This window comes from Acinetobacter sp. FDAARGOS_515 (genome assembly GCF_003938865.1).
GTDB classification, from domain to species: domain Bacteria; phylum Pseudomonadota; class Gammaproteobacteria; order Pseudomonadales; family Moraxellaceae; genus Acinetobacter; species Acinetobacter ursingii.
This window is the reverse complement of sequence record NZ_RKIX01000003.1, coordinates 2537166-2652508: the sequence shown is the minus strand read 5'-3', so window position 1 is coordinate 2652508 and position 115343 is coordinate 2537166. Positions and strand designations below refer to the sequence as shown.

The window sequence follows — 115343 nt, the reverse complement described above, 5'->3', positions numbered from 1 at the left end:
AACTAGCTAATCATATGGATGATGAGTTTTTTGGAATGGACTCTCATCCCATGCGACGTGGTAGTTATCAATTATTAGTAAAAATGGTCATGCATGCGGATACAATAGAAAAAGCCTTAACCGATATTTTAAAGTTTTTTTCTGTACTTCTGGATGATATCCAAGCAGAGTTTAAAGTTGAACAAAATCTGGTATGTTTGATCATTCATGATCAAACTCACACTAAACGGATGTTCAGTTATGCAACTTTTTTAATGTTGATTCATGGTTTATTGTGTTGGCTAGCGGATCAACGAATTGTGATTGATAAAATTAGTCTGAAATGCGCTAAGCCCGCTTATCCGCAAGATTATTATGTCCGTTTTTGTGAAAATATCGAATTTGATGCAGCATCTAATCGCGTGGAATTCAATGCAGATTATTTACAGATTAAAATTAAAAAAGATAAAAAATCGCTTTATGAATTTCTAAAACAGACACCACAGAATTTATTAGTACGTTATAAAAATGAAAATGCACTAAGTCTGATGATTCGTAGACATCTTATCAAACACCATCCCGCGCTTTGGCCAGAACTTAAAGAACTTTCGCAGCAGTTAAACATGTCTGAAGCCACCATTCAACGGCGTTTAAAAGCTGAAAATATCAGTTATCAACAACTTAAAAATGACATCCGCTGTGATATTGCGATTGAGCGTTTAAGTAAAACTGAAGATTGTATTCAGGATATCAGTGATGCCTTAAATTTCCATGATCCAAGCGCATTTTATCGCGCTTTTAAAAAGTGGACGGGTGTCAATCCAAGTGCTTATCGCCAAAATACCGGTTAGAATAAAACGTCTAAACCAGATTTATCCAACGCTATATGCACATTTATTATCAGTTAATCAGAATTTATAATAATTCATTTATTTTTCTGAAAATACTTTAAAATCAAATTATTAAATCAAAAAAAATAGTGTTTATTCAAGAACATGCATTACTAAGCAAAATATCTGTGTTTGGAACACGCTATTCTCATGCAAACATCTGAGAAATTTCATTTATTTGTCAGATTGGACTTGGGCATGTCATCATTTAAAAAACCTTACTTAAAATTGTTCATCACTGGGGTTCTTGCAACAACATTTACCGCAACTGCATTTGCAGCTATTCCCAAAACACTAAAGCTGGATTATGCCTACTATGCGCCTACTAGTTTAATTGTGAAAGATCAAAAACTATTGGAAAAAGCGCTGCCAAACACTGAAATTAAATGGATATTTAGTCAAGGCAGTAATCGCTCTTTGGAATATCTCAATAGCAATAGCAGTGACTTTGCTTCTACTGCCGGTTTAGCAGCTGTTCTCAGTCGTGCCAATGGTAGCCCGATCAAAACAGTTTATATCCAGAGTCAGCCTGAATGGACTGCACTGGTCGTTGCTAAAGATTCTCCATTAAAATCATTAAAAGATTTAAAAGGTAAAAAAATCGCAGCAACCAAAGGTACAGATCCATTTTTATTTACTTTGCAGGCACTAGATAGCGTTGGTTTGACCAAACGAGATGTACAACTTGTGCATTTACAGCATCCAGATGGCAAAACAGCACTTGAAAGAGGTCAAGTGGATGCTTGGGCTGGACTCGATCCACTTATGGCTGCTGCACAAATTCAATCAGGTGCAAGATTACTCTATCGAAATGTTAATTTTAATAGCTATGGCGTATTAAGCGTTAAAAAAGATTTTGCCAAACAAAGTCCAGAGGCCATTGAAGTTGTGATCAAAGCTTATGAACAGGCACGAAAATGGGCGATCGCCAATCCAGACAAAACTGCCGAACTTTTGGCTCGCGAATCAAAGTTACCGCTTGCCGTTGCAAAGTTGCAATTAAGCCGAACCAATTTTGAACAAAATATCCCGTCTGTAAAACAGTCACAAGCCCTGAAACGCGCAGGAAATATTTTGGTTGAAGAAGATCTAGTACGCAAAGGCACCAATGTTAATCAAGTGGTTGATCAGTTGTTTGATCCTCGTTTTGCTCAAAAGGTTGTTAAGTAATCTATGCAAAATTCAATTTCTAAGTCTGAGCTAAACAGAAGTTTGGCTCAGGCTGCCCTTCAAGATCAACAGCGCCATAAACCCAGCAAATTTAAAAGTTGGTATAAAGCGCTTTTGTTGCCTGTTATATTTTTATTCATTTGTGAGTTTCTGGTGAGAAGTGGTGCGATTGATGCCTATTTGTTACCGGCACCAAGTAGTCTGTGGCAGTCTTTTATCGATTTGGCTCATGCAGATTTATTGACACATATTTATATTAGTACGTGGCGTGTTTTTGCTGGATTTGCCATCGGCAGTGGTCTTGGATTATTGTTTGCAATCGGTGTAGGCCTTAATAAACAGATTGAAGAATATCTTGACCCTACTTTTTCAGCGATTAAATCCATTCCCAGTCTGGCATGGATCCCACTGTTATTATTATGGTTAGGAATTGATGAGGGATCAAAACTCACGTTGATTGCCATTGGTGCGTTTTTCCCAACTTATACCAATACTGTTGCAGCAATTCAAAATGTTGATCCCAAATTGGTCGAGTTGGGAAAAGTATATGGTTTGAATCACTTTGAACGCATTGTTCAAATTATTTTACCTGCTGCCTCGCCAGGAATTTTAACAGGCTTGCGTAATAGTTTGAGTTTATCATGGATGTTTATGATTGCTGCTGAATTGATTGCAGCAACACAAGGCATTGGTTATCTGCTGAGCGATGGACGAGAAACTTCACGACCCGATATTGTTATTTTGGCCATTATTTTATTAGCATTATTGGGAAAAATAACGGATACCATTATGAAAGCTGTAGAACAATGGTTACTCAGATGGCGAGAAAGTATCCCCAAATAAGTTATCTTGGCAGATGTTTTCCTAAACTAATACGATCATTTCCACCGTAATCTTTTCGGGTTTGAACTTGAGTAAAGCCCCGTTTTTGAAGCAATTGACGAACCGTCTCCCCTTGATCATAACCATGTTCAAGCACTAACCATGCATCAATATTCATCCAGTTGGGTGCTTGATCAATAATCAGTTCCAGATCCGCTAGACCTTGATGCTCTGCGACCAATGCGCGGCGAGGTTCTGTTCCCAGATTCAGCATGTGTTCATCCTGTGCATCGATATAAGGCGGGTTAGACACAATTAAATCAAACTTTTGCGCAGGAATGGCTTCAAACCACGCACTACAAATAAATTGAACTTGATTCAACGCATGTCGATGAGCGTTCTCCTGAGCGACTTCAAGCGTTGGAAAGTAAATATCTGTTGCTAAAACTTTCCAGTCAGGACGCTCTTTGGCTAGAGATAACGCTATTGCACCTGTCCCTGTGCCTAAATCCACCATCGAAGTTTGAAAAGGTAAATTTAACGATAAAACCGTTTCAATTAAAATTTCAGTATCTGGGCGCGGAACTAATGTATCTGGTGTAACCTTTAGATCCAGACTCCAAAACGGTTGCGAACCCGTAATATAAGCCAGTGGCTCACCTTTAGAGAGTCGCATCAGCCCATCTAAAAAGGTGTGTTCTTGCTCATGCGTCAAAACTTGCATTTGACGCATTTTTAATTCAAGTGAATTCAGATTGAGGACATGCTCAAGCAACCACGTGGCTTCCTGACGTTCATAACTATCAGCTTCGCCGCGCAGATTTAAAGCTTGTCCAATCTTCATCAGCCGCCATTCTCTTGCGCCAACATGGCTAACTGATCTGCTTGATATTCACGATGTAAACTATCCAATAGTTCCGTCAAATCACCTTCCATAATCGCATCTAACTTATATAAAGTTAAATTAATACGGTGGTCTGTCATTCGACCTTGTGGATAGTTATAAGTACGAATACGTTCTGAGCGGTCGCCCGATCCGACGAGATCACGACGCATTTCAGAAGTCGCCGTTTCCTGTGCAGCGCGTTTGGCATTTTCCAGACGAGAAACCAGTAATGCCATCGCTTTGGCTTTGTTTTTATGCTGTGAGCGTTCTTCCTGACATTCCACCACCACGCCTGTTGGAATATGAGTAATACGCACCGCAGAATCGGTTTTGTTAATGTGCTGACCACCTGCGCCCGATGCACGATAAGTATCAATCCGCAAATCAGCAGGATTAATTTCAACGGTCGTGTCCACATCTACTTCAGGTAAAATCGCAACCGTACAAGCAGAAGTATGTACACGCCCCTGTGACTCAGTTGCAGGAACACGCTGTACGCGATGTGCGCCACTTTCAAACTTTAGACGACCATAAACACCATCGCCATCGACGCGGCAGATGACTTCCTTATAACCGCCATGTTCGCCTTCATTTTCAGACAATACTTCAATACGCCAACCTTGAGACTCAGCGTATTTACTGTACATACGAAATAAATCACCTGAGAAAATTGCAGCCTCATCACCGCCAGTTCCCGCACGAACTTCCAAATAAGCAGAATTGGCATCATTTGGATCTTTGGGAATCATCAAAATATTCAGATCAGCTTCGAGTTGCTCAATCAAGGCGCGATTTTCCTTGATCTCCTCTTGCGCCATATCCTTAAAATCAGGATCATTGAGCATGTCTTCAGCAGTCACAATATCTTGCTCAGCCTGACGATACTTACCCCACACTTCGACCATTTCAGAAAGATCACTATGCTCACGGGATAATTTACGGAAACGTTTATTATCAGAAATGACTTCCCCATCTGCCAATAATGCCGTTAACTCTTCATAACGATCACAGAGTTGATCCAGTCGTAAACGTAATGATTCTTTCATAAGTGGAAGTATCTCAAAATAAAAATAATCGATCAGCGCAACGCTTGAATGATGAAGTGCTTGCGATCAGGTCAAAGCTAAAAGTGCGCATAGTTTACCGATTATGACTGTTAAAGAACATAGATCAGCTTATATTTGCTTGCTCTTAAGAATATTTCGGTGTGGTGAATTTTCACTTTTTCTTCACATTAGGCAATAAATCAATCGTTTTCGCCGTTTTAATAGACACTTTTAATAGAAAGCATACAAAACGCAGCTACATTGTAAAAATAACAACGATAATCTCCACAATTAAAGTGAATCGTTTTGTTACATTTGCTGCAACGAAATAGATAAAGTCCTGCTGTTGGGACACGGAGATTTGAGATGAAGGCAAATAACTTATTATTAAGTGGTGTATTGGCAGTTTCTTCAATGTTTGCAATCAATGCACATGCAGACAATACCACACGTGTTGCGGCAACTTCAGCATTAGGGAGTGTGGTTGGTACAGCCTTAGGCAATCAAATGGGCGGTAATACTGGTGCCATGATTGGTTCTGCAATTGGTGGTGCGGGTGGTGCAGCCGTTGCAAGCAATAAACGTAATCGTACTTCATCTGCAATTGGTGGTGGTTTAGGTGGTGTGGGTGGCTATACCGTTGGTAAAATATGGGTGGCACAACAGGTGGATATATTGGTTCAGCCCTAGGCGCCGCAGGCGGTTCAGCTTTAGGAAATAAAATTTCTAAAGATAGAGCTGAAGAAAAACGCTATAACAACTCACGTAGTTGGAACAGACACCATCGTCACTATCGTCACCGTTAATACGTTGTATGATTCAAATAGTCGAGCACCCTTCTGGGTGCTTTTTTTGGTCATTATTGTTAAGTTACAAATCACTGCATAAATCGAAAAAAAACGATATACATAATTTTAGATAAATCGTAAAATGACGATATATAGTTCTGAGAATTTTTTATGGCTTCTTTAAAAGAAACACGGTTTTCAATTCTTGAGCTTGCGCCTATCCGTAATGATAAAACAGTTCAATTTTCGTTGCATCATGCTTTGGAGTTGGCTCAGCATGCAGAAAAACTAGGATATGAACGTTTATGGCTGGCCGAACACCATAATATGGATGGTATTGCCAGTTCAGCGACCGCTGTATTACTGGGTCATATTGCTGCAAATACACAGTCGATACGTTTAGGCTCTGGTGGAGTGATGTTACCTAATCATGCGCCATTGGTGGTTGCAGAACAGTTTGGTACATTAGCAACGCTTTATCCCAATCGTATTGAATTAGGTTTAGGCCGCGCACCAGGCACAGATCAATTGACCATGCGAGCCTTACGTCGTGGTCGTCAGGAAACTGAAGATCAATTTCCTCAAGATGTTCTCGAAATTTTGCAATATTTCAAAGACCCTGAACCCAATCAAAAAATCGTAGCAACCCCAGGACACGGAACACATGTTCCCGTCTGGTTGTTGGGCTCCAGTTTATTTAGTGCACAACTCGCGGCTCGTTTAGGTCTTCCCTATTCGTTTGCATCACATTTTGCACCGCGTATGCTGTCACAGGCTGTCCAGTTGTATCGAGAAAACTTTCAACCATCTGAATATCTAGAACAACCGTATGTTTCCATGGGCGTTCCAACTGTAGTAGCTAAAACAGATGCCGAAGCACAACATTTAGCCACCAGTGCTTATCAACGTGTACTGGGTTTAATGCGTGGACAAAGTTTAAAACTCAAACCACCTGTGGAGTCTATGGATCATATCTGGACACCTGCCGAGCGCATATCCGTCAATAACTTTTATGCATTGGGTCAAATTGGTTCACCTGAAACGGTGAAAGCTGGTCTGCAAGACTTGTTAGAACATGTAGATGTTGATGAGTTCATTTTCACTTGTGATATTTATGACACTGAAAAGCGACTCGAAAACTTTAGTTTATTGATGGATATCAAAAACAGCTAAAATTGTTTAACTAAAAAAGGGAAATTAATGATTTTTCATTGATTTCCCTTCTCCTTACAACCACAGATCAGAAATACTGAAGGATTTAGATCTATTGTTTGTAAACTTTTTAACCAATACGGCGTTTCAAGCCTGTCTTTTGTAAAATACGTGTTGAAATTTCTTCAATCGACATTTCCGTGACATTTAAATATGGAATTCCTTCTGAAATATAAATTCCTTCAATGGCACGCAACTCCATCTGACATTGGCTAAAACTGGCATAGCGACTATTGGCTTTACGTTCATTACGAATTGCGACCAAACGTTCCGCATCAATCATCAAACCAAATAACTTATTTTTATGTTCTTTCAATACTTTTGGTAAGCGATTGTCATCTAGATCTTCTTCGGTCAGTGGATAATTTGCAACACGAATTCCAAATTGTAATGACAGATAAATCGACGTTGGTGTTTTACCCGAACGGGATACCCCAATCAAGATAATATCGGCTTTATCATAGTGACGTGTACGAGCACCATCATCATTGTCCAAAGCAAAATGAACTGCATCAATACGAGCTTTATAATATTCAGAATCCGTCACGGCATGAGTCTGTCCGACCAAAGTTGTTGGCGGTGTGCCAAGCTCTTGTTCTAACTTGCTAATTAAACCCTCAAACACATCGAGATTCACCGCTTTGGCAGTGTTAATGATTTCACGCACATTCGGATCGACCAACGTATCGAACACCAATGGCAAAGTCTGGTCTTTAGACTGGCAACTATTAATTTCAGCAACCACATTCATTGCCGCTTCTTCTGAGGTGATATACGGAATAATATGAATATCAAAATCCACGTTGGGAAATTGCGCTAATAAAGAATGTCCGAGGGTTTCAGCCGTAATCGCGGTTCCATCTGAAATAAAAAACACACTCCGCTTAATTTGTTTACTATCTGACATGAAAAATCTCCTCAAACATTTGTCTTAGTGCTATATAATCTTTATAGTAAGCTGATCTTACATGACTGTCGCTTAGAGTAAATCAAAATCCTAAGCACATTAATATCTTTTCTTCATGCCAAGATAGTAATTAATACTGGAAAAGTGGAGTGAAAACTTTGGAAGCGCGCGTAATCGGTCTGGAAAAATTAGGGAAACACGACGTCGAACTCGTGGGTGGGAAAAACTCATCTCTAGGTGAAATGATCAGCCATTTATCCAATGCTGGTGTGTCTGTACCGGGTGGCTTTGCCACAACTGCTGCTGCTTATCGTGAGTTCCTTGAACAAAGCGGTCTAAACGCAAAAATTCAAGCAGAACTCGATCAATTGAATGTTGACGATGTCAACGCTCTTGCCGAAACTGGCGCAAAAATTCGTCAATGGATTGTAGATACTCCTCTCATTCCAGCATTAGAAAAAGAAGTTCGTGACGCTTTTAATGCACTTTCAAACGGCAACCCTGATATCGCGGTTGCCGTTCGTTCATCTGCGACCGCTGAAGATTTACCAGACGCTTCTTTTGCTGGTCAGCAAGAAACTTTTCTGAATATTCGTGGCATCGATAATATTTTGATTGCCATCAAAGAAGTATTTGCATCTTTGTATAACGACCGTGCAATTGCATACCGTGTGCATCAAGGCTTTGCTCATGACATCGTAGCTTTGTCTGCTGGCATACAACGCATGGTACGTTCAGAAACAGGTGCTGCGGGTGTAATGTTTACATTGGATACCGAATCTGGTTTCCGAGATGTCGTATTTATTACAGCATCTTATGGTTTGGGTGAAATGGTCGTTCAAGGTGCTGTTAACCCTGACGAATTTTATTTATCAAAACCGCTGCTTAAAAATGGTAGACACTCTGTATTACGTCGCAACCTCGGCTCTAAACACCAGAAAATGATTTATGGCGAAGAAGGTTCAGCGGGTAAATCAGTGGTGGTGGTTGATGTTGAAAAACAGGATCGTCAACAATTTGCTTTAAATGACCATGAACTTCAAGAGCTTGCTAAACAAGCCATGATCATTGAAGACCATTACAGTGCGCCAATGGACATCGAATGGGCCAAAGATGGTGATGATGGTCAAATTTACATTGTTCAGGCGCGTCCTGAAACTGTAAAAAGCCGTCAAAACGTAGGCACAATGGAGCGCTACTTACTTAAACAGCGTGGCACTGTGTTATGTGAAGGTCGCTCAATCGGTCAACGTATTGGTTCTGGTAAAGTACGCGTTGTTTCATCGATTAAAGAAATGGACAAAGTTCAACCAGGCGACGTGCTAGTTTCAGACATGACTGATCCAGACTGGGAACCAGTAATGAAACGTGCCGCTGCTATCGTGACTAACCGCGGTGGTCGTACTTGTCATGCTGCTATTATTGCACGTGAACTGGGTGTTCCTGCGATTGTGGGTACAGGCAATGCCACAGAAGTCCTAACCGATGGTCAGGAAGTTACTGTTTCATGTGCTGAAGGTGATACAGGCTTTATTTATGAAGGCGCGCTGGATTTTGAAATTCAACGCAACTCGATTGAATCTATGCCAAAACTTCCGTTCAAAATTATGATGAACGTCGGTAACCCTGATCGTGCATTTGACTTTGCTCAAATTCCAAATGGTGGTATTGGTCTGGCTCGTCTTGAGTTCATTATTAACCGTATGATCGGCGTGCATCCAAAAGCCTTACTGAATATTGAAAGCTTGCCACGCGAAACACGTGCAGCAGTTATGGCACGTACGGCAGGTTATTCTTCTCCAGTTGAATTCTATGTAGAAAAACTGGTTGAAGGTATTGCAACACTTGCGGCTGCCTTTGCTGAGAAACCAGTCATTGTTCGTATGTCCGATTTTAAATCCAATGAATATGCTAACCTCATTGGCGGTAAACTCTACGAACCAGAAGAAGAAAACCCAATGTTGGGTTTCCGTGGTGCAAGTCGTTATGTATCTGACAACTTCCGTGATTGCTTTGAGCTTGAATGTCGTGCCTTGAAAAAAGCACGTGACGAAATGGGTTTGACCAATATTCAAATCATGATTCCATTTGTGCGTACAGTTTCTGAAGCAAAACGCGTCATTGAACTTTTAGCTCAAAATGGCTTGAAGCGTGGTGAGAATGGTTTAAAAATCATTATGATGTGTGAATTACCAACCAATGCATTATTGGCTGAACAATTCCTTGAACATTTTGATGGGTTCTCAATTGGTTCTAACGACTTAACTCAATTAACGCTCGGTTTAGACCGCGACTCTGGTATTGTTTCTCATCTATTTGATGAACGTGATCCAGCCGTTAAAGCCCTGCTTTCAATGGCCATTCATGCTTGTCGTAAAGCGGGCAAATATGTAGGTATTTGTGGCCAAGGTCCATCTGATCATCCAGATCTTGCTAAATGGCTGATGGAGCAAGGCATTGAAACAGTTTCACTCAATCCTGACTCAGTACTTGAAACTTGGTTCTTCCTAGCGGAAGATAAAGATAAGCAAGCCTAACTTAATCTTATCAAAAAGACCCTCGCGCGGGGTCTTTTTCATCTTTAAGCTGTTGAGATTTAAAACTTATGCAAATTTACTTGGCAAGAAATAACCAACAGGCTGGTCCTTATACATTAGAACAACTGAACCAGATGCTCGCTAGCCAACAAGTGCTATTGACTGACTTAGCATGGCATGAAGGTATGACGGAATGGAGAGCCTTAGGTGAACTCACTCAAGGTAAACTTGTCTACCAACCTGTAAACTCGACAACAAATTCTACTTTTGATGCCCCAGTCCATAGTCAAAATGATGTCATCCGTGACATTAAAGTCAATCAGACAGCCAAAGCAACGGCTGCTCCTGTGAGCAAGCGTATTTCGGCCAAGCTTATCGATTTAGCTTTGCTGATTTTGCCGCAAATTATTGTGACAATGCTCTTTTTACCGCATGATCTACTCCAACAAACCACTAGTTTTGATGTTGAACAGCAAATTAAAATTGCTGAAGCCATGCGCGACAACATGCCAACATGGGTTCCAGTCGCATTACTCATCTACACACTTGGCTTGTTATTTTTACAAAATTATTTTATTGCTCGTTCTGGTCAATCTATTGGTAAAAAATTATTCCATTTGCAAATTGTTGATGCAACGACCAATCAGCTTCCTGGTCAATTTCGCGGTTTTTTTGTACGCTCATTTCTATTTATTATCATTTCACAGTTGATAAGCCTTTTACCGCTTTTGGTCATTGTTTTTATTGCAGATATTGTTTTATTTTTTTCCAAAGGAAACAACAGTTTGCATGATAGACTAGCAAAAACCAAAGTCATCAATATTAAAAAATAATTAAAGGAGTGATCATTCACTCCTTTTTTATGATAAATCCATGAAAAAAATTGACTTTTAAGCCAGCATTCAAAAGATAAAACAAGCAGATAAATCAGGTGTCATAACAAATATTTAACGTCACTTTCAAGTAGCTTAGTTTCACGATATCAGGCATAATGCCCTACAACATAGCTGTGTCACATGATTGAGAAATATGTTCTGTAACAGGATTCATTCTTCTCCATCATGCGACACTTTTATCGCTATCCCCAATTTACTTAGGGAATGGGACTCTTCACCGAGGTTGTAAAATGAGACAAACGATTTTAGCTGTATTGTCTTTATCGGCGGTTTCCGCACTTTTAACAGGGTGTGGTGGTGATTTAGTACTTCTAAACTCTAAAGGTCCAGTTGCTGAAGGTCAAAGTAACCTGATGATGACTGCGATCTACTTAATGCTATTGGTTGTAATTCCTTCAATCATTATGGCGTTATGGTTTGGTTGGAAATATCGCGCGTCAAATAAAGATGCAGACTATAAACCTACATGGGCACACTCAACTGCAATTGAAATTGTAGTCTGGGGTATTCCTGTCATTATTATTGGTATTTTAGCTTGGTTAACTTGGTGGGGTTCCCACAAGTACGACCCTTACCGTCCGCTAGATTCAGATAAAGCCCCTTTAACCATTCAAGTTATTGCTGAACAGTTTAAATGGATCTTTATTTATCCTGAACAAAATATTGCGACAGTAAATGAAGTACGTTTCCCAGAGAAAACACCATTAAGCTTTAAAATTACATCTAACTTTACAATGAACTCATTCTTCATTCCTGCGTTAGGTGGCCAAATTTATGCAATGGCGGGTATGCAAACTCATCTCCATTTATTAGCGAATGAAACTGGCGAATATCGTGGTTTCTCGTCTAACTACTCAGGCTATGGTTTCTCACAAATGCGCTTTAAAGCTCATAGTGTAACTGAAACTCAATTTGCTCAATGGGTAGAAGCTGTTAAAGCTGGTAAAGGTACAAGCATTAATGCTGAAGCTATTCAGAAAGCGACGCTTGATCAAGCTGAACTTGCGACACTGAAAGATGGGGATCGTTCTAAACATCAGATTGAAGCACTGGTACATCGTGCCGAGGCTGCTGGTGATACAGAAGCCTTAGAAAAAGCTGAAGCAATGAAGCCGTTCCCGAATAAGCCACACCCAGTGACTTACTATTCTTCAGTTGAACCAAACTTGTTTGAAACTGTCATTAACAGATATATGAGCAACTATCACGGTACAGACCATTCAGCAAATGCTGAACATGGTTCGCAAGCTCATGATGCTAATGCACATGCAACTGCTTCTGTAGAGGAATAAGCCATGTTGTTATTAGGTAAACTCGGATGGGACTCTATCCCTAAAGAGCCAATTGTACTAGTGACAATGGTCTTAATGGCTATTGGTGCAATTGCTGTTCTAGGCGGTATCACCTATTTCAAAAAATGGGGATATCTCTGGAAAGAATGGTTTACATCTGTAGACCATAAGAAAATTGGTATCATGTATATCCTTGTGTCTGTGGTCATGTTATTGCGTGGCTTTGCTGATGCGATCATGATGCGTCTTCAACTGTTCCTTGCTAAAGGTGGCGGTGAAGGTTATCTACATCCAGACCACTACGACCAGATCTTTACTGCGCATGGCGTAATCATGATCTTCTTCGTAGCGATGGGTCTTGTTGTAGGTATGATGAACATTTCTGTGCCTCTACAAATTGGTGCGCGTGATGTTGCATTCCCATTACTTAACTCTTTAAGTTTCTGGTTGTTTGCTGGTGCTGCTGGTCTAATGATGGCTTCGCTTGTACTGGGTGAATTTGCTGCGACAGGTTGGATGGCTTATCCTCCTCTTTCTGGCATTCAGTATTCTCCTGGTGTTGGTGTTGACTACTATATTTGGGCACTTCAGGTTTCTGGTCTTGGTACGCTTTTATCTGGTGTTAACTTCTTTGTGACCATCATTAAAATGCGTGCACCTGGCATGAAACTGATGGACATGCCAATTTTTACTTGGACATCATTGTGTACAGCTGTTCTGATCATCGCATCATTCCCTGTACTTACAGCAACACTTGCCATGCTTACCCTTGACCGTTATTTCGGTTTCCATTTCTTCACCAATGAGCTTGGCGGTAGCCCAATGCTATATGTGAACTTGATTTGGACTTGGGGTCATCCAGAAGTATATATCTTGGTATTGCCAGCATTTGGTTTGTATTCAGAGATTGTTGCGACATTCTCACGCAAAGCATTGTTTGGTTATAAATCAATGGTATATGCAACAATCGCCATTACTGTATTGGCATTCGTTGTATGGTTACATCACTTCTTTACCATGGGTGCGGGTGCAAACGTTAATGCATTCTTCGGTATTATGACCATGATTATTGCAATCCCTACAGGGGTTAAAATCTTCTCTTGGTTATTTACCATGTACAAAGGACGTATTTCTTTCGATACACCAATGCTCTGGACACTTGGCTTCCTTGTGACCTTTGGTATCGGTGGTTTGACTGGTGTATTAATGGCAGTTCCACCTGCGGATTTCCTTGTACACAACTCACTGTTCCTGATCGCTCACTTCCATAACGTGATTATTGGTGGTGTGGTATTTGGTATGTTCGCTGGTATCATTTTCTATTGGCCAAAAATGTTTGGCTGGAAGTTAAATGAAGCTTGGGGCAAAGCTGCATTCTGGTTCTGGTTCTTTGGTTTCTATTTTGCATTCATGCCACTTTATATCCTTGGTTTCATGGGTATGACACGTCGTTTGAATACCTATGACAACCCTGAATGGGATCCATATCTAGCGATTGCATTATTTGGTGCTGTGTTGGTTGCGATTGGTATTGCGTGTTTCTTGATGCAAATTATTGTAGGTTTCCTACAACGTCATCAAAACATGGATTACACAGGCGATCCATGGGACAGTCGTACTCTTGAATGGTCGACTTCATCTCCTGCTCCATTTTATAACTTTGCACAAGTTCCTGAAGCAAATGGTGTAGACCGTTTCTGGACTGACAAAGAAAATGGTGTTGCGTATGCACGTCCTGCCAAATATGAAGACATTCATATGCCAACTGATCGTGCAGCTGGTTTCATCATTGCAATGTTTATTACATTGATGGGCTTCGCATTGATCTGGCACATTTGGTGGCTCGTTGCAGTAAGTTTCATTGCGGCTATTATCAGCTTTATTCGTAGTTCATTCACTAAAGAAGTGGATTACTATGTACCAGCTGCTGAAGTTGAGCGCATTGAAAATGAACGCTATGCATTACTTGAAAAACACTTGAAGAAGGACTAAGGATATGGCTGAAGTACTTCATCACGACAACCATGGCCATGACGGTCATCATGAACATGATGATACCGACTTAACGGTCTTTGGTTTCTGGACATACTTGATGAGTGACTTGATTTTATTCGGTACACTCTTCATCGCGTTCGCTGTTTTGAGCAGCCATGTTCCACCAGGTACACCAAGTGCACATGAGCTATTTGGTGAGTCTTTAGGTTTTGTTTTAACTGAAACCTTTGCTCTCTTGATCTCATCTGTCACTTTCGGTTTTGCAGTTCTGGCTTCGTACAAAAAGAACGTTAACCAAGTGATTATGTGGTTACTTATCACCTTTATCTTTGGTGCATCGTTCATTGGTATGGAACTTTATGAATTTCATCATTTAGTTCACGAAGGACATGGTCCAAGCACAAGTGCTTTCCTATCAGCATTCTTTACACTGGTTGGTACGCACGGTATTCACGTGACTTCTGGTTTGGTCTGGATGATTGTATTAATGTATCAGATCAAAACCAAAGGTCTGACATTACCAAATACACGTCGTCTTGCTTGCCTAAGTTTATTCTGGCACTTCCTTGACATCGTATGGATCTGTGTATTCAGCGTCGTTTACTTGATGGGAGTTCTCTAATGAGTAGTCACGATCATAATGCTGCTGGTGCATCTCACGGTAACGTTAAACAGTACACTGTAGGGTTTATTTTATCTGTTCTGCTCACCATCATCCCATTTGGGATGGTGATGGCAGGTGGATTTTCCCGCGGTCTATTAATGACCGTTATCGGAATTACAGCAGTTGCTCAGGTACTTGTACAACTTGTGTTTTTCTTACACATGAATACATCTTCTGAACAACGCTGGAATTTGATTGCATTCATTTATACTATTCTATGTATTGCCGTTCTTTTGATCGGTTCTGTATGGATCATGAACTATCTACACTTCAATATGATGCTCTAAACTGTTTGTCATGTTGAAAAAATATTTATTCCTGACTAAACCAGGAATTCTGTTTGGTAATTTCATTACCACCTTGGGCGGCTTTTTCTTAGCCGCCCAAGGACATGTAGATTTCCTCTTACTCATCCTCACCCTCTTAGGTACAACGCTTGTTGTAGCCTCAGGTTGTGTCATCAATAATGTAATTGATCAAGACATTGACCACAAAATGCAACGAACTCAAAATCGTGCCTTAGTTAAAAAAACGATTTCTCCATCCGTTGCACTTGTCTATGCCAGTGTGCTTGGAGTAATTGGTTTTAGCATTTTATGGTTTGGAGTGAATCCTTATTCATTCTTATTTGCTGTAATTGGTTTTGTTGTCTATGTGGGCTTTTATAGCCTCTGGTCTAAACGTACCACGATTCATCAAACCGTGATTGGTAGTATTTCTGGAGCGAGCCCTCCTGTCATTGGTTATGTTGCCGTCACCAATGAATTTGATGTAGCGGCTTTACTGATCTTCTTAGCTTATGGTCTTTGGCAGATGCCCCACTCTTGGGCAATTGCGATTTACCGCTTTGATGATTACAAAAATGCAGGTATCCCAATTTTACCAGTAGCGCGCTCTATTTTTAGAACCAAAGTTGAATGTGTCATTTACATTGTACTTTTTGCGGCAGTTCTCAATGGGCTTTACTGTTTTGGTTATACCAATGTCTTTTTTCTCATCACGTTTAATGCATTAACTGCATATTGGCTTTATTTATCACTCATTGGTTTTAAAGCTGAAAATGATCAGATTTGGGCAAAACGCTTTTTCCTGTATTCGGTAATCTTAATTACCTTACTCAGTGTAAGTTTTAGCTTTACTTACCATTCACCTGCGCCACATCTTCCTCTCTTTTAATAGAGAGGAAGATTTCTATTTATCCTGATTTGCACTGAAAACCATTTGTTTTTATTTGCACTTTTCTATATAATTCACCCTTCGCAATTTATGCGGCTTAACTTGAATTCATTATTCCAGTTATGACTCCTTGCTTCTAATTTTTATGTTAGGGGCTGTCCAAACCGTAAGGAGCTGACAATGCGTCATTACGAAATCGTACTTTTGGTACATCCAGACCAAAGCGATCAAGTAGTAGGTATGGTTGAACGCTATATCTCTCAGATCAAAGAAGCTGATGGTCAAATTCACCGTTTAGAAGATTGGGGCCGTCGTCAATTGGCTTACCCAATTAACAAAATTCACAAAGCACACTACATTCTTATGAATGTTGAATGTGGTCAAACGACTCTTGATGAATTAGAAGAATTGTTCCGTTATAACGACGCAATCATTCGTAACATCATCATTCGTCGTGAACACGCAATCACTGAAGAATCGTTACTTGCTAAAAGTGCTGAAGAAAAACGTGCGCGTAAAGCTCAACGTGAAGAAGCACAGCAATCACACGAATCTGCTGAAGAAGCTTAAGGAGAACATCAATGGCACGTTTTTACCGTCGTCGCAAGTTCTGCCGCTTTACAGCTGAGAATGTTGTGTACATCGACTACAAAGATATCGACACTTTAAAACAGTACATCACTGAAAACGGCAAGATTGTTCCTAGCCGTATCACTGGTACTAAAGCTCGTTATCAACGTCAATTAGCGCTTGCGATTAAACAAGCTCGTTACTTGGCTTTGATTCCGTACACTGACAACCATAAGTGAGGTGAGCTGTGGACGTTATCTTATTACAACGCATTAAGAACCTAGGTAAACTTGGTGACAAAGTATCAGTTAAAGCTGGTTTTGGCCGTAACTACTTGATCCCTCAGGGTAAAGCTGTTGCTGCTACTGAAGCAAACACTGCTGCTTTCGAAGCTCGTCGCGCTGAACTTGAGAAGCAAGAAGCTGAAGTATTAGCTGCTGCTCAATCACGTGCTGATCAATTGAACGAAGTGAATATCGTCATTACTGCGAAAGCGGGTGATGAAGGTAAACTATTTGGTTCTATCGGTACTCGTGACATCGCTGACGCATTAACGAATGCTGGTCTTACTGTAGACCGTGCAGAAGTTCGTTTACCGAATGGTGCGCTTCGTCACACTGGTGAATTCAACATCGCAATCCAATTGCATCATGATGTTGTTGCAGAAGTTCTCGTTACTATCGTATCTGAGTAATTTTTGTAAGAAAAAGGAGCATGCCTTCGCATGCTCTTTTTTTATTGTTCATTAATTTCTAAATAAATCTGATTTTATCTAAACTTGAAAAGCATAATAATAACAACTGCTCAAGCAATACTCTAAAATTAAAGCCTACTTTGAAAGTATTCAGTAATGCATTGTAAAGCACAGAAAATTATTCATATCTGAGCACAGAGTTTGTAGAGACTGAGAAGTTGCATCGATATCCTCTGATTTTAATCGATATCCTCTGATTTTAAACGATGAAATGCCCAATGAAATTCATCAGGCATTTTTGTTTGAACCACTAAAAATAAAATATCAGCCTAAAGTTCACACAATAATATTGCAATCATCCATTTTAATATGCACCACCAACCCAGTTAGTTTTAACGCGATAAATAACGCGTTAGATCTTCAACACCTTTTAAAGTCATAGGATACATATGATCTTCAAAGATTTGCTTAATTAAGCTGATAGTTTGCGTGTAATGCCAATAATTTTCTTCTTCTGGATTTAGCCATGCAATCTTATCAAAATGCTGGCGCAAACGACGCAACCAAACCTCGCCTGCTTCATCATTCATATATTCAACTGAACCACCTGCCGAACGTAGTTCATAAGGTGCCATACTCGCATCACCAACCACAATCACACGGTAATCGCGTCCATATTTATGAAATAGATCCCATGTTTCCAAACGGCTTGCTTGTCGACGATGATTATCTTTCCAAACATAATCGTACAGGCAGTTATGAAAATAGAAGTATTCCAGTGTTTTAAATTCAGTTTTGGCAGCACTAAAAAGTTTTTCACATTGTGCGATATAAGAGTCCATCGAGCCGCCAACATCGAAAAGCATCAGCACTTTAACACGGTTACGTCTTTCAGGAACTAATTGTACATCCAATATGCCCTGCTTTGCAGTTTCACGGATTGTACCATCAACATCAAGTTCTTCCGCTGCACCTTGACGTGCAAATTTGCGTAAACGGCGTAAAGCCAGTTGCATCTGACGTGTTCCCAAAATCTGTTCATCGTCCAGATTTTGATATTTCCGTTGTTCCCAGACTTTAACTGCTGAACGTTTTCGGCCAGGTCCACCAATCCGCACGCCTTCAGGATGATCCCCAAACGCACCAAAAGGCGATGTACCACCTGTACCGATCATTCGATTGCCACCCTGATGTTTTTTATGCTGTTCACGTAAACGTTCTTCCAGCATTTTCATCAGTTCTTCCAAAGAACCTGCTTTTTGTAGCGCAGCTCTTTGTTCAGGAGTTAAATGTTTCTCCAGTAGCTCCAAATCCAGCCATTCTTTGGGGATCTTTTGGACTTGCTTCAGTAATTCATCCAGATCGAAGGTTTCTATCCCGTCAAAATAATCCTTAATCGCACGATCGAATTTATCAAAGAAACGCTCATCTTTGACCAAAATGGTTTTAGCAAGTTGATAAAATTCATTCTGATCTGCAAAGACCAGTCCTTCAGCGACAGCCTGATTTAAATCAATGAGTTCACGCGTCGTAACAGGAACGCCATATTTTCTGAGGGTATAAAACAGCCGCACAAACATAAGCGACCACCCTTAACGACGTGACATAAAGGCGAGTCGTTCTAACAGTTGTACATCTTGTTCATTTTTAATCAATGCACCATACAGCGGCGGAATGGCTTTAGATTTGTCGTGATTGCGCAGCACATCTTCTGGCATATCATCGGCCATCAGCAAACTTAACCAATCAATCAATTCAGATGTCGATGGCGGTTTTTTTAAATTTGGTACCTGACGTAATTTAAAGAAAATTTGTAATGCTTCACTCACCAGTGTCGTTGAAATTTTTGGAAAATGTACCGCAATAATTTCACGCATGGTCGCTTCATCAGGAAACTCAATATAATGAAAGAAACAACGACGCAAAAATGCATCTGGCAATTCTTTTTCATTATTTGAAGTAATGATCACAATCGGGCGCTGAATAGCGGTAATCGTTTCCCCTGTTTCATAAACATAAAACGACATTTTATCTAGTTCATGTAACAAGTCATTTGGAAACTCGATATCTGCTTTATCAATTTCATCAATCAATAAAACACAGCGCTCTTCACTGGTAAACGCTTCCCACAATTTCCCAGGTTTAATATAGTTTTTAATATCATAAACCCGATCATCACCTAACTGGCTATCACGTAAACGCGATACAGCATCGTATTCATATAAACCCTGTTGCGCTTTGGTCGTGGACTTAATGTGCCATGTAATCAGTTTTAAACCCAAACTTTCAGCGACTTGTTCTGCAAGTAGTGTTTTACCTGTACCCGGCTCACCTTTGACCAATAATGGTTTTTGTAGCGCACGTGCAGCTTTAACAGCAAGTTTTAAGCTATCCGTTGCGATGTACTGATCTGTACCCGAGAAATGTTGTGAATCAACAGCCATCTTATAACCTTTATTTTTTTACTTAAATGGACGCGCGACTTTCATCAGAAGCCACTTTGTTCATGCGATATTTCGACCACGAATAACCGATAATTAACCCCACCCCAGTGACCAAAAGAATAAGCGATACATTCGCCCATACCAGTGCTTGCTCTTTGGTTAAAACACCAAATAACACCCCAAAAATAGCAGGTGCGATTTCTGCATTTGCACCATCGGAAACAGTCGGTGTCGCTAAAATTGCAAACAGAACGATCCAACTAATTCCACCCAAGAGATGAGGAAGTCGTTTTGCCACACCATACCAACACCATAAGACAATAATGGTTCCCACGACATAGACTGTCACAGCAATACTATCTTCTGGAACTGAATCAAGTGAGGACAACAGGCCGTTCCATATTGCACTGAGTTGATCAAGCACCTCTTAACCCCTCTGGTTCATCGGTTGGATTGATAAATCCTTCTGGTGGCATTTGAATAAAAAAGCCAGTGGTTTGTAGTGAATCCATCACATGTAACACGTTGACACGCGCCAGTTTTCGTGACTGAGAAAGTTCAAGATGCATGACAAATGTTGGTCGGCCAAAAGCCTGTCGAATCGTTTCAGGAACATTTTCTAAAGGATCTTTTCCTTCGACCTCATCATTTGGATAGTCTGGACGAGCAATATAAATGTACATTTCATCTTTTTTGCTCGATCTATAAATATCACAGTGCATATTTTACTAAACTCTCATCACTTGCTAAAAAGCATACATCAAAAATTCGGTGGTGACATTAGCGAATCGTAACCCAACAGTCGTCCTGAAAGATCATTTGGCTCTCAAGACTTATCGCGCCACCTGCATTTGGGTCATTAAAAAATCTTCATCTTCACGTAGAATCTGGATCAGGGGTTGGGTTAACCGTTGATAACGCCAGCCGAGTAAATATTCTGGTAAATCTTGCTCATCACCATGAAAAACAACGTGTTGATACAGTGCATTCATCCACTTTTTACGCAGTAGAACTTCTTTGGGAATTTCGGTCGTATCCACCACATTTTGAATCAATTGTTGCATTTTCATGCTGACATGTTCTGAACATTGTTTAATGGGTCGTGCCAAACGTAATGGCCATTCATTTTCTGGTGGCAAAAATTTAAGCAAATCCAGAATCGTTTTGCCATGTTCCCGAATAATATTTGGGCGAATATCTTTAATATGGGATAATTGGAAATTATTTTTGGGATTTTTTTCTACCAAATCAATCATGCTTGAATTTTTTAAAATAAAACTACGCGGCTGATTCAAAGCTTTAATCAGTTGTTCACGCCAGACACTAAGTTGCTGTAATTGCATAAGCTGCTTACGTGAGTGACGATAATTTCCAATATCAGTATAAAGCAGATGAACAGGCGTTTCTCTGGCAATTTCTTTGGTTAGACTTTGACAATCTTCGAGTACAAAATCATATTTATTTTTTTGTTGTAATTGTTGTTTCAATTGATTTGAAAGCTTGAACAGATAAATGACATCATTGGCTGCATAATTGAGTTGTTCAGTCGTTAAAGGCCGTGCGAGCCAATCTGAACGAGTCTGATCTTTTTCAATTTCAATATCTAAAATTAATTTCAGGGCATTTTGATAGCTGACCTGTAAACCATGCCCTAAAAATGACAAAGCAACTTGTGTATCAAATACATTTTCCAACGCATCTTGCTGAGCATAATGATAAATCAGATCAATATCTTCACCACAAGCATGGAAAATATTTTGCTTGGCAAGATAGAGTTTATTCCAAAAAGGCGTTAAATCCAGAGCAGCACCATCGAGTAAATAGATTTGCTCATTCACATTAATCTGGAATACACCCAACTTTGGCCAAAGCGTATCAACTTTAATAAATTCGGTGTCCAAAGCATACACTGGATATTGATCCATTTGCTGAAGAACGTGAGCAAAATCATCTTGCTGCTGAATAAAATGAAACATGTTTTCTCGATTTAACAACTAGCGCAGTTAACTGCGTCTGTATATATAACACTACAATTTGAGAATATTCTAGCCAAAACGTTATTAATGCTTTATTTTTTGAACGAAATTATCATTATATTTTTTAATTAACTTTTAAAGTCCTTTCACTCTCAAATAAATTTCAATTTTGTATCGCTTTACAACATGAAGAATCAATCCAGAGTCTGGTTTAATTTCAACTTAAAAGCTAAAAGTATGAAACAAGAATGCCTCATTTCATACGCATACGGTTATGGACGGCCTGACTTAAAGTATGGCTATCGACATATTCAAGTTCACCACCTTGCGGTACGCCTTGAGCAATACGCGTCATATTCAGTGGTAAGTGCTTGGTGGCTTCTACCAGATAATGCGCGGTTGCCTGACCTTCTACTGTCGCATTGGTCGCCAAAATCACCTCTTCAATCTGCCCTTCGCTTAGACGCTGGATCAGATAAGGAATGCCGATTTCTTCGGGACCAATGCCATCAAGTGGAGATAAATGTCCACCCAATACATGGTATTTCCCACGGAAACTACCGCTTTGCTCAATCGCCATGACATCGGCTGGAGATTCAACCACACAAAGAAGCTGCTGATCCCGATCATTGGAAAGGCAAATATCACAAATTTCATTTTCAGTCAGAGAATGACATATTTTACATTCATGAATATGCGAGGAGGCTTCATGTAAAGCATGTGCCAAACCAAAAGCACCTTCACGATTTTTCATCAGTAAATGTAATGCCATACGTTGAGCCGATTTCGGTCCAACGCTGGGTAAAACTCGTAATGCTTGAACAAGTTGTTCAAATCGATCACTAAACACAGATATTCCTCTGATAAAATCTGCTTAGAACATACCTGCTAAGCCAGGAGGTAAACCCATGCCTGAGTTTGCACTTTTCATTTTTTCATCCGCAACCAGTTCTGCCTGACGAACGGCATCATTTACTGCGGCAGCAATTAAGTCTTCAATCATATCTGGTTCGTCTTGAAGTAAATCAGGACTGATTTCGACACGTTTAACCACAAAGCGACCTGTCATGGTCACTTTAACCAACCCGCCGCCTGCTTCTGCTTTAACCTCAGTATTAGCCAACTCTTCTTTTGCCTTTTTGGCATTGGCTTCCATATCTTTTTGCATGCGTTGTGCTTGCTGCATGAGCATATTAATGTTCATAAATTTTTCTCCAAAAGATTTAAAACTAATAAGTTCAAATTAAAGCTAAACCACGTTCAATATCGCGAATAATATCTGAAATATCTTCAATTCCTACAGAAACTCGAATTAAGCCTTCCTGTATGCCTGCTGCCTGCTTTGCTTCAGGTGACAATTTACCATGAGTCGTCGTGGCAGGATGGGTAATTGTTGATTTTACATCGCCAAGATTACCTGTAATCGAGATAAACTGAGTATTATCGATGACTTTCCACGCGTCTTCACGACCGCCTTTTACTACGAAAGAGACAATACCACCAAAGCCATTTTGTTGTTTGGCTGCACGCTCATGACCAATATGTTCAGGCAAACCCGCATAATACACTTTTTCAACTTTGTCGTGCTGATTAAGCCATTCAGCAAGCTGTTGCGCATTTTCACAGTGCGCTTTCATTCTTAAACGTAAAGTTTCCAGACCTTTTAAGAACACCCAAGCATTAAATGGACTCATCGATGGGCCCAGTGTACGCACCACACCAAATACTTCTTCGAGTAACTTATGGTTGCCTGTCACTGCGCCACCTAAAGCTCGACCCTGTCCATCCAGATATTTAGTGGCTGAATAAACCACCAAATCTGCACCCAATTTTAAAGGTTGCTGTAAAACAGGCGTACAAAAACTGTTATCCACTACTAACATTGCATTTTGAGCATGTGCAATGTCGGCCAGAGCTGGAATATCAGCAATTTCAGCCAAAGGGTTGGATGGCGACTCGATAAACAAAATTTTGGTTTCTGGGCGCATTGCATTTTTCCATGCATCCAGATCATTTAAATCGACAAAGGTGACATCAACACCAAACTTTGCGATATATTTTTCAAATAATGCCACGATTGAGCCAAAAACGGCACGAGAACAAATGACATGATCCCCTGCTTTTAAGAAAGCCATGCAAACAGATAAAATGGCACCCATACCAGAACTCGTCGCAACTGCACGTTCAGCTCCATCCATTGCAGCAAGACGTTTTTCAAACATGGCCACGGTTGGGTTGGTAAAACGAGAATAGATATTTCCCGCCACTTCGCCAGAAAACTTGGCAGCCGCTTCTGCTGCATTTTCATATACGAAAGACGAGGTCAGAAAAATAGGTTCAGCATGTTCACCTTCAAAACTACGGGTATGCCCTGTACGGATTGCAAGAGTATCTAACTGGTATTCTAATTCATCGTTTTGTCTATGCATTGCTTAGTTCTCAGTCTAAAGACCGCTCATGTGGAAAAACTGCCAACATTTTGAGCTTCTACGGTATTTAAGGTCAAGGTAAAAGATCAAATTATCGCTTAGACTTCATCCAAACTTTTTTGGATCTGAGAAATATGCAACGAATGGAATCATTCAAATCACTTATCCATCATCAGCAAATCAAACTTAAACATCTTTCAGCGCGTCTTTTTCATGAAGAATCTCTGGTTTTATCACAAACAACACCCTATCAAGTGATTGCAGAGTTTGGGCAGACGCGAGTTCGTTATTATGCAGCAGCCGACAAATCTTATAAAGAACCCTTAGTTTTTGTTGCACCTTTGGCGATTAACATGGCGATTTATGATCTTTATCCCTATCGCTCACTCATTCAATACTTTCAAAATCATGGTTTTGATGTCTATCTGGTAGATTGGGGGCGTTTAACTTATCAAGATCGCCATCTCAATTTTTTATCTTTTGTCAGTAAAGCACTGCCTGAATATATTCAAGTCATCCGTGAACATTCTCAAAGTGATGAAATTTCACTACATGGCTGGAGTATGGCTGGTATTTTTGTGTTGTTATACAGTGCGCTCAATCAGCCAAATTACGTTAAGAATTTGATTGTTTTAGGAAGCCCAATTGATAGTTATGCATCTGGACGCATTGGCAAACTTTATCAATTTATGCACAAAACTATCGATCGACATAAAAAATTACAGCAACGAATTTATAACGGACTACCCAAACGCTTAATTCACACCCCAGGAATTTTAAATGCGTTGGGTTTTAAAATTCTTGATCCGAAAGGCTGGATTGATGGTCATATACAACTTTTAAAAAACCTTGAAAATAAAAAACTGGTGCAGGAACATGCCACACTCGGTAATTTTTTAAATAATATGATCGATTATCCAGGTGGAATTAATCAGGACATGTTATTTAATGTCTGGCTACAAAATCCTCTTAAAAAAGGCATTATTCATCTTAAAGATCAAGTTATTGAATTAAAAAATATTCGATCATCATTGTTGGTGGGTGCAGGTCGTAGTGATCAATTGGTTACAGCAGATGCGGTAAAACCCCTCACCCAATTGACAAATAGTAGTGATGTCACGTTTACTCTAATTCCCGGTGGGCATTTAGGGCTCATGTCCAGTCAGGCCAGTTCCGATGAGTTTTGGCCCATATTTAAAGATTGGCTCACACAACGTTCGACGCAGATAACAAAAGAGTAGATTATGGTTCAATCAGTTGCATTTATTGGTCTTGGCGCGATGGGTTACCGTATGGCATCGCATTTACCCAAACATTTCGATACTGTGTATGTCTGGAATCGAAATATGGACAAAGCCAAACAACATGCAACTGCATACGGAACCCAAGCGGTTGATTTAGCTCAGGCTGTACAGGCAGACATCATTTTTTCATGTTTACCGACCAGTGCTGATGTCGAACATTTGATTAATAGTGTCCAATTAAAATCAGGCAGCATTTGGGTCGACTGTACCAGTGGTGTACCTGATTCAGCTCGTAAACTCGCAACACAACTCAAAACTGAAAATGTTGATTTTTTAGATGCGCCTGTCAGCGGCCAAACCATTGGTGCAGATAATGCAACATTAACCGTCATGGTGGGTGGAGATCAGGCTGCTTTTGAACGTGCGTTACCCGCTATTCAGGCATTTGGAAAACTGATTAAACATGTCGGCACATCAGGCGCAGGTTTTGCGGTAAAAGCGGTCAACAACATGTTACTCGCAGTTAATCTATGGTCTGTTGCTGAGGGCTTTACCACACTGAAAGCGCATGGTGTCAATCTGACAGAAGCTTTGGACTGCATTAACGCATCTAGCGGGAAAAGTGGTGTGACCGAAACTGTATTGCCACAACGTATTTTGAATCGTAGTTTTCCTGTGACTTTTGGATTGCCACTACTCGCTAAAGATACAGGTATTGCACTGGAGCTGGTTCGTGATGCCAACTTACCAGCGCCTGTGATTGCTTTAGTCCAGAGTCTAATACAAGCTGCCAGTCTTACTTCCGAAGAAAATAGCGACTTCTCGGCTGCCATAAAAATGTATGAATCGTGGAGTAAAATTACACTAGAGTAATGATTCAACATTGCTTTTTCCTGTAAAGCCCCTATATTTAGACATAGGTCGTTACATTTACACCGATGAAAAGAGGATACCCTCATGAATAAGTTCGCTGTTGCACTTTTTACTGGAATGATGACCCTTGCAGGTGTCTCAGTGCACGCTGCAACATCCGACCAAGAATGCAAAAAACTTCAGGATGACTCTAACCTCATCTATGCATCAAAAGGTTTTTGTTTTAAAGATCCAGAAGCCAAAGCTAAATATGGAAATGAAAACTGTCACACTACCAAGCCCAAGTTTTCTGATAAAGAACAACAACGTCTTGACCAGATTGAACAGCGTCAGAAAGAGCTAAACTGTAAATAATAAATTTCTTTGATCACTGATTAGCACTCTTTATTCTTTTCAAAAAAAGGAATAAAGGGCTTGTGAAAGAAATCAAAGATCAAAACGTATTCAGAGGTTTGAAGGATAATAATATGACCTACGATGAGCAGAATATTTTTGCCAGAATCATTCGCGGTGAACTTCCAGCAATCAAGTTATATGAAGATGATCAGGTACTTGCATTTATGGACATTATGCCTCAGGCGGATGGTCATGCTTTGGTCATCCCTAAAACTCCTGCGGTGACTTTACTTGATTTACCCCCTGAAGCAGCGGCTTATACCATTCAAGTCGTACAAAAAGTTGCTCAAGCTATTGAAAAAGCACTGGATGCCAAAGGTATTGTTTTAATGCAACTGTCTGGTGAATCTGCGGGTCAAACCGTTCCACATGTGCATTTCCATCTGATTCCTAGCTCTATTCATCAATTGGGTCGTCATGCTGCACAAATGGGTGATCAGGAAAAAATTAAAACCCTTGCAGAAAAGATAAAAGCTAAACTTTGAGTAAAATTAACGTTTATAAAAATGGAGCTTAGGCTCCTTTTTTTATATAAAAATAATAAAATCAAATATTAAAATAAATTTCAATCCATCACCTGTCATCAAACTGTCACGTATTTTTCACCCATTTGTAACAAAGTTTAAAGATACTGCTTAGCAAGTTGGTGAGCTTCTGTAATTTTTTGTACATAAGCAAACTTTAAAAAAATAGTGAATTTGGGCATATGCCACTGAACTTGTGTTTTGGAGAAATCTCAATGAAAAAATTGCTTATCGCTGCCGCAGTATCAACGCTTAGCATCACCGCAGCGCAAGCAGCGCCAACTTTGTACGGTAAACTTAATGTTACCTTAGACCAAGTTGATAACAGTGATTTTGCAGGAAATGATGTCACTGCACTTAATTCAAATGCTTCACGTATCGGGGTAAAAGGTGAAGAAAAATTAACAGACAAAGTATCTGTTGTATACTTGGCTGAATGGGCAATCTCTACAGATGGTTCAGGTTCAGATACTGACTTAAGTATGCGTAACCGCTTTTTAGGTTTAAAATTCAATAAAATCGGGACTTTAAAAGCGGGTCGTTACGATACTTATTTTAAAACAAATGCGGGTAACAATCAGGATATCTTCAACGATCACACGATCTTGGATATGACTTCTGTTCTTCATGGTGAAGAGCGTTCAAATAACGCGATTGGCTTTGAAACAGATAAAGAGCTGATTATTCCAGGCTTACAGTTCAATATCATGGCGCAACAAGGCGAAGATACCAAAACTGATAATACGAGCTTGGGTAAAGAAGGTAAGCGTGATGGCTTTGGAGATGGAATCTCAACTTCTTTAACTTACGAAAATAAAGATTATGGCTTGGCTGCTGGTATTGCGGGTAATTTTGGATTAGCTGGTAAATATAATGCCTACAGTCTTTCTGGGATCTATTCAGACGCTGTTCGTGTAACAGGTTCTATTGATTTGGCAAAAGCAGGTGTCGATGGTTTAGTATTCGGTGCTTTATGGCAAAATGCTCAACCTACTGATGACACAGTATCGACCACAAGTGGTACAACTGTAACGTCGTATAAAGGTCTTGAAGAAGATGCATGGGGTTTAACCGCTGCTTACGCAATTGCTTCTACACCTTGGAAAATCAAAGGTGAATATATTGAATCAAATACCTCTGTCGACAATCGCTCAGATCGTAAAATTTCTCAATATGGCTTAGGCGTAGATTATAACTTCAATAAACAAGCTCGTTTTTATGGCGTATTGGCGCAACAAAAACGTGACTGGTTATCTGATGATGACAAGAAAACTGTTGTTGGCGTAGGTATGGAATATAACTTCTAATACTTCGCTACAAAAAAATAAAAGGGTACAGTCCATAGATTGTGCCCTTTTATTTTTAAATGCTTTTTCTGTGCTTATACTGCATTCGGATTTTTAAGCTCAGTCATCGGCCATCTTGGTGTTGTGGTCACTTCAAGCCCATCGTGTTGTCCAGCTTTTAAACGCTCATACCCTGCAAAAGCGATCATGGCGCCATTATCGGTACATAAAGCGGGTTCTGCATAATAGACTTGGGCTTTAATCTTTTGCAAAGACGTTTCTAATTGTTCACGTAAGCGCAGATTGGCACTCACTCCACCTGCAATGACCAATCGTTTTAATCCCGTTTGTTTTAAAGCTTTGACGGATTTTTTAACCAGAGTATCCACGATCGCTTCTTGAAAGGATGCCGCAATATCTGCATCACGATTTTCTTCGCCCAATTTTTTTAGCTGAACTGAAACCGCTGTTTTTAAACCGCTAAATGAAAAGTCCAATCCCTGATGTAACATGGGGCGCGGAAAATCAAAAGCTTGAGCATCTCCCTGTAAGGCTAATTTTGCAATATTTGGCCCACCGGGATAAGGTAACTCCATCATTTTTGCGACTTTATCAAATGCTTCACCTGCTGCATCATCAATAGATTCACCAAGTAGTTCGTACTGACCAATGCCATAAGCCGCCATTAGCTGCGTATGTCCACCAGATACAAGTAGTGCCACAAAAGGAAACGCTGGCGGTGTAGTAGACAATAATGGCGCAAGCATATGCCCTTCCATGTGATGCACACCTATCGCAGGTTTATTCAATGCCAACGCCAATGTTCGTCCAAACAATGCACCTGTCATCAGCGCACCCATTAAACCTGGACCACGGGTATAGGCGACTGCATCAATGTCTTTTTTATCGATTTGACTTTGCGCAAGCAGTTCGTTCAATAATGGAATAAGTTTACGTACATGATCACGTGAGGCAAGTTCTGGCACCACACCACCATATTCCGCATGGAGTTTGATTTGACTGTAAAGCACCTGTCCACGCAGTCCTTGCTCGCTATCGTAAATCGCCAAGCCAGTTTCGTCACAAGAGGTTTCCAAGCCTAAAACAATCATTAAAATGCCTATATTTTTACGACTAAAATTCTGCCAACGCTATTATAGACTTGTGATATCAGTTGTAAATGAGTAAAATACTGACCTTCACTTGTCATCGAGGCAATCCTGCGCTCGATGTTATCCATAATCTAGAGGATTTTACATGCCACAAGTTAAGTTGAAAGAAGGCGAACCAGTTGACGTAGCAATCCGTCGTTTCAAACGTTCATGCGAAAAAGCTGGTGTTTTAGCTGACGTTCGTAAGCGCGAGTTCTATGAAAAACCGACTCAAGAACGTAAGCGTAAAAAAGCTGCTGCTGTTAAGCGTTACCAAAAGAAATTGGCACGCGAATCTGTACGTACTACTCGCCTTTACTAATTAATTTGTGATTGACTGTCTGGATAATTAAATGACTACTTTGAAGAACCAAATAACTGAAGTTTTAAAAGCCACTATGCGTGCTAAAGAAATGAATAAGTTAACGGTGATTCGTGGTTTACAGGCAGCAATTAAGCAAATCGAAGTCGATGAGCGCGTAGAGCTTGACGATTCGCAAGTTCTTGCGGTCATTGAAAAGCAAATTAAACAGCGTAAAGAATCGGTCAAAGCCTTTGAAGGCGCAGGCCGTGATGATTTAGCTAGTAAAGAACAAGCCGAAATTGAGGTGTTATCCCAATTTCTACCAGAAGCTATGACTGAGGAAGAGCTTGATTCTCTCATTGAGCAAACGATTGCTGCTCAAGGTGCTACTAGCATGAAAGATATGGGTAAGGTGATGAACTCTCTACGTCCGATCATAGCCGGACGTGCCGATCCTGCACAAGTATCTGCAAAAATTAAAGCAAAACTAGGCTAATTGATATTTAGCTTGATTTGCCACTTCTCTACTTCACATACAATTTTTAGAATGGATTGATGAGATTCATATTAAATGAGTCAACTATAAATTTCTTTCTGAATGTATTTATTTATTGCAAATGACACTGAATATTATATTTCTTTAAAATTTGCATTTCTTTTGATGCCATCACTTGATTAATAAAATCCTGTTTTGTCATTTTCGCATAAGAAAGCGGTAAGTCTGATCGATATTGATCATTAACCTGATATAAATCTTGCACATATTGATTCACAATGCCACAAAATTGCGTTTGTTGTGTTGGAGTAAACTGCGTCTGTTGTGGATTGAGTGAGCGTAAAAAATGACGCATATCCGTATTATAAGTATTCGAAATTTTTTCAACTGAGCGTATATAACGTTCAGGCGGTGCCGCAAAAATTGACTGCCCCAAAATCACTAAACTTAACAATAATGTGAACTTTTTCATAACTATAATCAATATGATACTTCTCATGTTAGCTTAATAGCTAAAATATTTTTTGCAACGTAAATTTCATATAGAAAGATGCTTTTAGATCAAACAAAGTTGTATTTAAATTAGATTTTCAATAACCGCTCTGACTGCATTTGTTTTAAACGATCTTCAATCTTGGCACTCATGGCATTATTGCCTTTTGCTAAACGTTGCGCATGTAACATCGACTTTATCGCATTTTCCTCATAACCAGACCAATATTCTACTTCAGCTCGATAGCGCAAGACATTGACGGTTCTTAGCGGTGATTTGGTATCTGCATTGGCAGCTTGTTGTAGTAATCGCCATCCTTCGATGTCTTTATTATTGGTATTGATAAATCGTTGTACTAGTGTCTGTGCTTCGGCACTTTTACCTTGTCGAATCAGGATTTCAGCGAGTTTATATGCTAAAGGACGATTTTCGGGCATGGTGCGCTGGGTATTAATAATGGACTGATATGCATCCTCTAATTTATTTTGATTTAAATAAATATCAGCCTGTAAGATGCTAATCAGAGTATTGCTCGGGAAAGTTGTCTTTACCCCATCAAGCATTGTTTGCGCTTTGGCATAATCACCCTGATTGTTATAAAAAGCACTCATTGCCAGTTGAGCTGGTTTGTTATTTTGATTCACTTGAATCTGCAACAATTGTTCTGTGACTTGATTGGTTTCAACCAAGGTATACCATTTTAAAATCTGAAAATCAGGATCGTACAATTTGGACTTCACTTTAGGAAACTGATTGGCACGTAAGCGCGATTCACTCATCCGCTCAGATGTCAGTGGATGCGTCATCCAAAAATCAGGCAGATAGCTTAATCGACTTGTAGAACGATTCATAGTTTCAAAAAAATCAGCCATACTTTGTGGATTATAGCCCGCCGCATACATATATTGCATACCTATACGATCTGCTTCCCGCTCCTGATTACGACTATAGGTGAGTTGATTATCCATCAAAGCAGCTTGTGTACCTAACATGACCGCAGCACCAGCATCCGATTTGGTCTGTGCAGCAATTGCAGCACCCACTAAAATCCCCGCCAATGCCAACAGACCTTGCCCCTTAAATGCTTCTTGTGATCGACTATAATGTCGCTGACTGACATGGGCAATTTCATGTGCCATCACCCCTGCAACTTCATCAATATTGTGCGCAGACGCAATTAAACCTGAATTTAAGGCAAATAGTCCACCTGGAACAGCAAATGCATTAATTTGTGGATCATTGACTACCACCATTCCAATGGGTTGACCCAATTGCGTCTGACTGAGTATTTGAGCGAACACTCGAAAAAACTGATCCTCAAGCCATGGATCATGCAAAATAGGCAACTGCCTTTGAACCTGGCGGTAAACTTTCTCTCCAATCATTTTTTCTTTTTGTTGATCGATCAACCCGATACCACTTCCAATTTCAGGCACTTCTACCTGAGAAGTGGCAGATTGATAGAAATAATCGGAATGTGCCTGCGCAACTCCAGTCAGCATAGATAACGTCAAAACAGTTGCCACATGTTTCAAATCATGATCTCTCATCAAAAATAAGGGATAACTGATCAAAATAATTTTGTCATTACCCCCAATATAACACTGGAAACTCAAAGCATTTGCAATAAAGTGTTATAGCAAATTTAGCCATTTACAAGATATTGTGGAGTTCGTCCCTCCAGCGCATCGACTAGATTCTTATGTGCCAGTTTAGCCATTTTTAATCGTGTTTCGGCAGTCGCAGAGCCAATATGCGGCAATGTCACCACATTAGGTAAACTAAATAATGGTGATGACTGTAATGGTTCTTTTTGATAGACATCCAGACCTGCGGCAAAGATTTGTTGTTGTTGCAAGGCATGAACTAGAGCTTCTTCATCCACCACTGAACCACGTGCAATATTTACGAACACAGCATGAGACTGCATTTTTTCAAACTGTGCCTTGCCCATGAGTGCTTTGGATTCAGGATTTAAATCCACCGCAACTACAACAAAATCTGACCGACTTAAAAGTTCATCCAAACCACAGTAGCGTGCATTTAAAGGCTGTGCCAATGCAGGTTTTTCACGGCGGTTATGGTACAGAATATTCATATTAAAGCCATAAAAGCCGCGTCGTGCGACTGCTGCACCAATATTCCCTAGTCCAACAATACCGAGTGTTTTACCAAAAATATCCTGTCCAAATTGAGCAGGACCGACTGTACGCTTCCATTCACCGTTTTTTGTCCATTGATCCAGTTCAGGGACTTTACGTGCAGCACTAACTAATAAAGTAAAAGCCAGATCCGCAGTTGTTTCTGTCAGTACATGGGGCGTATTGGCTAGCCAAATATTATTTTTTGTGAGGTAATCCACATCATAATTATCATAGCCTACACTCACAGTTGAGATAATTTTTAATTTTTGTGCAGGTGCCAGATTGGTTTCATTGAGTAAACGACCCGCTCCAATCATGGCATCAGCATCTACGACTTCTGTACGAATTTGCTCATTGATGTCACCTTGCTTGGGATTTAATACCACCACATGATAATCGCGCTCAAGTTGATCCAGAACCGTTGCATCAATTTGACTAAAAACGACGACTTTCTGTTTCATTACATATCCTTATTCAATAAGCTAAATATCTAAAGTGAGAGATATACTAGATTTCTTTTAACTATTGAATCCGTTTTTCTTCTCCAATATGGAGAAATAAAAAGGATTTATGAAAGAAATCCATGCTCTAACATATCAAGAAATGAAATTTTATTGGGTTAACATCAGTTGCCATAGACGGCGTTTGAGTAAAGGCTGATCAATCATTTCCTGTAAACTAGCAAGTTGCATGCTCTGAGCGTGAGAAATAAAGTCCAGTTGTCCCAAAATCAAAATACGCTTATCCAGCGCCAACGCATCTAAAAAGCCTTGAATATAAGCGTGTACACCCCGCCCGTCACGAAAGTTTTCAAGCGGTAATGGCCATTTTAATTCATGGTAATAGCCCGATACTGAAGATTGAATATTCGTCCAGAGTTGTCTTTGCTGTTTGGATAATTGTGAACTTTCAACCACAATAATGACCTGATCAAGACAATATGCTTCTAATGTAAAAGCCTGTTGCATGACCACAACAGTTTGATCTTTTGGCAAGATGCTCGCAGGAGTTTCCAGAGTCGACTGCGCAATTTCAACAACTGCTGAAGTTGGTTGTCTATCTTTTAACTGAGCAATCGGCTCAATGTGTTTTATCAATTCTGGTTTTGCTTGAGATGCAGCTAGCACTTGCTGATTGACCACAGCGACAACCACATGATCTTCGGGGGGAATTTGATCACGCCAAGAACAAACAGGCGGCTTTTTTTGACATAACATTGCTCGTGGAATCCAAACATCCACCCCCATTGCCGCCAAAATATTACGCTGCTGCCCTGTCATATTTACACTATTGCCTCTATTTCCACGCTATTCTACTCTGCTTTATAGGCTTTTTCAGTGCTTTGATCGAAACAGAGATTAAGTGTCGTTTAAATAATCATCAGGGTATTTTTCTTTTGCATTTGATCGACAATATCCCCAGTCTCAAATCCAAATCGCCAATATAACAACTCTAAAACATCCAGTTCGTCTTGAGTGATAATACGATCACTCCATAAACACATTTCGGCAATACCCAATATACTAAGTCGATCACGTAACAATAAACCCGCACAATCATTCAGAATTTCAGCCAGATCAATAGGTTCATCCGAGATTTCTTCATACCATACCATTTCTTCCAAAGTCAAAATATGGCTCAGAATACGATCACGCACTTCAAGCTGATTGGGACTATTAATTTGCTGTACATGTAGCAATGCATCGATTAAACGAACGATTTGTGGTTTAACTTCTTCAATCGAGGTCGGCATATGGACTGGCATCAGATTTAGCTCAAATTTCACCTTCTCCAAAAGCAAAGCATCCAGTAAACCGACTTCACCGTCTTCTTGAATAATTAAAGCCAAACGAGTTAAAAACTGTCGTGCGATACTGGCTGGAAGTGAGCCAATATTACGACAGGCTTCATGAAAAATCTGAACATGCACACGCCCATCCAAATAAAGCAAGGCATCCACAATGGCACGGCTGACTTGGGCATTTTGTGGAAGAAATTCACGATATTGCCGAATCATCAAGATTGCAACCATCACTTCACGCGATCCTGTCGCTGTCTGCAATGCTCTTTGGATTAACTCAGGACGCTTAATATTTTGGCGTATTTCAGCCTTAAGCGGCTTAATAGCATCATTTAAAGCAAAACTAATGGGCGATAAACGCAATAATGGTAATGGCTGTGGTGATATCCACGGTGTATGAACATTACCATCCATTTCTTCAAGTGAACGAAATAAACTAAATAGCGGACGATTTCTTAACTTTTTAAGATTCTCAAGTTGTAACTCCTGCAAAATCGTTGGATTAAGTTCATAAATACGATCTTCAATACTCGGGTGAATATTCAACCAGCTTTGTGGGCTCAACGAGTTGGCAAAACACATATGTGCAATAGATTCAGAAAATACACTATGAATTTGCGAGCCTGCATGATGGACATAGATTCGAAGTAAAGTTTGAGTATTGGCATTATTTTGAATAAGCTGCATGGTTTTATAGTCATTACGGAAAGTTCGACCACTTAAAGTTAAGTATTTGATCAAACGTGTAATCAGCACTCCCATACTGCCTAATAGCCAGATAATCCCACCGACTGCAATAAAGAATGTTTCAAATTTGCGATGTTTATTTTTTTGATAAGGCTTAAAACCTCGTTTTGCAATTCGACTACCTAGTTGGCTAAAAGTAATCAAGCCACTATATAAGATTTTAAGTTTAGTATTTTCTACCGCTTCACCAGATAAAATCTGATTAAATTCATGGCTTAGCAAACCATATAATTCAACTTCATCCAGATTTTGCAATGCTCCCCACGTCATGATAATGACCACATTACGCTGATCAAATCCAGCAGTTAAGGCATTGACTCCAACTTCATCTGGCAAAACATATAATACTGGCGTTTCAATTTGAAACTTTTTTGCCAAACCTTGAGAAATTTTAAGGGCGACGCTTTCTTCTGGCGTATTTTCCAATAAATCTAAACGACGACCTTTTAATTGCTTCGCTAAAGAATGTCCGCCTTCTCGAAAAATATAGAGTTCGTAAATGGCGGAACTCACCACAATAAAAAACAATAAAATAATCAAATAAGGACTGAGGCTATGCCAAAAAATAGACTGACTATAATCAAAGTAATGAACCAAAAGTCCAAGCGTGGTATTTAAGATGAACATTGTCAGCAGCATCGCGACCACGCACATGCTTGCCGACCACATCATATTTTTATTTTCAACGAGATAATGACTGACTTCTTTCAATGTAAATATGTCCTGATTACATTGTTGCCTCATCATAAATGAAAAAAGCGGGAAAAACCCGCTTTTTCCCACAGAATTTATATTATAACTCTTCTTTGATTCCTGTTAAATCAACGGAAGCAGCATCAATATTGACATCTATATAACCATCTGTACTTTTGGCTGAATCATTACGCTTACGCTCTAGGTTTTCTAGATAAGTCTGATCGATGCCACCCGTCACATAAATACCATCAAAGACCGAACTATCAAACTCTGTCAAATCAGGTACTTTGCTCGTACGAACTGCATTTTTTAAATCTTCCAAATCCTGAAAGATCAAACGATCAGCACCAATAATGTCCTGAATCTCTTCAACACTACGTTGTGACGCAATTAACTCAGTTTTTGCTGGCATATCAATACCATAGACATTTGGATATTTCACCATAGGCGCAGCAGAAGCGAAATAAACTTTCTTGGCACCCGAATCACGCGCCATTTGAATGATTTCATTACACGTGGTACCACGAACAATCGAGTCATCCACAAGCAATACATTTTTACCTTTAAACTCAAGTTCAACTGGATTGAGTTTTTGACGTACTGATTTTTTACGTTGCTGTTGACCTGGCATAATAAAGGTACGACCGATATAACGGTTTTTCATGAAACCCTCGCGGAATTTCACACCCAAAATATTCGCCAGTTCAAGTGCAGAAGTACGGCTGGTATCTGGAATTGGAATCACGACATCAATATCGTGTTCCTCACCCCATTCACGCAAAATTTTATGTGCCAGTTTTTCACCCATTTTTAAACGGGCTTTATAGACTGAGATTCCATCGATAATTGCATCTGGACGCGCAAAATACACATATTCAAAAATACATGGACGATGCTTTGGTTCAGCAGCACATTGTTGAGTGAAAAGCTCACCTTGGTCATTAATGAAAATTGCTTCACCTGGCTGAATATCGCGCTCAATCTTAAAGCCAAGTGCGGTAATCGCAACTGATTCAGAAGCAATAATATATTCAGTGCCCAGTTCCGTTTCACGCGAACCATAAATGAGTGGACGAATTCCATTTGGATCACGAAAACCCACCAAACCATGCCCCGTGATCATGGCAACCACACCATAAGCACCTTTACAGCGCTCATGAACGCGCTTCACTGCATGAAACACATCTTCTGCGGTTGGATTTAAAGTGCCACTCTTTTGCAATTCGTGAGCAAACACATTGAGCAGAACTTCAGAATCAGAGTCGGTATTCATGTGACGCAAATCTGTTTTAAACAGATCATCATGAATATCAGAAGCGTTGGTCAAGTTACCATTATGTGCCAGTGTAATCCCATATGGAGAGTTTACATAAAATGGCTGTGCTTCAGCACTACTTGCCGAACCCGCAGTTGGGTAACGCACATGACCAATCCCATAGTTACCAATCAATGCACGCATATGACGAGTATGAAATACATCACGCACCATACCATTGTCTTTACGCAGGAAAAGACGACCATTATGACAAGTCACGATCCCAGCTGCATCCTGTCCACGATGCTGCAACATCGTTAATGCATCAAACAACATTTGGTTAACGGGTGCTTTACCAGCTATACCAACTACTCCACACATAGCAACCTCGCAGACGGGCTAGGATTAATAAAAAGGATTTTGGGTTGAATGACTGGACTGATCTTTGTCTAAATCAGACTCAGCCACCTCATGTGAAGGGCGATGAAATAAACTCCCTTCCGATGTCACATGCTGTAATGCTTCATTGGCAGCATCTTTCGATAATTCGGTTGCTAACGGCGCATAAGGCAGTAAGACTTGAACAAATTTGGACTGTTTCCAATGTGGAGAGCTTTCGACCCATGGGCCAAGACCTTGCATGGTCACCAGTACAATCAACAAGCCTTTTAATGTCCCAAAAGCACCACCAGCCAAACGATTTAATGGACCGAGACTCATACTTTTAAGTATCAAATTGAGTATACCCGTTACAATCCACGTAAGGACAATAATCATCAGAACAATAAATGCAAATGCCGCAATCTTTTGGACAACGGGATCATGACTTAATACCCCCATGCTTGGCGCCAAAAAGCTGGCATATTTCGCACCCATAATTAGTGCCAATATCCAACCAATCAAGTTCGCAAAGGCTTTTACGAATCCTTCTCGCAAACCGTTTAGCCCTCCAATGAGCAGGAGTATCAGAATAATGATATCCAGTGTATTCATCACTTAGTTGAAAGCACTCACGCAATCTTTAATTAGGCTTGGACCTGTATATATGAGGCCACTATAAATTTGTACAAGGCTAGCACCCGCATCTTTTTTTGCAAGCGCATGTTCACCTTGGGTGATTCCACCCACACCAATCAAAGGAATTTGACCATTCAAACGTTTTGCAAACTGACGTAAGCATTCTGTACTTTTTTCAAACACAGGTGCACCAGATAAACCACCCGCTTCATTCCCATAAGGCAAACTTTCCACGCCTACACGAGACAAAGTGGTATTGGTCACAATCAAGCCATCAATTTTAAACTGTAATAATTGATTTGCGATAAATTCGATATCTTCTTCAGTCAAATCAGGCGCAACTTTGAGCACCAATGGAACATAGTGATGATACTGTTCTGCTAGTTCTAATTGGCGTTGTTTCAGCGTTTCCAGTAACTCGGTGAGCGCATCACCACTTTGCAAGCTACGTAGATTTTTGGTATTGGGCGAAGAAATATTGACCGTAATATACGATGCGTAATGATAAACTTTTTCCAGACAAATCAGATAATCATCGACTGCATTTTCAACTGGCGTATCGGCATTTTTACCAATATTGATCCCTAAAATGCCTTTAAATTTTGACGATTTGACATTTTCAATCAACTGATCCACCCCATCATTATTAAACCCCATACGGTTAATAATGGCTTTTGCCTCTGGGATACGGAATAATCGTGGCTGTGGATTTCCAGCTTGTGGACGCGGAGTAATGGTGCCTATTTCAATAAAACCAAAACCCATAGCTGCCAATGCATCAATATAAGTGCCATTTTTATCAAGGCCCGCAGCAAGACCTACAGGATTAGGGAATTCTATACCCATACAAGTCACAGGTTTTGGTGCAATATGCTGACGCCCTAATCCAATTTTATGGGCGGACTTCAAAAGTGATAAGGTAAGTTCATGGGCACGCTCGGGTGACAAGGAGAACAACATTGGGCGAGCAAGCGAATATAACATATCAATCAAAGTCTACTGCTTTTTCAGGTAGGCATATTATAGGCATAGCGTAGATAAAACACCATGCTTGCAAGCCTTTTATTTTGAGACCTTATTGTACTGTAGCCGTTAATTTAATCTGATTATTACTCGACACCATCTCCATTTTTTCAATTGACAGGCCCATTTGTGCAAGCTGCGTTATAAAATTCGCTAAAACCGCATAATTTTGATGTTCTGCGACAATTTGCAATTGATCTCCCATTTGCTGAGATGACACTGTTAAGCCCTGCTGCTGTGACACTCGCTGAACTTTCTCAGCTAAACTCAATTGGCTTTCTGAGGCAGGTTTCATGGTCACTGCATTGCTTTGCATCCAGACCATTAAATCTTTAAGCTCATTGACTCGCTTTTGTTGCTGATCGGCCAGACTGTGCATTTTCCAAAGTGAAAAACCCACCAATGCAACGACCACCAGTATGCTGGCAAAAATCACCATATAACGTTCACGCGCAGACATGCGTTGTAAAGCATCAATAATACGTTCGACTTTTTGATCAAAGCCTTGCTGAATTCGAGTTATCGTGTTCATTATTGTACTTTTACCATCCCAATTGCGCCTGCACCATCCGCCTGAACATTTCCTAGTTCTGCTTTAAACCCTTGTTGATTAAGCTGCTGCGTTAAATTTTGCAAATCATTGGCAGAATTGGCTTTTAATGACATGCTCAAAGACGAAGCGCTATAACTTATTTGCTGCGCTACAATTTGGCGCTGCATCAAAATAGGTCCGACTCTACTTAATAAATTTAAAGCTGTCGTGTCACCGCTTTGGCTCATTCTCAACTGGCTTTCAAACATACTTTTTATATTTTGCTCAGTCACTCGACTATTGGCACCAAACCAGTATTTATATTGATCTACGGCCTGTATCGCTGTCTGGTTCGCCAGCTTTTTTAATTTGTACCAACGTAAAGCATCATAACTTAACTGAACAATCAATACTGCGATGAAAACAGCAACACATGCTTTCCAATAACCAGAGACTTTGCTTTCATTTTTGGCTTTGGGTAATACATTGAATGGATGCTGCTTCGATTTTTGAATTTTTTGAAACTGATAATCAAAAGGTTCACGGGTTTCTGCCGTAGAAACATTTGCCAGCAGATCAAGTTGTTGTGCGGTCAGATTACTATAATGATAAAAAGTATCAGCGGCTTGAAATTCAAGATAAACCCCAAGATCATCAATCACCATACCTTTATAGCGACTTTCACGCACCAAAGTCTGCCCATGCAAATGGATCAGATTGACTTTATTCTGTTCAGGTTCAGGCACAATCAGAAAATCAGGGAGTAAAGCGACCAGTTTAATCGGCAACAAGTTCAAAGCATGCTGCCATGTTTCAACTAAATTTTGTGCAACAGCCAAGATTGTCAATTGATCTGGCGATTCAAAATGGTGAACCACTCGCATGTGATCAATCGGCATAGTGACATATTCTTCCATGAGATATTTAATCCCATCTGCCCCCAATTGCTTCACATGAGCTTTGGTGATCTGTTGTTGCAAAACCTGAATATGACGACTGGAAAAGAAAACAACGGTCTCTTCTCCTTGATGCGGTTGCAAATCATGAATCAGCTGTTCAAGGCTGGAAGCCTGTAACCAATTTTCACCTGTTGACCAAAACCAAGCCCCATTGGCTTCAGGCATCCATAAATACAGCATAAATTATAAGTACCGTGTTTTCATTATAGCGTAGGTATAAAACTATGTTCTTGTGTTGACAATCCATTGGCAATCACACTTTGGCGATAAATACGTGCTTCAGCCAAAGCAAAGGGATTAAAGTTCTCATGTGTAAGCTGTTCAGCAATATGCCCCACAACATTCATATGACACACCACAATAACAGACTCAAATGGAAGTTGGGATAGCCAGTCTATCGCATCTTCTGCATCATCATCAGGTTTGATCTTATCACAAAGTAAAACAGGAACTTCAGGAAAATATGCCTGAATATGACCAAGCGTTTCTTGCGCACGCAGTAAAGGGCTCACGACAAAAACTTCGGGGCTTACAATCCCGTTAAGATATTGTGCCGTTTGTTCAGCCTGAGCATGACCCAGTGCTGTCAACGGTCGCTTGGTATCATTACCATCTACAGGAGGCGCTGCCTCTCCATGACGAACTAAAGTCAGTTGCATAACCATTCCTTTTTAATCTTTCTTTATGATAACAAGTCTTTATGACAGTTTTTATAAACAGGCTATTACACTTCATGATGCGGCAGTACAAACTCGACATCACTACGATGCCCATTCTTCATAAGCGCAAGTGCAATATTTAAAGCTGGCGCATTCTCAAAGATCACTTCATACAAAGCATTGGTAATTGGCATATATACATCAAGCTCTTGAGCGCGTTTACGTACCTGTACAATGGTATTGATGCCTTCCGCCGTTTGTCCAAGTTCTTTAGTCGCCTGTTCCAGCGTTTTACCAGAACCTAAAGCATAACCAATTTGATAATTACGACTGAGTGGACTATTACAAGTCGCAAACAGATCACCTACGCCCGACAAACCCAAAAATGTCAGAGGATTTGCACCCAATTCTACAGCGAAACGGCTCATTTCTGCCAAAGCACGTGTGATGATCATACTCTTGGTATTTTCACCAATATTATAAGCTACCGCCATTCCCATCGCGACTGCATAAATATTTTTCAGTGCACCCCCCAGTTCTACGCCATGCACATCATCGCTACCAAAAACACGAAATAAAGCACTATGTAAAGCATGCTGTACGGCATAACGCACCAGTTCAGAGTGACTGGCAATCACTGTGCCTGAAGGCATACCCGCCATAATTTCTTTGGCAAGATTTGGCCCAGAAAGTACACCGTAGGGAACTTCTGGTAATTCTTCCCGAATAATATCGCTCATAAAGCTGAACGTATCGGCTTCAATTCCCTTGGTCAGCGAAACAACCGCCTGTGAAGTAATAAAGGGGGAAATTTGTTTAAGTACATTACGGAAAGAATGGCTTGGTATCGCAACTAAAATGATGTCACGATCACAAACAGCCTCTTCGATATCACAGACTGCACGTAAACCCGTTTCTAAATTAAAATCTGGTAAATAACGCTTATTGATATGACTGCGATTAATATCATCTGCGGCATCCTGATCACGAATCCAGATCATAGTATCGCAACCATTGCGTACAGCGAGATTTGCCATTGCAGTACCAAAACTACCACCACCTAATACGGTAATTCTGAGCGCTGTTTTTTTATCCACTTCAACTGGCTTAACCAAGTCTGAAAAATTTAATTCCGTCATACGTTTTTTATTCCTACAACACCCATATATTCTTGTTAAGACTGCCAATTCGTGACGAAATCGCTTATAACCACCTCTGCACGTGGCGCAATTGCTTTTGCAGCAGTACCAATGTAAATAATGCCTGAGATCAAATCACGATCAGCCAATCCTAAATGATGCTTTAACCACGTCGACTCTACCACTGCGCCCGAACGCCACATGCTCGCAAAACCCTGTACCTGTAACGACAGCAGAAAATTTTGAATCGCAGCACCTGAACTCAAGGTCTGTTCAAACAATGGAACTTTGGGATGATCCTGAAATTGAGTAACCGCAATGACCAACAAAGGTGCGCGAAAAGGATGTTGCTTAACTCGATCAAGTTGAACTGGATCAGTTTCACCCAAATCCGCCAGTGCCTGAGATAAACTTTCTCCAAAATTCGCACGTTGCTCGGGTTGAATGACAATGAATCGAGTAGGTTTGAGGCGATGGTGATCTGGCGCAGTCAGAGCAGCTTCGAACGCTTTTTGTAATTGTTGCGACGAAGGAGCAGGCTCAACAAGATGCCCAATTGATTGACGCTGATGAATATTTTGATGAACCGTATTTACGTCTAAATCCGTCATGAACATTGATCTAATAGAGAAAACAAAACTAGATTAGCATATTCTTTTTTATTTCTGCCATGTCAATCTGGGCATTTATTCAGTTTTCACCAATTTGACATCTATACTGCACAAAACCATCAAAACCTATACAACATACTCAAAATAAATAGAAAATTTTATGTTCAACTAAAATGGTTCATTTTTAATATTTCAGAAGGACTGGTTTATGAAAACACAAATGACCGCCAGCATACTGACTGTGTCAGCCCTTTTACTGACCGCTTGTGCATCTAATCCGACTTCCACAGCTGCAATTCAAAAAGAAAATAATCAGTTTGAAGTGACAGGTGTTGGAAAAACAAACTTAATTGCAAAAAACAATGCGGTTGATGCTGCCAATAAAACCTGCAAACGCAGTACAGCCATCGTCGTCGATGAGAAAACCAACTATAACGGCGTACTCAAAGGTGTAGTGGATGAAGACACTGGAAAAATGGTTGAAGCAGCAGCCAGTGTTATCGGCTCTATTTCAGGGAAAAATGCGTCTTTAGCTAAAGATGATGATTACCAAACCACACTTACCTTTTATTGCAAGGCGAGCTAACCTTAACGAGCAGCTCGTTTTTCATGTACAATAAAAAATGCGCTCTAAAAAATATTGAGCGCATTTTTTATAAATAAACATTCAAGCAATGTTAACTAGCAATAACCTTCCAACCGAGTTAAAGGTAACTTTTTACCAATGGCTTTTTCAATTTCTGGCAAATAAAACGCATCATCTTCAGAAAGAAAACTGATACTAACGCCTTGTGAACCCGCTCGCCCTGTTCGACCGATACGATGCACATAATCATCAGACTGCTCAGGCAAAGTAAAGTTCACCACATGCGATACACCATCGACATGAATACCACGTCCCGCAACATCCGTTGCAATCATGATGTTATTTTTACCCTGCTTAAATTGCTCAAGCATTTTCAAGCGTTTGTCCTGCGCAATTTCGCCCGATAGCATGCCTACCCGATAGCCATCTTTTTTTAGATGATCATATAAACGGCGCACCTGATCTCGACGATTGGCAAAAATCATGACTTTATCGATAGGCTCATCACGTAAAATATCTTGGAGCAAACGATATTTATCTTTTTTCTCCACCACATAAACGCGTTGTTCAACGTCATTATTGGTTTTTTGTTCAGGTTCAATTTCAACAGTCACGGGTTCAAATAACCATTGACGTGCCAGATTCAGGACATCATAGCTAAAGGTAGCCGAAAACATTAAAGTCTGACGTTCCTCTTTACGCGGCGAATAACGCACAATACGTTTTACCGAAGGAATAAAACCCATATCCAGTAAACGGTCTGCTTCATCAATCACCAAAAATTCGATTTGATCAAGCCAGATTTCTTTTTGTTCAATAAAATCTATCAAACGACCAGGTGTCGCGACCAGAATATCCAAAAAATTCGCATTCAATGGTTTCTTTTGCTTGTCGAAATCCACACCGCCAACCAAGGTGAGTAATTTTAAATCTGTAAATTTGGTCAGTTCTTTAGCATCACTTTCAATTTGCAATGCCAGTTCACGAGTCGGCGCAAGAATCAAAGCGCGAGGCTCACCACGATAGCGTTGTTCCTGAATCGGATTATTGAGCAAGTCATTGATGATACTGACCAAAAATGCTGCCGTTTTACCCGTTCCTGTCTGCGCGCGACCAATAGCATCGTGCCCTGCCAGTGTATATGTTAAAACCTTTTGCTGAATTGGGGTCATTTGCTTAAACCCTAATGCATCAATCGCTTTTTTAAGTTGCGGATGTAGATTCAAGGTTTCAAAACCAGATACCATATACTCGTGCTCTAACTGTTAATCACTCTGATGAGAGCGATAGTATAAAACAAAAACGCCCCAATTAAAAAATTGAGGCGTTATTCAACATGACAACATGTTGATTAGTCTAAAGGCTGTACATTCTCAGCCTGAAAACCTTTTTGTCCTTGCACAACGCTAAACTCAACGCGTTGGCCATCACGTAACGAACGATGTCCGTCACCCATAATTGCACGAAAATGTACAAATACGTCGTCGCCGCCATTACGTTGAATGAAGCCAAAACCCTTAGTGTCGTTAAACCATTTAACAACGCCTTGTTCGCGAGCTGTCATAAGTCAATCCTCAGAAGTGAAAATAAAGGACCTTCCGGTGTTGCAAACAGCAGAGCAAACAAGTTTAAAATTCGTTATTATTTCAAAGCTTGTAATCATTCTGTAAAACTATCAACAATTTCCGGTTACATCCATTTGTTATAGGTTTAGTAAAACAATGATTTGTTATACTGGTTAATCCTAAAACGCTTCGAGCTTAACACGGGTTTATGACAATTAATAGAAATTTTTTAGATAATTCTATATTAATTGTTGATTATTTTTTAAACTCCCTCACAAAAATTTTATTACCGATAAAATCTACGCTGGATATAGCGCACGACTTTTTGCACATTTGTGCAAATATTTGATAAAATTATTATTCATAAATGTCGCTAAATATTTTTAAGGATGAGTGATTCAAATCCCGTTCCCGCTACTGAAATTAATGCAATTGGTCAGCCATGCCCAATGCCGCTGCTGATGCTTAAACGTCATTTAAAAAAGGCAGATCATCAGGTTTTGCTTTTGAAATCTTCTGACCCCCATAGTGAAATTGATGTATTACGTTATTGCGAACTACATCAGCTTAGTTGTGAGCTCATCAGAGTATCTGAGCACGAATTTCATTATTTGATTGAATCCTAAATATATCGTTTTGATATTTAGATTAACTCGTGTATAAAATTTTACATTTCTCTACCCAATTTTCCTTAATTATGAACTTGCTTCGCATTAAGATGAAATCATTGGTTATACCATCATCCTATAAGGAGAACTCATGAGTGACAGCAGCAATCAATTGATGCCCCTGTCCTTATCTGCGCCCGGTGTAAATCTCGGTGCTTACATCAGCACTGTTAATCAAATTCCAATTTTGACCGCTGAGCAAGAGAAAGAACTGGCTGAGCGTTATTATTATGATCAGGATCTGGATGCGGCGAAAATGTTGGTGATGTCGCATTTGCGATTTGTCGTCCACATCGCACGCAGCTATGCGGGTTATGGTTTACCGCAGGGTGACCTGATTCAAGAAGGCAATCTCGGCCTGATGAAAGCGGTTAAGCGTTTTGACCCGAATATGGGTGTGCGTTTGGTTTCATTTGCCGTTCACTGGATCAAAGCTGAAATTCACGAATATGTGATTCGTAACTGGCGTATTGTCAAAATTGCCACAACGAAAGCACAACGTAAATTATTTTTTAATTTGCGTAGTCTGAAAAAGTCGAGCAAAAAATTAACACTAGAAGAAGCTAAAGCGATTGCCGTTGACTTAAATGTCACTCCTGAGCAAGTGCTAGAAATGGAAGGTCGTTTAACGGCTTATGATGCTGCATTTGAAGCACAAGGTGATGATGACGATGATTCAACTCATGTCGCACCTGCGCTATATTTGGAAGACAACCGTTACGACCCTGCTCGTTTAGTGGAAAATGAAGACTACGAAGAACAAAGTAGCTCTGCTTTATATGAAGCCATGAATCAGCTTGATGATCGTTCACGTAATATTTTACAGCGCCGTTGGCTGGACGATGACAAATCGACCTTGCATGAGCTTGCGGCTGAATACAATGTTTCCGCAGAGCGTATTCGTCAGCTTGAAAAAAATGCGATGGAAAAAATCAAAGTCGCCATGTCTGCAAGTTAGATTTTTCCAGATTTAAAAAGAGGCATCTGCCTCTTTTTATTGGTCTTAAGTATTTTTAGCGCATAGGATTTATGCTAAGGTGTTTAGGTCTTTTTTTAAGTATTTCAGCTTATGTGGATCGCAATCGCAGCTGTTAATCTTGCTTTGGCTGTTATATTGGGGGCCTTCGGCGCTCACGGCCTCAAGGCTTTTGCTACACCAGAACAACTGGGCTGGTGGGGAACAGCAACACAATATTTTTTCTATCATGCATTAGGTTTACTTGCGCTAGGTATTTTGTCTAAAACAAGTCCTCAATTTTCAATTAAAGCATCCTTTGTTCTGATTCAAATCGGTATTTTATTATTCTGTGGCTCTTTATATATCATGGCATTGGGCTTACCGCGTGGACTCGGTTTAATTACTCCACTTGGCGGAGTATTTATGATTTTAGGTTGGTTAGTTCTTGCGTGGAATGCCCTAAAATACGCGAAATAATGGAAAAACACATGCAAATTTATTTGAATGGTGAGCTGACACAAACCGCTTGCCATAACTTATTGCAACTGGTTCAGGAACTGGCACTTGAAGGTAAACGATTTGCGGTTGAACAAAACGAGCAAATCGTTCCAAAAAGCAAACTGGAACAATCTCCCCTTTCAGATCATGATCGTATCGAAATTATTCACGCTGTTGGCGGCGGCTAAACGGAGCAAGCCATGCAAGATTCACCTTTAATCATCGGTTCACGTACATTTCAATCTCGCCTACTCGTAGGCACAGGCAAGTATAAAGACCTCAATGAAACTGATTTAGCGATCCAAGCCAGTGGCGCTGAGATCGTGACAGTAGCAATTCGTCGGGTAAATATTGGACAACATCCTGATCAGCCAAATTTACTCTCCGTCATTCCGCCTGAAAAATATACCATTTTACCCAACACTGCGGGTTGTTTCGATGCAGAGAGTGCTGTGCGTACCTGCATGTTGGCACGTGAATTACTTGATGGTCATAATCTGGTCAAACTTGAAGTTTTGGGTGATGAAAAAACCTTATATCCAAATATTACGGCGACACTTAAAGCCGCTCAAACGTTGATTGATGATGGTTTTGAGATCATGGTGTATACCTCTGATGATCCAATTGTCGCACAAGAACTGGAAAGTATGGGCTGTGTTGCGATTATGCCTTTAGGCAGTTTGATTGGTTCAGGCTTAGGGATTTTAAACCCACATACCATTTCGATCATTAAAGAAAATGCCAAAGTACCCGTTTTGGTTGACGCAGGTGTAGGGACTGCAAGTGATGCTGCCATTGCAATGGAGTTAGGCTGTGATGGCGTACTTATGAATACCGCTATTGCCGCTGCACAACATCCAATATTGATGGCCTCTGCCATGAAAAAAGCCGTTGAAGCAGGTCGCGAAGCTTATCTAGCTGGACGTATGCCACGTAAACGCATGGCCAATGCCAGCTCTCCTGAAACTGGCTATTTCTTTAAATAAGGCCTATATTTCTCTAAGACGTATTTTAAGAGGATTCTTCGGAATCCTTTTTTATTTCAAGAATAAACAATAAGAGTATTTTCATATGCTTAAAGCCATATTTGCTATTTTTAGTTTGGGTTGTTTTAGTTTTACCACCAGCGTTCGTGCCAATCCCAATCCAACACAATATCAACAATTTATTCCTAAACACTGGAAAATACTTGAAACAGTCAAAGGAGATTTAAATCGTGATGGTCTAGAGGACATTGTTCTGGTCATTGAAGAGAATAATCCAAAAAATATTCTGAGCAATGATAGTTTAGGAAGCCCTAAACTTAACATCAATCCTAGAAGCTTATTAGTTTTATTTAAAACAACTCAAGGCTATCAATTGATCAGTAAGAATCAACAATTGCCAAGTGAGAATGATGCAGACTCCCCTTGTCTTGCCGATCCATTAGAAGATGGTGGAGTAACTATTTCAAAAGGTATTTTAAAAATAAATTTACATTACTGGTTAAGCTGTGGTTCATGGTATGTCACCCACAATACTTTTAGCTTTCGATACCAAGATCGCGCGTTTAAATTAATCGGTTTTGACCAAATGAGTTTCCATCGCGCTTCTGGTGAACAAAACTCACTCAGTATTAACTTCTCTACAGGAAAATTAAAAGAAATATCAGGTGAAAATGAGTTTGAAGATGTTCAGCAGCCAATAAAAACTAAATGGCGCACTTTAAAACAGCATTATGATTTGAAGTTAGAACAAATAAATTTCAAAGAACCACCTGAATTTCAATAAAAAAAGCCTCAATCACATTGAGGCCTTTTTGTTAAATGCGATCAGAGAGTTAAGCAATTAAACCTTCATCACGCATGGCAATACTGACTGATTGACGTTCAGCCACTTTATTGCGTAAAGCAACAATATTGGTATAAGGGCTTAAATCGTGTTCAATGCTATTTGACCAGTTTGTAAGCACGAATAAATAAGCATCGGCTGGCCCAAAGCCATCATCTACTAGATATTCATGGTCTGACTCAGCGATGGCTTTATCGATATAAGTCAATAATCGGTCAACTTCAGCATAAGCTTTTTCTTTTGCTTCGTTATCTAATGCACCACCAAAGAATACTGCATAAGCATCATGCAATTCTGAGTTTAGGTATCCTAACCATTCCAAAACTTTGGCACGACCTAGACCTGATGGTGGAATCAAATTCTGAGCTGGGTCATGCTGCGCAATAAAAGGAAGCACGGCAACGTTTTCAGTGAGAACCAATCCTGGTGTAATTTCAAGTGCAGGCACATAACCTTTTGGATTGATCTCGTAATAGTCAGCGCCTTTTTCTGTTTTATGTGTCTTTAAATCAACCTTTTCCAGATCAAAATCAACATTAATTTCATTCAAAAGAATATGTGCAGCCAATGAACATGCACCAGGTGAATAATACAACTTCATAAATAATCCTTGTTATAGCTCTCTTCACTGTTTTAAAGCGCTTTACTCAAACTTTCAAGCCCTAGACGTTTTAAATTTTAAAAACGTCGTAACCTAAAAATACATACCATTAAACTATTGTGTAAAAGACTAACTTTTTCAAGTCAAAAACGTTGTCTTTTATGTTTACTCAAGTGTATGACGAAAAAATGAACTTTCTAAAATTTACTAAAATAAAAAGGAAAACCAGTCATATTGGCGGAATAGACTGGTCTAAAATAATGCTGTTATTAGAATGTTATCATAATTATAAAGTGACATTTCTCCCTCTAGCGTTACAAAGATTTAAGTTCTAACTAACGTTAAAACTTAAATTCAATGTATAGTGCTTTTTTAGTTAAAAACATCCCTGAAATTGGTGATTTTTACGAGATTTTCAATTTTTTGACGATTTAATATTAAATAAAAACCAGTCACTGTAGACTGGTTTTTCATACTGCTTAAAACATTGCTTTACCAACTAAAACCAACACCGACACCGCCCGAACTTTCCTCTTTACTGAGTGCTCCGCTGATACTCAAACTGGTATTTTCATTAATCATACGTTGATAGCCTACTGCAACAGCTTGTTCCGCACCTTGCAAACCAGCACCAACCCCAATGCGGTTCTGCCCACGCAAACCAGCTGTACTGGTTGCCATATTCATCATCGCTGCACTCATCGCCCCCTGACGGTCAAAACGTTTATCAACCTCCTGAAAACGGCGTTCTGTTTGCAAGCTATAATCTTTAAATGTACTTTCCAAACCTGCAAAACGAGTATCTGTATAGCTGTTTGCGCTTGAAAGCGTGTCTGAACTTGATTTGTTCATTTGCGCAACATTAACAGCATCTGTGTCTGCCGTACCTGCTGCAACATGAGTAACCTGTCGCTGATTTGTGCTTGAACCAACGGAAACTGTATTGTCTCGATCTGAAGTTGAGTCATTACCCAATACCACCGCATTTTTAGCTTCAGTATTAACGTTATTACCTAACACAAAGGTATTATCCCCGTTGACAGTATTATCATTACCAACCACATAACTGCCGTTACCACTGACTGTATTTGGATCTCCAAATGCACCTGATCCATTACCAGAAACAGTATTACTCACACCCACAGCGGTTGAGTTATTTCCTGTAACCACAGTGTTTGGTCCTATTGCTGTTGAGTTTTTGCCAGTTGCATTTGAACTTGTAGTTGCACCAGCGCCATTTCCTCCAATACTGATATATTGTCCTGCATCTGCTACTTTTTGATCAGTATAGGATTTAGCCGTATTTAAAGTTGATGTTGTTTGTTGGTCGGTATAAGTTTTGGCATCATTCAATGCAGTTGTGGTTTGTTGATCGGTGTAACTTTTTGAGTCATTTAAAGATTGTGAGGTTTGTTGATCTGTATAAGATTTTGCATCGTTTAGATTTTTTGCATCTTGTTGGTCAATATAAGATTTTGCATTTGCCAGTGTGCCTGAGCTTTGTGTATCCGTGTAGGTATTTGCATCAGATAAAGTTTTGGCATCTTGCTGGTCAACATAATTTTTTAAATTGCTCACAGAACCTTTTAACGCGGTTAATTCATTATTCACAGCACCAAAGGTTGCACCAATATTAGAATAGCTTGTGCCCTGAATCGTAAAGGTCGGTAATGTAAATACGCCATTATTGAATCCTGCTCCGCCACCTAATACAGAAGCTAATTGATTTGCGCTACTATTAAACTGCGTTGATAGTGTATTGATATTTTGATTGGTCGTATAAAGCTGACCACCTGTAACTGCATCTTTAGAACTGCTTGAACTGATATCACCTGCTTGTAAATTGGTCAGTTTTGTTCCACTCTGACCAGCTAAAGTAATTGTTTCTTTTGCGGCATTGTCATAAACCACCGCATTAGTTGAGATGTTGCCCAGACCTGTCTGTAAGGCAGCAATTTCATTTGCATTAGTCGTAATCTTGCCATCTAAAACCAAATCCTTCTGATCTGCATAACTTTTGGCATCAGTTAATGTATTAGACAAACCTGTCGTTAATGCATTCATTGATGCCTTCGTATCTAAACCTGTCGTTGCATCATTGACTTTACTATTTAATGTATCAAATACAGTTTTATCGGTTTTAGCAGCCAAACCAGTATCTACATAGCCTTTATTAGCAGCATCTGTTGCTTGAGTTGGTGTTGCAACATTGGTAATCCGTTTTTCTGCACCACTACGTCCAACGGAAATCGTATTCGCTTCATCGGCTAAAGAATCATGACCTATCGCAGTTGAACCATAGGCTGTAGCCTGACTACTACTACCAAAAACACTGCTATAAATAGCGGATGCTGTATTATTTGAACCCACAGCAGTGGACACACCACCTGTTGCCTTGTTTAAAGTACCTAGACTTGTGCTATTTACACCCAAGGCCTGATTGTCATAACCCACTGCCGCACTTTGACCACCTAATGCAATATTATGTGAACCAATCGCAGCACTACGATCACCAAATGCGATCGAACCACCATTTCGAAGAGTTTTTTCAAAATCTAAAGCTTGATCAGAAGTAACACTCACATCACCAATCTGAGTTATCGAAGAAGTGGTTAAATCTGTTGCTTGAACTTGTATTCCATTAATGGCGGTGAGCTTAGTACTATCATCTTGCGGATCGTAGTACATTCCGCTTGCTGCCCCCAGAACGGTTGAACCACTACCTTTTGCCAAGTTTTGTGAACCCGCTGCAAAGCTTGCTGTGCCTGTTGCTTTATTATAACTACCGACTGCATTGCTCCATTTCCCAGAAACAGTATTACTAATACCTAAGCCAACACTTTCACCTTGAGTAACATTGTTATTAAAACCGATACCAGTACTAAACACACCATTTACAGTATTTTGACTACCAATTGCGTTGGAGAACATACCGTTTGCAGTATTACTTGATCCTATTGCATTGCTTGAGCTACCTAATGCAGTGTTTGAATTACCAAATGCGCTACTAGAATCCCCTGACGCTGTGTTACTTCTACCTACCGCACTACTAGAATCAGCCAATGCAATATTATTAGAACCAATGGCGCTACTTAAATTAGCCATTGCCCGATTATAATCACCAATAGCACTGCTCGCCTCACCATTTGTAGTATTATCAGAGCCGAATGCGCTACTTTGCTTTCCTTGCGCTCTGTTGGAATCACCTACAGCGCTAGCAGACTCGCCTGATGCAATGTTTGAATTACCCACAGCATTACTCGATTCCCCAGATGCAGTATTCCAATACCCTAAAGCACTACTACCATTAGCTTCGGCTAAATTAAATCGTCCGATTGCATTACTTGCCTCACCTGTTGCCGTATTTCCATCACCTATCGCGCTACTATATTTTCCTGAAGCTTTGTTAGAAGATCCTATCGCATTACTTAAGAAACCAGAAGCGATATTGGAGAATCCAATAGATGAGCTATAACCACCGATGGCAATATTAGCGCCTTTTTTGGCAGCATTTTTAAAAGCAGCTACTTGGTTCACATCTGTAACGACAGTACCATCAGGTAATGTAAATGACGTGATGTCATCGATATTAGTCGTTGTTGCGGTAACTGTAATTCCCCCGACACTGGTCAGTTGTGTTCCATTACTTTGTGCATTATAGGCTATACTTGATGCAGCACCTAAAGCAGTATCAGTTGAACTACGGGCGTAGTTATCACTTGCCACTGCTGTTGGAATGGCTGCAATTGCAGTATCAACATAGCCTTTATTAGCTGCATCTGTTGCTTGAGTTGGTGTTGCAACATTAATAATTTGACGTTGCGTAGTCGTACTTCCAACCGAAAAACTGTTAGCTCTATCTGCTATAGAATTTGCTCCAAGCGCAATACTATTTTTACCCATCGCTTTTGCTTGATAACCTAAAGCAATACTATTTTGTTGATAAGCAAGTGCTTCAGTTCCAATAGCCACACCATTAATTGATGCAGCAGCTCCTCCTATAGCCACAGCATTATTAAGACCCCATGTCAAATGATTACAATCCCCTCCTATTATTACAGCATTATCACCAGTAAAAACATTCAAGGCTGATTGTGGCCATAATCCTGAACCAGTGCCATAACTTACTTGATTATCCGTAGTTAAGGTTATACTTGGAGCATTACCACTGGTACAACTTACACCTTGAACAATATTCCCTGCCCAAGCATCTGTCCCCATAATCGTTGCAATACTCAAAACCAGAGTTTGCAAACCAAGTATCCGAGATTTATTTGTATCTAAATTTAAAGTTTCCGTACTGACCACCGACCCAGTACTACTCTCTTTTTTCCCCACACTTTTGGCATTTTCCGAAACCACCACCATTTGCCCCAGTGATTTATTCCAGATTAGTTTAAAAATCTTGTTCATATGTCCATCCCCACCGCTTATTTTATGATTAAAATTTATGTACTTATTATTTGATCATGATCACAAGTTTTGCGATATCCCTGAAATTAGTGATATTTTGGTTACTCATCGGAAAATACCCAATCTCAGGGATATAAAAACTAAAAAAATAACGGCAAATTAGGGGAAGATATGAAGCTTTTGAGTAATGTAATGCTGGACCCAGACTTGGTTTTACCTGTTCCTGTGATTGTGGTTGAGGATGAACCACTGATACAAAAACGACTAAAAGAAATATTATTAGGGATTGGCTACTTACCAGAAAATCTTATTTTTGCCCAAACGCTCGCTCAGGCTCATGAGCGACTGAAACAACATTCTGCATCTTTGGCTCTGGTTGATTTGGGTTTACCTGATGGCAATGGTATAGAGTTTATCAAACAACTAAAAATATATGATCCCACCATCGCGATTTTAGTGATCTCAGCATGGAGCACTGAGGATGCTATTTTGAATGCCCTAATGGCTGGAGCAACGGGTTATGTTCTAAAAGAACGCGATGATATTGAAGTTGCATTATCTATCCGCAGTATTTTGCGCGGAGGAGCGCCTATCGATCCTTTTATCGCTCGTCAAATTTTAAAACAACTTCCTTTATCTCATGAGCAAGCTGAGAAAAAAAATATTGAAAATGAGATAGATGACGCTTTACTTTCCAAACGTGAACATGAAATATTATTACTGGTTGCCCAAGGTTTAAGTAATAAAGAAATTGCCAGCCAGATCAATTTGTCACGTTATACCGTTGAGTCTCATATCAAGCACATTTATCGGAAACTTGCAGTATGTACACGCATCAAAGCAGTCGATACTGCAAGATCACTTGGTTTACTCGATTAAGATTGTTTTTTATTTGCTTTGTATTGATTTTAGTTAGTAGCCATTCACCGCTTTATGCCGCCTCTTCCCTTGATGAATTGGTGTTGATTCCCAAAGATCATAACTGTCAGGTAAAAATTAGCACAATTCAAGCGATTCAAACTTCACCCAACATCCAAACTAAAAATATCAATCAACTAAAAAATTGGCAAAATGTAAAATTACCTGATTTTTGGGAAAATCGTTGGAAAAATTATTCTGGTATAGTTTGGTATCGCATTTTATGGTCAAAAGCCTGTCAAACTTCTCAGACTGAACCACTTGCCTTAAATATTGACAGCATCAATATGGCAGGAGAAGTCTATTTAAACCAACATTTAATTTGGCGCGATAAAAATTTAGTCGAACCTTTAAGTCGTAGTTGGAATATGCCACGTTACTGGGTATTACCTAATTCTGAGCTCAAACGAGGTCAAAACGAAATCCTCATTCGGGTGATAGGAGTCGCTACACAAAGTCCCGGGTTAGGCAACGTTTATATTGGTACGCCACATGCCATTATTGAACAAAATTCAAAATATGTATTTGAACATCGCACGCTGTATTTTATTAATTTAGTTATTTCCCTAACGCTTGGTGCTATTGCTTTTCTAGTTTGGCTACTGCGTAGAAAAGACTCAACCTTTGGTTGGTTTGCTTTGGCTTCTTTGCTATGGGGACTTTTTATCAGCAATATTTTAACAACGGAGACTTATCCATTTTTTCATACTTTGCAACTTGCCAGAATTAATATGTTGTTTCTGGTGGGCTATGTAATTTCTTTTACGATTTACACATGGCGATTTGCTGGAAAAAAATATAACAAGACTGAAAAAATATTATGGCTGATAGGCTTAATCGGCGTCATCGTTTTATTTATTGTTTCACCTGCGTATTTAGGACTCGTTTTGTTTAGCTTATTTTTATTTGCGGTCATTGTATTTTTAGGATGTTGTTTTTTCTATCAATGGATTGCTTATAAAACCCCTAAAGCAGATATCCGTTTCCTTGCCCTAATTTTACTTGGTTTTATTGGGATCAATGTGCATGACGTTTATCTGATTTTGACCCAAAATACTGAACATACTTATATTACCCCTTTTGCAGCACCGTTAACTGCTTTAGCGATTTCTATGATATTAGCTTGGCGGATCGCACAAAACGTTAATCATATTGAAGAATTTAATCAAACATTGACACAAAGCGTAGAGCGAGTGAGCGCCGATTTAAAAAACTCTTTAGATAAAAAACATCAACTTGAAATCGAAAATATGCGTCTACAAGAACGACTCAATTTATCTCATGAACTGCATGATGGTTTGGGTGGGTCTTTGGTACGTTCTATGATTTTAGTGGATAAACAAGACAAGATTGATAAGCAGCATGTTTTATCCATTTTAAAACTATTACGTAATGATCTACGTCAAGTGATTGATAGTGGCTCTACAATTGGCGCAAAAGTACCAGAAACTCCAGTGATTTGGGCTTCCTCGATACGACGACGTTTTGTACAACTTTTTGAGGAACTTGAAATTGAATCTAATTGGAAGTTAGCAGAACAATGGCTAAAAGAGCCGACTGCTTTACAGTGCTTGACGCTTGCTCGCGTGGTAGAAGAGGCTTTAACTAATATCATTAAACATAGCCATGCTACGTTGGTTAAAGTCAGTTTATTTCAGGAGTATCAACAACTAATCCTTGAAATTGAAGATAATGGTGTTGGATTTGACCCAAGTTCAGTCCAACAAGGTTTACATGTCGGCTTACAAAGTATGCAAGTTAGGGTCAATCGTATAGGCGGAACATTTGAAATACATTCAGAAATGGGACAAACCCTGATTCGGGTCAAGCTTTAAAAGTTTTGATTTACCAGACAGTAATTGCCAGATTAGGTTTGACTTCAACTATTAAGCCTTTAAAATACGGCATTCAGATTTTTGAGTCCTACCCAAATTATGTCGACTGATCAGTTAGAAGTGCAAATTACTGAACTGGATAATTTGCCTGAGCATCGTGAAATTGTGACGTTTATGCGCCGTTCTGCGCCCTTAAATACATCACAACGTACCGCATTAGAACAATATCAGCATTTAATTTTGGAATATCCAGTGGGGGATTTACGTCAGCATTTTGAACACCCTGAACGTCCATTGACTGTTGAAATCGGTTTTGGAATGGGGCGTTCATTAGTTCTCATGGCTAAAGCCAATCCTGAACGTAATTATGTGGGTATTGAGGTGCATGTACCAGGTATTGCACAATGCGTCTATGAAGCAGGTATGGCGGGACTCACAAATCTTTGTGTACTGGATGCCGACGCGATTCAAGTCCTTCGTGAAATGCCAGATGATAGTATTAATTGTGTTCAGCTTTATTTCCCAGATCCGTGGCAAAAAAAGCGCCATTTCAAACGTCGTTTCGTTATCCATGAACGTATGCAACTGGTGGAACAAAAGCTCGAAATTGGCGGTACATTTCATGCCGCAACTGACTGGGAACCTTATGCTGAGTGGATGCTGGAAGTTTTAGATCATAGAGAAAATCTTGAAAATCTGGCGGGTAAAGGCAATAGTTATCCACGTCCAGATTGGAGACCTCAAACTAAATTTGAACGTCGTGGTTTAGAATCAGGTCATAAAATTAATGACTTTATTTTCAAAAAAGTTCAGTAAAAATGTTAAGCACTTATTTGATAAAATAAGTGCTTAACTTCAATGATAAAACATAACCTCAAAGAGACAAATAACAATTCAATGTCTTCAGATCTATCCAACATCACTGATTCATGTATAACAACTTATCCATGCTATTTCATCACTTTTAGTAACGGGCAAGATGTTATATGAGACTTCTTTATCCTTATTTAATCTTTTTACTTTTCTCCCCTAGGGAAAAATAAAAAGAATTTCTAAAAATAAGCCTATACATTAAATTTAATTGAAACATCACAAAATTTACGTATTTTGAATTGTATGACTTTGAATCATTTTTACGCGCATACATCGAAATATAGATTTTATTTTTCAATAACCTTTTGTGACAAATCAATAACCTAACTGTTATGCGAAAAATAGAAAAAATAAACTATTTATAAGAAGAACAAAAAACAACTTTTTAGCTTTATCAAAAAACAGGGAAATTAAGCTATTCATTTTATAAAGATTTCTCTTGTATAGATACTGATACATCATTGATTTAAGTCAAAAAGTTAAGAACTTTTCCATCACTTTTAACGCATTGATTTGATATAAAATGCAACTACCCAAGGAGTAAGTATGACTTTTTTCCTGTTTATCGTTGCTATTTTGGTACAGCTTTTTGCCATTTGGGCTGTTTTCTATTTTAGCCTATCCAGAACTGTGGGTAGTATCGTGACTATTGTTGTGGCGATTGCTTCCGCATTTATTTTTACAGCTTGGTCACTATTATTAGGTATCCCTCTAATCCTTCTCAGTTTAGTGGTCTTAATTGATCCTCTCCGTTTTAATTTGATTACGAAACCCGCATTTAGTAGCTTAGGCAATTCTATGCCTAGTATTAGTACCACTGAGCAGGAAGCGCTTGAAGCAGGTACAAGCTGGTGGGAAAAAGAGCTATTTATGGGAGCGCCCAACTGGGATACTTTTAACGCGTATCCATTTCCTCAGTTATCAGAAGAAGAACAAGCTTTTATTGACAACGAAGCTGAACAGTTATGTAGCATGTTAGATGAATGGGAAATTCATCATCAAACCAAAGACCTACCTGAACATGTATGGCAGTTTATTAAAGATAAAGGCTTTTTAAGCCTGATTATTCCAAAATCTTATGGCGGCAAAGAGTTTAGTTCTTTCGCGCAAAGTCGCATCATGAGTAAAATCGCCTCGCGCTCACTGACCACAGCCGTGAGTTGTATGGTTCCTAACTCTTTGGGGCCGGGTGAGTTACTCATGCATTATGGGACAGATGAACAGAAGCAGCGTTATTTGCCGGGTTTAGCTGCCGGCACTGAAATTCCATGTTTTGGTTTGACTAGTCCAGAAGCTGGTTCTGATGCAGGTGCAATTCCAGATACAGGCGTGGTGTGTTACGGCGAATTTGAAGGTGAAGAAGTGCTTGGTTTACGCATGAACTTCTCGAAACGTTGGATTACCCTTGCTCCAATAGCAACTGTGGTGGGTTTAGCTTTTAAACTCTATGACCCTGATGGTTTACTTGGTGATACATCTAAAACAGAATACGGTATTACTTGCGCCTTGATTCCTGCAAATCATGAAGGCGTTGAGGTTGGCCCAAGACATTATCCAGGCTCTCCATTCATGAATGGAACAGTAGAAGGTCGGGATGTATTTATTCCAATTGACTACATTATTGGCGGCCCGAAAAATGCAGGTAAAGGCTGGCGCATGTTGATGGAATGTTTAGGTGTGGGGCGTGGTATTTCTCTGCCTGCATTGTCAACTGCCGCTGGAGAAATGTCTTATTTAACTGTGGGTGCATTTGCCAAAGTTCGTGAACAATTCAAACTTCCTGTCGGTAAATTTGAAGGCGTACAGGAAGCGACCAGTGACATCGCCAGTGATGCTTACATGTTAGAGTCATTTCGCTATTTGGTCACCTGTGGATTGAATCAAGGTGGCACACCTGCGGTGATGACCGCGATGGCCAAATATTATGCCACCGAGACAATGCGTAAAGTCGTGAATCATGGGATGGATGTTGTAGGAGGACGTGCAATTCAGCTTGGACCACGTAACTTCTTAGCACTGTCTTATCAGGCAATTCCTGTCGCAATTACAGTTGAAGGTGCAAATATCCTGACCCGCTCATTGATGATTTTTGGTCAAGGTTCTATGCGCTGTCATCCTTATTTATTTGAAGAATTGCAATTATTGCAATCCGATGATAAACCAAGCGCACTCAAACAATTTCACGAAATTTTATTTAAACACTTAGGTTATACCTTTAATCGTGGAGCACGTTCATTTGCCTACGGTTTTACTGGTGGTTCAAATGACGCGCCTGTGATTTCAGATGATTTTACTCAGCCTTATTATAAAATCATCAACCGCCTCAGTGCCAACTTGGCTTTAACCGCTGATATGTCATTGGGTTTACTAGCAGGTGATATCAAACGCAAAGAAATGTTATCTGGGCGTTTAGCAGATATTCATGCTTATCTGTTTATTGCCTCTTCTATTTTAAAATTTTATGCCAACGGTGCCAAATCTGAAGCAGAGCAATTACATGCAAAATTAGCCCTAGAGAAATCGCTTTATCAGGTGCAAGAAGCATTTTATGGCTTGTTTGAAAATTTCCCAATCAAGCTGGGTGCAGCACTGGTTAAGTTTGTTTGTTTCCCACTTGGACGACCTCTTGCTAAACCAAGCGATGAACTCAAACAACAAGTTGCAGAACTGATCATGCAGGAAAATCCATTCCGTGAGCAACTGAAAAAACATGTGTATTATTCTCAGGATGCCAACGATGTCACAGGTCGTATGGAATCAGCATTTCAAATGCTATTACAAATTGAACCACTTTGGCATAAATTCAAAAAAGCAGAATCTAAGGATCAGTTTAAAGGTTTAACTTTTGAAGAGCATATTACAGATGCTGTTGCGACGAACTTTATAACTGAAGCAGAAGCTCAAAGTTTGATCGTTTATAACGCTAAACGTTATGACAGTATGCTCACTGATATTTTTGACATGGAACTCAATCATGATCTTGAGCTTGAAAATCCACATATGCCTATTACAGGTGAAGCAACTCTGGATTAATTTGAGTCTTTAAGCCACTTTGATAATGTGATAAAAGCGTTTACGGACGCTTTTATTTTTTGCAAATTATAGGAAAGATGATGTCACAACAAGATTATGAAAATGGTTTAAAAGTTCGAACTGAAGTGATGGGCGAATCATTTGTTAAACGTGCTCAGGACAATACCGTACCGTTCACAGCCCCCCTGCAAAACTGGATTAATGAACATGCTTGGGGATCTACATGGCAACGTGAAGGTGTACTACCTCGTAAGTATCGCTCACTGATTACCCTTGCCATGTTAACCGCACTTAAAGCACCTACAGAACTAAAAGGCCATGTACGCGGCGCATTAAATAATGGTTGCAGCATTGAGGAAATACAAGAAACACTGTTGCATAGTTTGCCTTATTGCGGTGCGCCAGCAGCCCAAGAAGCATTTCGCGCAGCCTTAGAAGTGATTCAGGAATATCAAAATAATCAAACTTAAATCAGATTTACGAATACATATGTTTATTGCTAATAAATCTGGATTCCATCTCGACCATTGCGTTTGACATAATAAAGCGCTTTATCTGCCAGACCAAACCATTCAGAGACTGTTTGTGCAGTCTCTACAGATGCAATTCCGATGCTAATACTTGCAGAAAAATGCTCATCACTTTGTAATCGGATATTCTTGATATATGCTGCAATATTTTCAGCAAGTATTAAAATTTCATCGTTGCTTCGATCTACCACAATAACGGCAAGTTCATCACCACCAAAACGAGCTGGGGTATCTTTAGGGCCAATAAAATGCCTTAAAATACTGGAAATTTCGCCTAAAAAGTAATCCCCTGCCTCATGTCCATAAGTGTCGTTAATGTATTTAAAGTCATCGACATCTAGCAACATCAAATGTGCATGCGTTCCATTTCTCTGAGTCTGGATAAAAATTGAAGAAAGGCGCTGCTCAAACAAACGGCGGTTAGGAATATGTAAACGCGGATCCATTAGGGCAATACGCTCAAATTCTCGATTTTTATGGATTAACTGCACAGCAAGGTTTCGGGTTAAGACGCTTAAAAACATGATATAGAGCGTTGCCAAAGGTAGTGAACACCAGACAATGCGACTATCAAAATCGACATTCACATGAAAACCTAACAATACCCACATGACCAAACAACTGACTAGCATAGCAATCAGAGAGGGTTTTAAAATGACCCATCCGCCTGCGGCATAACGATCTGAAATTAAAATCGCGACCATAATTAATGATGGAAAAGGACTAATCCACATCACGGCAACCCAAATTCCCCCTAAAGCAGCATCGACCACTAAACTCATATTTGTGGTTTTCACTGCATCTTGTTTGCTTTTAGCATACACATAAGCCACTGTGGGCCAAACAAAGGCATTAATACCCAGTAAGATATATACAAATAAAGAGTAATTTAAATAATGAAGAACTGAAGAAATGGATAGAAAACACAGAATAGTTCCCGTTTGCCGCATTAAAAAAATACGATGAACATATCGCTTGCTGCGTTCAAGTAATATTGCTTCATCCGTTTTTATATATGGCATGGTCATTAGGGCTTTCTATTCAATGATAAAACGAATTGCTTATTGCTAAGCCGCCTATCCAACGGTACGTCAACCACATGATTCTAACCATATTTTATTCATAAAATAATGTATATATATACCAATTTTTTTAAAAAAATTTTAATTAAAGAATATTTATTTACAACAAAAAATAAGAACTGACATATTGCGACACTTTTTTGCTATTTATGGTGCTTTAGAATAATTCCTATTTTATATTTCTAAAATTGAGCGCTATTATTTAAATTTTCGCATCAAATTACATATTTACATCATAGGCACACATTTTCTTCATCATCACGCAACACATAAATTTAAAGATCATTCTAAAATTATAATTTTCTGATATTTAATCATTTAAAAAAATACACATACAACTCTTATGGTTTTGTGTATTTCTAACGTGATATTGAAAAGATGATCTTTATGAATTGTTAACGTAAATTGCAGTTGAATTGCTAAAGCTCGTAAAACTACATCAAATTGTGATTACTCAGGAAATAATCCACTATGTCCAAAAGAAAAATAAAACCTCTTGAAATAGATGACGTTGAAATTGTTGATTATGAAAAAACCAAAAAAGCGATTAAGGCTGCCGCACTTGGTAATGCAATTGAATGGTTCGATTTTGGTGTATATGGCTATGTTGCCTATGTACTGGGTAAAGTATTTTTTCCCAATTCGTCCCCCAGTGTGCAGATGATTGCTGCGCTTGCAACTTTCTCTATTCCTTTTATTTTTAGACCGTTAGGAGGAATATTCTTTGGTCGCTTAGGTGATAAGTACGGACGACAAAAAGTTTTAGCCATTACCATTATTATCATGTCTGTAAGTACATTTGGTATCGGTTTGATTCCATCTTATGAAAGTATTGGGATTTGGGCACCGATCTTATTGTTGATTGTCAAAATTGCGCAAGGTTTCTCGGTTGGGGGGGAGTATGCAGGGGCTGCCATTTTTGTAGCCGAATATTCTCCCGATCGGAAACGCGGCTTCATGGGAAGTTGGCTCGATTTTGGTTCAATCTTAGGTTTCGTGGTGGGTGCAGGGGTTGTTTCCTTAATCAGTTTTTCTGTGGGTGAAACTGCCTTTATGGAATGGGGTTGGAGAATTCCCTTTTATCTGGCTTTACCTTTGGGCTTAATAGGTCTGTATTTACGTCACTCTCTTGATGAAACCCCTACCTTTCAAGCACATACTGAAAATCAATCAGATTCAAAAAAACCTAAAAAAATTGGTTTCAAGCAAATATTGAGCGAACATAAGCGTAGTTTATTGGTCTGTGTTGGTCTGGTCATTTGTACTAATGTCACCTATTACATGCTGCTTACTTATTTACCCAGTTATTTTTCGCATAACTTAGGCTATTCAGAAGATCATGGGGTATTGATCATTATTGCCGTTATGGTCGGAATGCTTTTTGTTCAACCCTTTGTTGGGATGTTTAGTGACAAAATTGGCCGTCGTCCTTTTATATTTGCAGGCAGTATTGCACTGGTTTTATTTTCTTATCCTGCCTTTCTTTTACTTGATACCAATAATGTCTACTTAATTTTTCTAGGCCTTTTAATTTTGGCACTTTCGCTCAATATGCTAATTGGTGTGATGGCATCTACATTGCCTGCCCTATTTCCCACTGAGATTCGTTATAGTGCGCTTGCCATTGCGTTTAATATTTCAGTAGTCATCGCAGGGTTAACACCAACCGTTACCGCCACGTTGGTTGAAACTACGCAAAATATTATGGTTCCAGCTTACTATTTAATGTTATGCGGCGTATTTGGAATTATGACCGCATTTTACCTGAAAGAAACAGCCAATTTACCTCTTAAAGGTGCAACACCAATGGCAGCTGATTGCGAAGAAGCGGAAGAATTATTGGAACAATATCACGAAAATATAGAACAGAAGATTGAGCAGATTGATCAAAAAATTGAAGAATTACAGGAAAAACGAGATCATCTTGCCAAACAGCATCCAGATATTGATTAGCTTTTTCTCCTATAAAAAAACAAGACCCTAATTAGGGTCTTGTTTTTTCTGATCTATTTCGCTTTTTCTTTTATAGAACTGATCCAGTCTTTAAAATGTCCAAACTGTTCAGATAAAAATGATTCGGTTTCTGGTTGCGCTGCATCTTTTGGCAAAATATGTTCATAATAAGTGCCTTTCAACACATGTCTGAGTAAACGTTCACCTGGAAATGGCCCACCGTCATTTAAGGTTTTTGCACCTTTAATTAGGTGACGAATGTCATATTGCAAAGGCGAAAGATCTGGCACTTGTTTATCAATATTAAGAAGTTTATAAACAGCTAAACGTCCTGTTCGAGCTGAACTTTCAATAGTAAAAACGACATCATTATTGGTTTCTACAAACTGCCCTACCACGGCCAAATTTTTATATCCTTCAGGCACTACACGTGGACGATCGCCTTTAGCACGTGGCATAAACATTGAAGTAATATATGGCATAAAGGAAATGCGGGTGATGGTGTTTTCAATAACATTGTCTAGTTGATCAACAATTCCCAAGTGATAACACAACTCTGCCAGTATTTCATTACCTGTGCATTCTGGCATGGTCTTTTTAACATAGTTGCCTTGTTTATCCATAAATAAGGCATATACCCAAAGCACTAATACATCATCGGGCTGCTCGGGGAAATGCGGCTGACGGTTACAGGTAAAGCTCATCAACCAGTTTGAATCTGTAATTGTAATAATTCCTCCAGTAACCGTTTTACCAGAGTACGGATCATTAACCGCGTATTCTTTCAGTTTTTCAACAAAAGCTGACGGTTTACACGTCAAAGTAACGGACAACCAAGATGATTTTTCAATGTTGCTACAAAACTTCTCAGGTTTGCCAAATACTGGAGATTTCTTTGCCAAGTTTTTCCAGAGTAACCAGCCTGCACTTTGACCACTCGTGCTATTGTCCACTTTACTCATTGCCGCAGTCGTATTGTTACCATACGAAGTATCTTCAGTCATTGAACCTGTAGTAATCACCACAAAATCATTTTCAGTCAGATCAATTTTTTGTTCTTTGCCATCTTTTTCTATTAATAATGATTTTGCGATGCTTTCCTTCCCTTTTTGCTCAATCTCTACATCTTTAACCAAAGTATTCAACTGAAGAGTAACGCCCTTTTTCTTTAAATATTGCCCTAAGGTTTTAACAAAGGTATCGTGCTGATTGTATTTTGGAAATACTAGCGCCGTCATATCTTTAAAACCATCAAGTTGATGTAAAAAACGATGCATATAAAGTTTGCATTCGAGTAGGCTGTGCCAGTTTTCAAAAGCAAACATGGTTCGCCATAAAGTCCAAAAGTTCGATGCTAAAAATTCGCTACTGAAATATTCTTCAATACTGGTATTGTCCAGATCTTCTTTTTTGGTGAGAAGTAATTTGACAATCGCAAGTTGATCTTTCTTAGATAAACCAAACTTATTAAAATCCTGTACCTGACCTTGTTGATGGATCAATCGTGCTTTGGAAAAGTTGGGATCATTATCGTTGAGTAAACGATATTCATCCAGCACACTAAAAGGTTCTGGCAACTCTAATGCAGGAATGTCCTGAAAAATGTTCCAGATATTTTCATAGGCAAATTCCATCTCGCGACCACCACGAATCAGGAAGCCATCTTGGGCATTACCTGCACCATCCAATGAACCGCCATCAACATGGAGTTGTTCTATGAAAATGATATTGGATGCGGGTATTTGTGCGTCGCGAATGAAATAATAAGCTGCTGATAAACCCGCGATACCACTCCCAACAATATAAATTTTACTGTTTTGATATTGGTCAGAACCAATACCGCGATTTCTTTGATAATTACCGATATAGTCGGCTGGTGGTGTCGTGATATCAGCTGAGTTTTGATAAGTTTCCGTACTCGAGTCTGGTTCGTGAACCATCTTTCCATGGAATTGTGATGTATTGAGAACCTTATCAAATTTTGAAGTAATTTTACTCATGAGTTCCTCTTCGGATTTATTATCTGAAATATGTTATTTATGAGCCTATTAGTATGATCATATCCATCACTATTTTTAGCCAAGTTCTGTATTAACTTTGTATTTGATCTGGCTGTCTCTTAAATTCTATTGATTTAGTCTATTTTTACAATAAAGTGATTTTAAAGATATATTAGGCTTCTTGCATAAGTTCTTATTATTTTTCCCTATGGAAAAAAATAAACAGAGTTTAAACAATGATGAAAGAAGTCTATTCTATTTCTTCTAAAATTTTCATTTTGAATGAATAATATTATTTTCTCATCTTAATAATGGCACAAAAATAATATTTACATCCTCTGTCGGTTTAAAATTTTTCTCTGAGATTTTGAATTGAGTTGCATTTATTTTTTGTATATTTCCTTTCCAGCAGAGTGAAATCAATTCATTTTTATCTCGCTCAATGATCATGTTAAAATTACCAATCGATTTCGCCCAGTTTGCTCCCGTTTTTAAAATATAACTCAACCCCATATAAGGTGGATTTTTATTTGGCATTTTGTTGAGTGCATTTTTAAAGCTCTGGTTGACACAGTGATCTTTTGCTATTCCATCATCAAGATAGACCGAACCACCGACCAAAGGCCGATATTGATGCACAACATGCGTCACAGTATTGGCTTTAAAGATTTGTTGCCAGCTATAAATAACTTGTGCCTCCCAATAAATAGAATCCTCTGGATGATAGGGTTTAATTAGTTTTTGCACTTTAGGCTGTTCGCAGCGGAAAATACGTTGATTTAACACCTCATCACTGATTTTCTGTGTCCACGGATTCATCAACTCTTGATCGCTCAAGCCACATTTTTTTAATTCTTGAGTCACATCAATCGAATCTTTCGTCCAATCTATCTCACCTTTTTGGTTCAACGCGGGCAAAAAAGCTCGCACATGTACAGATGCATCGATAGGTCTTTGATTGACTTTTACTTTAAAACTGTTAATAAAAGCATCTGTATCAGCAAAATCACTTTCACGTGAATTCCCAACTTTAGGCAAAGGAAATAAAATGTTTTCCTGAATATTATGAGACGTTAGATTTTTAAACTCATATTCAACACGAATTTGTTTTTTACTGATAAATAGATTTTCTTTTTGCATACTGATGTTCGGATTTTTAATATAAGCGACTCCACCTGTTGCAACATATCCCGTTGAATCATTTGCATATAAAATAGGAACAGTAAAAATACCAATCAAAGCAAGACATGTTATTTTTTTAATCATTATGATGATCTCTCTACTTTATTTAAATTATCTACATTATGAAACTTCTTTTAGCATTATTTGATCCGTTTATTTTTGCTCATTAAGGTAAAGTAAAAGGAACTTAAAAAGAAATCTTCTGCTTTTGATTGACATACCATATTTCAAAAATTCTGTGTTTGTCTCTTCTAACTCTAACTGAATTTTGTAGATTGCATTAACTTTAGCTCTTGATCATTAATTAAAATTACTTGTCTACAAATTCCCTCTGCATCACGTTGCTGTTCGAATAAAAAAGCTGGCATCGGATCAAAACTGTCAAAGAAACAAATTTCCTGCTCATCCATTGAATAAACTAAGGACTGATTGCCTACACCATCCAAAGTGTCATAAGAAACAATGACCATCTGTCCATTTTCAATTGCCCCTTGAATTTCGGAATAAGTGAGCGCCGAAAGTATAGGTATATTTAAAGCTTGGGCTTGTTGATAAATTAAACGTTCACTGTCATCGATATAAGGATCATTATCTGTATAGAAAGACACATCAAAACCAAATTTTTTTAATGCAACCGCTAAAGCGACGGTAAATGTGCCATATTCTTGATCATGTTGAGTAGCCTGTATCAATTCCGAAATATCGATTTCAACGCCATGATGTTGAAATAACATCCACAGTGCAAAAATGCCACAGTTGGCTTCAAGGTTGACTAAGGACTCTGGAATTTCTAGCGCCATCACGTTGAACTCGCATTACATTTATTCGAATCATACACAAAACAGCGTTGGCACTGTAACAATTTATCAGTACAATAGCGCCACCAGTCGAGGGATGCTGCGACTTTTTCACAAGCTGATTTTTAAAAATAATCATGTGAAATCGCTAGGCTCGACGTCTGAAGCAGCTGAAAACTCAGTAATCACGCTTCACAGAATAACGGCATCCGCGAACTGAATGATCAATATTTGTTTTTAAAAAAAGGAGATCGTGATGAACGCGGTTAATGCTTCATTTACAGATTATAAAGTTGCTGATATTTCCCTAGCGGACTACGGTCGTAAAGAGATTAAACTTGCTGAAGCAGAAATGCCAGCTTTGATCGGTTTACGTAAACGTTATTCAGCAGCAAAACCTCTTGCTGGCGCAAAAATCTTGGGTTGTATCCACATGACAATCCAAACTGCGGTTTTGATTGAAACTTTGGTTGAGCTTGGCGCTGAAGTTCGTTGGACATCTTGTAACATCTTCTCTACTCAAGACCATGCTGCCGCTGCAATCGCTGCAAGTGGTGTTCCCGTTTTCGCTTGGAAAGGTGAAACTGAAGAAGAATATGTGTGGTGTTTAGAACAACAGATCAATGTCAATGGCAAACCGTGGGATGCCAACATGATCTTGGACGATGGCGGTGATTTAACTGCACTTGTTCATGAAAAATACCCTGCGCTTTTAGAAAAGATTCACGGCATTACCGAAGAAACCACCACAGGCGTACAACGTCTACTTGAAATGTGGAAAGATGGTTCGCTTAAAGTTCCTGCAATCAACGTCAATGATTCAATCACGAAATCTAAAAATGACAACAAATACGGTTGCCGCCATTCATTAAATGATGCGATTAAACGTGCAACGGATATGTTGCTTTCTGGTCGTCGTGCGCTGGTGATCGGTTACGGTGACGTAGGTAAAGGTTCTGCTCAATCATTACGTCAGGAAGGCATGATCGTTCGCGTCACTGAAGTTGATCCGATTTGTGCAATGCAAGCCTGCATGGATGGTTACGAAGTTGTATCTCCATACAAAAATGGTGTGCAAACAGGTAAGAAAGAAGACATCAACCAAGACTTGTTAGGCAATACTGATCTTGTTGTAACCACAACAGGTAACTATCACGTCTGTGATTCTGCAATGTTAGATAGCTTAAAAGCAGGCGCAGTGGTTTGTAATATTGGTCACTTTGATACCGAAATTGACACCGCTTATTTACGTGGTTACAAATGGGTGGAAGTCAAACCTCAAGTCCACCAAGTGTATCGTTCAGAAGACGAAAGCAATTACTTGATCCTGCTTTCTGAAGGTCGTCTAGTCAACCTTGGCAATGCAACAGGTCACCCATCACGTATTATGGATGGTTCTTTTGCAAATCAAGTATTAGGTCAAATGCATTTATTTGCTGAAAAATTTGCTGACTTACCATCTGATCAAAAACAAGCAGCGATTCGTGTCGAAGTACTTCCTAAAAAATTAGATGAAGAAGTGGCTGCTGCAATGGTTGTTGGTTTTGGTGGTGTATTGACTCAACTGACTCAAGTACAAGCAGATTACTTGGGCGTTCCTGTTGAAGGTCCATTCAAATCTGACGCTTATAAATACTAAGTTTTAATTCCCTCTCCCTAACCCTCTCCCTAAGGGAGAGGGAATATTCATTACCCGAATGAATATCAAAAAGTCCTCTCCTCTCAGGAGAGGATTTAGGAGAGGTGAAAAGAAATAAAAAAGGATTTGAAATGACGAAACGTGTTCCTATTTCTTTTGAATTTTTCCCGCCAAAAACTGACGCTGGTGCAGAAAAGTTAAAAATTGTTCACCAAGAACTCCAATTACTCAACCCTGAGTTTTTTTCGATTACTTATGGCGCAGGTGGTTCTACGCGTGAACGTACTTTAGCAGCCATCAATGATTTTAATGGTAAAGGCACGGCAGTTGCCCCTCACCTTTCTTGTATCGGCGATGATAAAGCGCGTATTGCTGAACTCTTAGATTTGTATCAATCACAAGGTATTAATCGTATCGTCGCATTACGTGGTGATTTGCCATCAGGTCAGGTTGGACTCGGTGAATTGCCTTATGCACAAGACTTGGTACGCTTTATCCGTGAACATTCTGGTGATCATTTTCATATTGAAGTCGCCGCTTACCCCGAAATGCATCCGCAGGCCGAAACATTTGATGCAGACATCAAGCGTTTTGTCGAGAAAGTTAACGCAGGTGCAAATGCAGGCATTACCCAGTTTTTCTTCAATCCAGATGCCTATTTCTACTTTATTGAACGCCTAGAAAAAGAAGGAATTACGATTCCAATTGCACCCGGGATTATGCCTATTACCAACGCCAGCAACCTCATTCGTTTTGCTGACGGTACAGGCGCTGAAATTCCTCGCTGGATTCGCAAACAACTTGCAGCCTATGGCGATGACAGTGCAAGCATTAAAGCTTTTGGTCATGAAGTTATTGTTAAACTTTGCGAACGTTTAATCGCAGGTGGTGCCCCAACACTTCACTTCTATTCAATGAACCAAACTGAACCTACTCGACAACTCGTTGTTGATCTCGGTTTAAACTAATTTGTACGAGCCTTACCCAATTATGAATCGCTTTTATATTGAAACAGAGTTAGATACCAATCAGTCTATAGAGTTAACTGAGTCAGTATTTCATCATTGGGTTCGTGTGCTTCGTGCAAAAGAGCAAGAGCAAGCCATCTTTTTCAATGGAAAAGGTGGTGAATATCTTGTAACGCTCACTGAAATTAATAAAAAAAATGCATTTGTCTCTGTTGATCACTTTGATCCCACTGATCGAACTCCGCCATTTCAGGTGCTTTTAGGTCAAGTGATGAGTAAAGGTGATCGCATGGATTACGCGATTCAAAAAGCAACCGAACTTGGCGTATCAACGATTCAACTGTTAACCAGCGAACGCTGTGAAATGCGACTTAAATATGAGCGTGACCAAAAGAAAATTGAACATTGGCAATCTGTTGCAATCGCAGCGTGTGAACAATGCGGTATGAACCGTGTTCCTAAAATTCTCGCTCCGATTTCTCTCGATGAATGGTTAGTTTCTGAACTCCCATCTTCTCGTTTTGTTTTAGCACCCAACAAAGACCAAGAAAATGTTTTACTTAATAGTTTATCTGAGATTGCCCTGCTCATTGGTCCAGAAGGTGGGCTCAGCGAAGCAGAAATCCAACAGTCTAATGAAAACGGTTTTCTAAACTGGTGTATTGGGGAAAGAGTTTTACGTACAGAAACAGCACCTGTCGTTGCGCTTTCAATTTTGAACTATCATTTTTTGTCAAAAGCCGACTAATTTAGTCGAAACAAATATTGATTTTCCATGTTAGGTATGACAACGTAAAACGACATTAACAAACACCTTCATTAACATTAAAAAAGTATTCTGATTTTATTTTTGTATTCACTTAATTGTTGTGTGAAATTTAACCGGAACATATTTATATGTCTGAACCACAAGAAACTGAATTGTACGATCATGTCGATACAGCTCATATCAAAAGCTCGATCAGACAGAGTAAAGCCTTACTCATTAATTTATTTTTACTCTGTATTTTTGACTATTTGTTATATCGTTTATTTTATAGTCCTGTTTCTTCTTTGTGTTTTAATATCTGGATTGCTGTTAGCAGTTTATTTTTTATAATTTGTTGGAGCATTTCTGAGTTTTATTTTAAAGAAAATCACTATGGTCTCAACAGCGCTAATCGTTGGATGCAATTTATTTGCTTCGGTAGTGGTGTAGTCATTGGTACAGGCATCTTATTAATCAATTTTAATTTGACATCGCTTAATCCCCCCTTAACAGCAGCTCATGTATTAACCTTAAGTTCAGTCTTATACATGATTACTGGGATTATTTGTCTGACTTATCTCACTCAATCTCTCAGACTTTTTTTTCTGGTTTTTTTACCTACTATTTTGCCTCTGTTTATTTCGCAGTTTGCTCATCCACAAACAGCTTATTCTTTATTTTATGTGGCATATAACTTTATCTTAATCATTTTTGTTTTTAGTGCATTTGCGTCTCATCGTAATAAACGGCGAATGTCGATTTTATTTTTCAAAAATAAAGAACTCAAACTAAATGCCGAAGAGCAAGTTAAATGGACCGATGAACTTTATCAACAGCTACAAGTTGAAATGGATAAATCCAAAGAAATTGAACTACAATTGCAACTGCATAATCAACTCCTTGAGCAAAAAGTCAAAGAAAGAACTTATGATATTGAAAAGATGAACGAAAGATTAGAAAACAACGCCCAAAATTTAAGATTAGCTCATGAAATTGCAGGAATTCGCCCGTGGCACTGGGATATTGAACACCGTAAAATCGAACTGACCACACCAGAACAAGATAGGATTACCAAAGATTGGAAATCACATCAAAGTTATCTTGAAAAAATTATCCATCCTGATGATTTATTGTTTGTCAAAAGAGCACTGTATCGACATTTAAGAGGCTACACATCACGTTTTGATGTGATCATGCGGATTCAATATGACGATCATTGGTACTGGGTGCAGGAAGTCGGTCAGGTGGTTTTGCGCCATCCACAAAGTAACATTCCTTTGCGAATGGTAGGTATTCGACGCGATATCAGCCAAGAGAAAAAAGATCAGGATCGACTCAAACTTGCGGCTAGTGTCGTTCAACAGGCAGCCGAAGGCATATTCGTTCTGGATGAAAATCTATGCTATGTCGATGCCAATCCTTGTTATGAGCAACTCACTGGATTTAAAAAACAGGAAATATTGGGCAAGCATTTATTTGATATTACCCAAAATGATAAATTCCAACAAAAAAACATGCACCTCAATATCACTAAGCAACTCTTACAAAAAGGTGAATTTGATGGTGAATTAAACGAGAATTTTTTATCAGGCAAAGAAGTCTCAATCTGGACGCATATCAATGCTGTTAAAAATGACAATGACCAAATTATTAATTATATCGGCATTGTCTCTGATCAAACTGAGAAAAAACGCCAAGAACAACGTTTATCTTATCTGGAAAATTACGACACACTCACCGATCTGCCAAATCGTTTTTATTATAACTATCAGCTTCATCAGTATTTAGTGAGTCAAAAAAATCCAATTAAACAGTTTGCAGTCATTCGTTTTAATATCGACCGTTTTAGAACATTAAATGAGTTTCTGACCAATAATGGTGGGGATGAGTTATTAAAAAAAGTCGCACAACGTTTGCGTTTAACTACACCTGAAGCACTGTTGGTCGCCCATTTAAATGGCGATGACTTTGCTATTCTTTATGAGATTTCACATATTCGCCCCTCTATCGAACAACATTGTTCTCGTATCTTTGAAAGTTTTATTGAACCTTTTCATGTTCAAGGTCATGACATTGTTGTTACTGTTTCGATGGGTGTCGCCTACTATCCTGAACACGGTCGTCAAATTGACAGTTTAAATAATCATGCTGAACAAGCTTTAAATGATGCTAAACGTTTAGGTGGCAATACCGTTTGTTATTATTCACCTGAAAAATCAGCATTATTAACTCAAGGCGTGAATATTGAACGTGAACTTCGTAATGCCATCAAAAATAATGAATTGGTCGTTTATTATCAGCCAAAAGTCTGCGCACAAAGCCACGATGTTTATGGCTTTGAAGCATTGGCGCGCTGGAATCATCCAACACGTGGATTAATTGGGCCTGACCTCTTTATTCCAATTGCGCAAGAAACCAGCCTTATTTCTGATATTGGTCGATTTGTGATCATGGAAACCGCTAAACAAATCAGGATTTGTGACGATTTAGGTTTTAAAAATATTTGCGTTTCAGTCAATGTCGTCGCCCAGCAGATTCATCGCGGTCAATTGCTCAACGATCTGGATGATGCCATGCAGTATTATCAAATTAACGGTAAAAAATTAGAACTTGAGATTACAGAGTCTTCACTCATGGACAGCTCTGAAATCGTTCAGGAAATGTTACAGGAAATTAAGCAAAGAGAAATTTTCATTTCGCTGGATGACTTTGGAACCGGTTATTCTTCTTTGGCGTATCTAACCGAATACCCAATTGATATTTTAAAAATTGATCGTAGTTTTATTTCTAAAATTGGAAATCCAAAACAGGAAGCTATCGTAAGCGCCATGATTGCCATGGGCAAAGCCATGAACCTGACTTTAGTGGCTGAAGGTGTCGAAACACAAGAACAGGCTGACTTTTTGAACCAACAAAAATGCGATATTTTGCAGGGCTTTTTATTTTCTAAACCGCTCAATCCTGAAAAGAGTACTGAGTTTTTAAAAACCCACAAATGTGTGGGTGAATAATTTATTCCGCTTTGAAAACCGTGAGTTCTAAGCAAATTGATAGTTTTTGACTGTGCGTAAAGCCCAACTAATGTTATATTCGAACGGCTTTACCCGTTACACCCAAGCATTCACTAGTTAACTCTTGTAACAATCGAGATTCAGATGGACGATCAATCATTAAAACAGGCTGCTTTGTATTATCATGAACATCCTACTCCAGGGAAAATCAGCGTTACACCAAGCAAGCAACTTGTCAATCAGCATGACTTGGCTCTTGCTTATTCTCCGGGAGTTGCAGCTCCATGTTTAGAGATTGAACGCGATCCTTCTACAGCGGCAAAATATACTGCGCGCGGAAATTTGGTCGCAGTGGTCAGTAATGGTACGGCAGTTTTAGGTCTTGGTAATATTGGACCTTTGGCATCTAAGCCTGTTATGGAAGGTAAAGGCGTTCTCTTTAAAAAATTTGCGGGCGTAGACGTTTTTGATATTGAAATTGCAGAAAATGATCCCGATAAAATCGTGGACATTGTTGCTGCTTTAGAACCTACTTTTGGCGGTATTAACCTCGAAGATATCAAAGCCCCAGAATGCTTTTATATAGAGAAAAAACTTCGTGAACGCATGAATATTCCTGTGTTTCATGATGACCAACATGGAACCAGTATTATTGTGGGTTCAGCATTATTAAATGCACTGCAACTGGTCAACAAAAAAATCGAAGACATTAAAATTGTAGCGTCAGGCGCTGGTGCTGCAGCATTATCTTGTCTGGATTTATTATGTGCACTTGGTGTGCGTAAAGAAAACATCACCGTTGCCGATTCACGTGGACTTTTAACCACGTCTCGTGATGGTCTAGATGATTCTAAAAAGCGCTATGTTCAAGATATTCCACAAACCAAACTTCATGAAGTTATGGCGGGTGCGGATATGTTCTTAGGTCTTTCTGCGGCAGGTATTTTGACCAAAGAAATGGTCAAGGAAATGGCAGAAAATCCAATCATCTTTGCATTGGCAAATCCAGATCCTGAAATTTTACCTGAACATGCACACGAAGTTCGTCCTGATGTCATTATGGCGACTGGTCGTTCAGACTATCCAAATCAGGTAAACAATGCACTTTGTTTCCCTTACATTTTCCGTGGGGCACTTGATGTAGGTGCAACCACGATCAATGAAGAAATGAAAATTGCCTGTGTGCATGCCATCGCGCGTATGGCACACGTAGAAGCAGATGCTGCAACCTATGGTGAGAAATCTGCTTCATTTGGTCGTGATTACCTGATTCCTCGTCCATTGGATCAGCGTTTGATTCTTGAAATCGCGCCTGCCGTTGCAAAAGCAGCCATGGATTCAGGTGTTGCCACTCGTCCGATCGAAGATTTTGCAGCATATCGTCAAAAATTGTCTGAGTTTGTCTATAACTCAGCGTTTATGATGAAACCGATTTTCTCTCAAGCAAAAACTGATCCTAAACGTATTGCGTATGCAGAAGGTGAAGATCAACGTGTCCTTCGCGCTGCACAAATCGCAGTAGATGAAGGCATTGCCTTTCCAATTTTGGTCGGTCGTACAGCGGTCATCGAAAACAATATCAAAAAACTAGGCTTACGTTTAGAACATGGCACTAATATTGAGATTGTAGACCAAGAAAAAAATCCGCTCTATGAAGAGTTTTGGAAAGATTATCACCACACTATGCAACGTAAAGGTGTTACAGAGGAATACGCGCAACGTGAAGCACGTCGCCGCTCGACACTGATCGCCGCATTGTTGGTTAAATTTGGCAAAGCGGATGGCATGCTATGTGGTACATATAGTAGTTATGATATCCATCTCGACTTTGTGAGCAATGTCATTGGACTTAAAGAAGGTGTAAACAACTTCTTTACCCTCAATGCATTGATGCTAGAAGATCGCAATTTGTTTATTGCTGATACCTATGTGAATACTAATCCGACCGCAGAGCAATTAGTGGATATGACCATTATGGCTGCTGAGGAAGTTCGCCGTTTTGGTATTACGCCACGTATTGCTTTGCTCTCACATTCAAGCTTTGGTAGCGACCAGAACGATCCAAGCGCGAAAAAAATGCGTGAAGTTTATCGCTTGTTATCTGAACGCGCGCCTGAGCTAGAAGTTGAAGGTGAAATGCATGGTGATGCAGCACTTGATGAAAGTATTCGTCACTTTGCATTCCCAAATTCGCGTTTCAAAGGTTCTGCAAATCTATTGATCATGCCGAATCTGGATTCAGCGAATATTTCATTTAACTTACTGAAAGCCACTTCAGGGAACAATGTCACCATTGGACCTATTTTACTGGGTGCAGCAAAACCTGTACATATTTTGACACCAACCGCAACAACACGTCGTGTCTTGAATATGACAGCATTGACTGTCGCAGAAATTCAGCAAAGCGGTGGCTAATTCTTTAAACTTAAGAGATTAGAAAAGCTTAACTTTGTGACTTGAGAAAACCTCTGTTCTGTAGCATCATGAGCTTAAGAACAGAGGTTTTTTCATGCATGTTTATTTAGTAGGCGGTGCCGTACGCGATTTTTTACTTGGGCACCCCTATCACGAAAAAGATTATGTCGTGGTGGGAGCAACACCACAGCAATTGCTTAATCAGGGCTATCAGCCTGTTGGTAAAGATTTTCCTGTATTTCTACATCCACAAACCAAAGATGAATATGCTCTTGCGCGTACCGAACGTAAATCGGGTATCGGTTATCATGGTTTTCAATTTTTTACCGATCCAGACGTCACACTTGAAGATGATTTAATTCGACGTGATCTCACGATTAATGCCATTGCAATGGATGAAACTTCAGGTGAGATTTTTGATCCTTATGGTGGTCAACAAGATCTGGAACTTAAACTGCTACGTCATGTATCCGATGCTTTTTTAGAAGATCCGCTTCGCGTATTACGAGTTGCACGATTTGCAGCACGTTATTTTCAATACGGGTTTAGGATTGCTCCAGAAACATTGAATTTGATGCAACAATTAAGTCAGTCTGGTGAATTAGATGCGCTCACACCTGAACGTGTCTGGAAAGAAACCTCCAGAGCCTTGATGGAAACTCATGCCAATATCTATTTTGAAGTTTTACATCAATGTGGCGCACTAAAAGTTTTATTTCCAGAAATCGAAGCTTTATTTGGTGTACCACAACGTCCTGAATACCATCCTGAAATTGACTGTGGCATTCATACCTTGATGGCCTTGCAACAAGCGTGTAATGCCCATTACTCACTTGATGTACGCTATGCGGTTTTAGTACATGACTTGGGTAAAGCACTTACGCCTATAGATGAACTTCCACGTCATATCATGCACGAAGAACGCGGTGTTGCGCCTGTTCAAGATTTATCTGATCGATTAAAAGTTCCAACACAACTTAAACAATTGGCAGTTTCAGTCTGTAAAGAACATTTAAAATGCCATCAAGCTATGACCTTAAAACCAGGAACCCTATGGCGCCTACTGCAACGTTTGGATGTTCTAAGACGTCCTGAACGAGTTGAAGCGTTTATTCAAGCCTGTGAATGTGATGCACGCGGTCGATTAGGTTTAGAAGATCGTGCGTATCCACAAGCTGAATATATGCGTAAAGCCATGCATATTGTCCGTTCAATTAAAGCTTCAGATTTGCCTGAAGATATTCATGGCGCAGAGATTGGTGAAATGCTGATTCAGTATCGAATTGATGCTTTGGCTGATCTCAAACAGCAACATGAGAATAACGTTTAGATGGCACGATATAAAATTGCATAAAAAAACCTGAGAAAATCTCAGGTTTTTTTATATCAATGGCTTAAATTAAGCTTCTGGCGCTGGGCTATATTGCTCAATTAAAGGTTTTAACTCACCATTTTGGAACATTTCCAGCATGATATCGCTACCACCAACCAACTCACCATTGACCCAAAGCTGTGGGAAAGTCGGCCAATTCGCAATTTGTGGCAGTGTTGCACGAATATCAGGATTTTCCAGAATATTCACATAGGCAAATGGACGACCAATTTGACTGAGTGCTTCAACCGCACGCGCAGAGAAACCACATTGTGGAAACTGCGGAGTGCCTTTCATATAAAGTAAAACCGAGTGCTTAGCAATTTGATCGCGAATCAGTGCTTCGGTGTCACGTGCTTGTTCAGTCATAGATAAATCCTCAACTATTCTGCGACTATTATACCTAAAACCAGTGTGTTTGTTAGGATAGAACATGATAATTCTATTTTAATTTCGTTTAGCCCTTTCATTCTGCGGTTGTTTTTGCTTATATAAACCCTTTCCTTTTATTCAACAGATAAGAGTTCGTCATGAATCACATTACTCTCGCCCCTGTACAACCTGATCAACCTTCACATTTGATGGCAACCTATGGCCGCCAAGCGATCAGTTTTGTACGAGGACGAGGTTCTTATCTTTATACAGAAGATGGCACAGAATATCTGGATGCTCTCACAGGTATAGCCGTTTGTGGCTTAGGTCATTCGCATCCTGTTATTGCAGAAGCGATTGCTGAACAGGCAGCCACTTTAATTCATACCAGCAACCTATTTGAAATCCCGTGGCAAACTGCTGCGGCACAAAAACTGGCCGAAGTTTCAGGCATGCAGGAAGTTTTCTTTTCCAATAGCGGCGCTGAAGCTAACGAAGGCGCAATTAAAATTGCACGCAAGTACGCCAGCCAACAAGGCATTCAAAATCCTAAAATCGTCGTTGCTGAAAAATCTTTTCATGGGCGTACATTGGCGACGCTATCTGCAACAGGTAATAGTAAAGTTCAGGAAGGCTTTTTTCCTCTAGTTGAAGGATTTATTCGTGTGCCTTTCGGAGATTTGGAAGCATTGCAGGAAGTTGCTTTGCAACATCCCGATATTGTCGCGATTTTGATTGAACCGATTCAAGGTGAAGGTGGGATCAATACTGCACCGCAGGGTTTTAGCTATCTAGAAGATGTTCGCGCTCTATGTAATCAGCATAACTGGCTGATGATGCTCGATGAAATTCAGACGGGTAATGGTCGTACAGGTCAATATTTTGCATATCAACATACCAATATTGTTCCAGATGTTTTAACGACTGCTAAAGGTTTGGGAAATGGCTTTCCTATTGGTGCTGTAATGACTCAAGCCAAAGCGGTAGGCATACTCGGGCCAGGTAGCCATGGTTCAACCTATGGTGGAACTGTGCTAGGTTCACGTGTGGTTTATACGGTGATTGATACGATTCAGAAAGAGAATGCAGTAGAAAATGCTGCAAAAGTGGGAAGCTACATTGTCGAGCAGTTACGTGAGCAACTTTCTGGTTTAAATGTCGAAGTGCGTGGTTTTGGGATGATGATTGGTGTTGAATTACCAAAAGCCTGCCCTGAAATGGTCGCTATCGCACGTGATGAATATAAATTGATTGTCAATGTTACCGCGGGTTCTGTAGTACGTTTACTGCCCCCTCTAAATATGACTCAAGAACAAGCTGATGATTTATTATCGCGTTTAGTTCCAGCCATTAAGCAATTTTTAGCTTAAGTTTTAAGTTAAAAGCGTCTGTTTGAAAGCCACAATCATGTTGTGGCTTTTTTATCGACATTAAAAAATAAAAAATCGAGCTATTGGCATAACTCGATTTTTTACCTGCTGTATTTACGGATATACGATGCGTTTAAGAGGCTTCCTGAAAAGTTCGTCCACCGGGTAACTGGCTAAAATACTGCTTTAACGCATCCAGACAACGATGAATCTTCATCGGCTGTTGTTCACGCTTAGACGTAATTGCATACAGTGTAAAAGCAGGTAGATTCCAATCTGGTAAGACTTCAACCAAAGAACCATTTACAAGCTCTTTTTGTACATCCAAGTACAGAATTCTGGTAAACCATGTCCTTGTTGACATAAAGATTTCGCGACAAAAACATTATTCGTTTGTAGACGAGTTTTCATGTCTATCGTTACGGACTCACCATTTGTAGCATGCTGAAATGAAAAGTGCTGGTAATTATTCATTAGATTTACAGGAATCAGATCATGATTCTTTAAATCTTCAGGACGCGAAATGGGGGCTGATTGATTCAAATAGCTTGGTGAAGCGACCAAAACCTGATCGACACGTGCCATTGGAATAATAGTTAAGTTTTGATCCTCAATTTTTGGGCTCATACGAATGGCAATATCAATGCGCCCTTCGATAAGATCAATATATCGATGATCTGCTTCAAAATTTACAGATAGTCCACGATGTGCAGACATCCAGTGAGATAAAGCTGGGACAACATGTAAGGCGCCTAATTCGGGAGTAGTTGCAATACGCAAATCTCCAACCAAATCATCACGCAATTCATTAATACGAATCTTGCCACGTTCCGCAGCAGCTAGCATTTCCTGGCAACTGTGGAAAAAAGCTTGTCCAGCCTCAGTTAAGCTTAATTTACGGGTAGAACGGTGAAGAAGTGTTACTTCCATGTCCTGCTCTAGAGACCGAATCTGTTGACTCACTGCACTGGTGGTAATACCCAGATCACGGGCGGCACCACTAAACGAACTTTTCTCTACAACACAAGCAAACACTCCCATTGCTCGAAGTTGATCTAACATAAATTTCCCTCTAAACTTATGAGATGCAGTTATCATTATTTGATAAAGGCATCTCATTGTATTATACGGAGAAATTTAGTTTTTGCATTATTTAATTTCAACTTTCAACTAGTTCATTGGGATAATATTTGCAGGATTAATGGGTTTACCATCTAAGCGAATTTGGAACTCTAACATGACGCGATTGGTGCCAGATGAGCCCATTTCCGCAATTTTTTGTCCTGCTGTGACATTGTCGCCACTTTTAACCAGCATTTTATTGTTATGCGCATAAGCCGTAATGTAGCCATCAATATGTTTGATCAACACTAAATTACCGTACTCTTTAAGTCCATCCGCAGCATAGACAACTTGCCCATTTGCTGCTGCATAAATTGGGTCCCCTAGATTTCCACCATAGCGTAGACCTTTTACATTTGTTGCTGGATTAAATTGCTGAATCACGGGTCCAGCCGATGGTTTTACCCAACGTAAACTGGTTGAAGTTGGCGTTGCTGTAATAACTGGTGCTGTTGTTACAGGTGCAACAGCTGGAGTGACTGGACGAGATGTCGTCTGTGTGGTCGTCGATGGTGTTGTAGGCAGTGCAATGGTTTGACGTTGTATTGGTGCAGCTTGGGTAATAGGTTGCGTCGTCGTGGTACGTTTGGCTGCGGAACCTTTTAAACGTAAGGACTGGTTGACATAAATTCGATATGGTGGCGCGATATCATTTAATTGTGCAATATTGATGTAATTCAAACCATAACGCGCAGCAATTCCACTCAAGGTATCACCTGAGCGCACCGTATAATAATCCGGTGAATTCATTACACGGTTTGAATTTGAAATTTGTGGCTTAGAAGCGCAACCTGTTATTGCAAGTGCGGAGACAACCGCCACAGATATCATTATTTTTTTTAGAAATCTATGGCTTGAAATAAACGCGATTTCACTTTCATGTCGAAGCAATGGCATCGATCTCCCTCTCTCATCAATATAAAACAACAGACATTTGCGCTAAGAGTACCAAAAAAGGACGAAGACGCACGTTCAACGTCCTAATTTTCACAAAGTTATAACATTCTGCACTGTTTAACGATGGGTTTATTTTCAAATAGATCAAGATAATGATTTTTGCAAATCTTCAAGTATTGCATAGTTAGTAGCATCCATCTGAATAGGCGTAATGCTGACATAACCATTGGCAACTGCAAAAAAATCGGACTGGGCATGGCTAGGTGTTCTTTTAGGATCTGTCACCGCTTCACCAGCGAGTCCAATCCAGTACACTTGTCGACCACGCGGATCAACATGGCTCGTAATTGGCTTAGACTGTGCACGAAGCCCCTGATATGTGATCTTTTCACCCATAAGTTCTGGCACATCTGGAATATTAATATTCAAAATATGACGAGGCGGTAACTGTGGTAAGCCTCGCGCGATAAAATCATGTACCCATTGAGCGGCAACAGCATAATCATCTGCATGTTCATAAGACCGCACATTGCTGCCCGCTAGAGACACAGCAATAGCAGGCTGTTTCATTAAACGTCCTTCAAACGCAGCACCGACTGTACCTGAATAAAGCACATCATCACCGAGATTTGCCCCGCTATTAATGCCACTCACAACCAGATCAAATTCAAAATCGAACAAACCATTCATGGAAAGATAGACACAATCTGCTGGTGTACCATTGACTGCCCAGACATCCTGTGCAATTGGAATGGGACGTAAAGGACGATCTAAGGTCAACGCACTAGAAAATCCACTTCGCTCACTTTCTGGAGCGACCACAACAACACGACCTAAGGGTTTTAAAGCTTGCGCAAGCGCCTGAATGCCGGGTGCAAAAACACCATCATCGTTGGCTATAAGAATATTCACAAAACACGATCTCGATAAATGACTGATGAGGTTATTCAATTGAAATATTCATTGAATTATATATATTTAGCGACTAAATTCATTAATAATTTTGTGAAACCATGAGAACGTCATTTATATCACGCTTTTGTTTATTTACTTTAACGGCAATCACATTTAGTCAAATGGCATTTGCAAACGAAGCATTGTCTCAGGCAGAACGTAATGCGTTAGTCAAAGAAGATATTGCAGGAACACAAGTTTTAAGTGAAGTTTGCCCTACTCTGATTGGGAAAAATGCGACATTTGAGCAAAATATTCAAAAATTGATTCAAACGAATCTAAAAGCCTATTCAGGTCAGAGCATGACATTTGCAGCATTACAAAATGATGCTGAATATAAATCTCTATTGGCTGACGCACATCAAACACTCAAAGAAACTTCGACTGATGAACAAAAAACAGTGTGTGAAGATGTTTTAAGTTATCAAGAATAAGTTGTCGATCTAGTCAAATTTTGGTTCTAAATAATTCAATTACTTAGAACCTAGTTCTGCATAAGTTCTACAGCAAAGATACAAATTAAAACTGCTTTTCATGCTATAAGTGATTCAAATTCTTTAAGTCTTATTTTGAGTTTGAGTTTTTATGAAAAAAAATGTGTTTAAAATAGCTGGATTATCATTTCTCCTCGCTTCTAGCGTTTTCACCAGCACTGCCTTTGCCAAAGACAAAAAAGCTGAATCTGAACAAATTGAAGTTACCCCAACTTCTGATAACGTTACCCCTCAAGAACTTGCAGCAATTTATGTCTTGTCTGAGGTGTGTCCAAGCTTGATTGGTAAGGATTTAAAGTTTAATAAAGCTTATGAAAACTTGGTCAAAGCTTATTTAAACAATGAACCAAACGCTGTTGAGGTTTTAAAAAAACGTGCTAAAAGCAAAGAATTTCAACCTGCTTTGAAAGAAGCTCGTGCAGATGCCAAAAAAGCATCTGATGATGACAATCGCCAAATTTGCGATGATGTCCGTAATTATTATTCGAAATAACTGATTATTTACAATATGTATGAAATAAGCCGACTTTTAACGTAGAAGTCGGCTTGGCTTTATCCTAAAATGCTAGGCTCGTCTGCTTCACACAAGTTATCGGAACGCCTAGAATGATTCAAAAAAGCACCTTTGCTGCACTTATACTCTTACCATCATTTACCTATGCAGCAACTGTTTTATCCTCACCCCCAGAATTAAATAATAAATCTTATGTCTTAATGGATTATGAGACGGGGCAAATTCTCGCATCGAAGAATGAAAACGAACATCTTGCCCCTGCCTCTATGACCAAAATGATGACCAGTTATATCATTGAGCAAAAACTTTTAAAGGGTGAATTGACTGAAAATGAAAGCGTTCGCATGAACGAATCCGCATGGTGTCGTGGCAGCAGTGCAGAATCGTGTATGTACGTTCCTTTAAATGGTACAGCGACCGTTCTGGAAATGTTACGCGGTATTATTGTGCAATCGGGTAACGATGCTTCTGTTGCAATGGCTGAGCATATTGCAGGCAATGAAGGAACGTTTGCCCACATGATGAATCAGGAAGCTAAGCGTATTGGCATGTCCAATACTCACTTTATTAACTCAACAGGGATGCCTGCTGACGGTCATTATTCTTCTGCAAAGGATATGGCGCTTCTTGCACAACATATTATCAAAGACAGTTCAAAATATTACCCGATTTATTCTGAAAAAGAATTTACCTTTAATGGAATCAAACAAGGTAACCGTAATGCGTTACTTTATACAGATCCAAGTGTTGATGGTTTAAAAACAGGTCATACCAACGAAGCTGGTTTTTGTATGACCACATCAAGTAAGCGCGGTCCTATGCGTTTAATCTCGGTGATCTTTGGTACACCAAGCATGAATGAACGTGCTTCTCAAACACGTACATTATTGGCTTGGGGTTTTTCTAACTTTGAAACCGTCAATGTTCAACCTGCAAATCAAGTTTTAGCAAAAGCTAAAGTCTGGTTTGGTAAGGAAGATGAAGTTCAAATTGGTCTAGCTGAAAACTTCAATGTTACTATGCCGAAAGGTCAAGCGGATAACATCAAAACTCAACTGGTGATTCAGCCTAAACTGAATGCGCCTTTGGCGAAAGGTCAAGTGGTAGGTAAATTGGTGGCAAGTCTTGATGGTAAAGTCATTGCTGAAAAACCACTTGTGGCTTTAAAGCCTGTAGAAGAAGCTGGTTTCTTCGCGCGTATGATCGATCATATCAAAATGTTTTTTAGTAACTTATTTTAATCATGTTTAAAAGACTTCATTCATCAGTCCCTTTTATTTCTGCCTATGGGAGAAAAATAAAGAGAGTTTAAACAATGATGAAAGAAGTCTAAAGTCAGTCATTTGAGCATTCAGGCACTTAGTCTGAATGCTTTTTTATTTTATAATTCCCTAATCTTTGACTTTGAAGCTCGCCATGACCCAAAACATTCGACCTTATTTAGATCAATACCCACAAATTGATGAGAGTTGTTATATCGATGAAATGTCTGTGGTGGTTGGAGATGTTCAATTGGCTGCGAATGTTTCTGTCTGGCCCTTCGCCGTGATTCGCGGTGATGTTAATCATATTCGCATTGGTAAAAACAGTAATGTGCAAGATCACTCCATGTTACATGTGACACATAAACAAACAGGCAAACCTGAAGGCTCTCCTTTAATTATTGGTGAAGATGTCACCGTTGGTCATCATGTGACTTTACATGGTTGTAATATTGGCAATCGGGTTTTAATCGGCATCAATACCGTGATTTTGGATGATGTGACTGTTGAAGATGATGTGATGATTGGTGCAGGCAGTTTGGTTCCACCACGTAAAGTTTTGGAAAGTGGATATTTGTATGTCGGAAGTCCTGTTCAAAAAGTACGGCCTTTAACCGATAAAGAAAAAGCCTTTTTACCTTATTCAGCGCAGAATTATGTGAAGGTGAAAAATAATTATTTGAAGGAATTATAGTCAATGAGAACACGCCGAGATACGCCTATTTTTTTAATTTATCTCGATAACGTCGTGCCTTATTATTATTTCTATCTTATTCCATTGATGATTGCGCTGATCTTTGTGAGTTTCGATTTTAATTTTTCTGGATTACTCCACACCACTATGGTGACGAAGCTTTCAAACCAGCACAAATTTCTGAATGACTTTTTCGCAATATGTACATTGATTACACTAATTCTTTGTTTTTTTAATTATTTAGTCATTACACTCAACGCTATACAACGAAAAAATCTGAGATTGTACTATTCCAAATTTAATCCTAAGTACCGCGGTTTTTTTGGCATTTTAGGAATTATCTTTTTCTTATTTATACTGTTTTTTATGTGCTTAAGTTGGTTTTTACTTGATGATCGTATGCCAGACTTTTCAAAAAAAGGCGCATACTTCACTTATTTAAGGCAATTTTCACACCCTTATATCAGTGCAATCATCATGAGTTTACAATACCTTCTGTGTGTGTTTTTTGCACTGTACTTTCTTTTCATTCTCAATGTCCGTAAGTATTGTCGCCAATAGTAGATGCAGCCTAGCCACCGCGCCCCAAATTTTGTATCATACTGCTTTTAAATCAGGGTGCTTTTTATGACCATTTGGACACCGCACGTTACCGTTGCCACGGTTGTTGAAAAAGATGGACGTTTTCTATTTGTCGAAGAACATAGCGAAGGCGTGACCCATACCGTATTCAACCAACCTGCGGGTCATGTTGAATCTGGTGAAACCCTGATCCAAGCTGCGATTCGTGAAACTCTTGAAGAAACAGGTCATACGGTTGAAATTGATGCATTGCTTGGCATGTATACCTATACGCCGCCAATGTTTCCAGATCGGACTTATTACCGTTTTTGCTTTTTAGCGCATAGTGTCAATGTTGACCTAAATGCGACATTAGATACAGGTATTGTCCGCGCTGTCTGGATGAATCTGGATGAATTGCAGGAAACAGCTCGCGCACGTAGTCCGTTGGTCACCAAAGCCATTCAAGATGCTTTAAGCGGTCAACGCTTTCCTTTATCGCTCATTTATGAGCACCATTCTCCTTCTTTCACTTCAAATCTGGATGCTTAATCCTATGTCACAACGCGTCATCGTCGGGATGTCTGGTGGAGTCGATTCATCGGTTTCTGCTGCACTTTTACTTCAACAAGGATATCAGGTTGAAGGTCTTTTCATGAAAAACTGGGAAGAAGATGATGGAACGGAATACTGTACAGCACTAGAAGATTTGTCAGATGCCCAAGCGGTTGCCGATAAAATTGGTATTAAGCTCCATACGGCTAACTTTGCCATGGAATATTGGGATCGTGTGTTTGAGCATTTTCTTGCTGAATACGCTGCGGGACGTACCCCAAATCCAGATATCCTCTGTAATAAAGAAATTAAATTCCGAGCATTTTTAGATCATGCGATGACCTTAGGCGCAGACTTTATTGCCACAGGTCATTACGCACGTCGTGGTGAAAGTCTGCAAAACTCACGTGGTGAAAGCTACGCGCCATTGTTACGTGGTGTCGACAATAATAAAGATCAGACCTATTTTCTGCATGCGGTTCATGGTCGTGAAATTAATAAGACCTTATTTCCTGTGGGCGAAATTGAAAAACCCGAAGTCCGTAAAATTGCGGAACAACTCGATTTAGCTACAGCCAAGAAAAAAGACTCGACTGGTATTTGTTTTATTGGTGAACGTCGCTTTAATGATTTTCTCAAACAATATTTACCTGCTCAACCCGGAAAAATTGTTTTGGATAATGGTCAAGAGGTTGGTGAACATCACGGCTTAATGTACTATACGCTGGGTCAACGTGGTGGTATTGGTTTAGGTGGTTTGAAGAATGCACCTGAAGGCGCATGGTTTGTACTACATAAAGATATCGCCAATAATCGACTGGTGATTGGTCAGGGTCATGAACATCCGCTTATGCAAAGCACACAGCTTTGGAGTGAGTCAATTGACTGGGTGGCAGGTGAGCAAGAAATTCCAACTTCGGGTTTTCGATGTACAGCCAAAACCCGTTATCGTCAACCTGATCAGGCGTGTACCATTTATCGTGATGAAAATACTGAAAATGGTATTCGTGTTGAGTTTGATCAACCACAGCGGGCGGTCACGCCAGGACAAAGCGTTGTATTTTACGCCGATGAGATCTGTTTAGGTGGCGGTGTAATCTTGAACACCAATGCACCCAAACCCGATTTTATTTAAAGTATATATGAAGGAATCTTAGGCATGGTTGACACCCCTTTTCAACAGCCTCAAGCACTGAATGTACGTCAAAACCGTGCCTTGGCGCTTGCGGGTGTCTTTCAGGCCGCGCAGTTGACCCACATGACAGCGATGACAGGTCAACAAAGTATTGGTGAAAGTGGAAACTTCTACTTTGAACAACTGATTAAGGCCTGTCTCAATATACGCCCTGCTATGAATTCAAGTACGCAAACACTGGATTTCTTTCATCAGCTTGCCGATATTTCACTGGGTTTAAAAACACTGGAAAGTAGTATTACTCAACCTTTTTCAAGCTCACCGAAATCGCGTTTACCTAAACTCTCAAATGCCAAGCTGCCTATGACTTATGCCATGTCATTGTTGCAACTTGAAAAGAAAGTCTACAAAAACCCAGAATATGTTGAAATTATTGAAAAATCACAGCAAAAAATTTTAAAACAACTGTCATTTTTCGATAATAACTATTTACATCCGAGTATTATTGCCAACCTTGCGCAAACCTATGTCGAGACAGCAGGTCAGATTAATCCGCGCATCATGGTTCGCGGCAACGCTGAAGCTTTCAAAGATAGCAATCACACCAACCGTATCCGAGCCTGTCTATTTACTGGATTGCAAATGGCGCATCTTTGGCGGCAGTTAGGTGGTAGCTCATGGAATATGATTTTTAGCAAACGTAAATTGCTTCAAGACATTCAAACACTCGCTCGTTTACAGTATCAAATGGTCGAACTTTGATGTTGCAACAAATTTTATTTTATATTTAAACCCCACCTAGCCTCCTCTTAACAAAAGGAGGGATATGAAGGAACCTGTATGAACGCGCTCACCGCACTCTCGCCACTTGACGGACGTTATGCAAGCAAATGTGATGCTTTACGTCCCTATCTTTCTGAGTTTGGTTTAATTCATGCTCGTGTGACTGTTGAAGTGCGTTGGTTACAAGCGCTTGCAAACCATCCAGAAATCATTGAAGTTGCAGCATTTTCAAGTGAAACCAATGCCGCTTTAGATGCCATTGTAAGCAATTTCTCTGAAGATGATGCCAATCGTATTAAAGAGATTGAACGCACTACCAATCACGATGTAAAAGCAGTTGAATACTTTTTAAAAGAAAAAATTGCCAATATTAATGAATTAAAAGATGCAGGTGAATTTATTCACTTTGCCTGTACATCTGAAGACATCAACAACTTGTCTCATGCTTTAATGCTTAAAAATGGTCGTGAAGTTTTAATCGCTAGTATGAAACAAATTTTGAATGCGATTGCAGCTTTGGCGACGACGCATGCTGACCAACCCATGTTATCTCGCACACATGGTCAAACTGCAAGTCCAACTACTTTGGGTAAAGAGATGGCGAACGTTGCCTATCGTTTGGCTCGCCAAATCAAACAGTTCGAAAATGTTGAATTACTTGGCAAGATCAATGGTGCTGTAGGTAACTACAATGCGCACTTGTCAGCTTATCCAGAGATTGACTGGGCGGCACATGCACAAGCATTTGTTGAATCTTTAGGTTTGGCATTTAACCCATACACTACGCAAATTGAGCCGCATGACTATATGGCGGAATTATTTGATGCACTACGCCGTTACAATACGATTTTGATCGATTTTAACCGCGATGTTTGGGGCTATATTTCTCTTGGCTATTTCAAGCAAAAATTAAAAGATGGTGAAGTTGGTTCTTCAACCATGCCACATAAAGTCAATCCAATTGATTTTGAAAACTCTGAAGGTAACTTAGGTATTGCCAATGCAGTACTCGGTCACCTCGGTGAAAAACTGCCTGTTTCGCGTTGGCAGCGTGATTTAACCGACTCTACTGTTCTTCGTAACATGGGTGTTGGTTTTGCTCAAAGCTTGATCGCCTTTGATGCTTGCTTAAAAGGGATTGGTAAACTTGAGTTAAATGCAAATCGCTTAAATGAAGATTTAAACCAAGCTCAAGAAGTTCTGGCTGAACCGATTCAAACGGTAATGCGTCGCTATAATGTTGAAAAACCATACGAAAAATTAAAAGCACTTACGCGTGGTCAAGCAATGACCCGTGACATGATGGTCAACTTTGTCAATGGTGATGAACTTGCTCAAGTTCCGGCTGATGAACGTGCTCGCCTTGCTGAACTGACTCCTGCAACTTATACGGGAAATGCAGCAGAACAAGCTCAACAAATCAACGATTTAATCAATAAGCTTTAATCGATATCAGTTAAAATAGAGCGGAATCATTGTAAAATGGTTCCGTTTTTTATCGCCTATTACAAACAAAAAAGAATGATTCGATATGATTGAGAAAAAATTTACCCTAAGACACTGGCTTGGCTTTCTGCTTATTTTTATTGAAATTGCGATTGCCAGCATTCATCCCCTAGAAGTTGAATCATATTTATTGCATCAAGTGGGGACTGTCTTGATGCTTATTTTATTGGTGATTAGCTTTAAAAAAATTGGCTTAGATTTTCTAAGTTTTAGTTTCTATCTGGGTTTTCTATTTATTCATATTTTGGCAGCCCACTATTTATATTCTTATGTACCTTATAACGACTGGATTAAAGCGATTTTCCATTTTGATTTAGATCATTTTTTTGGATGGCAGCGCAACATGTATGATCGTTTGGTGCATTTTAGCTATGGCTTTTTGCTCTATCCATTTTTTTATCGTTGTTTTCAAGTTTGGTTTCCAACAGCCCAACCCCGTACCTTATTTTTGCTCGTCTTACAATTTGTCATGGCGTCCAGTATGACCTATGAACTCATAGAGTGGGCCATCGCGATCGGCATGTCGCCTGAAGCGGCTGAAAAATATAATGGACAACAAGGTGATATGTGGGATGCGCATAAAGATATGCTCATGGCAACGATTGGAACCATAATCTATGGTTTGGGACAATATCTATTCAGTAAAAAGCACTCTTAATCGAGTGCTTTTAAAGATGCAGCAAAAAAATTAAAGTTTAGGATCACGCACCTGAACCAAATTACTATTCGCTTTACTCAAACTTTCCACAAATTTATTCATTACAGTTGGAATCAAATGGTCCGCCAATTGCGCAGCTTGCAGTCCAAGCTTTTCACCTAAGGTTGGACGCTTACGTGTGCTAATGACATAGACATCATGTTGTGGCAATAAGCCCAAAATGTATTCATCAGATGTTTGTAATTTATCAACCAGATTTAAATCCAAAGCATCTTGACCGTACCAATGCTCTCCTGTTGCTACTTTTTCAACATTCAGCTGTGGACGATACTTTTCTACAAAATGCTTAAATAGCGCATGCGTTTGTTGCAACTCTTCCTCAAATTTGGCTTTTCCCTCTGGCGTGTTTTCACCAAACATGGTTACAGTACGTTTGTATTCACCTGCTGTGTAGAGTTCAAAATCGACATTATGCTTTTTCAGCAAACGATTAAAATTTGGAACCTGTGCCACAACACCAATCGAACCTAAAATCGCAAATGGCGCTGAAATAATTTCACTCGCAATACAGGCCATCATATAACCACCACTCGCAGCCACTTTATCGACCACGATGGTGACATGAAACCCTGCATCACGCAGACGAACCAATTGCGCTGCTGCCAAGCCATAACCGTGTACCATGCCGCCTGGACTTTCTAAACGAACCACTACACGATCTTTTCCTGCTTTGGCAGTTGCTAATACCAGTGTAATTTCTTCACGTAGTTGTTCAACAGCAGATGCCTGAATATCACCTTTAAAATCGAGTACAAAGACTTTTTGGTTATTTTTCTTACGCGATCTGGATTCTTTCGCCAGTTGTTGAGTTAGTTGTAATAGCTCAAATTTTGACGCAGTGGTTTGAGCTATTTTTTTACGCTGTTCATTCACTCGCGCGTTTAAATGGCTGACATGGAGTTCAGCGGGTAATTTAGGTAAATGAAATAGCATAAGCTGTTTATTCTCTACAGTTCCTGTTTATCAACAAAAGATGAGGGCTAAACTAGAAAATTTCAATATGACTTTTGAAAACAAGATGATATACAGCCATTTTTTCAATAAAAAAAGCACCCAAAGGTGCTTTTTCTAATAGAACAGAATTAACCAAAACGACCTGTAATATACGCTTCCGTCAACTGATGATCAGGTTGAGTAAAGACTTTTTCAGTAGAGTTGACTTCAATCAAGTCACCCAAATGAAAGTATGCGGTACGGTCAGAAACACGTGCTGCTTGTTGCATCGAGTGCGTTACAATCGCAATGGTGTACTGATTAGAAAGTTCAGAAATTAATTCTTCAACTTTTGCTGTTGCAATTGGATCAAGTGCCGAACAAGGTTCATCCATCAGGATCACTTCTGGACTAACCGCAATGGTACGTGCAATACACAAACGTTGCTGCTGACCACCTGATAAGCCTGTGCCTGGCTGATTCAAACGATCTTTGACTTCATCCCACAAACCTGCTTTACGCAGACTATTTTCAACAATCTCTTCGAGATCGTATTTATCACGTGCCAAGCCATGTAGTTTCGGGCCATAAGCAACGTTGTCAAAAATTGATTTTGGAAATGGGTTTGGTTTTTGGAAAACCATACCAACTTGAGCACGTAGTAACACTACGTCCAAGTTTGGATCATAAATGTCGTGATTATCCAATAATACCTTACCCGTCACACGACAGCTATCAATCGTATCATTCATACGGTTCAGGGTACGTAAGAATGTTGATTTACCACAACCAGAAGGCCCAATAAAAGCAATCACTTCATTTTCATAAATACTGATATCAATGCCTTTAATCGCTTCGCTATCACCATAATAGACATGCACATCATTAGCACTGAGCTTGACGTTTTGCTTTGTTTCTTTTTTTGGACTCGTCTGAGTATCAAACTGTGAAACAAATGAAGTCTGACGTTTTGGTTCCGTTTCAGCACTGGTAAATTGCTTTTGATCAGAATTCACTGTTTTATCCTTTTCTAAGGCATTTGTTGTATCAATAGTATTCATCATCTCACCCTCTATTACCAACGCACTTCGAATTTTTTACGTAACCAAATTGCGAGGCTGTTTAAACCGATCATCATTGCCAAGAGCACAATAATGGCTGCTGCGGTACGTCCTTCAAAGAAGTTACGTAATTCATTACCCTGCCATAAGAAAATTTGAACAGGTAGAGCTGTTGATTGATCCAGTGGACTGGTAGGAATACTTGCGACGAAAGCACTCATACCAATTAAAAGTAACGGCGCAGTTTCACCCAAAGCCTGAGCTACACCAATGATCGCACCGGTTAAAATACCCGGCAATGCCAATGGCAACACATGATGGAATACCACTTGCACCCGTGAAGCTCCTAAACCAAGCGCAGCTTGACGAATCGATGGTGGAACAGCTTTCAGGGCAGCACGCGTCGTAATAATAACGGTTGGAAGCGTCATCAAGCTGAGGACCAGACCACCAACCAATGGGGCAGATAAAGGTAAATGCATCCAGTTAATAAAGATCGCAGCGCCAAGCAAACCAAATACAATCGACGGAACCGCAGCCAGATTATTAATATTGACTTCAATGACATCGGTCATCACGTTTTGTTTCGCAAACTCTTCCAGATATACCGCACTGGCAACACCAATTGGGATCGAAATAAAGATCACAATCAACATCATAAACAGCGAGCCCATAAATGCACCGGCTAAACCACTGGTTGCAGGCGAACTACGAGAGTCTGGATTGGTGAAAATATTGGTATTAAATGAATGTGTAAGTACGCCATTTTTTTCTAATTGATCGGCCAATTGACGCACTTCTGGACTCAATTGTTGTTGATCATCTGGCAAACTACGATCGATCTTACCTGTTAACCAGACATCGACATTGGCATCTGCTAGGAACTTGATATCTTCACGCTTACCAATTAATGATGGATCCTTAAAGACCATATCACGTAAGCGATAAGATTCAGAGCTAGTGTACAAACTACTTAAATCATCACGTTTTGAAGCTAAAGATGGATCTTTGGCAATCAAACCATTTACGATTAATGCATCCCAATCGACCATACCCATTTTGGTTTGCCACTCAATATAGCGTTCCTGAAAATGGGCTGGTGTTTCACCTGACGCTTGAACAGGTTTAGGGCCTGCATCAATGAGGGTCGGATCGAAATAAACAGGAACCGTCATACTGGTTTGCCAAAAAGCCGGTAAACCTTTTGCCAAGATACTACCAAATAATAGGGCAACAAATAACAGACCAATCACAACCGCAGAAAAACCAAATAATCGAAATGTCGTTTCTTTGCGATGGCGTTTTGCCAAAGACTTTTGAATCGTATTCTTACGTTTTTCGCGTAATTCCGCGGCAACTTGTGGATCAAAACTATTTTGATCCAAAGGTGTAGAAGTATTTGATGTACTCATTCGTATTGCTCGCGATATTTACGCACAATATAAAGTGCAACAATGTTAAGACCTAAAGTGATTACAAACAGCGTCAAACCTAGAGCAAATGCAACCAGCGCCTGAGGACTTGCGAAATCTGTATCACCTGTTAATTGGTTGACAATCGTGACTGTCACTGTAGACACTGCTTCTAATGGATTGACATGAAGTAAAGGACTATTCCCTGCTGCCAGTACCACAATCATGGTTTCGCCAATCGCGCGCGATGCAGCCAATAAGAATGCGCCAATAATGCCGGGCAATGCTGCTGGAATCACCACCTGACGAATCGTTTCAGATTTGGTCGCACCTAGTCCAAGTGAACCATCACGTAGTGCACGTGGAACCTGAGTAATGATGTCATCCGAAAGTGAAGATACGAATGGGATAATCATAATGCCCATCACAAAACCCGCTGTGAGCGCACTGGTGGCATTGATATTAATGCCAACCAATTCACCCGCCATTTTAAAGAATGGACCAATGATCATCAGGGCAAATACACCATACACAATGGTCGGAATACCCGCCAAAATTTCAATGGCTGGTTTTGCCCATGAACGCAACGTAGGAGAAGCATATTCAGCCAGATAAATTGCGATCATCAAACCAATCGGCACTGAAACCAGTAAGGCAATACCACTCACCATGAGGGTACCCCAAAGTAGTGGTAATAGACCGTAACTACCTTCTGCACTACCTGATGTACTAAAACCTGGATTCCACTCAGTACCAAAGAAGAAGTCGAGTGGGCTCACGAAAGAGAAAAATCTTAAGGCTTCACTAAACATTGACATCACAATGCCAAGTGTCGTCAGAATCGCTACACCCGAGCAGAGTGCGAGCGTGATATTAATAATTTTTTCAACTTTATTACGTGCTCTAAAATTCTCTGCAACACGTTTTTTTGCAATCAATAAACCAACAATCGCAGCACAAAGCACTACCGCAAGTTTGGCATATGACCCAATGGTCTGTACTTTAGCGAGTTGCGCTGCGGCGGCAAGTTCGTAAGCAGCGGGTTGATCGGTAACACCGAAACCAGAAGCAATCGCTTTAACACGATTCATCAATACTTCAATGCTGGCTTGGTCCATTCCTGCCAAAGTTGCGGCTGGAACTTGATCCAAAACGACATGCTTTAAAATATTGGGTTCGACCAAATTCCAAACAATCAAAATTAAAAAAGCAGGGATACCACACCATAACGCGACCAATGCGCCATAATAGCCCGGTCGTGAATGTAATAATGCAGAGTTATTTCCCTTACCTGCTAGGCTGCGACTTTTGCTCAACCCAATTTGATAAGCTATGGCAATGAGTGCCAATAGCACGCCAATCAATAGCAGATTCATGTAATCTCCACCGTTTTCTCAATTTTCATTCTTTGAAAAAACCCAGTTAAACATCTTGCTAGACAAAAAGCTGATGAAGGTATCACACCCACATCAGCTCTCATTTTCAATCTATTATTTAACAGATTTACCTGCTTTAAAGTCTGCCAGTACTTTTGCACGTTCTGAATCAGACATTGAAATCAAGCCCGCTTTTTCAAGTTTAGAACCTTTACCTGAAGTCTTTTTGTTCAGGAAGAATTCTACATATTGCGGTAAGCCTTTAATTGATTTTACGTGTTCGCCTTTCACATAGAAGAATAAAGGACGAGATACAGGATAACTACCATTCAAAATCGTTTTTTCAGAAGGCGCTACATTGTTTACAGTTGCAACACGAAGCTTGTCACGGTTTTGGTCATAGAAGCCTAAACCAAATACACCAACTGCGCTAGGAGAGGTTTTTAAACGTGCCAGAGTTTCAGTATAGTCGCCTGCGATTTCAATCACACGACCATCCTTACGAAATGCTGAACAAGCTTTTTTCTGTTCTTCTTTGTCCATTTTTTTGAAGTAATCGTAAGCTTCACAGCCCGCTTCTACCATTTTTTCTTGGAATACTTCACGAGTACCGTGGTTAGATGCTGGGATAACCAGTGTAATTGGCTCGTTTGGAAGTGATTTATCAATCTGGTTCCAGCGTGTATATGGGTTTGGTACAAGCTGGCCATTTGATGGCAATTTCTCAGCAAGCGCAGCAAAAACAAAGGCTGGTTTTAATTTATAAGCTGCTTTGTTTGAGTTTGATGCAAATACAATACCGTCATAACCAATTTTGATTTCTTGTACTTGGTTTACGCCTGCTTTTTTACATGCAGCTAATTCTGTATCTTTAACTTTACGTGAAGCGTTTGCAATATCAATCGTGTTATCGCCAACACCTTGACAGAACTGTTTTAAACCACCAGATGTACCACCAGAACCGACTACTGGAGTTTTAAACTGTGGGAAAGTATTACCAAACTCTTCTGCAACAATACTTGCATAAGGTAAAACAGTGGATGAACCAGCGATCTGAATCGTATCACGGGCTGCATTCGCAGTAGTCGCGATAGCGACCCCAGAAACTGCAAGTGCAATGGCAAGTTGACGTGGATTTAAGCGCATGCTCTTCTCTCTTTATTTAGCTTAAGTGGGTACATCACTGGGTAAGTGAGTGTGTGTACTTTCGATACATGCATTTTGATTTTAAAATATGACAATTAGGTGACAACTTGATGACGCTTTTGTGATAATTCGACCCTAAACTTTGATTTTTATAAAATTCTTTTAATTTCAATATGTAACTTCAATTTTCAATATGCGTTTTTTATTTTTATTTACGGTTTAAAATGTAATATTTCATTATTCTGTCATAAAAAAGGCCACCGAAGTGACCTTTTCATAATCATAAGACTTAATCAATTGCGGGTGTATAAGTTCCTGCAACGATGTCATCTTTAATACGATCACTTTCAGCAAGCACCAGTGCCAATAAGCTTTTCACATTATCCAGTGTTGCTACTGGGCTAAGTGTCGTCATTTTTAAAGACTGAACTTGCCCAACTTTAGTTACACCAATATTGGCATCGCCACGTGCAAACAATTCATCTGCAACGTTTTGATTCAGACTATCGATAAATTCAACAGGATAATCTTGAGGCACAACACGGAACAATACTGAAGCAAATTGTGGTTCGACCAGAAGCTCAAGCCCATCTGTTGCTTTAATATAATCAGCCACTTCACGAGTAAGCGTCACACCATGATCAATCATGGAACCATACAGTTCTTCACCCAAGGCTTCCACGGTCATCCAAAGCTTTAAGGCATCAAAACGGCGAGTGGTTTGCAATGATTTAGAAACCAGATTCGGTACGCCATGCTCTTCATCATAAGCAGAGTTTAAATATTCTGCTTCATAATGCATAAAGCGATAATTCGCTTCATCTTTCAATAAGAAAGCACCACAGCTAATGCTTTGGAAATAATGCTTATGGAAGTCTAAAGTGATCGAATCGGAGAGTTCAATACCATCTAGCATATCACGATGTGCATTCGATAAAATCAATGCACCGCCCCAAGCGGCATCAATATGCATCCATGCACCATATTTATGGGTGATTTCACGGATTTTCTTGAGTGGATCAATCGCACCTGCATCGGTTGTACCCGCAGTAGCCACCACACATGCCACGATTTTGCCTTCAGCTTGCAAATGCGCCATGGTTTTTTCAAGCGCATCCACATCCATTTGTGCATTTTCGTTTACAGGAACAGTCACAACAGACTGAAAACCCATGCCCATCATCGCCATGTTCTTTTGCACAGAGAAATGTGCATTTTCAGAACAAATGACTTTAACGTTTTTCATAGCTTCCGCAGGAATACCATCACGTTGAACTGACCACGGTTGACCGTTTTCATCTTTCCAGTTTTTAGAAATACACCAGTCACGTGCCAATAGGACACCCATCAAATTGGACTGCGTACCACCTGAGGTAAACACGCCTGCTTGGCCAGACCCATAACCAACCTTTTGACGTAACCAATCAATCAATTGCACTTCCATTAATGAACCCGCAGGGCTTTGATCCCACGAATCCATCGACTGGTTAGTCGCATTGATGAGCACTTCCGCGATCTGGCTAGTCACCATCGTTGGACAATGCAAATGTGCAAGAGAATATGGATGGTGTACCTTTAAGCTTTTGTTGAGAAATAACTCAACCATACGACTTAAAGACTGGTGTAGCCCCATCCCTTCTTTTGAAGGATTAAAAGAAATCGCTGAACGCAACTCTTTAATGCTCCCACCTGTATACATTTTGTCATTTTGCAACCATGCAGCAACGGCTTTCACCGCCTCATCCATTGCTGACTGATAGTCAGCAATAGAACCAGCATCATTGCAGAGTAACGCTTTACGATGTTCTGCAAAATCAACCATGCGATTAGCCTCGAACTGCTTTAAGTGCTTCACCCATTGCTTTTTTGAAACGCGCGAGCACTTCAACACATTCATCCTGAGAGATGATCAGTGGGCAAAGTAAACGAATTACGGTACCGTTACGACCACCTTTTTCAAGCAATAGTTTATTGTTGAAACAAGCGGTTTGAATGGCAGCAGCCAATTGTGCATCAGCTGGACGTGAACCAATACGATCTACTGGTTTACGTTCATCTACGATTTCAACACCAATCATCAGACCGCGACCACGCACGTTACCAATACATGGAAATTCCTGAGCCAATTTTTTCAATTCAGCTTGCAGGTAATCGCCACGCTCTTGCGCATTTTTGGCTAGGTTTTGTTCTTTAATGGTATTTAACACCACTAAACCTGTACCCATTGCCAATTGGTTACCACGGAAAGTACCAGTATGACCCGCAGGTTGCCATGCATCAAACTTACGTTTAATACCCAATACAGCAAGCGGTAAACCACCACCCACAGCTTTTGACATGACGACTACATCAGGCTCAATACCTGCATGTTCAAAAGCAAACATTTTGCCTGAACGTGCAAAACCAGCCTGAACTTCGTCCAGAATTAAAACGATATTGTGCTTTTCAGTCACTTCACGGATTTTTTGCAACCATTTCACTGGCGCAGTCACGACACCGCCTTCACCTTGAATTGCTTCAAGAATCACGGCAGCAGGCTTGGTGACACCGCTTTCAACATCTTCAATTAAATTTTCAAAATAATAAGTTAATGCATCAACACCCGCTTCACCGCCAAGTCCTAATGGACAACGGTACTCATGCGGATATGGCATAAACTGTACGCCCGGCATTAAATTATTCACAGCATTTTTAGCGCTTAGGTTACCTGTCATTGCAAGAGAACCATGCGTCATACCATGATAACCGCCAGAGAAACTAATCACTGAGCTACGCCCAGTATAAGTTTTGGCAAGTTTAATCGCTGCCTCGGTCGCATCTGCACCAGATGGACCACAGAACTGTAAACAATATTCTTCCTGACCGCCAGGCAAGTAAGAGAGTAATGCTTCAGTAAATGCATCTTTCAAAGGAGTTGTTAAATCTAAAGTATGTAAAGGCAAACCACTTGCTAAAGTGTCTTGAATACTTTGAATCACCGCAGGATGATTGTGGCCTAAAGCCAGTGTCCCCGCCCCCGCTAAACAGTCAAGGTATTGAGTACCTTCGACATCTGTAACCCAGCAGCCTTGCGCTTTGGCAATGGCTAACGGTAATTTACGCGGATAACTACGAACATTCGATTCCATCTGACTTTGGCGAGTCAAGTAGTATTCGTTAGTTGAATGGGTGGCAGGATTTACGGAATTAACGCTCATATCGAATTACCATCTCTGATATGGGTTGAAAGAAATAAGTCTGGTGACTTGCGGTCCTTTGACTCGGTGCTTGTAGGATTCTAGTTAGGCAACATTTGCTTTCTTATCACTAGGAGGGCGATGATACCCTTTTTTGTATAAAAATAAAGACCTTTTGGTCTATAATTTCATGTAGATAGATCAAAAAAAATAAATGCCTAACTCCTTGAACAATTTATAATCATACTATGTGACAAGCGAAAGAAAATACGCTTTTTTTATCTACTATTTTGCTTTTGATAAATTTAACATTTATTTTATCATCAAGAATAATTAAGCATATGATTTTTAATAGTTTAGCTGTCAATATATAGATTCTAATTACATCTAAATTATTACAAACTTTCCACAAAAGATGTTTAAGTTCTACATCACTGATCATTAAGATAGATTGAGATAAAAACAATTTTTTATTTTATATTCTAAGGAGATGTTATGCGTCATCTATTATTGGGCAGTGTATTACTTTCTGCGAGCATGAGTCCTGCTGTATTTGCAGCAGAAAATGAGTCGCTTAACTATAATGTGGTAAATGTTCAGGCAGAAGCATCCCGTCAAGTGTCCAATGATGAAATGCATGCCACACTTTATATTGAAAAAAGTAATAAACAACCTGCTGCATTGGCTACACAAATTAATCAACTGATGAATGAAGCGATGGCAGTCTCGCGTAAATATCCGCAGGTTAAAGTTGAAACAGGCGCGCAAAGCACTTATCCAGTTTATGACAATGACAGCAGCAAATTTAAGGAATGGCGTGGACGCGCTGAAATCCGTCTGGAAAGTAAAGATTTTAAAGCAGCAAGTCAGTTGATCAGTGAATTACAGCAAAACTTCCAGACCCAATCGATTAATTTTACAGTCTCGGATGAACAACGTAAAAAAGTTGAAAATGAGCTCATGGTCGAAGCATCCAAAAACTTCCAGCAACGTGCGCAGGTGATTACACAAGCTTGGAACAAAGGTAGTTATAATCTGGTCAATCTCAATTTAAATACCAATAATTATTTCCCACAGCCCATTATGATGCGCGCCAGTATGGCAAAATTTGCAACGGCTGAAGCTGCTCCTGCACAAGATGTGGCAGCAGGTGAATCTAAAATTACAGTCAGTGCAAATGGTACGATTCAGTTTAAATAACTACCTAATTACGAAAAAATAGAGAGCTTTAATCTCTCTATTTTTCATCACAATGACGCAAAAACTATTTCTTAAACGGAAACGCATATTTCACAATACGTCCAAGCACTTGACCATACTGTTTTACCAAACTCGCGTTGTTATAATGAATGCCATATTTTTTACACACCGCTTCAACTTTGGGTGCCATTTGACGATAACGACGTGCAGGTACATCTGGAAATAAATGATGCTCAATTTGGTGACTCAAATGTCCTGTCAAAATATGAAAAACTTCCGAACCTGTCAGGTTTGAAGAACCACGAATTTGACGCATATACCAATGACCACGACTTTCATTTTGCAATACCGTTTTTGGGAAAACTTCGACATCTTTGGTAAAGTGACCACAGAAAATAATACTAAATGTCCAGATATTACGAATCCCATTGGCCACCAGATTTCCCGTAAATACAGGCAAAGCCGCAGGCCCAGCAATCAATGGAAAAAATACATAATCTTTAAACAGGAGCTTACCCATTTTTTTCTGTGCAGGTTTCCAATCTGCCATAAACTGTTTCCATGTTCTACGTTTATAGATCACTTTACCAATTTCCAGATTTTGAATAGCAACACCCCATTGGAATAACAAACAAAAAGGAATGCTATAAATAGGTTGCAACAAGAACCCTGGTTTCCAGCGTTGTTCTGGAAATAAACGCAACAGTCCATAACCAATGTCATCATCCATACCTTTAATATTGGTATAGGTATGATGTTTAAAATTATGGGTTTGACGCCAGTTATCGGCTGTTCCTACGGTATCCCATTCATAGGTCTGTCCATTAAATTTGGGATCATTCATCCAGTCGTATTGTCCATGCATCACATTGTGACCCATTTCCATATTTTCCAGAATCTTGGAAACACCCAATAGACCAGTTCCCAAAACCCATGCTGGCGGAAACCAACCTGCAAATAAACAGGCACGCCCTAAGACGCTGGTATAACGAATTGCACTATAGACACGGCGAATGTAGGCAGCATCTTTTTCACCAATATCATCCAAGACTTCTTGCTTGATTTGATCCAACTCTTGGGCAAATTGATCTAACTCAGCTTGGGTTAATTCTCTATTTTTTGGATTTTTAAAATATTCAACTTTGACAGGCATATTCATGGGAGTTCTCTCTTTAAAGGTCGATCACAAGATCAGACTTGGCTGAACTAACACAGATTTTAATGTGATTTTTTGGTTCGCTATTTTCACTGGCATTGAGCAAATCTTGAGTAGTGCCTTGCGTCTTTTGGCAGACACACTTATGACAGACGCCCATGCGGCAGCCGTAAGTAGGCTTGATATTGGCCTGTTCAAGTCCCGCTAAAATGGATTGTCCTTTTGGAATAGCGACTGTTTTATTGGAACGACTTAAAGTGACATTGACAAAACCTGTGTCATTGTCAGAGATTTGAGTCAAACTAAATGCTTCACTCATAAAGCATTGAGCATGACCAAACAATTCTTCTGCGGTTTGCACAAAACCTGATGGTCCGCAAGCGTAGACGGTTGTATTTTCCAGATTTTCGATTGCAGCCAAATGCGTTACATTTAAACGGTCATCGTGTTGCACATCTTGCGTACTAAAAATTTTGTACTCAAATTGTGGATATTGAGATGCAAGTTGTTCAAATTTTGAGGCAAAAGCGGCTTCATTACGATGTTTAACCCAATATAAAAGTTTGACTTGGGCTTGAGTCAATTGCTGATTACGTTTCAGTTGTTCAATCAGGCTATACATTGGAGTAATACCACTCCCCGCAGCCAGTAAGACCACATTTTGTTGATCATCTAGTTGCATATCGCCAAAAGGCTGACCAAGTTCGACAATATCACCCACTTGGCTTTGCTCGTGTAACCAAGTACTGACTTTACCATCAGCAATTTTTTTTACCGTCAAAATCAGATCACCATTGCGCTCCGTTAAACTATAGCTACGCTCATATAAACGACCGTCTATTTTAACTTTCACTGGATGATGCTGGCCTGCCTTGCCCAACTTCACATGGCGATTGGTTTGCAAAGTTAAACTGATCGTATCTTTTGCAACTTGTTTTTTTTCTATAATTTGCGCCAAGGCACGTGATGTCGACCAAATTGGATTAACTTTTTGTAGCCAAAAATCAGCTGCATGCGGATCGAACACTGATTGCGTCAATGTACGAAAGAGTGATGGACTCTTTTGAATTGCTTGCATAGTAATGCCACTCTAGGTTGCTTTTTAATTATTATACACATGTATATAAATTTGTATATACACTTGTACTTTTATTTGCATTTCCCAATGGCCTAGCTCTATGGTTATAATGATTCAATACCGACAATGTATTGAAAAATATGACCGCTTCTTCCCTTTCTTCAACGCTTGCTTCTCATTCTGACACTCCTGAATTTGATCAGAAAACACCTAGCCGTACCGTAGGTCGTAAAGCAACCATTACCAAAGAGGAATTATTTGAAGCCGCGTTAAACTTGATTGGACCAGAAAAAAGTATCGCATCTTTAAGTTTAAGAGAAGTTGCACGCGAAGCTGGTATTGCCCCGAATAGTTTTTATCGCCATTTTAAGGACATTGATGAACTGGCAATTGCACTGATTGATCGTTCAGGAATTGTGTTACGTCAAATTATTCGCGAATCTCGATTACAAGCATCTAAGCAAAACAGCATCATTCGCAGTTCAGTCGAAGTATTTATTCAACAACTGGATACCGATGAAGGCAATTTAAGCTTATTACTGCGAGAAGGTTTTACTGGTTCCAAATCCTATAAAGAAGCCGTAGAACGTCAACTCATTTTCTTTCAACAAGAATTGCAAGAAGATTTAATTCGTCTAGAACGACTAAACCGTAGCAAACTTTTTCATCCAGACCTTGTTGCCAAAGCCATTACTCAATTGGTGTTTAATATGGGGGCAAAAGTCATTGATTTACCTCATGAACAGCGTGAAGAAGTTGCGGAACAGACGATGGTGATGATTCGTATGATTTTAGAGGGTGCGCGTCATCTAGATGAATCAAAAATACGCTAATTCTTTGACTTTACAAATAAAAGTCAAATAAAAAATTCTAATACAAAACTTGAATAATAAAAACAATTCTCAATTAGATATTGTGATAGCTTAAAAATACAACATTAAGTCAGACCAATTTTAATTGGTTAATATCATCTCAATACGGGGTTATCATGAGTAAAGCAACTTCAAAAGTATTAAAAGTCTATACACGAAATAATTTAGATGCGTCAGTCAAAGAAGCTACGGTTAAAATTTTAAATCAAATTCTTGCGAATCTGATTGATCTTTCATTGCTGACCAAACAAGCGCACTGGAATATGCGTGGCAGCAACTTTATTGCCGTACATGAAATGTTGGATACCTTTAGAACTTCGCTCATCACGCACTTGGATAATGTTGCTGAACGCGCAGTTCAGATTGGTGGAACTGCATTGGGGACGACTCAAGCCGTCAGTAACACGTCGCATTTGAAAGCTTATCCAGTTGAAATTCACGATGTGCAGGATCACTTAAAAGAGTTGGCCGATCGTTACGCGATTGTAGCGAATCATTTACGCGATACGATTGATGAAATTGAAGATCCCATTTCTGAGGATATTATTCATGCAGCTCTAGAGGATCTGGATCAATATTTATGGTTCCTTGAAGCCAATATCGATCAGGACAAGACGGCTTAATCTAAATCTTGATGCTATACGCTTTTAAAACACAAAAGGAGGAATTAATTCCTCCTTTTGCATTTTCAACTGATTCAAAAATTTATGGTTTTACTACAACCATTACTTGAATGGCTTCTGGAGTCACAGCTAATCCATCCAGTAAATTTAAACCTTCTTTTTGCAATTTTTGCAGACGTTCAATTTCATCTGGACGAATACTTGGATTGAACTGTTTTAAATAGCTTAAACGTTCAATTTCATATTGCCATTTTTGACCATAATGTTGTTTGGCTTGTTCAATCAAGCTCGGTAAAGACGTTTTTGCAATATCAAGTGCCTGAGTGTAGCGTTGTTCAATCACTTCTCGACGCGCTTTCACAACTTGACGGCAGCTATTACCATCCAGATGATGCAAATAAGGCTTCAAAATCGCTGGATCAATCTTTTCAGACAAATCCTGACCCGTTTCACTGAGCAATACACGAATCAACTGTTTTGGTAAGCTTGACGGAAGGTTAAGAGCTTTAGGGGCAACCACATCTACTTTGAACCAGACTTCAATCAGCACGGAACCTTGTTTAAGTGCATTAGACTTTAATACCGCCACATTGGTACTACCAAAGGCTTGGGTATTGATCAACTCCATGACACTTTCAACAAAAGGATGTTCCAATGTCAGGTATTGTGCATCTTCACGAATTTGCGCCTGATCACGATAAAAAGTCGCGGTCATGCCCTCTTCATCTAGGGTTAAACCCTGTACCTGCATTTGATCAGTCGGTTTGATAATAACCGTACCATTACTTTGCTCATCAAAGTCGATATTGGTGGATGACATAAATCGCTTCATAAACATCGGCAGCGTGGTATTGTCATCATAATCTTCAAGTGCTTCTACAATCTGTTGTGCAACGACAGGACGACAAGAATTGTACTCCAGCAATCGATCACGACCCGCTTGTAACTCAGCTTCCAATGCCTGACGCTGAACATTCACTTCTTCAAGTAAATCTTCAAAACGTTGCCCAAGATCAGCCAGTAAGCATTCTTTTAGATCGACAATAAAATTTTCTTGTAAGGTTTGCGCAGTTGGCGAAATGCTACCAAAAATATTTAATGCTTCGTTATACCAACGGAACATACGTTCTTGTGCAGTTCCAATTAAATAAGGCACATGAATCTGAATACGATTTTCCTGACCAATTCGATCGAGACGACCAATACGTTGTTCCAATACATCAGGATTTGCGGGTAGATCGAATAAAATCAAATCACTGGCGAACTGAAAATTACGACCTTCGGAACCAATTTCAGAGCAGAGCAAAATCTGCGCACCATAACTATCTTCCGCAAAGTATGCGGCAGCCTGATCACGCTCCAACAAACTCATCCCTTCATGGAACATCGCAGTACGAATACCTGCGTGTAAACGTAATGCATTTTCCAGTGCTTCAACCACAGGCCCACTACGCGCGATCAATAACACTTTTTTATGTTTTAAATCTTTACGCAAAATTTCCATGAGCCATGCGACACGTGGATCTATTTCCATCCACGCACCATCCAGTTGACCTTCTTCTGGCCACATTTGCTCACGCAACTTACCATCCATTGACCAATCTGCGGGTGCTGGCAAAGCGGCAGGCTGACAATCACGTCCAGGGAAACCCTGAATCGCTTCACGGGTATTACGGAACAAGATACGACCCGTTCCATGACGATCCAATAATTCTTGAATGGCTTGATAACGCTGTTCAGGTTGATCATCAATACGATGACCCAATAAACCCTCTAAAGCATCAATATGTTCATCGGTTAATGCTTCATCTGACATGAGTACTTCAGCAACTTTCGCAGTTTGCTGATATTGCTCTTCTTCGTCCAAAAAACGATCCAGACGACTAAAGCGTTGTGGATCGAGTAAACGTAAACGGGCAAAATGACTTTCTACACCCAGTTGCTCAGGCGTTGCAGTGAGTAGCAGTACACCCGCAGTTTGCTGAGCAAATTCTTCAACCAGATCGTAGCGGTCATTACCACCTTCTTCTTCGCTCCACATCAAATGATGTGCTTCATCGACCACAAGCAAGTCAAAACCTGCTTCAAGCGCCTGCTCACGCAAATCTTCATGATCAATCATCAAGTCAACGCTAGCAATAATGCATTGTTCAGTCGAAAATGGATTTAAGTCTGGATCATGTTCTTTCATCGACGCAGTACGCGTCAAATCAAATAAAGAAAAATGCAGATTGAAACGGCGACGCATTTCAATCATCCATTGATACTGTAAAGAATCAGGAACTAAAATCAGAATACGTTCTGAACGACCCGTTTTGAGTTGTTGGTGAATGATCAAGCCTGCTTCGATGGTTTTCCCCAAACCCACCTCATCTGCAAGCAGTACACGCGGTGCAAAACGTTGACCGACTTCATGTGCAATATAAAGCTGATGTGGAATTAAGCCAACACGTGCACCAATTAAACCCCGCAAAGGACTGGTTTGCATTTGTGCCTGCATGATCAACGCTTCTATGCGTAAATCGTACCATTCCTTATAATCGACTTGACTTGCTAGCAAGCGATCTACTGGTTTAGATAACTGAATTTGAGCGCCAATACGGGTTTCATTCAGTGCTTTGCGCTCTTGTTCACCACTTTCTAGAATACGTACAACATTGTAGCGTAACACCCCATGACGATCTTCGATGGATTCAACCAGCCACTTACTGCCTTCTTGATCCTGCACTTCATCATTGATATTAAAAATAATACGCGATAAAGGTGCATTGTTGCGTGCATAGACACGAGTTTCATCACTTTTTGGGAATAAAATGCTGATTGAACGTTCATCAACATCAATTAAAACACCCAAGCCGAGTTCAGTTTCCGTATCTGATAACCAACGTTGACCAATAGCAAACTGCTGCAATTTTTCCACCTTTATCTCAAATTTGCACCACACATTTTACGCTGTTCATTTGATTAAATGTCAGTCATTTTGTGTAGTCTTTAAGCACATATTTTGACACAAAGCTCATTAAAAAAAATGAGCTTTTCACGATTGTTAAAAAAGTTTTGACGCTAAAACGGAACAGGACAATGAAATGTCAATAGCTCTCCCGTTTTAGGATGATGAAAACTCAAGCTCATCGCATGTAAGCACAAGCGAGGCATAAGTTGCTGATATTTTTCATCTGCATATAAAGTATCACCCACAATCGGATGACCTAAATATTGCATGTGCACACGTAATTGATGCGAACGACCTGTAATTGGAGTCAGTTGTACTCGCGTTACAGACTGACCTTGCCATTCAAGATGTTCAATGACCTTCCAGTGCGTTAATGCAGGTTTATGATGTGCTGGATCCACAATATGCAACGGCGGACGTTCAGGATCATAGATCACTGGAATATCAACCGAACCTTCACCTGTCAAATTGCCCGCGACCACTGCCTGATAGATTTTATCAGTTTCACGCGCCTGAAACTGCTTTGAAATATGAGTTTGCGCAGCTTTTGATAAAGCAAATACCAAAATACCAGAAGTATCACGATCCAGACGATGAATCAGTAAGGTACGTGGCTCTTCTGCGACTAATCGCGTTAAGACACTATCATGTAAATCGCCTTTTCCTGGAACACTAAGTATGCCTGCTGGTTTATGAACGACTATAAAATCGTCATCACGATGAATCAGGTGATCGCTTAGAAAATTACTCAAAATCTATTCCGGAAGTGATTTTTAAATCAGCGGGCAATAATAAAAATCTTAAGGCAGAAATACAATGCAAAAACAGCATTTTTCCTAAAGTTTTTATTTAAGCTGGGTGTCAGCATTGAGTTTTCATATAATAAAGACAGTTATATTCAGTATTTATGAAATTTGCTGAAAGAAATCGTGGATTGCTGTCTGTGCGATTTCAGCATCTTCAAAAGATTTAGCACCAGAAACTCCAATCGCCCCGATCAATTGCCCTTCATAAATAATCGGCTCACCGCCTTCAAGCATACCCGTTACACTTTCAAGCGTTAAAAAGCCCATTTGACCATTACGAATAATATCTTCATAAAATTTGGATGGACGACGACTTAGGGCTGAACATTTCGCTTTTTCCAAACTCAAATGAGCCGTCAATGGCGTTGCGCCATCCATGCGTTTCATGATCAACAAAGCACCTGCTTCATCAACAATCGAAATGCTCATATTGAAACTGCGCTCAATCGATAACTCAACAGCACGATTCATTAAAATTTCAGCATCAGCCAACGTCAAATAGTGTTTAGTTTTCATGGTTATGCTCCATTAAAAAAGCCCGTCAAACGGGCCTTAGTGTCATTATTTCATCGATTGAAATGTGTCTTTTGCAGCTTGAATCGTAAATTCTATGTCCTCATCACTATGCGCAGCTGAGATGAATCCTGCTTCAAACGCTGAAGGTGCAAAATTTACTCCACGATCCAACATGCCATGAAAAAACTTTTTGAAAGCTTCAGTGTCACACGCAAGCATAGAATCGAAACTGGTAATGTCGTCTTGATCGGTAAAGTACAAACCAAACATAGCCCCTGCTTGTTGAGTTTTAAATGGAATACCCGCGTCATCTGCCGCTGCTTGTAAACCTGCAAGCAATTTTTCAAGTTTTACATTCAGGTTCGTATAGAAATCTGGCTGGCGCAAATGCTTAAACATTTCAATACCTGCGCGCATTGCCAACGGATTTCCTGACAAAGTTCCTGCCTGATATACGCCACCTAAGGGTGCGATACACTCCATAATTTCACGTTTACCGCCAAATGCACCGACAGGAAGACCTGCACCAATAATTTTACCTAAAGTGGTCAAATCTGGTTTGACCTTATAATACGCTTGCGCGCCGCCTAGAGCCACGCGAAACCCTGTCATGACTTCATCAATAATAAATACAGCACCGTATTCATCACAGACATCACGGATCGCTTGAAGAAAACCATCGATCGGTTTTACCAGATTCATATTACCTGCAACTGGCTCTACAATCACACCAGCAATTTCATGTCCAAATTTGGCAAAACATTCTTTTAATGCAGCAATATCGTTATACGGAAGGGTTAAGGTATGTTTCGCAAAATCAGCAGGCACACCTTTAGAGGTTGGCTCACCCTCACCTTTAGTGAGTAGACCTGAACCCGCTTTAACCAGTAATGAATCCGAATGCCCGTGATAACAGCCTTCAAACTTCACGATTTTGTCACGTCCCGTATAGCCACGTGCCAAACGGATTGCGGTCATAGTCGCTTCTGTCCCTGAATTGGTCATACGTACCAATTCAATAGAAGGCATGATGTCGCAAATAATATCGGCTAATGTGGTTTCATACACAGTTGGCGCACCAAAGCTTAAACCATCTTCAGCTGCTTTTTGGACTGCCTGAATAATATCGGGATGCGCATGACCCAAAATCATAGGGCCCCAAGAACCGACATAATCCACATAACGCTGATCATCTTCATCCCAGAGATAAGCGCCTTTGGCTTTTTTAATAAATACCGGAGTTCCACCAACGCCATTAAAGGCACGAACAGGAGAATTGACACCGCCAGGAATATGCTTACTGGCTTGCTCAAATAATTGCACTTGTTTTGGAGATAAACTCATGAATACTCTCGATACTTGTAAATTCAGTTAAAAATCAGAATGCAGAACATTTTTCTTTGAATCAGGCTTTAATCAAAAACCGATGGATTCTTTAGATCAGGCTTCTGCAAATAACGCAGCCCACGCATGAACACGCGCAGGAATCTCTGGAACTGGAAGGCCTAATATATCACTAATCACAGCACACAAGTCAGCACCGCTTTCAATCACTGCTTTGGAATTTTCAACAGTTAGACCACCTATGGCACAGATCGGAACATTGACTTTTGAACGTGCCTGTTTCAATGTTTCCAAACCAATATTACCTGCCTCTGGTTTGGTCGTCGTTGCATAGACTGCACCGAAAGCCACATAAGTTGCACCGTCAATAATCGCTTGTTCAGCCAGCTCAATCGAGTTGGCACAGGTTCGACCAATAATCGCATTGGGTGCCAATCTGGCTTTGGCATCAGTAATTTCACCATCCGACTGACCTAAATGCACACCCAGCTTAAACTGGGCGGCCAAAATCAAATCATCATTAATGATTAAAGGTACCTGATATTTCTCACAGAGCCATTTAATTGCATCGACCTCAGCGGGTTGATTGAGTGGTGGTACTTTTTTACGACGATACTGTAAAATCTCCACTTGACCCGTAGCCAAAGCTGCTTCTAATTTTTCCAATAAAAGTTCGATCGGATCATCATTGGTAATTAAATATAAACCACGCATTACATTTATATCTCTTTATTGCTTTATTAAATGGAATATCAAAAACGATATACGTTTCCTATAGATACCCATGATCTATTTAAGCCATAAATCCAGTTTGGCTTGATCTTCAATCTTAAATTCAACAGTTTGTAATGGAATTTCTCCACCAGTTACAGTGAACTGAATGAACTCGTCACGTCGGAATGCAAATACGGTGAACTGTCCCTGTTGTTTTGCATATTGCGCCAATAATTTTTCAGATGCCTTAAGTCCATCAATCGCAACAATCACATCCTGCGCAGACAAACCTGCTTTTGCACCCTCTCCCGCACGATTCGCTTGCTGAATCAGGACACCTTCTGGTTTATCTTGCAGTTTTAGACCAAAAGGCAATGCTTTATCGTGTTTAAACTCATAGCTTAATCCAAACGATGGCAGTAATTCATTGATTGGCAGTTCTTCTGTAGTATTGATCAAGAAGCTTAAACGTTCTGTCCAATCTTGTCCTGTCAATTCCTTGCAAAGATCAAAAATGGTTCGCTCATTGACCTGAATGCCATTTTGCGTATTTTCATATAAGCGACGCAATAATGCATCCAGACTAGAGTCATAAGTGCGTAATCCAAGATCCAAACATAAAGCCACTAAAGCGCCTTTGTTGTAATAACTGGTGCCTGCATTATTTGAGTTTTCATCCTGACGATAAAACTTGATCCATGCGTCAAAACTCGACTCAGACACAGATTGAATAAATCGTCCTGAATTTTGCAGATAACGATCCATCTGTGCTTTCAATAATTTCAGATAAGAGGTTTGTGAAATCACGCCACTGCGTAGCAAAATCAGGTCATCGTAATACGAGGTAAAACCTTCAAAAATCCACAGTAAAGAGGTATAAGATTCTTGATGTAAATTATATTGAGCAAAATTTTCAGGACGTATAAATTTCACCAGCCACGAATGAAAATACTCATGACTACATAAACCCAAGAAACGCTGATAATCTTCAGATGGTTCTTCAGGTTCATTGGCTTTAGGCAAATCATTGCGTGGTGTAATCAAACTGGTGCTATTACAGTGTTCTAATCCACCATAACTATTGCCCGTTGCCATCGTCATAAAAGTATAATTTTTAAATGGCGCAGAACCAAAAATTGCAATTTCGGTTTCACAAATTTTAGTTAAATCAGACTTTAAACGTTCAACATTGGTCTGATGCTGACCAGACACCACAAATTCATGCGCAATTGCATTTGCCTCAAAACTAAATCGGGTTTGCTCTGCCAACTCAAAGGGACTATCAATCAGTTGATCATAACTTTCTGCTTTTAAGGTAAAACGCCCTTTCACTAAACTTTTTGATGTTAAACCTGTTGCAAGCTGGAAGTGCTTCAGTTCTTCTGGCAAGAACAATTCGACTTCACAAGCTGATTGTTCCTGATCTTTTAATCCAAGACAGACACATGCAGGATTGACGTATAAACGGGTCTGGTCGACGTAAGCACCACGAACCGATAAATCATAAGCATAAACATCATACTCAACTGTAATCAGTTCATGATCTGTATTGAATAATTGCCATCTATTTTTCTGATCTTTTCGAATCGACAATAATCGACCCGCTTCATCGTAGGCTTTGACTGATTCAATATGTTTTGCAAATTCACGAATCAAATAACTTCCAGGAATCCACGTCGGTAGCCAAAGTTCCTGATTGGGATTAGCTAAAAAACGCATGGTGACATGGATCAGGTGTTGGCGATAATCATCAAATTCAATTTGGTAATGCAACATATTTTCAGGATATCAAATCAATCAATTTCATCTAGCTTAACATTTTTTTAACAGCGCATGAGTAGTTGTCGCATTTGTCTACAAAAGTCACTAGCCACCAAGAAAAAAAAGGCATAGCATGCAACTATTTTTAGCATTTCACACCACAGGATGGTCATGCAGGTGAACACGTGAGATTTTTTCTTTCACTTTTTACGCTTTTTAGTTTGTTTTGTACCACGCTTGCCAATGCACAACTCCTGAATATTGCACCTGAAAGTGTCGAAGCGCAGGCTTGGAGCATCATCGATGCACAATCAGGGCAAACCATTGCTGAATATAATAGCAATGCACAGCGCGCTCCTGCCTCTTTGACCAAGATGATGGTAGCTTATATTGCCCTTAAAGAAATTAAGGCAGGCAAACTACATAAAGATGAAATTTTGACTGCAACTCCTGTGGTTAAAATGGTTCAGTGGGATGAATCCCAAATGTATTTAAAAGAAGGTGAACAGATTTCTGTTGATCAACTTTTAGCAGGTTTGATTGTGATGTCAGCCAATGATGCTGCGGTAACCTTGGCCGAACGGATTTCAGGCAATGTTCCTGCTTTTTTAAAACGCATGAATCAGGAAGCTCAAGCTTTGGGCATGCAAAATACACATTTCTCCAACCCTGCTGGCGTCACCATGCCAGATCATTATTCGACTTCACATGATCTGGGCTTACTCGCCAAAGCACTAGTCAATGAAGTTCCTGATTATTTAAGCTATTCAAAATTACCCAGTTTCAGTTATAACCAACGTTTTCATCGCGCAACCAATTTGGTACTAAAAAATGACCCAACTGTGGATGGTTTAAAAACAGGCTTTACCAAAGCAGCGGGCTATAATCTTGCGCTAACGGCGAAACGTCCAACCCTAAATCCAGATTTACCAGAGCGTCGTCTGATTGTGGTGGTTTTAGGGACTAAAAGTGCAGTAAAACGAGCTGAAGTTGCGCATAAACTAATGAATCTGGCTTATGCTTATACCCGTGATGAAGAAGTTATTAAAGATAAACAGCTCATTGCTGAACTGCCAGTTGT

105 protein-coding genes and 2 pseudogenes (2 of these 107 cut by a window edge) are annotated in these 115343 nt (G+C 39.7%); 55 read left to right on the top strand and 52 right to left on the bottom strand.

Features of this window, described 5'->3' with window-relative positions; translation table 11 throughout:
- The 3 genes from EGS47_RS14370 to EGS47_RS14360 form a co-directional block, all read left to right on the top strand.
- A protein-coding gene (locus EGS47_RS14370; RefSeq protein ID WP_125269749.1) for an AraC family transcriptional regulator crosses the window boundary here: on the top strand, positions 1-830 show its 3' portion. It extends 202 nt beyond the left edge of the window; 830 of the gene's 1032 nt are visible here — the last part of the coding sequence; its start codon lies off the left edge, out of view; it ends in the stop codon at positions 828-830.
- Between the two features lie 237 nt (positions 831-1067).
- The gene (locus EGS47_RS14365) at positions 1068-2039 is read left to right on the top strand and encodes an aliphatic sulfonate ABC transporter substrate-binding protein (protein ID WP_125269748.1); all 972 of its coding nucleotides are present in this window, start codon (positions 1068-1070) and stop codon (positions 2037-2039) included.
- Between the two features lie 3 nt (positions 2040-2042).
- Positions 2043-2882, top strand: a complete 840-nt coding sequence (locus EGS47_RS14360; RefSeq protein WP_125269747.1) for an ABC transporter permease — start codon at positions 2043-2045, stop codon at positions 2880-2882.
- Between the two features lies 1 nt (position 2883).
- On the opposite strand, the gene prmC is transcribed toward EGS47_RS14360, so the two are convergent.
- Both prmC and prfA read right to left on the bottom strand, forming a co-directional pair.
- The gene (prmC, locus tag EGS47_RS14355) at positions 2884-3705 is read right to left on the bottom strand and encodes a peptide chain release factor N(5)-glutamine methyltransferase (protein WP_125269746.1); all 822 of its coding nucleotides are present in this window, start codon (positions 3703-3705) and stop codon (positions 2884-2886) included.
- The gene (gene prfA, locus EGS47_RS14350; RefSeq protein WP_125269745.1) at positions 3705-4793 is read right to left on the bottom strand and encodes a peptide chain release factor 1; all 1089 of its coding nucleotides are present in this window, start codon (positions 4791-4793) and stop codon (positions 3705-3707) included. Before prfA ends, prmC begins: the two co-directional genes overlap by 1 nt.
- A 366-nt stretch (positions 4794-5159) precedes the next feature.
- On the opposite strand from prfA, the pseudogene EGS47_RS14345 reads away from it, so the two are divergent.
- Together EGS47_RS14345 and EGS47_RS14340 are read left to right on the top strand one after the other, a co-directional pair.
- Positions 5160-5599: pseudogene (locus EGS47_RS14345) on the top strand (glycine zipper domain-containing protein).
- Between the two features lie 153 nt (positions 5600-5752).
- Positions 5753-6754: an LLM class flavin-dependent oxidoreductase gene (locus EGS47_RS14340; RefSeq protein ID WP_004988173.1), complete on the top strand. Its 1002-nt coding sequence runs from the start codon at positions 5753-5755 to the stop codon at positions 6752-6754.
- A 109-nt stretch (positions 6755-6863) separates the two neighbouring features.
- Here the strand turns inward: EGS47_RS14340 and EGS47_RS14335 are convergent, their stop codons facing one another.
- Entirely contained in the window at positions 6864-7700 is an 837-nt protein-coding gene (locus EGS47_RS14335; protein ID WP_004988177.1) for a pyruvate, water dikinase regulatory protein, read from the bottom strand.
- Between the two features lie 149 nt (positions 7701-7849).
- On the opposite strand from EGS47_RS14335, the gene ppsA reads away from it, so the two are divergent.
- The 10 genes from ppsA (at position 7850) to rplI (ending at position 17524) form a co-directional block, all read left to right on the top strand.
- The gene (gene ppsA, locus EGS47_RS14330; protein ID WP_171063256.1) at positions 7850-10237 is read left to right on the top strand and encodes a phosphoenolpyruvate synthase; all 2388 of its coding nucleotides are present in this window, start codon (positions 7850-7852) and stop codon (positions 10235-10237) included.
- 68 nt (positions 10238-10305) lie between these two features.
- On the top strand, positions 10306-11070 hold the full coding sequence (locus EGS47_RS14325; RefSeq protein WP_004988180.1) for an RDD family protein: 765 nt from the start codon (positions 10306-10308) through the stop codon (positions 11068-11070).
- A gap of 293 nt (positions 11071-11363) precedes the next feature.
- The gene (gene cyoA / locus EGS47_RS14320; protein WP_004988182.1) at positions 11364-12425 is read left to right on the top strand and encodes a ubiquinol oxidase subunit II; all 1062 of its coding nucleotides are present in this window, start codon (positions 11364-11366) and stop codon (positions 12423-12425) included.
- A 3-nt stretch (positions 12426-12428) separates the two neighbouring features.
- The gene (cyoB, locus tag EGS47_RS14315) at positions 12429-14417 is read left to right on the top strand and encodes a cytochrome o ubiquinol oxidase subunit I (RefSeq protein ID WP_004988183.1); all 1989 of its coding nucleotides are present in this window, start codon (positions 12429-12431) and stop codon (positions 14415-14417) included.
- A gap of 4 nt (positions 14418-14421) precedes the next feature.
- Entirely contained in the window at positions 14422-15042 is a 621-nt protein-coding gene (cyoC, locus tag EGS47_RS14310) for a cytochrome o ubiquinol oxidase subunit III (RefSeq protein ID WP_004988184.1), read from the top strand.
- Positions 15042-15371, top strand: coding sequence for a cytochrome o ubiquinol oxidase subunit IV (gene cyoD / locus EGS47_RS14305; RefSeq protein WP_004988185.1), 330 nt, complete (start codon positions 15042-15044; stop codon positions 15369-15371). The genes cyoC and cyoD overlap by 1 nt, the downstream gene beginning before the upstream one ends.
- Positions 15372-15381: 10 nt before the next feature.
- Positions 15382-16260, top strand: coding sequence for a heme o synthase (gene cyoE / locus EGS47_RS14300; RefSeq protein ID WP_004988191.1), 879 nt, complete (start codon positions 15382-15384; stop codon positions 16258-16260).
- Positions 16261-16440: 180 nt separating this feature from the next.
- A complete protein-coding gene (gene rpsF, locus EGS47_RS14295; RefSeq protein WP_004988194.1) occupies positions 16441-16830 on the top strand; it encodes a 30S ribosomal protein S6 in 390 nt (129 codons plus the stop codon).
- An 11-nt stretch (positions 16831-16841) separates the two neighbouring features.
- Positions 16842-17069 carry a 30S ribosomal protein S18 gene (gene rpsR, locus EGS47_RS14290; protein WP_004988197.1) on the top strand — a complete coding sequence of 76 codons (228 nt, stop codon included), beginning with the start codon at positions 16842-16844 and terminating at the stop codon, positions 17067-17069.
- A gap of 8 nt (positions 17070-17077) precedes the next feature.
- Positions 17078-17524 carry a 50S ribosomal protein L9 gene (gene rplI, locus EGS47_RS14285; protein ID WP_004988199.1) on the top strand — a complete coding sequence of 149 codons (447 nt, stop codon included), beginning with the start codon at positions 17078-17080 and terminating at the stop codon, positions 17522-17524.
- A gap of 392 nt (positions 17525-17916) precedes the next feature.
- Here rplI and EGS47_RS14280 read toward each other — a convergent pair whose 3' ends face one another.
- From EGS47_RS14280 to EGS47_RS14245, 8 genes are all read right to left on the bottom strand, one after another.
- Positions 17917-19104 (bottom strand): vWA domain-containing protein, encoded by a 1188-nt coding sequence (locus tag EGS47_RS14280; protein ID WP_034698733.1) that lies wholly within the window; start codon positions 19102-19104, stop codon positions 17917-17919.
- Between the two features lie 12 nt (positions 19105-19116).
- Positions 19117-19968 carry an AAA family ATPase gene (locus EGS47_RS14275; RefSeq protein WP_004988203.1) on the bottom strand — a complete coding sequence of 284 codons (852 nt, stop codon included), beginning with the start codon at positions 19966-19968 and terminating at the stop codon, positions 19117-19119.
- Positions 19969-19990: 22 nt separating this feature from the next.
- Positions 19991-20392, bottom strand: a complete 402-nt coding sequence (locus EGS47_RS14270; RefSeq protein WP_005004667.1) for a hypothetical protein — start codon at positions 20390-20392, stop codon at positions 19991-19993.
- Positions 20385-20690 carry a YcgL domain-containing protein gene (locus EGS47_RS14265; protein WP_005004668.1) on the bottom strand — a complete coding sequence of 102 codons (306 nt, stop codon included), beginning with the start codon at positions 20688-20690 and terminating at the stop codon, positions 20385-20387. The genes EGS47_RS14270 and EGS47_RS14265 overlap by 8 nt, the downstream gene beginning before the upstream one ends.
- Before the next feature lie 111 nt (positions 20691-20801).
- Positions 20802-21944: a ribonuclease D gene (locus EGS47_RS14260; protein ID WP_119686597.1), complete on the bottom strand. Its 1143-nt coding sequence runs from the start codon at positions 21942-21944 to the stop codon at positions 20802-20804.
- A gap of 253 nt (positions 21945-22197) precedes the next feature.
- Positions 22198-22794, bottom strand: a complete 597-nt coding sequence (gene recR / locus EGS47_RS14255; RefSeq protein WP_004988213.1) for a recombination mediator RecR — start codon at positions 22792-22794, stop codon at positions 22198-22200.
- Between the two features lie 24 nt (positions 22795-22818).
- Positions 22819-23148, bottom strand: coding sequence for a YbaB/EbfC family nucleoid-associated protein (locus EGS47_RS14250; RefSeq protein WP_004988215.1), 330 nt, complete (start codon positions 23146-23148; stop codon positions 22819-22821).
- 34 nt (positions 23149-23182) lie between these two features.
- Positions 23183-24373, bottom strand: coding sequence for an O-succinylhomoserine sulfhydrylase (locus EGS47_RS14245; RefSeq protein ID WP_119686598.1), 1191 nt, complete (start codon positions 24371-24373; stop codon positions 23183-23185).
- Between the two features lie 143 nt (positions 24374-24516).
- On the opposite strand from EGS47_RS14245, the gene EGS47_RS14240 reads away from it, so the two are divergent.
- From EGS47_RS14240 to EGS47_RS14220, 5 genes are all read left to right on the top strand, one after another.
- Complete coding sequence (locus tag EGS47_RS14240) at positions 24517-25614, top strand: alpha/beta fold hydrolase (RefSeq protein ID WP_119686656.1); 1098 nt, start codon at positions 24517-24519, stop codon at positions 25612-25614.
- Positions 25615-25617: 3 nt separating this feature from the next.
- Positions 25618-26490 (top strand): NAD(P)-dependent oxidoreductase, encoded by an 873-nt coding sequence (locus EGS47_RS14235; RefSeq protein ID WP_125269744.1) that lies wholly within the window; start codon positions 25618-25620, stop codon positions 26488-26490.
- Positions 26491-26574: 84 nt separating this feature from the next.
- A complete protein-coding gene (locus tag EGS47_RS14230) occupies positions 26575-26844 on the top strand; it encodes a YARHG domain-containing protein (RefSeq protein ID WP_004988220.1) in 270 nt (89 codons plus the stop codon).
- Between the two features lie 113 nt (positions 26845-26957).
- Positions 26958-27371 (top strand): HIT family protein, encoded by a 414-nt coding sequence (locus tag EGS47_RS14225; protein WP_119686600.1) that lies wholly within the window; start codon positions 26958-26960, stop codon positions 27369-27371.
- A gap of 254 nt (positions 27372-27625) precedes the next feature.
- Positions 27626-28717 (top strand): porin, encoded by a 1092-nt coding sequence (locus EGS47_RS14220; protein WP_004988223.1) that lies wholly within the window; start codon positions 27626-27628, stop codon positions 28715-28717.
- Between the two features lie 74 nt (positions 28718-28791).
- Here EGS47_RS14220 and tsaD read toward each other — a convergent pair whose 3' ends face one another.
- The gene (gene tsaD / locus EGS47_RS14215) at positions 28792-29808 is read right to left on the bottom strand and encodes a tRNA (adenosine(37)-N6)-threonylcarbamoyltransferase complex transferase subunit TsaD (protein ID WP_119686601.1); all 1017 of its coding nucleotides are present in this window, start codon (positions 29806-29808) and stop codon (positions 28792-28794) included.
- Positions 29809-29953: 145 nt separating this feature from the next.
- Here tsaD and rpsU point away from each other — a divergent pair, with 145 nt between their 5' ends.
- Both rpsU and EGS47_RS14205 read left to right on the top strand, forming a co-directional pair.
- Positions 29954-30169 (top strand): 30S ribosomal protein S21, encoded by a 216-nt coding sequence (rpsU, locus tag EGS47_RS14210; RefSeq protein ID WP_001136722.1) that lies wholly within the window; start codon positions 29954-29956, stop codon positions 30167-30169.
- 31 nt (positions 30170-30200) lie between these two features.
- Positions 30201-30647, top strand: a complete 447-nt coding sequence (locus tag EGS47_RS14205; protein ID WP_004988228.1) for a GatB/YqeY domain-containing protein — start codon at positions 30201-30203, stop codon at positions 30645-30647.
- A gap of 112 nt (positions 30648-30759) precedes the next feature.
- Here EGS47_RS14205 and EGS47_RS14200 read toward each other — a convergent pair whose 3' ends face one another.
- The 13 genes from EGS47_RS14200 to EGS47_RS14140 all read right to left on the bottom strand — a co-directional run bounded on the left by EGS47_RS14200 (position 30760) and on the right by EGS47_RS14140 (position 43723).
- Entirely contained in the window at positions 30760-31119 is a 360-nt protein-coding gene (locus EGS47_RS14200; protein ID WP_034698744.1) for a hypothetical protein, read from the bottom strand.
- A gap of 110 nt (positions 31120-31229) precedes the next feature.
- A complete protein-coding gene (locus tag EGS47_RS14195) occupies positions 31230-32642 on the bottom strand; it encodes a M48 family metalloprotease (RefSeq protein ID WP_228198145.1) in 1413 nt (470 codons plus the stop codon).
- Between the two features lie 143 nt (positions 32643-32785).
- A complete protein-coding gene (locus EGS47_RS14190; RefSeq protein ID WP_119686602.1) occupies positions 32786-33745 on the bottom strand; it encodes a 2-hydroxyacid dehydrogenase in 960 nt (319 codons plus the stop codon).
- Between the two features lie 150 nt (positions 33746-33895).
- The gene (locus EGS47_RS14185; protein WP_119686603.1) at positions 33896-34564 is read right to left on the bottom strand and encodes a hypothetical protein; all 669 of its coding nucleotides are present in this window, start codon (positions 34562-34564) and stop codon (positions 33896-33898) included.
- A gap of 89 nt (positions 34565-34653) precedes the next feature.
- Positions 34654-36543, bottom strand: coding sequence for a M48 family metalloprotease (locus EGS47_RS14180; RefSeq protein ID WP_005004685.1), 1890 nt, complete (start codon positions 36541-36543; stop codon positions 34654-34656).
- A gap of 82 nt (positions 36544-36625) precedes the next feature.
- Positions 36626-38164 (bottom strand): amidophosphoribosyltransferase, encoded by a 1539-nt coding sequence (purF, locus tag EGS47_RS14175; protein ID WP_005004686.1) that lies wholly within the window; start codon positions 38162-38164, stop codon positions 36626-36628.
- A 24-nt stretch (positions 38165-38188) separates the two neighbouring features.
- Positions 38189-38776 (bottom strand): CvpA family protein, encoded by a 588-nt coding sequence (locus EGS47_RS14170; protein ID WP_119686604.1) that lies wholly within the window; start codon positions 38774-38776, stop codon positions 38189-38191.
- A gap of 3 nt (positions 38777-38779) precedes the next feature.
- Complete coding sequence (locus tag EGS47_RS14165) at positions 38780-39784, bottom strand: quinone-dependent dihydroorotate dehydrogenase (RefSeq protein ID WP_119686605.1); 1005 nt, start codon at positions 39782-39784, stop codon at positions 38780-38782.
- 91 nt (positions 39785-39875) lie between these two features.
- Positions 39876-40355: a type II secretion system protein GspM gene (gene gspM, locus EGS47_RS14160; RefSeq protein ID WP_044433510.1), complete on the bottom strand. Its 480-nt coding sequence runs from the start codon at positions 40353-40355 to the stop codon at positions 39876-39878.
- Positions 40355-41494, bottom strand: a complete 1140-nt coding sequence (gene gspL, locus EGS47_RS14155; protein ID WP_119686606.1) for a type II secretion system protein GspL — start codon at positions 41492-41494, stop codon at positions 40355-40357. The genes gspM and gspL overlap by 1 nt, the downstream gene beginning before the upstream one ends.
- 23 nt (positions 41495-41517) lie before the next feature.
- Entirely contained in the window at positions 41518-41973 is a 456-nt protein-coding gene (locus EGS47_RS14150) for a SixA phosphatase family protein (RefSeq protein ID WP_119686607.1), read from the bottom strand.
- Between the two features lie 65 nt (positions 41974-42038).
- Positions 42039-43112, bottom strand: coding sequence for an NAD(P)H-dependent glycerol-3-phosphate dehydrogenase (locus tag EGS47_RS14145; protein WP_004998322.1), 1074 nt, complete (start codon positions 43110-43112; stop codon positions 42039-42041).
- A 35-nt stretch (positions 43113-43147) separates the two neighbouring features.
- Complete coding sequence (locus tag EGS47_RS14140) at positions 43148-43723, bottom strand: nitroreductase (protein ID WP_005004702.1); 576 nt, start codon at positions 43721-43723, stop codon at positions 43148-43150.
- 208 nt (positions 43724-43931) lie between these two features.
- On the opposite strand from EGS47_RS14140, the gene EGS47_RS14135 reads away from it, so the two are divergent.
- Positions 43932-44309, top strand: a complete 378-nt coding sequence (locus EGS47_RS14135) for a hypothetical protein (RefSeq protein WP_004988255.1) — start codon at positions 43932-43934, stop codon at positions 44307-44309.
- 95 nt (positions 44310-44404) lie between these two features.
- On the opposite strand, the gene rhlB is transcribed toward EGS47_RS14135, so the two are convergent.
- Together rhlB and EGS47_RS14125 are read right to left on the bottom strand one after the other, a co-directional pair.
- Complete coding sequence (gene rhlB / locus EGS47_RS14130) at positions 44405-45556, bottom strand: ATP-dependent RNA helicase RhlB (RefSeq protein WP_004988257.1); 1152 nt, start codon at positions 45554-45556, stop codon at positions 44405-44407.
- A gap of 104 nt (positions 45557-45660) precedes the next feature.
- Positions 45661-45873, bottom strand: a complete 213-nt coding sequence (locus EGS47_RS14125) for a cold-shock protein (protein ID WP_004653893.1) — start codon at positions 45871-45873, stop codon at positions 45661-45663.
- Between the two features lie 390 nt (positions 45874-46263).
- Between EGS47_RS14125 and EGS47_RS14120 the strand changes: the two genes are divergently transcribed.
- From EGS47_RS14120 to EGS47_RS14095, 6 genes are all read left to right on the top strand, one after another.
- Positions 46264-46500, top strand: a complete 237-nt coding sequence (locus EGS47_RS14120) for a sulfurtransferase TusA family protein (RefSeq protein WP_005004706.1) — start codon at positions 46264-46266, stop codon at positions 46498-46500.
- A gap of 133 nt (positions 46501-46633) precedes the next feature.
- A complete protein-coding gene (rpoH, locus tag EGS47_RS14115; RefSeq protein WP_004988265.1) occupies positions 46634-47500 on the top strand; it encodes an RNA polymerase sigma factor RpoH in 867 nt (288 codons plus the stop codon).
- 111 nt (positions 47501-47611) lie between these two features.
- Complete coding sequence (locus EGS47_RS14110) at positions 47612-47977, top strand: DUF423 domain-containing protein (protein ID WP_005004709.1); 366 nt, start codon at positions 47612-47614, stop codon at positions 47975-47977.
- Positions 47978-47988: 11 nt separating this feature from the next.
- Positions 47989-48186: a sulfur carrier protein ThiS gene (gene thiS / locus EGS47_RS14105; protein WP_004998328.1), complete on the top strand. Its 198-nt coding sequence runs from the start codon at positions 47989-47991 to the stop codon at positions 48184-48186.
- Between the two features lie 12 nt (positions 48187-48198).
- Positions 48199-48984: a thiazole synthase gene (locus EGS47_RS14100; RefSeq protein ID WP_005004712.1), complete on the top strand. Its 786-nt coding sequence runs from the start codon at positions 48199-48201 to the stop codon at positions 48982-48984.
- Positions 48985-49069: 85 nt separating this feature from the next.
- A complete protein-coding gene (locus EGS47_RS14095; RefSeq protein ID WP_005004715.1) occupies positions 49070-49768 on the top strand; it encodes a hypothetical protein in 699 nt (232 codons plus the stop codon).
- Positions 49769-49817: 49 nt separating this feature from the next.
- Here the strand turns inward: EGS47_RS14095 and EGS47_RS14090 are convergent, their stop codons facing one another.
- Together EGS47_RS14090 and EGS47_RS14085 are read right to left on the bottom strand one after the other, a co-directional pair.
- Positions 49818-50429 carry a glutathione binding-like protein gene (locus tag EGS47_RS14090; protein ID WP_005004719.1) on the bottom strand — a complete coding sequence of 204 codons (612 nt, stop codon included), beginning with the start codon at positions 50427-50429 and terminating at the stop codon, positions 49818-49820.
- 492 nt (positions 50430-50921) lie between these two features.
- Complete coding sequence (locus EGS47_RS14085; RefSeq protein WP_119686609.1) at positions 50922-54842, bottom strand: ESPR-type extended signal peptide-containing protein; 3921 nt, start codon at positions 54840-54842, stop codon at positions 50922-50924.
- A gap of 171 nt (positions 54843-55013) precedes the next feature.
- Between EGS47_RS14085 and EGS47_RS14080 the strand changes: the two genes are divergently transcribed.
- The 5 genes from EGS47_RS14080 (at position 55014) to EGS47_RS14060 (ending at position 61971) form a co-directional block, all read left to right on the top strand.
- A complete protein-coding gene (locus tag EGS47_RS14080) occupies positions 55014-55721 on the top strand; it encodes a response regulator (protein ID WP_005004727.1) in 708 nt (235 codons plus the stop codon).
- The gene (locus tag EGS47_RS14075; protein ID WP_005004729.1) at positions 55667-57595 is read left to right on the top strand and encodes an ATP-binding protein; all 1929 of its coding nucleotides are present in this window, start codon (positions 55667-55669) and stop codon (positions 57593-57595) included. Before EGS47_RS14080 ends, EGS47_RS14075 begins: the two co-directional genes overlap by 55 nt.
- A 99-nt stretch (positions 57596-57694) precedes the next feature.
- Positions 57695-58411 (top strand): tRNA (guanosine(46)-N7)-methyltransferase TrmB, encoded by a 717-nt coding sequence (trmB, locus tag EGS47_RS14070; protein WP_005004732.1) that lies wholly within the window; start codon positions 57695-57697, stop codon positions 58409-58411.
- 603 nt (positions 58412-59014) lie between these two features.
- Positions 59015-61501 carry an acyl-CoA dehydrogenase gene (locus EGS47_RS14065; protein WP_125269743.1) on the top strand — a complete coding sequence of 829 codons (2487 nt, stop codon included), beginning with the start codon at positions 59015-59017 and terminating at the stop codon, positions 61499-61501.
- 80 nt (positions 61502-61581) lie between these two features.
- Positions 61582-61971 carry a carboxymuconolactone decarboxylase family protein gene (locus EGS47_RS14060; RefSeq protein ID WP_004988292.1) on the top strand — a complete coding sequence of 130 codons (390 nt, stop codon included), beginning with the start codon at positions 61582-61584 and terminating at the stop codon, positions 61969-61971.
- Between the two features lie 29 nt (positions 61972-62000).
- On the opposite strand, the gene EGS47_RS14055 is transcribed toward EGS47_RS14060, so the two are convergent.
- Positions 62001-63053, bottom strand: coding sequence for a diguanylate cyclase (locus EGS47_RS14055; protein ID WP_125269882.1), 1053 nt, complete (start codon positions 63051-63053; stop codon positions 62001-62003).
- A gap of 531 nt (positions 63054-63584) precedes the next feature.
- Between EGS47_RS14055 and proP the strand changes: the two genes are divergently transcribed.
- Positions 63585-65066 (top strand): glycine betaine/L-proline transporter ProP, encoded by a 1482-nt coding sequence (gene proP, locus EGS47_RS14050; RefSeq protein WP_125269742.1) that lies wholly within the window; start codon positions 63585-63587, stop codon positions 65064-65066.
- A 53-nt stretch (positions 65067-65119) separates the two neighbouring features.
- On the opposite strand, the gene EGS47_RS14045 is transcribed toward proP, so the two are convergent.
- The 3 genes from EGS47_RS14045 to EGS47_RS14035 form a co-directional block, all read right to left on the bottom strand.
- Complete coding sequence (locus EGS47_RS14045; protein WP_005004738.1) at positions 65120-67066, bottom strand: oleate hydratase; 1947 nt, start codon at positions 67064-67066, stop codon at positions 65120-65122.
- Positions 67067-67366: 300 nt separating this feature from the next.
- Complete coding sequence (locus EGS47_RS14040) at positions 67367-68332, bottom strand: DUF4424 family protein (RefSeq protein ID WP_119686612.1); 966 nt, start codon at positions 68330-68332, stop codon at positions 67367-67369.
- Positions 68333-68505: 173 nt separating this feature from the next.
- Positions 68506-69048 (bottom strand): cysteine peptidase family C39 domain-containing protein, encoded by a 543-nt coding sequence (locus tag EGS47_RS14035; RefSeq protein ID WP_119686613.1) that lies wholly within the window; start codon positions 69046-69048, stop codon positions 68506-68508.
- Between the two features lie 253 nt (positions 69049-69301).
- On the opposite strand from EGS47_RS14035, the gene ahcY reads away from it, so the two are divergent.
- From ahcY to EGS47_RS14005, 6 genes are all read left to right on the top strand, one after another.
- Positions 69302-70684, top strand: coding sequence for an adenosylhomocysteinase (gene ahcY / locus EGS47_RS14030; RefSeq protein ID WP_119686614.1), 1383 nt, complete (start codon positions 69302-69304; stop codon positions 70682-70684).
- Positions 70685-70815: 131 nt separating this feature from the next.
- Positions 70816-71652 carry a methylenetetrahydrofolate reductase [NAD(P)H] gene (gene metF, locus EGS47_RS14025; protein ID WP_044433544.1) on the top strand — a complete coding sequence of 279 codons (837 nt, stop codon included), beginning with the start codon at positions 70816-70818 and terminating at the stop codon, positions 71650-71652.
- A 22-nt stretch (positions 71653-71674) separates the two neighbouring features.
- Positions 71675-72400 (top strand): 16S rRNA (uracil(1498)-N(3))-methyltransferase, encoded by a 726-nt coding sequence (locus EGS47_RS14020; protein WP_004988312.1) that lies wholly within the window; start codon positions 71675-71677, stop codon positions 72398-72400.
- A 149-nt stretch (positions 72401-72549) separates the two neighbouring features.
- Positions 72550-75411: a GGDEF domain-containing phosphodiesterase gene (locus EGS47_RS14015; protein WP_125269741.1), complete on the top strand. Its 2862-nt coding sequence runs from the start codon at positions 72550-72552 to the stop codon at positions 75409-75411.
- Between the two features lie 144 nt (positions 75412-75555).
- Complete coding sequence (locus tag EGS47_RS14010) at positions 75556-77826, top strand: NADP-dependent malic enzyme (protein WP_004988316.1); 2271 nt, start codon at positions 75556-75558, stop codon at positions 77824-77826.
- Positions 77827-77920: 94 nt separating this feature from the next.
- On the top strand, positions 77921-79156 hold the full coding sequence (locus EGS47_RS14005; RefSeq protein ID WP_119686618.1) for a multifunctional CCA addition/repair protein: 1236 nt from the start codon (positions 77921-77923) through the stop codon (positions 79154-79156).
- A 69-nt stretch (positions 79157-79225) separates the two neighbouring features.
- On the opposite strand, the gene grxD is transcribed toward EGS47_RS14005, so the two are convergent.
- Complete coding sequence (gene grxD / locus EGS47_RS14000; protein WP_004988322.1) at positions 79226-79567, bottom strand: Grx4 family monothiol glutaredoxin; 342 nt, start codon at positions 79565-79567, stop codon at positions 79226-79228.
- A 161-nt stretch (positions 79568-79728) separates the two neighbouring features.
- Here grxD and EGS47_RS13995 point away from each other — a divergent pair, with 161 nt between their 5' ends.
- The gene (locus EGS47_RS13995; RefSeq protein WP_004998371.1) at positions 79729-80940 is read left to right on the top strand and encodes an aspartate aminotransferase family protein; all 1212 of its coding nucleotides are present in this window, start codon (positions 79729-79731) and stop codon (positions 80938-80940) included.
- A gap of 133 nt (positions 80941-81073) precedes the next feature.
- Here the strand turns inward: EGS47_RS13995 and EGS47_RS13990 are convergent.
- The 3 genes and pseudogenes from EGS47_RS13990 to surE all read right to left on the bottom strand — a co-directional run bounded on the left by EGS47_RS13990 (position 81074) and on the right by surE (position 83871).
- Positions 81074-82002, bottom strand: a pseudogene (locus EGS47_RS13990) (LysR family transcriptional regulator).
- Positions 82003-82110: 108 nt separating this feature from the next.
- Entirely contained in the window at positions 82111-82959 is an 849-nt protein-coding gene (locus tag EGS47_RS13985) for a peptidoglycan DD-metalloendopeptidase family protein (protein ID WP_119686619.1), read from the bottom strand.
- Positions 82960-83103: 144 nt separating this feature from the next.
- Entirely contained in the window at positions 83104-83871 is a 768-nt protein-coding gene (surE, locus tag EGS47_RS13980) for a 5'/3'-nucleotidase SurE (RefSeq protein WP_119686620.1), read from the bottom strand.
- 101 nt (positions 83872-83972) lie between these two features.
- On the opposite strand from surE, the gene EGS47_RS13975 reads away from it, so the two are divergent.
- The 9 genes from EGS47_RS13975 to EGS47_RS13930 all read left to right on the top strand — a co-directional run bounded on the left by EGS47_RS13975 (position 83973) and on the right by EGS47_RS13930 (position 92075).
- On the top strand, positions 83973-84347 hold the full coding sequence (locus EGS47_RS13975; protein WP_119686621.1) for an MCR_0457 family protein: 375 nt from the start codon (positions 83973-83975) through the stop codon (positions 84345-84347).
- Positions 84348-84498: 151 nt separating this feature from the next.
- Entirely contained in the window at positions 84499-84900 is a 402-nt protein-coding gene (locus tag EGS47_RS13970) for an MCR_0457 family protein (RefSeq protein WP_004988340.1), read from the top strand.
- 113 nt (positions 84901-85013) lie between these two features.
- A complete protein-coding gene (dacC, locus tag EGS47_RS13965; RefSeq protein ID WP_004988341.1) occupies positions 85014-86162 on the top strand; it encodes a D-alanyl-D-alanine carboxypeptidase PBP5/6 in 1149 nt (382 codons plus the stop codon).
- Between the two features lie 175 nt (positions 86163-86337).
- A complete protein-coding gene (locus EGS47_RS13960) occupies positions 86338-86877 on the top strand; it encodes a gamma carbonic anhydrase family protein (protein WP_119686622.1) in 540 nt (179 codons plus the stop codon).
- 627 nt (positions 86878-87504) lie between these two features.
- On the top strand, positions 87505-87990 hold the full coding sequence (locus EGS47_RS13950) for an NUDIX hydrolase (protein ID WP_119686623.1): 486 nt from the start codon (positions 87505-87507) through the stop codon (positions 87988-87990).
- Positions 87991-87994: 4 nt separating this feature from the next.
- A complete protein-coding gene (gene mnmA, locus EGS47_RS13945) occupies positions 87995-89128 on the top strand; it encodes a tRNA 2-thiouridine(34) synthase MnmA (RefSeq protein WP_119686659.1) in 1134 nt (377 codons plus the stop codon).
- Between the two features lie 24 nt (positions 89129-89152).
- The gene (gene hflD, locus EGS47_RS13940; protein WP_004988352.1) at positions 89153-89890 is read left to right on the top strand and encodes a high frequency lysogenization protein HflD; all 738 of its coding nucleotides are present in this window, start codon (positions 89153-89155) and stop codon (positions 89888-89890) included.
- Between the two features lie 78 nt (positions 89891-89968).
- Positions 89969-91357, top strand: a complete 1389-nt coding sequence (gene purB, locus EGS47_RS13935; RefSeq protein WP_119686624.1) for an adenylosuccinate lyase — start codon at positions 89969-89971, stop codon at positions 91355-91357.
- An 85-nt stretch (positions 91358-91442) separates the two neighbouring features.
- On the top strand, positions 91443-92075 hold the full coding sequence (locus tag EGS47_RS13930; protein WP_119686625.1) for a DUF2238 domain-containing protein: 633 nt from the start codon (positions 91443-91445) through the stop codon (positions 92073-92075).
- A 30-nt stretch (positions 92076-92105) separates the two neighbouring features.
- Here the strand turns inward: EGS47_RS13930 and sohB are convergent, their stop codons facing one another.
- The 7 genes from sohB to EGS47_RS13895 form a co-directional block, all read right to left on the bottom strand.
- A complete protein-coding gene (gene sohB, locus EGS47_RS13925; protein ID WP_119686626.1) occupies positions 92106-93068 on the bottom strand; it encodes a protease SohB in 963 nt (320 codons plus the stop codon).
- Between the two features lie 149 nt (positions 93069-93217).
- Entirely contained in the window at positions 93218-94132 is a 915-nt protein-coding gene (pstB, locus tag EGS47_RS13920) for a phosphate ABC transporter ATP-binding protein PstB (RefSeq protein ID WP_370684998.1), read from the bottom strand.
- Between the two features lie 11 nt (positions 94133-94143).
- Positions 94144-95541 (bottom strand): phosphate ABC transporter permease PstA, encoded by a 1398-nt coding sequence (pstA, locus tag EGS47_RS13915; RefSeq protein WP_004988368.1) that lies wholly within the window; start codon positions 95539-95541, stop codon positions 94144-94146.
- Positions 95538-96917 carry a phosphate ABC transporter permease subunit PstC gene (gene pstC, locus EGS47_RS13910; protein WP_004988369.1) on the bottom strand — a complete coding sequence of 460 codons (1380 nt, stop codon included), beginning with the start codon at positions 96915-96917 and terminating at the stop codon, positions 95538-95540. Before pstC ends, pstA begins: the two co-directional genes overlap by 4 nt.
- Before the next feature lie 114 nt (positions 96918-97031).
- Positions 97032-98063 (bottom strand): substrate-binding domain-containing protein, encoded by a 1032-nt coding sequence (locus EGS47_RS13905; RefSeq protein WP_119686627.1) that lies wholly within the window; start codon positions 98061-98063, stop codon positions 97032-97034.
- 289 nt (positions 98064-98352) lie between these two features.
- Complete coding sequence (locus EGS47_RS13900; RefSeq protein ID WP_119686628.1) at positions 98353-99885, bottom strand: pyridoxal phosphate-dependent decarboxylase family protein; 1533 nt, start codon at positions 99883-99885, stop codon at positions 98353-98355.
- A 4-nt stretch (positions 99886-99889) separates the two neighbouring features.
- A complete protein-coding gene (locus EGS47_RS13895; protein WP_004988376.1) occupies positions 99890-101260 on the bottom strand; it encodes a diaminobutyrate--2-oxoglutarate transaminase in 1371 nt (456 codons plus the stop codon).
- A 474-nt stretch (positions 101261-101734) separates the two neighbouring features.
- Here EGS47_RS13895 and EGS47_RS13890 point away from each other — a divergent pair, with 474 nt between their 5' ends.
- Positions 101735-102439 carry an SIMPL domain-containing protein gene (locus EGS47_RS13890; RefSeq protein ID WP_005004767.1) on the top strand — a complete coding sequence of 235 codons (705 nt, stop codon included), beginning with the start codon at positions 101735-101737 and terminating at the stop codon, positions 102437-102439.
- 64 nt (positions 102440-102503) lie between these two features.
- On the opposite strand, the gene EGS47_RS13885 is transcribed toward EGS47_RS13890, so the two are convergent.
- Positions 102504-103598, bottom strand: coding sequence for a fatty acid desaturase family protein (locus tag EGS47_RS13885; protein WP_005004769.1), 1095 nt, complete (start codon positions 103596-103598; stop codon positions 102504-102506).
- Between the two features lie 13 nt (positions 103599-103611).
- Positions 103612-104673, bottom strand: coding sequence for a ferredoxin reductase (locus EGS47_RS13880; protein ID WP_005004770.1), 1062 nt, complete (start codon positions 104671-104673; stop codon positions 103612-103614).
- Between the two features lie 140 nt (positions 104674-104813).
- On the opposite strand from EGS47_RS13880, the gene fabR reads away from it, so the two are divergent.
- Together fabR and dps are read left to right on the top strand one after the other, a co-directional pair.
- Complete coding sequence (gene fabR / locus EGS47_RS13875) at positions 104814-105506, top strand: HTH-type transcriptional repressor FabR (protein ID WP_004996933.1); 693 nt, start codon at positions 104814-104816, stop codon at positions 105504-105506.
- A gap of 155 nt (positions 105507-105661) precedes the next feature.
- Positions 105662-106168: a DNA starvation/stationary phase protection protein Dps gene (dps, locus tag EGS47_RS13870; protein ID WP_005004771.1), complete on the top strand. Its 507-nt coding sequence runs from the start codon at positions 105662-105664 to the stop codon at positions 106166-106168.
- 82 nt (positions 106169-106250) lie between these two features.
- Here dps and rapA read toward each other — a convergent pair whose 3' ends face one another.
- The 6 genes from rapA to EGS47_RS13840 all read right to left on the bottom strand — a co-directional run bounded on the left by rapA (position 106251) and on the right by EGS47_RS13840 (position 114277).
- The gene (rapA, locus tag EGS47_RS13865) at positions 106251-109088 is read right to left on the bottom strand and encodes an RNA polymerase-associated protein RapA (protein ID WP_125269740.1); all 2838 of its coding nucleotides are present in this window, start codon (positions 109086-109088) and stop codon (positions 106251-106253) included.
- Between the two features lie 143 nt (positions 109089-109231).
- Complete coding sequence (locus EGS47_RS13860) at positions 109232-109873, bottom strand: RluA family pseudouridine synthase (protein ID WP_004988398.1); 642 nt, start codon at positions 109871-109873, stop codon at positions 109232-109234.
- A 153-nt stretch (positions 109874-110026) separates the two neighbouring features.
- The gene (locus tag EGS47_RS13855) at positions 110027-110443 is read right to left on the bottom strand and encodes a GlcG/HbpS family heme-binding protein (protein ID WP_004988402.1); all 417 of its coding nucleotides are present in this window, start codon (positions 110441-110443) and stop codon (positions 110027-110029) included.
- Positions 110444-110488: 45 nt separating this feature from the next.
- Positions 110489-111787, bottom strand: a complete 1299-nt coding sequence (gene hemL, locus EGS47_RS13850; RefSeq protein ID WP_004988404.1) for a glutamate-1-semialdehyde 2,1-aminomutase — start codon at positions 111785-111787, stop codon at positions 110489-110491.
- 96 nt (positions 111788-111883) lie between these two features.
- Positions 111884-112501, bottom strand: a complete 618-nt coding sequence (gene thiE, locus EGS47_RS13845; RefSeq protein ID WP_004988407.1) for a thiamine phosphate synthase — start codon at positions 112499-112501, stop codon at positions 111884-111886.
- Between the two features lie 75 nt (positions 112502-112576).
- Entirely contained in the window at positions 112577-114277 is a 1701-nt protein-coding gene (locus EGS47_RS13840; protein ID WP_125269739.1) for a M61 family metallopeptidase, read from the bottom strand.
- A 170-nt stretch (positions 114278-114447) separates the two neighbouring features.
- Here EGS47_RS13840 and EGS47_RS13835 point away from each other — a divergent pair, with 170 nt between their 5' ends.
- On the top strand, positions 114448-115343 hold the 5' portion of the coding sequence (locus tag EGS47_RS13835) for a D-alanyl-D-alanine carboxypeptidase PBP6B (protein ID WP_125269738.1). The gene runs 415 nt beyond the window's last position; only the first 896 of its 1311 coding nucleotides appear in the window; it begins with the start codon at positions 114448-114450; the stop codon falls past the right edge of the window.

Bases quoted from the DNA above. Each gene is read 5' to 3' on its own strand.
- EGS47_RS14205 (WP_004988228.1), top strand. From the start codon at position 30,201: ATGACTACTTTGAAGAACCAAATAACTGAAGTTTTAAAAGCCACTATG.
- EGS47_RS14145 (WP_004998322.1), bottom strand. From the start codon at position 43,112: ATGACGGAATTAAATTTTTCAGACTTGGTTAAGCCAGTTGAAGTGGAT.
- EGS47_RS13950 (WP_119686623.1), top strand. From the start codon at position 87,505: ATGACCATTTGGACACCGCACGTTACCGTTGCCACGGTTGTTGAAAAA.
- EGS47_RS14045 (WP_005004738.1), bottom strand. From the start codon at position 67,066: ATGAGTAAAATTACTTCAAAATTTGATAAGGTTCTCAATACATCACAA.
- EGS47_RS14280 (WP_034698733.1), bottom strand. From the start codon at position 19,104: ATGTTTGTGCGGCTGTTTTATACCCTCAGAAAATATGGCGTTCCTGTT.
- EGS47_RS14195 (WP_228198145.1), bottom strand. From the start codon at position 32,642: ATGCTGACTGGAGTTGCGCAGGCACATTCCGATTATTTCTATCAATCT.
- EGS47_RS13985 (WP_119686619.1), bottom strand. From the start codon at position 82,959: ATGCCATTGCTTCGACATGAAAGTGAAATCGCGTTTATTTCAAGCCAT.
- pstA (WP_004988368.1), bottom strand. From the start codon at position 95,541: ATGAGTACATCAAATACTTCTACACCTTTGGATCAAAATAGTTTTGAT.
- EGS47_RS14225 (WP_119686600.1), top strand. From the start codon at position 26,958: ATGACCTACGATGAGCAGAATATTTTTGCCAGAATCATTCGCGGTGAA.
- purB (WP_119686624.1), top strand. From the start codon at position 89,969: ATGAACGCGCTCACCGCACTCTCGCCACTTGACGGACGTTATGCAAGC.
- EGS47_RS14190 (WP_119686602.1), bottom strand. From the start codon at position 33,745: ATGAAACAGAAAGTCGTCGTTTTTAGTCAAATTGATGCAACGGTTCTG.
- dacC (WP_004988341.1), top strand. From the start codon at position 85,014: ATGATTCAAAAAAGCACCTTTGCTGCACTTATACTCTTACCATCATTT.
- prmC (WP_125269746.1), bottom strand. From the start codon at position 3,705: ATGAAGATTGGACAAGCTTTAAATCTGCGCGGCGAAGCTGATAGTTAT.
- gspL (WP_119686606.1), bottom strand. From the start codon at position 41,494: ATGCTGTATTTATGGATGCCTGAAGCCAATGGGGCTTGGTTTTGGTCA.
- pstB (WP_370684998.1), bottom strand. From the start codon at position 94,132: ATGATGAATACTATTGATACAACAAATGCCTTAGAAAAGGATAAAACA.
- rpoH (WP_004988265.1), top strand. From the start codon at position 46,634: ATGAGTGACAGCAGCAATCAATTGATGCCCCTGTCCTTATCTGCGCCC.
- metF (WP_044433544.1), top strand. From the start codon at position 70,816: ATGACGAAACGTGTTCCTATTTCTTTTGAATTTTTCCCGCCAAAAACT.
- EGS47_RS13885 (WP_005004769.1), bottom strand. From the start codon at position 103,598: ATGAATATGCCTGTCAAAGTTGAATATTTTAAAAATCCAAAAAATAGA.
- proP (WP_125269742.1), top strand. From the start codon at position 63,585: ATGTCCAAAAGAAAAATAAAACCTCTTGAAATAGATGACGTTGAAATT.
- trmB (WP_005004732.1), top strand. From the start codon at position 57,695: ATGTCGACTGATCAGTTAGAAGTGCAAATTACTGAACTGGATAATTTG.
- EGS47_RS14060 (WP_004988292.1), top strand. From the start codon at position 61,582: ATGTCACAACAAGATTATGAAAATGGTTTAAAAGTTCGAACTGAAGTG.
- EGS47_RS14150 (WP_119686607.1), bottom strand. From the start codon at position 41,973: ATGCAACTGACTTTAGTTCGTCATGGAGAGGCAGCGCCTCCTGTAGAT.
- rpsR (WP_004988197.1), top strand. From the start codon at position 16,842: ATGGCACGTTTTTACCGTCGTCGCAAGTTCTGCCGCTTTACAGCTGAG.
- EGS47_RS14245 (WP_119686598.1), bottom strand. From the start codon at position 24,373: ATGCATAGACAAAACGATGAATTAGAATACCAGTTAGATACTCTTGCA.
- EGS47_RS14220 (WP_004988223.1), top strand. From the start codon at position 27,626: ATGAAAAAATTGCTTATCGCTGCCGCAGTATCAACGCTTAGCATCACC.
- thiE (WP_004988407.1), bottom strand. From the start codon at position 112,501: ATGCGTGGTTTATATTTAATTACCAATGATGATCCGATCGAACTTTTA.
- EGS47_RS14140 (WP_005004702.1), bottom strand. From the start codon at position 43,723: ATGACGGATTTAGACGTAAATACGGTTCATCAAAATATTCATCAGCGT.
- EGS47_RS14240 (WP_119686656.1), top strand. From the start codon at position 24,517: ATGGAATCATTCAAATCACTTATCCATCATCAGCAAATCAAACTTAAA.
- EGS47_RS14100 (WP_005004712.1), top strand. From the start codon at position 48,199: ATGCAAGATTCACCTTTAATCATCGGTTCACGTACATTTCAATCTCGC.
- EGS47_RS14250 (WP_004988215.1), bottom strand. From the start codon at position 23,148: ATGAACATTAATATGCTCATGCAGCAAGCACAACGCATGCAAAAAGAT.
- ahcY (WP_119686614.1), top strand. From the start codon at position 69,302: ATGAACGCGGTTAATGCTTCATTTACAGATTATAAAGTTGCTGATATT.
- EGS47_RS14335 (WP_004988177.1), bottom strand. From the start codon at position 7,700: ATGTCAGATAGTAAACAAATTAAGCGGAGTGTGTTTTTTATTTCAGAT.
- EGS47_RS14055 (WP_125269882.1), bottom strand. From the start codon at position 63,053: ATGCCATATATAAAAACGGATGAAGCAATATTACTTGAACGCAGCAAG.
- pstC (WP_004988369.1), bottom strand. From the start codon at position 96,917: ATGAATCTGCTATTGATTGGCGTGCTATTGGCACTCATTGCCATAGCT.
- EGS47_RS13840 (WP_125269739.1), bottom strand. From the start codon at position 114,277: ATGTTGCATTACCAAATTGAATTTGATGATTATCGCCAACACCTGATC.
- EGS47_RS14075 (WP_005004729.1), top strand. From the start codon at position 55,667: ATGTACACGCATCAAAGCAGTCGATACTGCAAGATCACTTGGTTTACT.
- EGS47_RS14165 (WP_119686605.1), bottom strand. From the start codon at position 39,784: ATGTTATATTCGCTTGCTCGCCCAATGTTGTTCTCCTTGTCACCCGAG.
- EGS47_RS14360 (WP_125269747.1), top strand. From the start codon at position 2,043: ATGCAAAATTCAATTTCTAAGTCTGAGCTAAACAGAAGTTTGGCTCAG.
- EGS47_RS13930 (WP_119686625.1), top strand. From the start codon at position 91,443: ATGATTGAGAAAAAATTTACCCTAAGACACTGGCTTGGCTTTCTGCTT.
- EGS47_RS14275 (WP_004988203.1), bottom strand. From the start codon at position 19,968: ATGGCTGTTGATTCACAACATTTCTCGGGTACAGATCAGTACATCGCA.
- fabR (WP_004996933.1), top strand. From the start codon at position 104,814: ATGACCGCTTCTTCCCTTTCTTCAACGCTTGCTTCTCATTCTGACACT.
- EGS47_RS13900 (WP_119686628.1), bottom strand. From the start codon at position 99,885: ATGGTTGATTTTGCAGAACATCGTAAAGCGTTACTCTGCAATGATGCT.
- EGS47_RS13975 (WP_119686621.1), top strand. From the start codon at position 83,973: ATGAGAACGTCATTTATATCACGCTTTTGTTTATTTACTTTAACGGCA.
- sohB (WP_119686626.1), bottom strand. From the start codon at position 93,068: ATGCTATTTCATTTACCTAAATTACCCGCTGAACTCCATGTCAGCCAT.
- EGS47_RS14365 (WP_125269748.1), top strand. From the start codon at position 1,068: ATGTCATCATTTAAAAAACCTTACTTAAAATTGTTCATCACTGGGGTT.
- EGS47_RS14090 (WP_005004719.1), bottom strand. From the start codon at position 50,429: ATGAAGTTGTATTATTCACCTGGTGCATGTTCATTGGCTGCACATATT.
- EGS47_RS14080 (WP_005004727.1), top strand. From the start codon at position 55,014: ATGAAGCTTTTGAGTAATGTAATGCTGGACCCAGACTTGGTTTTACCT.
- EGS47_RS14065 (WP_125269743.1), top strand. From the start codon at position 59,015: ATGACTTTTTTCCTGTTTATCGTTGCTATTTTGGTACAGCTTTTTGCC.
- cyoB (WP_004988183.1), top strand. From the start codon at position 12,429: ATGTTGTTATTAGGTAAACTCGGATGGGACTCTATCCCTAAAGAGCCA.
- EGS47_RS14185 (WP_119686603.1), bottom strand. From the start codon at position 34,564: ATGACAGGGCAGCAGCGTAATATTTTGGCGGCAATGGGGGTGGATGTT.
- cyoA (WP_004988182.1), top strand. From the start codon at position 11,364: ATGAGACAAACGATTTTAGCTGTATTGTCTTTATCGGCGGTTTCCGCA.
- EGS47_RS14010 (WP_004988316.1), top strand. From the start codon at position 75,556: ATGGACGATCAATCATTAAAACAGGCTGCTTTGTATTATCATGAACAT.
- EGS47_RS14135 (WP_004988255.1), top strand. From the start codon at position 43,932: ATGAAAACACAAATGACCGCCAGCATACTGACTGTGTCAGCCCTTTTA.
- rpsU (WP_001136722.1), top strand. From the start codon at position 29,954: ATGCCACAAGTTAAGTTGAAAGAAGGCGAACCAGTTGACGTAGCAATC.
- EGS47_RS14015 (WP_125269741.1), top strand. From the start codon at position 72,550: ATGTCTGAACCACAAGAAACTGAATTGTACGATCATGTCGATACAGCT.
- grxD (WP_004988322.1), bottom strand. From the start codon at position 79,567: ATGACTGAACAAGCACGTGACACCGAAGCACTGATTCGCGATCAAATT.
- EGS47_RS13890 (WP_005004767.1), top strand. From the start codon at position 101,735: ATGCGTCATCTATTATTGGGCAGTGTATTACTTTCTGCGAGCATGAGT.
- EGS47_RS14170 (WP_119686604.1), bottom strand. From the start codon at position 38,776: ATGAATACACTGGATATCATTATTCTGATACTCCTGCTCATTGGAGGG.
- EGS47_RS14230 (WP_004988220.1), top strand. From the start codon at position 26,575: ATGAATAAGTTCGCTGTTGCACTTTTTACTGGAATGATGACCCTTGCA.
- EGS47_RS14035 (WP_119686613.1), bottom strand. From the start codon at position 69,048: ATGGCGCTAGAAATTCCAGAGTCCTTAGTCAACCTTGAAGCCAACTGT.
- thiS (WP_004998328.1), top strand. From the start codon at position 47,989: ATGCAAATTTATTTGAATGGTGAGCTGACACAAACCGCTTGCCATAAC.
- EGS47_RS13895 (WP_004988376.1), bottom strand. From the start codon at position 101,260: ATGAGCGTTAATTCCGTAAATCCTGCCACCCATTCAACTAACGAATAC.
- EGS47_RS14265 (WP_005004668.1), bottom strand. From the start codon at position 20,690: ATGCACTGTGATATTTATAGATCGAGCAAAAAAGATGAAATGTACATT.
- EGS47_RS13880 (WP_005004770.1), bottom strand. From the start codon at position 104,673: ATGCAAGCAATTCAAAAGAGTCCATCACTCTTTCGTACATTGACGCAA.
- hemL (WP_004988404.1), bottom strand. From the start codon at position 111,787: ATGAGTTTATCTCCAAAACAAGTGCAATTATTTGAGCAAGCCAGTAAG.
- EGS47_RS14325 (WP_004988180.1), top strand. From the start codon at position 10,306: ATGCAAATTTACTTGGCAAGAAATAACCAACAGGCTGGTCCTTATACA.
- EGS47_RS14340 (WP_004988173.1), top strand. From the start codon at position 5,753: ATGGCTTCTTTAAAAGAAACACGGTTTTCAATTCTTGAGCTTGCGCCT.
- mnmA (WP_119686659.1), top strand. From the start codon at position 87,995: ATGTCACAACGCGTCATCGTCGGGATGTCTGGTGGAGTCGATTCATCG.
- dps (WP_005004771.1), top strand. From the start codon at position 105,662: ATGAGTAAAGCAACTTCAAAAGTATTAAAAGTCTATACACGAAATAAT.
- EGS47_RS14110 (WP_005004709.1), top strand. From the start codon at position 47,612: ATGTGGATCGCAATCGCAGCTGTTAATCTTGCTTTGGCTGTTATATTG.
- EGS47_RS14125 (WP_004653893.1), bottom strand. From the start codon at position 45,873: ATGACAGCTCGCGAACAAGGCGTTGTTAAATGGTTTAACGACACTAAG.
- EGS47_RS14005 (WP_119686618.1), top strand. From the start codon at position 77,921: ATGCATGTTTATTTAGTAGGCGGTGCCGTACGCGATTTTTTACTTGGG.
- gspM (WP_044433510.1), bottom strand. From the start codon at position 40,355: ATGAACACGATAACTCGAATTCAGCAAGGCTTTGATCAAAAAGTCGAA.
- EGS47_RS14120 (WP_005004706.1), top strand. From the start codon at position 46,264: ATGAGTGATTCAAATCCCGTTCCCGCTACTGAAATTAATGCAATTGGT.
- EGS47_RS14235 (WP_125269744.1), top strand. From the start codon at position 25,618: ATGGTTCAATCAGTTGCATTTATTGGTCTTGGCGCGATGGGTTACCGT.
- tsaD (WP_119686601.1), bottom strand. From the start codon at position 29,808: ATGATTGTTTTAGGCTTGGAAACCTCTTGTGACGAAACTGGCTTGGCG.
- purF (WP_005004686.1), bottom strand. From the start codon at position 38,164: ATGTGTGGAGTAGTTGGTATAGCTGGTAAAGCACCCGTTAACCAAATG.
- EGS47_RS14095 (WP_005004715.1), top strand. From the start codon at position 49,070: ATGCTTAAAGCCATATTTGCTATTTTTAGTTTGGGTTGTTTTAGTTTT.
- cyoC (WP_004988184.1), top strand. From the start codon at position 14,422: ATGGCTGAAGTACTTCATCACGACAACCATGGCCATGACGGTCATCAT.
- EGS47_RS13995 (WP_004998371.1), top strand. From the start codon at position 79,729: ATGAATCACATTACTCTCGCCCCTGTACAACCTGATCAACCTTCACAT.
- rpsF (WP_004988194.1), top strand. From the start codon at position 16,441: ATGCGTCATTACGAAATCGTACTTTTGGTACATCCAGACCAAAGCGAT.
- rhlB (WP_004988257.1), bottom strand. From the start codon at position 45,556: ATGGTATCTGGTTTTGAAACCTTGAATCTACATCCGCAACTTAAAAAA.
- EGS47_RS13905 (WP_119686627.1), bottom strand. From the start codon at position 98,063: ATGCGCTTAAATCCACGTCAACTTGCCATTGCACTTGCAGTTTCTGGG.
- EGS47_RS14200 (WP_034698744.1), bottom strand. From the start codon at position 31,119: ATGAAAAAGTTCACATTATTGTTAAGTTTAGTGATTTTGGGGCAGTCA.
- EGS47_RS14020 (WP_004988312.1), top strand. From the start codon at position 71,675: ATGAATCGCTTTTATATTGAAACAGAGTTAGATACCAATCAGTCTATA.
- cyoE (WP_004988191.1), top strand. From the start codon at position 15,382: ATGTTGAAAAAATATTTATTCCTGACTAAACCAGGAATTCTGTTTGGT.
- cyoD (WP_004988185.1), top strand. From the start codon at position 15,042: ATGAGTAGTCACGATCATAATGCTGCTGGTGCATCTCACGGTAACGTT.
- EGS47_RS13970 (WP_004988340.1), top strand. From the start codon at position 84,499: ATGAAAAAAAATGTGTTTAAAATAGCTGGATTATCATTTCTCCTCGCT.
- EGS47_RS13855 (WP_004988402.1), bottom strand. From the start codon at position 110,443: ATGAAAACTAAACACTATTTGACGTTGGCTGATGCTGAAATTTTAATG.
- EGS47_RS14085 (WP_119686609.1), bottom strand. From the start codon at position 54,842: ATGAACAAGATTTTTAAACTAATCTGGAATAAATCACTGGGGCAAATG.
- hflD (WP_004988352.1), top strand. From the start codon at position 89,153: ATGGTTGACACCCCTTTTCAACAGCCTCAAGCACTGAATGTACGTCAA.
- EGS47_RS13960 (WP_119686622.1), top strand. From the start codon at position 86,338: ATGACCCAAAACATTCGACCTTATTTAGATCAATACCCACAAATTGAT.
- EGS47_RS14040 (WP_119686612.1), bottom strand. From the start codon at position 68,332: ATGATTAAAAAAATAACATGTCTTGCTTTGATTGGTATTTTTACTGTT.
- EGS47_RS14260 (WP_119686597.1), bottom strand. From the start codon at position 21,944: ATGTTTCATTTTATTCAGCAGCAAGATGATTTTGCTCACGTTCTTCAG.
- prfA (WP_125269745.1), bottom strand. From the start codon at position 4,793: ATGAAAGAATCATTACGTTTACGACTGGATCAACTCTGTGATCGTTAT.